This is a genomic window from Stappia sp. WLB 29 (assembly GCF_023507705.1).
GTDB lineage: Bacteria > Pseudomonadota > Alphaproteobacteria > Rhizobiales > Stappiaceae > Stappia.
The window spans coordinates 1-110,420 of sequence record NZ_JALBGD010000004.1 but is presented as its reverse complement, the minus strand read 5'-3'; the positions used below and the strand labels follow the sequence as shown (position 1 = coordinate 110,420).

108 protein-coding genes, 1 tRNA gene and 1 pseudogene (1 of these 110 running past the window's edge) are annotated in these 110,420 nt (G+C 67.7%); 45 read left to right on the top strand and 65 right to left on the bottom strand.

Annotated features, from left to right (window positions below; translation table 11 throughout):
* A protein-coding gene (locus MNI96_RS09290; RefSeq protein ID WP_249692430.1) for a GntR family transcriptional regulator crosses the window boundary here: on the bottom strand, positions 1 to 654 show its 5' portion. It extends 60 nt beyond the left edge of the window; the window shows 654 of its 714 coding nt (coding positions 1-654); the start codon lies at positions 652 to 654; its stop codon lies off the left edge, out of view.
* Positions 655 to 912: 258 nt separating this feature from the next.
* Here MNI96_RS09290 and MNI96_RS09285 point away from each other — a divergent pair, with 258 nt between their 5' ends.
* From MNI96_RS09285 to MNI96_RS09260, 6 genes are all read left to right on the top strand, one after another.
* Positions 913 to 2,001 (top strand): ABC transporter ATP-binding protein, encoded by a 1,089-nt coding sequence (locus MNI96_RS09285; RefSeq protein ID WP_249692428.1) that lies wholly within the window; start codon positions 913 to 915, stop codon positions 1,999 to 2,001.
* 38 nt (positions 2,002 to 2,039) lie between these two features.
* Entirely contained in the window at positions 2,040 to 3,344 is a 1,305-nt protein-coding gene (locus MNI96_RS09280) for an ABC transporter substrate-binding protein (RefSeq protein WP_249692426.1), read from the top strand.
* 87 nt (positions 3,345 to 3,431) lie between these two features.
* Positions 3,432 to 4,358: an ABC transporter permease gene (locus MNI96_RS09275; RefSeq protein WP_249692424.1), complete on the top strand. Its 927-nt coding sequence runs from the start codon at positions 3,432 to 3,434 to the stop codon at positions 4,356 to 4,358.
* Position 4,359: 1 nt separating this feature from the next.
* The gene (locus tag MNI96_RS09270; protein ID WP_249692422.1) at positions 4,360 to 5,187 is read left to right on the top strand and encodes an ABC transporter permease; all 828 of its coding nucleotides are present in this window, start codon (positions 4,360 to 4,362) and stop codon (positions 5,185 to 5,187) included.
* 13 nt (positions 5,188 to 5,200) lie between these two features.
* Positions 5,201 to 5,947, top strand: a complete 747-nt coding sequence (locus tag MNI96_RS09265; RefSeq protein WP_249692420.1) for an aspartate/glutamate racemase family protein — start codon at positions 5,201 to 5,203, stop codon at positions 5,945 to 5,947.
* Positions 5,944 to 6,783 (top strand): GNAT family N-acetyltransferase, encoded by an 840-nt coding sequence (locus MNI96_RS09260; RefSeq protein WP_249692418.1) that lies wholly within the window; start codon positions 5,944 to 5,946, stop codon positions 6,781 to 6,783. Before MNI96_RS09265 ends, MNI96_RS09260 begins: the two co-directional genes overlap by 4 nt.
* Before the next feature lie 16 nt (positions 6,784 to 6,799).
* Here MNI96_RS09260 and MNI96_RS09255 read toward each other — a convergent pair whose 3' ends face one another.
* From MNI96_RS09255 to MNI96_RS09215, 9 genes are all read right to left on the bottom strand, one after another.
* Positions 6,800 to 7,588, bottom strand: a complete 789-nt coding sequence (locus tag MNI96_RS09255; protein WP_249692414.1) for a hydroxypyruvate isomerase family protein — start codon at positions 7,586 to 7,588, stop codon at positions 6,800 to 6,802.
* 6 nt (positions 7,589 to 7,594) lie between these two features.
* A complete protein-coding gene (otnC, locus tag MNI96_RS09250; protein WP_249692412.1) occupies positions 7,595 to 8,245 on the bottom strand; it encodes a 3-oxo-tetronate 4-phosphate decarboxylase in 651 nt (216 codons plus the stop codon).
* A complete protein-coding gene (gene otnK / locus MNI96_RS09245) occupies positions 8,242 to 9,504 on the bottom strand; it encodes a 3-oxo-tetronate kinase (RefSeq protein WP_249692410.1) in 1,263 nt (420 codons plus the stop codon). The genes otnC and otnK overlap by 4 nt, the downstream gene beginning before the upstream one ends.
* 2 nt (positions 9,505 to 9,506) lie before the next feature.
* Positions 9,507 to 10,451, bottom strand: a complete 945-nt coding sequence (gene ltnD / locus MNI96_RS09240; RefSeq protein ID WP_249692408.1) for an L-threonate dehydrogenase — start codon at positions 10,449 to 10,451, stop codon at positions 9,507 to 9,509.
* Positions 10,448 to 11,431 (bottom strand): D-erythronate dehydrogenase, encoded by a 984-nt coding sequence (denD, locus tag MNI96_RS09235; protein ID WP_249692406.1) that lies wholly within the window; start codon positions 11,429 to 11,431, stop codon positions 10,448 to 10,450. Before denD ends, ltnD begins: the two co-directional genes overlap by 4 nt.
* 111 nt (positions 11,432 to 11,542) lie before the next feature.
* Positions 11,543 to 12,292 (bottom strand): glucose 1-dehydrogenase, encoded by a 750-nt coding sequence (locus MNI96_RS09230; RefSeq protein WP_249692405.1) that lies wholly within the window; start codon positions 12,290 to 12,292, stop codon positions 11,543 to 11,545.
* A gap of 31 nt (positions 12,293 to 12,323) precedes the next feature.
* Positions 12,324 to 13,601, bottom strand: a complete 1,278-nt coding sequence (locus MNI96_RS09225; protein ID WP_249692396.1) for a TRAP transporter large permease — start codon at positions 13,599 to 13,601, stop codon at positions 12,324 to 12,326.
* Positions 13,598 to 14,116, bottom strand: coding sequence for a TRAP transporter small permease (locus MNI96_RS09220; protein ID WP_249692395.1), 519 nt, complete (start codon positions 14,114 to 14,116; stop codon positions 13,598 to 13,600). The genes MNI96_RS09225 and MNI96_RS09220 overlap by 4 nt, the downstream gene beginning before the upstream one ends.
* A gap of 72 nt (positions 14,117 to 14,188) precedes the next feature.
* Positions 14,189 to 15,172 carry a TRAP transporter substrate-binding protein gene (locus MNI96_RS09215; protein ID WP_249692393.1) on the bottom strand — a complete coding sequence of 328 codons (984 nt, stop codon included), beginning with the start codon at positions 15,170 to 15,172 and terminating at the stop codon, positions 14,189 to 14,191.
* A 195-nt stretch (positions 15,173 to 15,367) separates the two neighbouring features.
* Between MNI96_RS09215 and MNI96_RS09210 the strand changes: the two genes are divergently transcribed.
* Entirely contained in the window at positions 15,368 to 16,141 is a 774-nt protein-coding gene (locus MNI96_RS09210; RefSeq protein ID WP_249692391.1) for a FadR/GntR family transcriptional regulator, read from the top strand.
* Between the two features lie 91 nt (positions 16,142 to 16,232).
* On the opposite strand, the gene MNI96_RS09205 is transcribed toward MNI96_RS09210, so the two are convergent.
* The 4 genes from MNI96_RS09205 to MNI96_RS09190 all read right to left on the bottom strand — a co-directional run bounded on the left by MNI96_RS09205 (position 16,233) and on the right by MNI96_RS09190 (position 20,564).
* Positions 16,233 to 17,690, bottom strand: a complete 1,458-nt coding sequence (locus tag MNI96_RS09205) for an aldehyde dehydrogenase family protein (RefSeq protein ID WP_249692389.1) — start codon at positions 17,688 to 17,690, stop codon at positions 16,233 to 16,235.
* 70 nt (positions 17,691 to 17,760) lie between these two features.
* Positions 17,761 to 18,822 carry a tartrate dehydrogenase gene (locus MNI96_RS09200; RefSeq protein WP_249692388.1) on the bottom strand — a complete coding sequence of 354 codons (1,062 nt, stop codon included), beginning with the start codon at positions 18,820 to 18,822 and terminating at the stop codon, positions 17,761 to 17,763.
* Positions 18,823 to 18,913: 91 nt separating this feature from the next.
* A complete protein-coding gene (locus tag MNI96_RS09195; protein ID WP_249692387.1) occupies positions 18,914 to 19,648 on the bottom strand; it encodes a transcriptional regulator NanR in 735 nt (244 codons plus the stop codon).
* 88 nt (positions 19,649 to 19,736) lie between these two features.
* Positions 19,737 to 20,564, bottom strand: coding sequence for a phosphogluconate dehydrogenase C-terminal domain-containing protein (locus MNI96_RS09190; RefSeq protein WP_283776428.1), 828 nt, complete (start codon positions 20,562 to 20,564; stop codon positions 19,737 to 19,739).
* 125 nt (positions 20,565 to 20,689) lie between these two features.
* On the opposite strand from MNI96_RS09190, the gene MNI96_RS09185 reads away from it, so the two are divergent.
* Positions 20,690 to 21,946 carry a ribulose-bisphosphate carboxylase large subunit family protein gene (locus tag MNI96_RS09185; RefSeq protein ID WP_249692385.1) on the top strand — a complete coding sequence of 419 codons (1,257 nt, stop codon included), beginning with the start codon at positions 20,690 to 20,692 and terminating at the stop codon, positions 21,944 to 21,946.
* Positions 21,946 to 23,259: a four-carbon acid sugar kinase family protein gene (locus MNI96_RS09180; protein ID WP_249692384.1), complete on the top strand. Its 1,314-nt coding sequence runs from the start codon at positions 21,946 to 21,948 to the stop codon at positions 23,257 to 23,259. Before MNI96_RS09185 ends, MNI96_RS09180 begins: the two co-directional genes overlap by 1 nt.
* A gap of 13 nt (positions 23,260 to 23,272) precedes the next feature.
* Here the strand turns inward: MNI96_RS09180 and MNI96_RS09175 are convergent, their stop codons facing one another.
* The 9 genes from MNI96_RS09175 to MNI96_RS09135 all read right to left on the bottom strand — a co-directional run bounded on the left by MNI96_RS09175 (position 23,273) and on the right by MNI96_RS09135 (position 30,893).
* Complete coding sequence (locus tag MNI96_RS09175; RefSeq protein WP_249692383.1) at positions 23,273 to 24,358, bottom strand: LacI family DNA-binding transcriptional regulator; 1,086 nt, start codon at positions 24,356 to 24,358, stop codon at positions 23,273 to 23,275.
* Positions 24,359 to 24,379: 21 nt separating this feature from the next.
* On the bottom strand, positions 24,380 to 25,402 hold the full coding sequence (locus MNI96_RS09170) for a M14 family metallopeptidase (RefSeq protein WP_249692381.1): 1,023 nt from the start codon (positions 25,400 to 25,402) through the stop codon (positions 24,380 to 24,382).
* Between the two features lie 25 nt (positions 25,403 to 25,427).
* Positions 25,428 to 25,772, bottom strand: coding sequence for a RidA family protein (locus tag MNI96_RS09165; RefSeq protein ID WP_158194487.1), 345 nt, complete (start codon positions 25,770 to 25,772; stop codon positions 25,428 to 25,430).
* Between the two features lie 91 nt (positions 25,773 to 25,863).
* Positions 25,864 to 26,643 (bottom strand): transporter substrate-binding domain-containing protein, encoded by a 780-nt coding sequence (locus tag MNI96_RS09160; protein ID WP_249692379.1) that lies wholly within the window; start codon positions 26,641 to 26,643, stop codon positions 25,864 to 25,866.
* Positions 26,644 to 26,677: 34 nt separating this feature from the next.
* Entirely contained in the window at positions 26,678 to 27,409 is a 732-nt protein-coding gene (locus MNI96_RS09155; RefSeq protein WP_249692377.1) for an amino acid ABC transporter ATP-binding protein, read from the bottom strand.
* Complete coding sequence (locus MNI96_RS09150) at positions 27,396 to 28,046, bottom strand: amino acid ABC transporter permease (protein WP_249692375.1); 651 nt, start codon at positions 28,044 to 28,046, stop codon at positions 27,396 to 27,398. Before MNI96_RS09150 ends, MNI96_RS09155 begins: the two co-directional genes overlap by 14 nt.
* An 11-nt stretch (positions 28,047 to 28,057) precedes the next feature.
* A complete protein-coding gene (locus MNI96_RS09145; protein WP_249692373.1) occupies positions 28,058 to 28,726 on the bottom strand; it encodes an amino acid ABC transporter permease in 669 nt (222 codons plus the stop codon).
* A gap of 15 nt (positions 28,727 to 28,741) precedes the next feature.
* Positions 28,742 to 29,992 (bottom strand): alanine racemase, encoded by a 1,251-nt coding sequence (locus MNI96_RS09140; RefSeq protein ID WP_249692372.1) that lies wholly within the window; start codon positions 29,990 to 29,992, stop codon positions 28,742 to 28,744.
* A gap of 379 nt (positions 29,993 to 30,371) precedes the next feature.
* On the bottom strand, positions 30,372 to 30,893 hold the full coding sequence (locus MNI96_RS09135; protein ID WP_249692369.1) for a winged helix-turn-helix transcriptional regulator: 522 nt from the start codon (positions 30,891 to 30,893) through the stop codon (positions 30,372 to 30,374).
* An 87-nt stretch (positions 30,894 to 30,980) separates the two neighbouring features.
* Here MNI96_RS09135 and MNI96_RS09130 point away from each other — a divergent pair, with 87 nt between their 5' ends.
* Positions 30,981 to 31,637: a dihydrofolate reductase family protein gene (locus MNI96_RS09130; RefSeq protein ID WP_249692367.1), complete on the top strand. Its 657-nt coding sequence runs from the start codon at positions 30,981 to 30,983 to the stop codon at positions 31,635 to 31,637.
* A 28-nt stretch (positions 31,638 to 31,665) separates the two neighbouring features.
* Here the strand turns inward: MNI96_RS09130 and MNI96_RS09125 are convergent, their stop codons facing one another.
* The 6 genes from MNI96_RS09125 to MNI96_RS09100 form a co-directional block, all read right to left on the bottom strand.
* On the bottom strand, positions 31,666 to 34,914 hold the full coding sequence (locus MNI96_RS09125; RefSeq protein ID WP_249692365.1) for an error-prone DNA polymerase: 3,249 nt from the start codon (positions 34,912 to 34,914) through the stop codon (positions 31,666 to 31,668).
* Positions 34,911 to 36,485: a Y-family DNA polymerase gene (locus MNI96_RS09120; RefSeq protein WP_249692363.1), complete on the bottom strand. Its 1,575-nt coding sequence runs from the start codon at positions 36,483 to 36,485 to the stop codon at positions 34,911 to 34,913. The genes MNI96_RS09125 and MNI96_RS09120 overlap by 4 nt, the downstream gene beginning before the upstream one ends.
* Positions 36,391 to 37,188, bottom strand: a complete 798-nt coding sequence (locus MNI96_RS09115) for an ImuA family protein (RefSeq protein ID WP_249692361.1) — start codon at positions 37,186 to 37,188, stop codon at positions 36,391 to 36,393. Before MNI96_RS09115 ends, MNI96_RS09120 begins: the two co-directional genes overlap by 95 nt.
* Entirely contained in the window at positions 37,185 to 37,883 is a 699-nt protein-coding gene (locus tag MNI96_RS09110) for an endonuclease III domain-containing protein (RefSeq protein WP_249692359.1), read from the bottom strand. Before MNI96_RS09110 ends, MNI96_RS09115 begins: the two co-directional genes overlap by 4 nt.
* 142 nt (positions 37,884 to 38,025) lie before the next feature.
* Positions 38,026 to 38,748 carry a spermine/spermidine synthase domain-containing protein gene (locus tag MNI96_RS09105; RefSeq protein ID WP_249692356.1) on the bottom strand — a complete coding sequence of 241 codons (723 nt, stop codon included), beginning with the start codon at positions 38,746 to 38,748 and terminating at the stop codon, positions 38,026 to 38,028.
* A gap of 80 nt (positions 38,749 to 38,828) precedes the next feature.
* The gene (locus MNI96_RS09100) at positions 38,829 to 39,464 is read right to left on the bottom strand and encodes a LysE family translocator (RefSeq protein WP_249692353.1); all 636 of its coding nucleotides are present in this window, start codon (positions 39,462 to 39,464) and stop codon (positions 38,829 to 38,831) included.
* A gap of 203 nt (positions 39,465 to 39,667) precedes the next feature.
* Here MNI96_RS09100 and MNI96_RS22075 point away from each other — a divergent pair, with 203 nt between their 5' ends.
* Positions 39,668 to 39,754: a small membrane protein YohP gene (locus MNI96_RS22075; RefSeq protein WP_502960326.1), complete on the top strand. Its 87-nt coding sequence runs from the start codon at positions 39,668 to 39,670 to the stop codon at positions 39,752 to 39,754.
* Between the two features lie 21 nt (positions 39,755 to 39,775).
* Here MNI96_RS22075 and MNI96_RS09095 read toward each other — a convergent pair whose 3' ends face one another.
* From MNI96_RS09095 to MNI96_RS09060, 8 genes are all read right to left on the bottom strand, one after another.
* Complete coding sequence (locus tag MNI96_RS09095; RefSeq protein ID WP_249692350.1) at positions 39,776 to 40,465, bottom strand: SDR family NAD(P)-dependent oxidoreductase; 690 nt, start codon at positions 40,463 to 40,465, stop codon at positions 39,776 to 39,778.
* 29 nt (positions 40,466 to 40,494) lie between these two features.
* Positions 40,495 to 41,541 (bottom strand): glycerol dehydrogenase, encoded by a 1,047-nt coding sequence (locus MNI96_RS09090; protein WP_249692348.1) that lies wholly within the window; start codon positions 41,539 to 41,541, stop codon positions 40,495 to 40,497.
* Between the two features lie 6 nt (positions 41,542 to 41,547).
* On the bottom strand, positions 41,548 to 42,384 hold the full coding sequence (locus tag MNI96_RS09085; protein WP_249692347.1) for a carbohydrate ABC transporter permease: 837 nt from the start codon (positions 42,382 to 42,384) through the stop codon (positions 41,548 to 41,550).
* Complete coding sequence (locus tag MNI96_RS09080; RefSeq protein WP_249692345.1) at positions 42,381 to 43,241, bottom strand: carbohydrate ABC transporter permease; 861 nt, start codon at positions 43,239 to 43,241, stop codon at positions 42,381 to 42,383. Before MNI96_RS09080 ends, MNI96_RS09085 begins: the two co-directional genes overlap by 4 nt.
* 118 nt (positions 43,242 to 43,359) lie before the next feature.
* A complete protein-coding gene (locus MNI96_RS09075) occupies positions 43,360 to 44,697 on the bottom strand; it encodes an ABC transporter substrate-binding protein (protein ID WP_249692343.1) in 1,338 nt (445 codons plus the stop codon).
* A 46-nt stretch (positions 44,698 to 44,743) separates the two neighbouring features.
* The gene (locus MNI96_RS09070) at positions 44,744 to 45,826 is read right to left on the bottom strand and encodes an ABC transporter ATP-binding protein (RefSeq protein ID WP_249692341.1); all 1,083 of its coding nucleotides are present in this window, start codon (positions 45,824 to 45,826) and stop codon (positions 44,744 to 44,746) included.
* Positions 45,826 to 47,328 (bottom strand): xylulokinase, encoded by a 1,503-nt coding sequence (locus tag MNI96_RS09065; protein ID WP_249692339.1) that lies wholly within the window; start codon positions 47,326 to 47,328, stop codon positions 45,826 to 45,828. Before MNI96_RS09065 ends, MNI96_RS09070 begins: the two co-directional genes overlap by 1 nt.
* Positions 47,321 to 48,778 carry an FAD-binding oxidoreductase gene (locus tag MNI96_RS09060; RefSeq protein WP_249692337.1) on the bottom strand — a complete coding sequence of 486 codons (1,458 nt, stop codon included), beginning with the start codon at positions 48,776 to 48,778 and terminating at the stop codon, positions 47,321 to 47,323. The genes MNI96_RS09065 and MNI96_RS09060 overlap by 8 nt, the downstream gene beginning before the upstream one ends.
* A 356-nt stretch (positions 48,779 to 49,134) precedes the next feature.
* Here MNI96_RS09060 and MNI96_RS09055 point away from each other — a divergent pair, with 356 nt between their 5' ends.
* Complete coding sequence (locus tag MNI96_RS09055) at positions 49,135 to 49,353, top strand: ParD-like family protein (protein ID WP_120270659.1); 219 nt, start codon at positions 49,135 to 49,137, stop codon at positions 49,351 to 49,353.
* A complete protein-coding gene (gene map / locus MNI96_RS09050; RefSeq protein WP_249692334.1) occupies positions 49,350 to 50,219 on the top strand; it encodes a type I methionyl aminopeptidase in 870 nt (289 codons plus the stop codon). Before MNI96_RS09055 ends, map begins: the two co-directional genes overlap by 4 nt.
* On the opposite strand, the gene MNI96_RS09045 is transcribed toward map, so the two are convergent.
* The 4 genes from MNI96_RS09045 to MNI96_RS09030 all read right to left on the bottom strand — a co-directional run bounded on the left by MNI96_RS09045 (position 50,155) and on the right by MNI96_RS09030 (position 54,867).
* Positions 50,155 to 50,577 (bottom strand): VOC family protein, encoded by a 423-nt coding sequence (locus MNI96_RS09045; protein ID WP_249693012.1) that lies wholly within the window; start codon positions 50,575 to 50,577, stop codon positions 50,155 to 50,157. The genes map and MNI96_RS09045 overlap by 65 nt on opposite strands.
* Positions 50,578 to 50,772: 195 nt before the next feature.
* Complete coding sequence (locus MNI96_RS09040) at positions 50,773 to 51,852, bottom strand: LacI family DNA-binding transcriptional regulator (protein ID WP_249692332.1); 1,080 nt, start codon at positions 51,850 to 51,852, stop codon at positions 50,773 to 50,775.
* A 162-nt stretch (positions 51,853 to 52,014) separates the two neighbouring features.
* Positions 52,015 to 53,613, bottom strand: coding sequence for an MBL fold metallo-hydrolase RNA specificity domain-containing protein (locus MNI96_RS09035; protein ID WP_249692331.1), 1,599 nt, complete (start codon positions 53,611 to 53,613; stop codon positions 52,015 to 52,017).
* 285 nt (positions 53,614 to 53,898) lie between these two features.
* On the bottom strand, positions 53,899 to 54,867 hold the full coding sequence (locus MNI96_RS09030) for a LysR family transcriptional regulator (protein WP_249692330.1): 969 nt from the start codon (positions 54,865 to 54,867) through the stop codon (positions 53,899 to 53,901).
* A 105-nt stretch (positions 54,868 to 54,972) separates the two neighbouring features.
* Here MNI96_RS09030 and MNI96_RS09025 point away from each other — a divergent pair, with 105 nt between their 5' ends.
* Complete coding sequence (locus MNI96_RS09025; RefSeq protein WP_249692329.1) at positions 54,973 to 55,593, top strand: FMN-dependent NADH-azoreductase; 621 nt, start codon at positions 54,973 to 54,975, stop codon at positions 55,591 to 55,593.
* Positions 55,594 to 55,672: 79 nt separating this feature from the next.
* Here the strand turns inward: MNI96_RS09025 and MNI96_RS09020 are convergent, their stop codons facing one another.
* Positions 55,673 to 56,485, bottom strand: a complete 813-nt coding sequence (locus MNI96_RS09020) for a helix-turn-helix domain-containing protein (protein ID WP_249692328.1) — start codon at positions 56,483 to 56,485, stop codon at positions 55,673 to 55,675.
* 156 nt (positions 56,486 to 56,641) lie between these two features.
* On the opposite strand from MNI96_RS09020, the gene MNI96_RS09015 reads away from it, so the two are divergent.
* The 6 genes from MNI96_RS09015 to MNI96_RS08990 all read left to right on the top strand — a co-directional run bounded on the left by MNI96_RS09015 (position 56,642) and on the right by MNI96_RS08990 (position 63,889).
* Positions 56,642 to 57,400: an aspartate/glutamate racemase family protein gene (locus MNI96_RS09015; RefSeq protein ID WP_249692327.1), complete on the top strand. Its 759-nt coding sequence runs from the start codon at positions 56,642 to 56,644 to the stop codon at positions 57,398 to 57,400.
* Between the two features lie 2 nt (positions 57,401 to 57,402).
* Positions 57,403 to 58,287 carry an asparaginase domain-containing protein gene (locus MNI96_RS09010; protein ID WP_249692326.1) on the top strand — a complete coding sequence of 295 codons (885 nt, stop codon included), beginning with the start codon at positions 57,403 to 57,405 and terminating at the stop codon, positions 58,285 to 58,287.
* Positions 58,288 to 58,564: 277 nt separating this feature from the next.
* Positions 58,565 to 59,995: an alanine/glycine:cation symporter family protein gene (locus tag MNI96_RS09005; protein WP_249692325.1), complete on the top strand. Its 1,431-nt coding sequence runs from the start codon at positions 58,565 to 58,567 to the stop codon at positions 59,993 to 59,995.
* 101 nt (positions 59,996 to 60,096) lie between these two features.
* The gene (locus MNI96_RS09000; RefSeq protein ID WP_249692324.1) at positions 60,097 to 61,479 is read left to right on the top strand and encodes an aspartate ammonia-lyase; all 1,383 of its coding nucleotides are present in this window, start codon (positions 60,097 to 60,099) and stop codon (positions 61,477 to 61,479) included.
* Between the two features lie 179 nt (positions 61,480 to 61,658).
* The gene (locus MNI96_RS08995; protein ID WP_249692322.1) at positions 61,659 to 62,864 is read left to right on the top strand and encodes an acyl-CoA dehydrogenase family protein; all 1,206 of its coding nucleotides are present in this window, start codon (positions 61,659 to 61,661) and stop codon (positions 62,862 to 62,864) included.
* Entirely contained in the window at positions 62,861 to 63,889 is a 1,029-nt protein-coding gene (locus MNI96_RS08990) for a phosphotransferase family protein (RefSeq protein ID WP_249692320.1), read from the top strand. Before MNI96_RS08995 ends, MNI96_RS08990 begins: the two co-directional genes overlap by 4 nt.
* Positions 63,890 to 64,134: 245 nt before the next feature.
* On the opposite strand, the gene MNI96_RS08985 is transcribed toward MNI96_RS08990, so the two are convergent.
* Positions 64,135 to 65,136 carry a GlxA family transcriptional regulator gene (locus MNI96_RS08985; RefSeq protein WP_249692318.1) on the bottom strand — a complete coding sequence of 334 codons (1,002 nt, stop codon included), beginning with the start codon at positions 65,134 to 65,136 and terminating at the stop codon, positions 64,135 to 64,137.
* Positions 65,133 to 65,699: an isochorismatase family protein gene (locus MNI96_RS08980; protein ID WP_249692315.1), complete on the bottom strand. Its 567-nt coding sequence runs from the start codon at positions 65,697 to 65,699 to the stop codon at positions 65,133 to 65,135. Before MNI96_RS08980 ends, MNI96_RS08985 begins: the two co-directional genes overlap by 4 nt.
* Before the next feature lie 217 nt (positions 65,700 to 65,916).
* Between MNI96_RS08980 and MNI96_RS08975 the strand changes: the two genes are divergently transcribed.
* Positions 65,917 to 66,462, top strand: a complete 546-nt coding sequence (locus MNI96_RS08975) for an RBBP9/YdeN family alpha/beta hydrolase (RefSeq protein WP_249692314.1) — start codon at positions 65,917 to 65,919, stop codon at positions 66,460 to 66,462.
* Here the strand turns inward: MNI96_RS08975 and MNI96_RS08970 are convergent.
* A complete protein-coding gene (locus tag MNI96_RS08970; protein WP_249692313.1) occupies positions 66,454 to 67,845 on the bottom strand; it encodes an aminotransferase-like domain-containing protein in 1,392 nt (463 codons plus the stop codon). The genes MNI96_RS08975 and MNI96_RS08970 overlap by 9 nt on opposite strands.
* Before the next feature lie 107 nt (positions 67,846 to 67,952).
* Here MNI96_RS08970 and MNI96_RS08965 point away from each other — a divergent pair, with 107 nt between their 5' ends.
* Positions 67,953 to 68,915, top strand: coding sequence for a LysR substrate-binding domain-containing protein (locus MNI96_RS08965; protein WP_249692312.1), 963 nt, complete (start codon positions 67,953 to 67,955; stop codon positions 68,913 to 68,915).
* Here the strand turns inward: MNI96_RS08965 and MNI96_RS08960 are convergent.
* The 4 genes from MNI96_RS08960 to kdgD all read right to left on the bottom strand — a co-directional run bounded on the left by MNI96_RS08960 (position 68,894) and on the right by kdgD (position 71,630).
* Complete coding sequence (locus MNI96_RS08960) at positions 68,894 to 69,391, bottom strand: cupin domain-containing protein (RefSeq protein WP_249692311.1); 498 nt, start codon at positions 69,389 to 69,391, stop codon at positions 68,894 to 68,896. The genes MNI96_RS08965 and MNI96_RS08960 overlap by 22 nt on opposite strands.
* Positions 69,388 to 69,822, bottom strand: a complete 435-nt coding sequence (locus MNI96_RS08955) for a cupin domain-containing protein (protein ID WP_249692310.1) — start codon at positions 69,820 to 69,822, stop codon at positions 69,388 to 69,390. The genes MNI96_RS08960 and MNI96_RS08955 overlap by 4 nt, the downstream gene beginning before the upstream one ends.
* A 13-nt stretch (positions 69,823 to 69,835) precedes the next feature.
* A complete protein-coding gene (locus MNI96_RS08950) occupies positions 69,836 to 70,429 on the bottom strand; it encodes a LysE family translocator (RefSeq protein ID WP_249692309.1) in 594 nt (197 codons plus the stop codon).
* 286 nt (positions 70,430 to 70,715) lie between these two features.
* Positions 70,716 to 71,630 (bottom strand): 5-dehydro-4-deoxyglucarate dehydratase, encoded by a 915-nt coding sequence (kdgD, locus tag MNI96_RS08945; RefSeq protein WP_249692307.1) that lies wholly within the window; start codon positions 71,628 to 71,630, stop codon positions 70,716 to 70,718.
* A 137-nt stretch (positions 71,631 to 71,767) separates the two neighbouring features.
* Between kdgD and MNI96_RS08940 the strand changes: the two genes are divergently transcribed.
* The 9 genes from MNI96_RS08940 to MNI96_RS08900 all read left to right on the top strand — a co-directional run bounded on the left by MNI96_RS08940 (position 71,768) and on the right by MNI96_RS08900 (position 82,782).
* Positions 71,768 to 73,294 (top strand): aldehyde dehydrogenase (NADP(+)), encoded by a 1,527-nt coding sequence (locus MNI96_RS08940; RefSeq protein ID WP_249692306.1) that lies wholly within the window; start codon positions 71,768 to 71,770, stop codon positions 73,292 to 73,294.
* A 115-nt stretch (positions 73,295 to 73,409) separates the two neighbouring features.
* Positions 73,410 to 75,494, top strand: a complete 2,085-nt coding sequence (locus MNI96_RS08935) for a hydantoinase/oxoprolinase family protein (protein WP_249692304.1) — start codon at positions 73,410 to 73,412, stop codon at positions 75,492 to 75,494.
* 14 nt (positions 75,495 to 75,508) lie between these two features.
* Positions 75,509 to 77,146, top strand: a complete 1,638-nt coding sequence (locus MNI96_RS08930) for a hydantoinase B/oxoprolinase family protein (RefSeq protein ID WP_249692301.1) — start codon at positions 75,509 to 75,511, stop codon at positions 77,144 to 77,146.
* Positions 77,147 to 77,157: 11 nt separating this feature from the next.
* Positions 77,158 to 78,369, top strand: coding sequence for a pyridoxal phosphate-dependent aminotransferase (locus MNI96_RS08925; RefSeq protein WP_249692299.1), 1,212 nt, complete (start codon positions 77,158 to 77,160; stop codon positions 78,367 to 78,369).
* On the top strand, positions 78,366 to 78,827 hold the full coding sequence (locus MNI96_RS08920; protein WP_249692297.1) for a RidA family protein: 462 nt from the start codon (positions 78,366 to 78,368) through the stop codon (positions 78,825 to 78,827). The genes MNI96_RS08925 and MNI96_RS08920 overlap by 4 nt, the downstream gene beginning before the upstream one ends.
* A gap of 121 nt (positions 78,828 to 78,948) precedes the next feature.
* Positions 78,949 to 79,641: a FadR/GntR family transcriptional regulator gene (locus MNI96_RS08915; protein ID WP_249692296.1), complete on the top strand. Its 693-nt coding sequence runs from the start codon at positions 78,949 to 78,951 to the stop codon at positions 79,639 to 79,641.
* A 293-nt stretch (positions 79,642 to 79,934) separates the two neighbouring features.
* On the top strand, positions 79,935 to 80,924 hold the full coding sequence (locus MNI96_RS08910) for a TRAP transporter substrate-binding protein (protein ID WP_249692295.1): 990 nt from the start codon (positions 79,935 to 79,937) through the stop codon (positions 80,922 to 80,924).
* Positions 80,925 to 80,955: 31 nt separating this feature from the next.
* Complete coding sequence (locus tag MNI96_RS08905; RefSeq protein WP_249692293.1) at positions 80,956 to 81,474, top strand: TRAP transporter small permease; 519 nt, start codon at positions 80,956 to 80,958, stop codon at positions 81,472 to 81,474.
* A 6-nt stretch (positions 81,475 to 81,480) separates the two neighbouring features.
* Positions 81,481 to 82,782 carry a TRAP transporter large permease gene (locus tag MNI96_RS08900; RefSeq protein ID WP_249692291.1) on the top strand — a complete coding sequence of 434 codons (1,302 nt, stop codon included), beginning with the start codon at positions 81,481 to 81,483 and terminating at the stop codon, positions 82,780 to 82,782.
* Positions 82,783 to 82,956: 174 nt separating this feature from the next.
* Here MNI96_RS08900 and MNI96_RS08895 read toward each other — a convergent pair whose 3' ends face one another.
* The 3 genes from MNI96_RS08895 to MNI96_RS08885 are packed head-to-tail and all read right to left on the bottom strand — an operon-like array spanning position 82,957 to position 84,822.
* Positions 82,957 to 83,337 (bottom strand): RidA family protein, encoded by a 381-nt coding sequence (locus MNI96_RS08895; RefSeq protein WP_249692289.1) that lies wholly within the window; start codon positions 83,335 to 83,337, stop codon positions 82,957 to 82,959.
* 19 nt (positions 83,338 to 83,356) lie between these two features.
* Entirely contained in the window at positions 83,357 to 84,259 is a 903-nt protein-coding gene (locus MNI96_RS08890) for a DMT family transporter (protein ID WP_249692288.1), read from the bottom strand.
* 56 nt (positions 84,260 to 84,315) lie between these two features.
* Positions 84,316 to 84,822 (bottom strand): MarR family winged helix-turn-helix transcriptional regulator, encoded by a 507-nt coding sequence (locus tag MNI96_RS08885; protein ID WP_249692287.1) that lies wholly within the window; start codon positions 84,820 to 84,822, stop codon positions 84,316 to 84,318.
* Positions 84,823 to 85,019: 197 nt separating this feature from the next.
* Between MNI96_RS08885 and MNI96_RS08880 the strand changes: the two genes are divergently transcribed.
* On the top strand, positions 85,020 to 85,361 hold the full coding sequence (locus MNI96_RS08880) for a YciI family protein (protein ID WP_249692286.1): 342 nt from the start codon (positions 85,020 to 85,022) through the stop codon (positions 85,359 to 85,361).
* 62 nt (positions 85,362 to 85,423) lie between these two features.
* Here MNI96_RS08880 and MNI96_RS08875 read toward each other — a convergent pair whose 3' ends face one another.
* The 7 genes from MNI96_RS08875 to MNI96_RS08845 are packed head-to-tail and all read right to left on the bottom strand — an operon-like array spanning position 85,424 to position 91,781.
* Positions 85,424 to 86,221: an ABC transporter ATP-binding protein gene (locus MNI96_RS08875; RefSeq protein ID WP_249692284.1), complete on the bottom strand. Its 798-nt coding sequence runs from the start codon at positions 86,219 to 86,221 to the stop codon at positions 85,424 to 85,426.
* Positions 86,222 to 86,225: 4 nt separating this feature from the next.
* Positions 86,226 to 87,158 carry an ABC transporter permease gene (locus tag MNI96_RS08870; protein WP_249692282.1) on the bottom strand — a complete coding sequence of 311 codons (933 nt, stop codon included), beginning with the start codon at positions 87,156 to 87,158 and terminating at the stop codon, positions 86,226 to 86,228.
* 1 nt (position 87,159) lies between these two features.
* A complete protein-coding gene (locus MNI96_RS08865; RefSeq protein WP_502960319.1) occupies positions 87,160 to 88,128 on the bottom strand; it encodes an ABC transporter substrate-binding protein in 969 nt (322 codons plus the stop codon).
* Positions 88,129 to 88,182: 54 nt separating this feature from the next.
* Positions 88,183 to 89,424 (bottom strand): alpha-hydroxy acid oxidase, encoded by a 1,242-nt coding sequence (locus MNI96_RS08860; protein WP_249692280.1) that lies wholly within the window; start codon positions 89,422 to 89,424, stop codon positions 88,183 to 88,185.
* 21 nt (positions 89,425 to 89,445) lie between these two features.
* Positions 89,446 to 89,817: an FAD-linked oxidase C-terminal domain-containing protein gene (locus tag MNI96_RS21990; protein WP_249692278.1), complete on the bottom strand. Its 372-nt coding sequence runs from the start codon at positions 89,815 to 89,817 to the stop codon at positions 89,446 to 89,448.
* Positions 89,817 to 90,974, bottom strand: a complete 1,158-nt coding sequence (locus tag MNI96_RS08850) for a prephenate dehydratase domain-containing protein (protein ID WP_249692276.1) — start codon at positions 90,972 to 90,974, stop codon at positions 89,817 to 89,819. Before MNI96_RS08850 ends, MNI96_RS21990 begins: the two co-directional genes overlap by 1 nt.
* Positions 90,975 to 90,980: 6 nt before the next feature.
* Positions 90,981 to 91,781, bottom strand: coding sequence for a class I SAM-dependent methyltransferase (locus MNI96_RS08845; protein ID WP_249692274.1), 801 nt, complete (start codon positions 91,779 to 91,781; stop codon positions 90,981 to 90,983).
* Positions 91,782 to 92,498: 717 nt separating this feature from the next.
* Between MNI96_RS08845 and MNI96_RS21985 the strand changes: the two are divergent.
* The 5 genes and pseudogenes from MNI96_RS21985 to MNI96_RS08820 all read left to right on the top strand — a co-directional run.
* Positions 92,499 to 92,705: pseudogene (locus tag MNI96_RS21985) on the top strand (DUF1427 family protein); the annotation flags it as partial.
* A 70-nt stretch (positions 92,706 to 92,775) separates the two neighbouring features.
* On the top strand, positions 92,776 to 93,375 hold the full coding sequence (locus MNI96_RS08835; RefSeq protein ID WP_249693008.1) for an MFS transporter: 600 nt from the start codon (positions 92,776 to 92,778) through the stop codon (positions 93,373 to 93,375).
* Positions 93,376 to 93,407: 32 nt separating this feature from the next.
* Positions 93,408 to 94,238 (top strand): alpha/beta fold hydrolase, encoded by an 831-nt coding sequence (locus tag MNI96_RS08830; protein WP_249692273.1) that lies wholly within the window; start codon positions 93,408 to 93,410, stop codon positions 94,236 to 94,238.
* Positions 94,239 to 94,416: 178 nt separating this feature from the next.
* A complete protein-coding gene (locus MNI96_RS08825) occupies positions 94,417 to 95,445 on the top strand; it encodes a homoserine dehydrogenase (protein WP_249692271.1) in 1,029 nt (342 codons plus the stop codon).
* The gene (locus tag MNI96_RS08820; protein WP_249692270.1) at positions 95,442 to 96,146 is read left to right on the top strand and encodes a glutamine amidotransferase; all 705 of its coding nucleotides are present in this window, start codon (positions 95,442 to 95,444) and stop codon (positions 96,144 to 96,146) included. The genes MNI96_RS08825 and MNI96_RS08820 overlap by 4 nt, the downstream gene beginning before the upstream one ends.
* Before the next feature lie 43 nt (positions 96,147 to 96,189).
* Here MNI96_RS08820 and MNI96_RS08815 read toward each other — a convergent pair whose 3' ends face one another.
* Positions 96,190 to 97,101, bottom strand: a complete 912-nt coding sequence (locus MNI96_RS08815; RefSeq protein WP_249692268.1) for a helix-turn-helix domain-containing protein — start codon at positions 97,099 to 97,101, stop codon at positions 96,190 to 96,192.
* Positions 97,102 to 97,351: 250 nt separating this feature from the next.
* Here MNI96_RS08815 and MNI96_RS08810 point away from each other — a divergent pair, with 250 nt between their 5' ends.
* Entirely contained in the window at positions 97,352 to 97,963 is a 612-nt protein-coding gene (locus MNI96_RS08810) for a TetR-like C-terminal domain-containing protein (RefSeq protein WP_249692266.1), read from the top strand.
* Between the two features lie 213 nt (positions 97,964 to 98,176).
* Positions 98,177 to 99,640: a catalase gene (locus MNI96_RS08805; protein ID WP_249693006.1), complete on the top strand. Its 1,464-nt coding sequence runs from the start codon at positions 98,177 to 98,179 to the stop codon at positions 99,638 to 99,640.
* An 11-nt stretch (positions 99,641 to 99,651) separates the two neighbouring features.
* Here the strand turns inward: MNI96_RS08805 and MNI96_RS08800 are convergent, their stop codons facing one another.
* The 3 genes from MNI96_RS08800 to MNI96_RS08790 form a co-directional block, all read right to left on the bottom strand.
* Entirely contained in the window at positions 99,652 to 101,034 is a 1,383-nt protein-coding gene (locus MNI96_RS08800) for an aldehyde dehydrogenase family protein (protein ID WP_249692264.1), read from the bottom strand.
* 23 nt (positions 101,035 to 101,057) lie between these two features.
* Positions 101,058 to 102,713 carry an acetolactate synthase large subunit gene (locus MNI96_RS08795; RefSeq protein WP_249692263.1) on the bottom strand — a complete coding sequence of 552 codons (1,656 nt, stop codon included), beginning with the start codon at positions 102,711 to 102,713 and terminating at the stop codon, positions 101,058 to 101,060.
* A 130-nt stretch (positions 102,714 to 102,843) separates the two neighbouring features.
* Positions 102,844 to 103,530 carry a type 1 glutamine amidotransferase domain-containing protein gene (locus tag MNI96_RS08790; protein WP_249693005.1) on the bottom strand — a complete coding sequence of 229 codons (687 nt, stop codon included), beginning with the start codon at positions 103,528 to 103,530 and terminating at the stop codon, positions 102,844 to 102,846.
* Between the two features lie 711 nt (positions 103,531 to 104,241).
* On the opposite strand from MNI96_RS08790, the gene MNI96_RS08785 reads away from it, so the two are divergent.
* The 3 genes from MNI96_RS08785 (at position 104,242) to MNI96_RS08775 (ending at position 107,617) form a co-directional block, all read left to right on the top strand.
* Entirely contained in the window at positions 104,242 to 105,177 is a 936-nt protein-coding gene (locus MNI96_RS08785; RefSeq protein ID WP_249692261.1) for a pirin family protein, read from the top strand.
* A 25-nt stretch (positions 105,178 to 105,202) separates the two neighbouring features.
* The gene (locus MNI96_RS08780) at positions 105,203 to 106,453 is read left to right on the top strand and encodes a DUF5996 family protein (protein WP_249692258.1); all 1,251 of its coding nucleotides are present in this window, start codon (positions 105,203 to 105,205) and stop codon (positions 106,451 to 106,453) included.
* A 165-nt stretch (positions 106,454 to 106,618) separates the two neighbouring features.
* Positions 106,619 to 107,617 carry a zinc-dependent alcohol dehydrogenase family protein gene (locus MNI96_RS08775; protein ID WP_249692257.1) on the top strand — a complete coding sequence of 333 codons (999 nt, stop codon included), beginning with the start codon at positions 106,619 to 106,621 and terminating at the stop codon, positions 107,615 to 107,617.
* A gap of 115 nt (positions 107,618 to 107,732) precedes the next feature.
* On the opposite strand, the gene MNI96_RS08770 is transcribed toward MNI96_RS08775, so the two are convergent.
* Positions 107,733 to 108,497: an alpha/beta hydrolase gene (locus tag MNI96_RS08770; RefSeq protein WP_249692255.1), complete on the bottom strand. Its 765-nt coding sequence runs from the start codon at positions 108,495 to 108,497 to the stop codon at positions 107,733 to 107,735.
* A 249-nt stretch (positions 108,498 to 108,746) separates the two neighbouring features.
* On the opposite strand from MNI96_RS08770, the gene MNI96_RS08765 reads away from it, so the two are divergent.
* The 3 genes from MNI96_RS08765 to MNI96_RS08755 all read left to right on the top strand — a co-directional run bounded on the left by MNI96_RS08765 (position 108,747) and on the right by MNI96_RS08755 (position 110,288).
* Positions 108,747 to 109,154, top strand: a complete 408-nt coding sequence (locus MNI96_RS08765) for a winged helix-turn-helix transcriptional regulator (RefSeq protein ID WP_249692252.1) — start codon at positions 108,747 to 108,749, stop codon at positions 109,152 to 109,154.
* A gap of 95 nt (positions 109,155 to 109,249) precedes the next feature.
* Complete coding sequence (locus MNI96_RS08760; protein ID WP_249692250.1) at positions 109,250 to 109,732, top strand: recombinase family protein; 483 nt, start codon at positions 109,250 to 109,252, stop codon at positions 109,730 to 109,732.
* Positions 109,733 to 109,802: 70 nt separating this feature from the next.
* Entirely contained in the window at positions 109,803 to 110,288 is a 486-nt protein-coding gene (locus MNI96_RS08755) for a hypothetical protein (protein WP_249692247.1), read from the top strand.
* 44 nt (positions 110,289 to 110,332) lie between these two features.
* On the opposite strand, the gene MNI96_RS08750 is transcribed toward MNI96_RS08755, so the two are convergent.
* Positions 110,333 to 110,409, bottom strand: a tRNA-Met gene (locus MNI96_RS08750).
* Between the last annotated feature and the right edge of the window lie 11 nt (positions 110,410 to 110,420).

The window sequence follows — 110,420 nt, the reverse complement described above, 5'->3', positions numbered from 1 at the left end:
GGCCTCGATATGGTCGATATGCTCGCCGACCAGCCGGGCGAGCCGGTTCGCATCGCCCGCGGCCAGCGCGTCGAGGATGCCGCGATGCTCGGCATGGGCGCAGCTGGAAGCATCCGAGCGACCATAGAGCGCGATGACCAGCGAGGAGCGGGCCACCAGCTCCTCCATGAAGCGGTGCAGGATGGCGTTGCCCGCCACCTCGGCCAGCAGCAGATGGAAGTCGCCGGATGCCTTGATCTCGGCCTGGCGGGCCTGCGGTCCGGCTGATGCGATCTGGCTCGCCTCCTCGGCGATCAGCGCTGCGAAACGCTCCAGCGCGCCCGCATCGACGCGGGCGCAGGCCTCGCGGGCGATGCCCGGCTCGATCAGGCGGCGGGAGGCGAAGATCTGCCGCGCCTCGTCGGGCGAGGGATTGGCGACGAAGGCACCGCGATTGCGCTCGCTGCGCACCAGCCCCTCGAAGGCCAGCATCTGCAGCGCCGCGCGCACGACCGTGCGGCTGACCTCGAACAGGGCGCCGACCTCCGCCTCCGACAGCTTGGTGCCGGGCGCCAGCTTGCGGCCGACAATGGCCAGCCGCAGCCGGTCGCGGATGGCACCGGCACGGTCGTCGGAAAGCGGGCCGCCCGCGGCGGCGTGATCGTGGACAGTCATGGCATATGATTCCCTGCCGTCGTTGTAGCGCGTTTCACGCGCCGCGCACAGGGACCGCACACGATCCCCCGACTAGATTGCATACAATCTTTTCACGCTTTGCAGACAATCGCACAGAAACTGTGCAGCGCAGCACGATGCCGCTTTTGCGGGCTGCTGCGGTGTTTGCCGAACCCCTTGGGATTCCTGACGAAGCATCCACGCGCTGCGACTGGCATACATGATGCATTGCAGCATGCAGGTCAGAGGGGAACGCATATGAGCAAGGCTGCCGCCATCGACATTGCCTCCGTCACCAAGGTCTACGGGTCGACCACGGCCGTGCATGCGATCAGCCTGAAGATCCCGGCCGGGAGCTATTGCTGCCTGCTGGGGCCGTCGGGCTGCGGCAAGAGCACGACGCTGCGGATGATCGCCGGCCACGAAAGCATCTCGGGAGGCGACGTGCGGCTCGGCAACCAGGTGGTGACCGACCTGCCGCCGGCGCGGCGCGGCACCTCGATGATGTTCCAGTCCTACGCGCTGTTTCCGCATCTCGACGTCACCGACAATGTCGCCTTCAGCCTGAAGATGAAGGGCGTGGCGAAGGACGAGCGACGGCGCCGGGCGCTGGACATGCTGCAGCTGGTGCATATGGAGCCCTATGCCGCGCGCCGGCCGGCGCAGCTGTCCGGCGGCCAGCAGCAGCGCGTGGCGCTCGCCCGCGCCTTGATCACCGATCCGCAGGCCCTGCTGCTCGACGAGCCGCTGTCGGCGCTCGACCCCTTCCTGAAGGTGAAGATGCGCGCCGAGCTGAAGCGGCTGCAGGCCTCGCTCGGCATCACCTTCGTGCATGTCACCCACTCCCAGGAGGAGGCGATGGCGCTCGCCGACGTGATCGTGGTGATGAATGCCGGCCGGATCGAGCAGGCGGCGGCGCCGCGCGAGGTGTTCGAGCGGCCCGCCACCGCCTTCGTCGCGCGCTTCATGGGCGACCACAACGTGATCTCCGGGCGCCTTGCGGACCGCGACGAGCGCGGCGTGGCCATCGCCCCTGCCGGCGGCGGGCTGTTTTCCGCCCTAGGCACGCCGCAGGACGCGGACGCGCCCATCGACATCGCCGTGCGCACCGACCGGGTGCGGATCGGCCCGGCCTCCGCGCCCGGCCTCGGCTTCACCGGCGTCGTCGAGAACATCGAGTATCGCGGCTCGTCGGTGAAGCTCACCGTTGCCGGAGCCGGGGTGGACGACTTCACAGCAATCGTCAGCGACACCGACTTCTTCGCCGCGCCCGTGAAGGTCGGCGATGCGGCGCCGCTCGCGTGGAACCGGGAGGACGCCATCGTCCTCGGCCGTCTCGCTTCCTGAAAAACCAAGGCCGACCACCACAAAGAGGGGAAATGACAATGACGACGACATCGACCAGCAAGACCGCCGCCGGCACCGGCGGGCTCTCCCGCCGCACACTGCTGAAGACCGGCGCGGCCGCCGCAGGCCTTGCCGCCGGCAGCGGGGCCATCACCGGCTTTCCGACCATCTGGGCGCAGAACCCGATCACCCTGCGCCAGTTCGGCACCGGCGTGTCGAACCTCAACGCCATCGCCGAGAAGTGCAAGGAAGACCTCGGCATCACGCTGGAAATGACGGCGACCGATTCCGACGCCGCCGCCCAGCGCGCCGTCACCCAGCCGGACAGCTACGACATCGCCGACATCGAGTACTGGATCGCCAAGAAGGTGTTCCCGGCCGGCGTCATGCAGCCGATGGAGGTCTCGCGGCTGAAGTATTACGACAAGATCGTGCCGCTGTTCATCGACGGCAAGCTGGCCCCGGACAGCGTCATCGCGCAAGGCACGGCACCGCACACGGTCGGCTTCGTCGACGGCAAGGAGTCCACCACCTTCGCCAGCGCCCCGACCGACTGGCTGACCATGGTGCCGACGATCTACAACGCCGACACGCTGGGCATCCGCCCGGATCTGGTCGGCCGCGAGATCACCAGCTGGGCCGACATCATGGACCCGGCCTTCAAGGGCAAGACCTCGATCCTCAACATCCCCTCCATCGGCATCATGGACGCAGCCATGATCATGGAAGCGTTGGGCGAGATCGAATATGCCGACAAGGGCAACATGACCCAGGAGGAAATCGACAAGACCATCGACTTCCTCATCAAGGCCAAGAAGGACGGCCAGTTCCGCGCCTTCTGGAAGTCCTTCGACGAGAGCGTCAACCTGATGGCCTCGGGCGAGGTGGTGATCCAGTCGATGTGGTCGCCGGCGGTCGCCGCCGTGCGCTCGCGCGGCATCCCTTGCGTCTACCAGCCGCTCAAGGAAGGCTACCGCGCCTGGGGCGGCGGCATCGGCCTTGCCAAGCATCTTTCCGGCGCCAAGCTCGACGCGGCCTACGAGTATATCGACTGGTACCTGTCCGGCTGGGTCGGCGCCTATCTCAACCGCCAGGGCTACTACTCCGCCGCCATGGAGACGGCGAAGGAGTACATGTCCGAGGACGAGTGGAGCTTCTGGGTCGAGGGCAAGCCGGCGGCGGGCGACATCCTGTCGCCGGACGGCAAGGTGATGGAAAAGGCCGGCGCCGTGCGCGACGGCGGCTCCTTCACCGAGCGCATGGGCAAGGTCGCCTGCTGGAACTCGGTGATGGACGAGGACCGCTACATGGTCCGCCGCTGGAACGAGTTCATCGCCGCCTGACGCGCGCCGCTCCGCTCTCCCGGCAAGGCCAGCCGCCCGGGAGAGCGGTTCCCCGCCCCTTTTCGAGTATCCGCAAGGAGCCGAGGCATGACCGCCGCCGCCAATCCGCCTGCCGCACACGAGGCCGCGCCGGACGGAACGCCGCCCGCCCGCCGTCTTGCCCGCATCGGCACGGCTGCCGCCGCCTATCTGCAGGCGGCCCCGCTGGCGCTGATCCTCGGCGCCTTCCTGCTGGCGCCACTGGCGATGATCGTCGCGGTGAGCTTCTGGGACTACGACTTCGCGCGGCTCTATCCCGACTTCGTGCTGACCAACTACATCGAGACGCTGGGTTCGGCGGTGACCTGGCGGATCTATCTCAACACGTTCAAATATGCCGCGATCGTCTGGGTCCTGACCCTCGTCATCGGCTTCTGGGTCGCCTATTTCCTCGCCTTCCACGTGCGCAGCCAGACCATGCAGATGGTGCTGTTCCTGATCTGCACGGTGCCGTTCCTGACCTCCAACATCATCCGCATGATCTCGTGGATCCCGGTGCTGGGGCGCAACGGGCTGGTCAACACGGCGCTCGTCGACCTCGGCATCGTGCCGGCCCCGATCGAATGGCTGCTCTATTCCGATTTCGCCGTGGTGCTGGCCATGGTGCATCTCTACACGCTGTTCATGGTGACGCCGATCTTCAACACGTTGATGCGCATCGACCGCGCCCTGGTGGAGGCGGCACGCGATGCCGGCGCCTCCAGCTTCCAGGTTTTGACCAACGTGATCCTGCCGCTGGCCAAGCCCGGCATGGCGATCGGTACGATCTTCGTCGTGACGCTGGTGATGGCCGACTTCATCACCGTCCAGGTGATGTCGGGCGGGCAGAGCGCCTCGGTTGCCCTGATGATGCGCAACCAGATGTCCTTGCTGCAATATCCGGCCGCCGCCGCCAATGCGGTGGTGCTGCTGGCCATCGTCCTCCTGCTCGTCGCCGCGATCCTGCGCGTCGTCGACATCCGCAAGGAGCTGTGAGATGAGCGAAACCCGCGGCCTCGAATTCTGGATCCTGGCGCTGTTCTTCGCGCTGTTCGTGGTGTTCCTCTACGGGCCGCTGTCGGCCATCGTCATCCTGTCCTTCCAGGGGCCGGACGGCGGGCTGACCTTCCCGCTCAACGGCACCTCGCTGCACTGGTTCCGCAACCTGACGGAGCGCCAGGCGGTCGGCGATTTCGGCGGCAGCTTCCGCCGCTCGCTGACGCTGGGCATCGGCGTCATGCTGGTCACCGTCGTGGTGTCGCTGCTGGCGGGGCTCGCCTTCCGCCGCCGCTTCCTCGGCGCGACGCCGCTGTTCTATCTTTCGGTCGCCAGCCTCGTGGTGCCCTCGATCATCGTCTCGCTCGGCATCGGCGTGATGTTCCAGCAGGTGGGCCTGCGGCCGGCCTGGTACAGCTCCGCCTTCGGCGCGCACCTGACCTGGACGCTGCCCTTCGGCGTGCTGATCATGTTCGCCGTGTTCAACCGCTTCTCGCCTGCCTATGAGGAAGCCGCCCGGGACCTTGGCGCCAGCGCCTGGCAGACCTTCCTGCATGTGCTGCTGCCGATGATCGCGCCGATGCTGGTCGGCGTCGGCCTGTTCGGCTTCACCCTGTCCTATGACGAGTTCGCGCGCTCGCTGATGACCTCGGGCACCTACAACACCCTGCCGCTGGAGATCTACGGCATGACCACCAATGTCACGACGCCGGTGCTCTACGCGCTCGGCACGGTGACGACGCTGTTCTCCTTCCTCGTGATCGTGGCAACGCTGGGCGCCATCCTCTGGCTCGGCCGCCGCCGCGCCCGCGGCCAGGGCATGGCGTGACGGACGGCTGACAATGGACCTCCTGATCGTCAACCCGAACAGCACGGCCTCGATGACCCGCACCATCGAGGCCGCAGCAAAGGCCGTCGTGGCGCCCGGCACGCGCATCATCGCTGCGACCTCGCAGGCCGGGCCCGCCTCCATCGAGGGCTATTACGACGAGGCCCTGTCCGTACCGGGCCTGCTGGCGGAAATCCGCGAGGGCGAGCAGGGTGGCGCAAGGGCGGCGGTGATCGCCTGTTTCGACGATACCGGGCTGGATGCGGCACGGGCGATGGCGCGCATTCCCGTGCTCGGCATCTGCGAGGCGGCGCTGTCGCTCGCCGCCTTCGTCGCCCGCCGCTTCACCGTGGTGACGACGGCCGAGGCCGCGCGCGTGCCGGTCGAGGATCTCGTTGCGCGCTACGGCATGACGGGCCGGGCGAAGGTGCGGGCCGCCGGCATGCCCGTGCTGTCGCTGGAGGATCCGACATCCGGATCCGGCGAGTTGCTGCGGAGCGAGATCCGGGCGGCGCTCGCCTGCGACCACGCGGAGGCGATCGTGCTCGGCTGCGCCGGCATGGCCGATCTTGCGCGTCGCCTGTCCGACGAGTTCGGCGTGCCGGTGATCGACGGCGTGAGCGCCGCGGTGAAACAGGCGGAGGCGCTTGCCGCGCTCGGGCTGTTCACCTCCAAGCGCGGCGCCTATGCTGCTCCCTCGCCCAAGCGCTACAGCGGCGCCATGGCCTCCTTCGCTCCGATGCCGGCAGGGACCGAATGACCGAACCGACACTGCGCGCCCTTGCCCCCGATGAACTGCCTCTCCTGATCGACTGGGCTGCCGGCGAAGGCTGGAATCCCGGCCTTGACGATGCCCCGGCCTTCCATGCCGCCGACCCCGGCGGCTTTCTGGGGCTCTTCCTCGGCACCGAAATGGCGGCTGGCATTTCCGCCGTCGCCTATGGGCCAAGCTTCGGCTTCATCGGGCTCTACATCTGCCGGCCGGACCTGCGCGGCAAGGGGCTGGGGCGCCAGGTCTGGGATGCCGGCATGGCGAGGCTCGGCGAGCGCTGCATCGGCCTCGACGGCGTGCCGGCGCAGGAAGACAACTACCGCCGCATGGGTTTTGCCGTCGCCTATCGCACCTTGCGCTTTTCGGGACACGCGCCGGAGACGACCCCGCCGGCCGGCATCCGCATCGTCCCGGCCGACCCCGACAACGCCGGTCTTTCCGCCTACGATGCGGCTGTCTTCCCGGCCCCACGCGAGGCTTTCCTCTCCGCCTGGGTTTCCGGCCCGCGCATCGCGCGCATGGCCCTGCGGGACGGGCGCGTCGTCGGCTACGGCACCGCGCGAAAATGCCTTCAGGGGTGGAAGATCGGGCCGCTCTTCGCCGACACGCTGGCGGACGGGACGGCCCTTCTTGCCGCCCTCGGCGAAGCGACGGGCGGCGAGGAGCTGCATCTCGACGTGCCCGGCACGGGGCACGGCTTCGGTGAATGGCTGGATCAGGCCGGCTTCACGCAAGGGTTCGCTACCGCGCGCATGTACCGCAACGGGGTGCCGGGCGGCGATCCGGCTCGCACACTGGCGACGACGACGCTGGAGCTCGGCTGAGGGATACGCAAGCGCCTCAAGCGCCCGCGATAGCCTTCATCCAGCCGAGACCCTCACCGGTCGTGCCGCGCGGCCGGTATTCCGCGCCGAAATGGCCGCGATAGCCGGCATCGCGCAGGGACGGCAGCAGCCAGCCATAGTCGACCTCGCCCCGGCCCGGCTCGCCCCGGTCGGGGACGGCGGCGAACTGGATGTGGCCGATCAGGTCCATCCAGCGTTCGGCCTGGCGCAGCAGGTCGCCGCGCATGATCTGCATGTGATAGCAGTCATACATGATGCGGATGCCCTCGCCACCGCACTCCGCAATGATCGAAGCGGCGCTCTCGCAGTCCGACAGGAAGTAGCCCGGCACGTCCCGGGTGTTGATCGGCTCCAGCAGCAGGCTCACGCCCCTGGGCGCGGCGAGATCGCGGAAGCGGCGAAGATTGGCGACAAAGGTGCGGCGCGCGGCCTCCCCATCCGCCTTTCCGGCCATGACATGGATATTGCCCGCGCCGATGGCCGCCGCGTAGTCGAGCGCCTGCGTGAAGGCGGCAAGCGCCTCGTCCTCGCGCCCGGCAAGAGCGGCGAGCCCGAACTCGCCCTTCGCCACATCGCCGCGCACCGTGTTGAGCCCGAGCACCGGCAGGCCGGTCTCTTTGAGGGCGGCGGCAAGCTCGGCCGCCGGCACCTCGTAGGGCCAGTGCAGCTCGACCGCGCCGAAACCGGCGGCGGCCGCCGCATGCACGGCTTGCGGCAGCGCAAGATCCGTCCACAGGAAGCCGAGATTGGCCGAAAGCGGCAGGGAGGTCTTGTTCACGATCATCGCGCCTCAGTCCCATTCCACATCGAAGTGATCGACAATCGAGCGGATCTCGCCCTCGCTCAGGAGACGCGGGTTCATCCCGCGCAGCAAGAGGGCGAGACGGGCGGTCTCCTCCAGCTCTTCCATGGCATAGACGGCCGCCTCAAGATCCTTGGCCGCCACCACCGGACCGTGATTGGCCAGCAACACGGCGCTGCGACGACCGGCAAGCCCGCGGATCGCATCGCCCATGGCGGCATCGCCCGGACGGAAGAAGGGCAGCAGCTTCACCTTGCCGAGCCGCATGATCGAATAGGGCGTGAGCGGCGGCAGCACATTGTCCGGATCGACCTCCGGCAGCATCGACAGGGCGACCGAATGACTGGAATGCAGGTGGACGATGGCCCCGGCCTTGGCGCCGCGCGTTTCATAGAACGCGGAATGCAGCGGCATTTCCTTGGTCGGCGCGTCGCCATCGACATGCCGACCCTGCGCATCGAAGCGCGACAGGCGGCCGGGATCGAGGCGACCGAGCGAGGTGCCGGTGGGCGTGACCAGCAACCCGCCGTCGGAGAGGCGCAGCGAGACGTTTCCCGAGGCGCCGCCCGTCAGGCCGCGGTCGAACATGGAGCGGGCGAGCGTGCACAGAAGCTCGCGCAGCCGCGCTTCCTCGCTCATACCGCCCCCTTTTCGGACAAGATCGCCAGCGCGCGCTCGAAGAAGTCCTCGCCGCCGAAATTGCCGGATTTCAGCGCCAGCGCCAGTTCGGCCTCTTCGACGCGCAGGGCCGGCACGCCCGGATCGATCTCCGGCCCGATGCGCAGCGCCTCGCAGCCGAGCCCGCGCACCACCGCGCCCGAGGTCTCGCCGCCAGCCGACACGATGCGGCGGATGCCGGACCTTGCGAGCTCGCCGGCAAGATCGGCGAACAGGGTTTCGATGGCGCCCGCCAGCGTCTCCGTTCCATAGACGCCCTGGGCGCGCCGCACCTCTTCCGGATCGGCCGAAGAATAGACCAGCGGCGCCGCGTCCTGGTTCTCCAGCACGAACGCGCGCAAGGTCGCGACGGTGGTCTTGCCGGACATGACATCGTCGGCAGTCACTTCCAGCGAGGGGTGGTTCGCCTTGTAGCGCGCCACCTGCGCCCGGGTCGCGCGAGAGCAGGAGCCCGACAGCACGACGCCCGGCCCGTCGACCCCGACAAAGCTGTCGCTCCCGCCGGCAAGCTCTCCCGCACGGCGGAAGTTCTCCGGCAGGCCGAGCGCAACGCCGGAGCCGCCGGTGATCAGCACCAAGTCTTCCGCCGCCGCGCCGATGGCGTGGAGATCCGCATCCGCGATCGCATCGACGACCACCGGGCCGGCGCCGGCCGCAAGCTCGCGGGCAAGGGCGGCGGCGATGGCTTCGGCACCCTTGGCGACCTCGGCATAGGCGACATGACCGACCTTGCGCGGCGTCTGCAGCGAGAGCCAGCGGCGGATGTCCGGATCGGTCATCGGCGTCAGCGGATGATCCTGCATGCCGGACTCGCTGAGCAGCCGGTCGCCGACGAAAAGGTGTCCCTGGTAGAGCGTGCGGCCCGTACCGGGAAAGGCCGGGCAGACGATAGCGGTCTTCGCGCCAAGCCGGTCCATCAGCGCATCGATCACCGGGCCGATATTGCCTTGCGGCGTCGAATCGAAGGTCGAGCAATATTTGAAGAAGATCTGCCGGCAGCCCTGCGCCAGCAGCCAGTCGAGCGCCGCCAGCGACTGTTCGACCGCCTCGGCCACCGGCACGCTGCGGGTCTTCAGCGCGACGACGCCGGCCTCGACGCCGGGCGCGGCCGGGCCTTCCGGCAGGCCGCAATACTGGGTGACCGCCATCCCGCCCTTGACCAGCGTGTTGGCCAGATCCGAGGAGCCGGTGAAATCATCGCCGATGCAGCCGAGCAGCATGGTCAATCCTTGTCGCTGGAAGTCCCGCCCGATGCCGGAACGCCCGGCAGGGCGACGTTGCCCTCGCGGGCATAGATCTTGGCGACCGCTACGTCGCCCTCCCGCCCAAAGCCGGCGTCATGGGCGGCGCGGAATCGGGCGAGTGCCGTTTCGGTCAGCGGCACGGAGAGCCCGCCGGCGGAGGCCGCCTCGGCGACGATGCCGAGATCCTTGACGAAGATATCGACTGCCGAATGCGGACGATAGTCGCCGTCGGCGATGAAAGGCCCGCGGTTCTCGAACATCCAGGACGAGCCGGCGCAGCGGGAGATTACCTCCACCATGCGCGCCACCTCGATGCCCTGGCCGACGCCGAAAGTCAGCGCCTCGGCGGTGGCGGCGATGTGGACGCCGGCAAGCAACTGGTTGACCACCTTCATGGCCGAACCGGGACCGGCGCGGTCGCCGAGCTCGAACACCGTCTCGGCCATCGCATCGAGCGCGGGCCGGGCGGCAGCGAAGGCATCCGCCGTGCCGGAGGCCATGATCGACAGGCGTCCCTCGGCGGCACGGACCGCGCCGCCGGAGATCGGCGCGTCGAGATAGAGCAGGCCGGTTTCGGCAAGCTTCGCCTCGAAGCGCACGGCATGTTCGGGGGCGAAGGTGGCGCAGGAGACGACCACGGTGCCGGGGGCGAGATGCGGCGCGATGCCATCCTCGCCGAAGAGCACGGCCTCGGTCTGGGCCGCATTGACGACGACGAGAACGACGGCAGAGGCCTCGCGAAGCGCCGCGTCGCGGGCAGCACGATCGATGGCGATGCGTCCACCATCCGCCTCGAAGGCAGCCATGGCGGACGGCTCCCGGTCGATGCCGGTGACGGCAAGGCCGGCGCGCAGCAGCGAGCGCGCCATGCCTAGGCCCATGGCGCCGAGGCCGATGACGACGAGCGGACCGGTCTCGCTCATGCGGCAGCTCCCGCGTGGTCCTCGAGATAGGCGGTGATGATGGCGTCGATGGAGGCATCGCCGGCAAAGCCGAGGTCGAGCGCACGGCGCGTGTCGAAGGCCTTCGGCCAGGTGGAGATGATCGCCTCGATGGCGGGATCGGTCTGGTGGCGGATCAGGGCGACCGCCTCGTCGCCTGCCACCTTGCGCAGCGCCTCGATCTGCTCGCCGACGGTCACGGAGACGCCGGGCAGCGTGATGTTGCGACGCCCGCCCATGGCGGCGGTGTCGAGATCGCCGGCATGAACGAGATAGCCGACGGCCGCGCGCGGGCTGGCCAGCCAGTGGCGCACGTCGGTGCCGACCGGCAGCACGGCTTCCTTGCCGGCGAGCGGCTCGCGCAGGATGGAGGAGAAGAAACCGGAGGCCGCCGCATTGGGCTTGCCCGGCCGGATGACGATGGTCGGAAGGCGCAGGCCGATGCCGTCGAAGAAGCCGCGGCGGCTGTAGTCGGCGAGCAGCAACTCACCGATGGCCTTCTGGGTGCCGTAGCTCGACAGCGGGGTTACGACGTAGTCGTCGCCGATGACATCGGGCAGCGGAATGCCGAACACCGCGAGCGACGAGGTGAACACGACGCGGGGACAGTAGCCCGAGCGCCCGTTCTCGGCGCGGATCGCCTCGAACAGGTTGCGGGTGCCGTCGAGATTGATCCGGTAGCCCTTCTCGAAATCGCGCTCCGCCTCGCCGGAGACGATCGCGGCCAGGTGGTAGATGACGTCGGGGCGGGCGGAGACGAGGCGTTCCGCCTCGCCGGGCGCGCACAGGTCGCCGGTCTCGACCGACACGGGAATGCCGCCCTCCGGCGCTCTAGCCGGAACGACATCGAAAAGGGTCAGGTGCGAAAGGGCAGCGCCGGCGAGGGTTCCCCGCGCGGTCAGCGCCCCGGCCAGCCCCTGGCCGAGCATGCCGCCGCCACCGATGATGAGGCAGGTCGTCATTGTCACTCTCTCCTTGCGGACGGCGGGGCCGGGGTCGGCCCGTTCAGGACCGAATGCGACATCCGGCGCCCCACCCGATGCGGGCCGGCGCCGGATGCCGTTCATGGGTGCCTAGATGCAGCGGCCGCCGTCGACTTCCAGCAACACGCCGGTGATGAACTCGGCCTCGTCGGAGGCGAGGAAGCCGCAGGCCTTGGCGATGTCGAGCGGACGCGACATGCGGCCGAGCGGGATGCCGGCGATGATCTTGGCGCGGGTCTCCGGCGTGTCGTCGCCCGGCAGGAACTGGCCGGTCAGGCCCGTCTCGCCCATCACCGGGTTGATGCCGCACACGCGGATCTTGCGGTCGGCGAGTTCCACGGCCATCGAGCGGGTGATGGCGATGGCAGCGCCCTTGGAGCCGTTGTACCAGGTCAGGCCCGGACGCGGGCGCACGCCGGCGGTCGAGGCGATGTTGATGATGACGCCGCCGCCGTTCTTTTCCAGCACCGGCACCGCGTGGATCGCCGCGTGGTAGATCGACTTGACGTTGACCGCATAGACCTTGTCGAAGGTCGCCTCGTCGACCAGCAGCATCGACTGGTTCTTGTGGGTCGTGCCGGCATTGTTGACGAGAATGTCGAGCTTGCCGAAGGCGTCGAGCGCGGTCTGCACCATCGCCTTGGTGGACTCGCTGCTGGTGACGTCGGCGGTGCAGGCCACGGCGGCAGCGCCGATATCGCCGGCGACCTTTTCCGCCGCATCGCCGCGAATGTCGGCGACGACGACCTTGGCGCCCTGCTCGGCGAAGTAATGGGCGATGCCCTCGCCATAGCCGCCGCCAGCACCGGTGACGATGGCCACCTTGTCCTTCAGTTTCATTGCAGTCTCCCGAAAAGAGGCAGCGCCACCGCTACCTGTAGAACAGCTCGACAAGGCCGAGCGAGATGAACGGCACGTAGGTCACCAGCAGCACGCAGCCCATCACCACCAGCACCATCGGCACCAGGGCCGGAATGATCTTCTGGATGGATATCCTCGCCACCGCACAGGCGGCGAAGAGATTGACGCCGACCGGCGGCGTGAACATGCCGAGCGCCAGGTTGACCACGATGATCAGGCCGAAATGCACCGGATCGACACCGTAGGCGACGGCGATGGGCGCCAGCAGGGGCGCCAGCACCAGGATGGCCGCCGAGGTCTCGACGAACATGCCGACGATGAAGAGGAAGACGTTCACCGCCATCAGGAAGCTGATGCGGTCGGTGAACACCTGCTGCACCCATTCCGCGATGATCGCCGGCAAGCCCGAGCGGGTCACGAGGAAGGAGAACAGCCCTGCACCGGCGATGATCACCATGATCACCGTGCTGGAGATCGCCGAGGTGCGCAACGCCGTGTAGATCTTGGCGAGCGTCAGCGACCGATAGACGAAGAGACCGACGAACAGCGCGTAGACGACGGCGATGGACGAGGCCTCGGTCGGCGTGAAAATGCCGCCATAGATGCCCCCGAGCACGATCACCGGCATGAGCAGCGCCCAGAGCGCATGCACCACGGCCTCGACGAATGGCTTGCGCCCGTCGCCGTCCATCTTGCCGTAGCCCTTCACGCGGCACAGGACGATCAGGTAGAGGAACAGCGCAGCAGCGACCAGGATGCCCGGGCCGATGCCGGCCAGGAACAGCTGGCCGATGGAGGTTTCCGTCGCAACGCCGTAGAGAATGAGCGGGATCGACGGCGGGATCAGCACGCCGAGCTCGGCCGAGGAGGCCTGGATGGCGGCGGCGGTGCCGACCGGATAGCCATGGCGCACCATGGCCGGAATGAGAATGACGCCGATCGCGAAGGTCGTGGCGACCGAGGAGCCGGAGACCGAGGCGAAGATCATACAGGTGACGACGCAGGTGCAGGCAAGGCCGCCCTGGATGCCGCCGACCATCGACTTGGCCAGCTCCACCAGCCGCTCGGAAATGCCCGCAGCCGCCATCAGGTTGCCCGACAGGATGAACAGCGGAACAGCCAGCAGCGGGAAAGAATCCAGGCTGGCGAAGATGCGCTGCACGGCGAGCAGCAGCGGCACGGTCGAGAAGAACTGGATGCCGAAGGCGCTGGCAAGGACCAGCGACACGCCGATGGGAACGGCGGCGGCAAAGAGAATCAGCAGCGAAAAGGCCAGAGCCGCGTTCATATCTGGCCCTCCACATCCTTCAGTTCGCCGGACCGCACGTCGTCCTGGCCGGTGAAGCTGACGATGGTGCGGGCGATGACCCCGGGCACGGCCAGCAAGGCACCGGCCGGCAAGGCCGCATAGACCCAGGCGATGCTGACTTCGAGGCCTGCAAGGTTCTGCCGCTGAACGCGGAACGCCATGGCCGTTCCGAACCAGATCAGCAGGGCGAGAAACGTCAGCGAGGCGATCGCGATGACGATGGTCAGGACCTGCCGCAGCGGCTTCGGCCCGACGTCGATCAGGAAATCGACGGCGATCATCGCGCCCTGGCGGAACGCGGCGGCGAGACCGAGGAAGACCATCCACATCATCGCCGAGCGGGCCGCCACTTCCGACCATGCGGAAGGATGCCCGAACACGAAGCGCGTCACGACCTGATAGAAGGTGAGAGCGACGATCACCGCCAGGGCGACGATGGACAGCTCTAGAGCGACGCGGGTTACCCGGCGCTCGGCAGCGAAGAACCATTGCATGATCGAACTCCTGCCGGGGCGGCCGCGTACGGCCACCCCGGGGACGCCGGAGGGCGAGGCCTTGGGAGGGCCTTACTGCTGGGCGGCCTGGATGCGCTTCAGCATCTCGTCGCCATACTTCGCCTTGAAGGTGTCATAGGCGGGGGCAACAGCCTTCTGGAAGGCGGCCTGGTCGACCTTCTCCACCACGTTCATGCCGTTCTGGCGCAACAGGGCAACGCCGTTGGCCTCGTCGGCCTCGACTTTGGCGCGGGTCGCCTCGACGGCGACCTTGGCGGCCTCGCGGAACCAGCCCTTCTCCTCATCGGAGAGGCCGTCCCACAGGCTCGGCGAAGCGAGGATGATGGCCGGCGAATAAACGTGGCCGGTCAGGGTCAGGTTGCTCTGTACTTCCCAGAACTTCGAGGCGGTGATCACCGGGATCGGGTTTTCCTGACCGTCGATGACGTTCTGCTGGAGCGCGGCGAAGACCTCCGGGAAGGCCATCGGTGTCGGCGAGGCACCGGCAGCACGGAAGGCCTCCATGTGCACCGGGTTCTCCATCGTGCGGATCTTCAGGCCCTCGAGGTCGGCCGGGGTGTTGATCGGACGACTGGAGTTGGTGACGTGGCGGAAGCCGTTTTCCGACCAGGCGAGCGCCACGAGATTGTTCTGGCTGACCTTGTCGAGCAGTTCCTGGCCGATCTCGCCATCGAGAATGCCGCGCGCAGCCGCATAGTCCTTAAACAGGAACGGCAGGTCGAGCACGAGCGCCTCAGGCACGAAGTTGCCGAGCGGGCCGGTCGAGGAAACGGTCAGCTCCACGGAGCCGATCTGCAGGCCCTCGATCACGTCGCGCTCGCCGCCGAGCGCGCCGGCGGCCTGCTCGCGGATCTCGAACTTGCCGCCGCTGAGCTCGGAGAGCTTCTTGCCGAAGGCTTGGACGCCCATGCTGTAGTGGGAATTCTGCGCCGTGGAATGCGCGAAGTTCAGAACGGTCTGCGCGAAGGCGCTGCCGCTCATCGCCACCGAAAGGGCAACGGCGGACACGACTGTCAGACTGCGGAAACGAAACATAACGATATCCTCCCTGGTGTCTCCTGCACCGGTCGCGGAGTTTGGCGGCGATCGGCAATCCAGTCAACACGTTTTACAACTTAACTGTAACTGGTATGATGATCACCAACAAGACAGTACCCAGCAATTGCCGCAATAGGGCGTCGGCACCCCACGATGTTGACCAAACGGCAGGTTTGACCAATAAGTCGAGATATGGACAAGGCCGCATCGACACAGCGGTCGGGGGAGTTCTCCTTCGCCGACCTTCAGCAGAGCAAAGCCGAGCGGCTGGCCGACCGGGTCTACGAGAACCTGTTCCACGCCATCGTCACCGGCATGATCACGGCCGGCACCAAGCTGCCGCCGGAAAACGTGCTCGCCGGCGAGTTCGACGTGTCGCGGCCCGTGTTGCGCGAGGCGCTGGACAAGCTGCGCGAGGACGGACTGATCTCCTCGGTGCGCGGCTCCGGCAATTATGTGCAGAACGCACTCGGCGCCAGCCGCGAACGGGCGGTGGGCGACGACGACGACCGGGATGCGCTGGAGCGCATCGGCGACATGCTCAACGGCATCGAGCTGCGCCTGATCGTCGAGCCGCAGGCGGCTTATCTCGCCGCCAAGCGGCGCGGGCCGGCGGATATCGAGCGGCTGCGCGAAGCACTGGACCGCTTTTCCGAGGCGATGCACACCAACGCGATCATGCATTACCACGATTATGCGTTTCATGAGGCGGTGGCCATCGCCACCTGCAACCCGCGCATCGTCAAGACGCTGAAATCGCTGGAATACGACGTCACCCGCTCGGTGACCCTGATGCGCTTCTTGGTGAAGTTCCAGCCGCTCGTGCGCGCCGAGGCGGTGCAGGCCGAGCACGAGGAGATCTTCCGTCATATCGAGGCGGGCGCGGCCACCAAGGCCAAGCGTGCGATGCGCAATCACATCGAGCACGCCCGCACGCGGATGATGAACAGCCGCCCCGGTTTCTGACCCTCTTTCGACCCGTCGAACCGGACCGCAAACCGAAAACGGGCGGAACCCGAAGGCCCCGCCCGCCCTGTCTCGTACCAGCGTACCCGGCTCAGCCGTGCTTGAGGACCACCGTCTTGATGGTGGTGAAGCTGACCATGCCTTCGAACGCCTTCTCGCGGCCGTAGCCCGAGCGCTTCATGCCGCCGAAGGGCAGCTCGATGCCGCCGCCGGCGCCATAGTTGTTGACGAAGACCTGACCCGCCTCGATGGCATGGGCGCAGCGCATCTGCCGGCCGCCGTCCTGAGTCCAGACCGAGGCGGTCAGCCCGTAGGGCGTGCCGTTGGCAAGGCGGATCGCCTCGGCCTCGTCGTCGAACGGGAAGGCCGCTAGAACCGGACCGAAGATCTCGTCGCAGGCAAGGCGGCTGTCGGGCGCCGCACCGTCCAGCAGCATCGGCGGGAAGTAGTAGCCGCCCTCCGGGGCGTCCGGGTTCTTCTGCGCCTGAGCGACAACGCGCGCGCCGTCGGCCAGCGCCGCCTCGACGAGTTCGGTGACCCGGCGCAGCTGGCGGGCACTGACGATGGGACCGCAGTCCGGATCGTCGATGCCCGGGCCGACCTTCAGAGCAGCGAAGCGCTCGGCGAGCCGCTTCATCACCTCCGGATAGATCGACCGCTCGATGAGGACGCGGCTGCCGGCCGCGCAGGTCTGGCCGGCATTCTGCACGATGGCGTTGACGACGACCGGCAGGGCCGCGTCGAGATCCGCATCGGCGAACAGGATCTGCGGCGACTTTCCGCCGAGTTCCAGCGTGACGGGCACATGGTTTTCCGCGGCAGCCTTCGCCACGGCCGTGCCTGTCTGCGGCGAGCCGGTGAAGGAGATGTGGTTGATGCCGGTATGGCCGGCGAGCGCTGCGCCCGCCTCCATGCCGAGGCCGCAGACGACGTTGAGCGCGCCGGCCGGAAGGCCGGCTTCAAGCGCCAGTTCGGCCAGACGCAGCGGCGTCAGACAGGCATCCTCGGCCGGCTTGACCACGCAGGCATTGCCGGCCGCCAGCGCACCGCCGACCGAGCGGCCGAAGATCTGCGAGGGGTAGTTCCACGGGATGATGTGGCCGGTGACACCATGGGGTACGCGCAGCGCCAGAACGGTCATGCCCTTGGAATAGGGGATGGTTTCGCCGTGGTGCTTGTCGGCGGCCGAGCCGTAATATTCGAAGTAGCGGGCCGTCGCGGTGATGTCGTTGCGCGCCTGGGTGAGCGGCTTGCCGGTGTCGAGACATTCCAGCTCGGCGAGTTCCTCGGCATGATCGAGGATCAGCGCAGAAAAGCGCATGAGGATGCGGCCGCGCTCCAGAGCGCTCTTGGCGCCCCATTCGCCCTCGAATGCGGCGCGCGCCGCTTCCACGGCCCGATCGACCTCGGCCGCGCCGCCGCGCGGCAGGCGGGCGAAAACCCGGCCGTCCGCCGGATCCACGACGTCGATGCCGTCTTTCTCCGCGCGGTCGACGACCTTGCCGTTGATGATGTGGCCGAAGGCCGTGATGGATGTCCTGTCGAGCATCGCTTTGCTCCTGAAAGTGACGGGAAAACGGGCCGGCCGGCACAGATCGCCGGCCGGGGTTGCAGATGGGTCAGGCGAGCGCGTCGGCGATGGCCTTGCCGGCCTCGACGGTGCCGGCGCTGCCGCCGAGATCGCGTGTGCGCGGACCGCCCTGCGAGAGCACCGTCTCGATCGCGGCCTCGATGGCGCGAGCAGCCTCCAGCTCGCCGAGATGCTCCAGCATCATGGCACCGGCCCAGATCTGGCCGATAGGATTGGCGATGCCCTGGCCGGCGATGTCCGGCGCCGACCCGTGCACCGGCTCGAACATCGAGGGGTTGGTACGGGTGGGGTCGATGTTGCCGGACGGAGCGATGCCGATGCTGCCGGCGACCGCCGGACCGAGATCGGAGAGGATGTCGCCGAACAGGTTCGAGCCGACAACGACGTCGAACCAATCCGGATGATTGACGAAATGCGCCGTAAGGATGTCGATGTGGAACTTGTTCGCCTCGACGTCGGGATACTCGGCCGCGACGGCCGCGAACCGCTCGTCCCAATAGGGCATGGCGATCTTGATGCCGTTCGACTTGGTGGCCAGCGAGACCTTGTTGCGGCGGGTGCGTGCCAGCTCAAACGCATAGCGCAGGATCCGGTCGGTGGCGCGGCGCGAGAACACCGACTCCTGGATCACCAGTTCTTCCGGTGTGCCCTGATAGAGAATGCCGCCCGCGGAGGAATACTCGCCTTCCGAGTTCTCGCGCACGATGACGAAGTCGATGTCCTTGGCATCGCGACCGGCAAGCGGCGAGGTGATGCCCTTGAGCAGACGTGCCGGGCGCAGGGCGACATAGAGGTTGAGCTCGCGGCGCAGGCGCAGGATCAGGTCCCAGGTGGAGATGTGGTCCGGCACGTTCGGCCAGCCGACCGCGCCGAGGAAGATCGCATGGCTGCCGCGCACCTGTTCGACGCCGTCCTCCGGCATCATTCGCCCGTGGCGGGCGTAGTAGTCGCAGCTCCAGTCGTACTCCTTCCAGTTCACCGAAAAGCCGAAGCGCCGCGCGGCCGCTTCCACCACCCGCTGGCCCTCCGGCACGACCTCCTTGCCGATGCCATCGCCCGCAATCACCGCGATATCGTAATTCCTGCCCATGGAGCACCTCCCGAGACGTCTTTATTTCCGGCGGCGACCATGAGGCAAAGCGCCAGATGAGTCAATTGAGTTTACAACTCCACAAAACGTCTCAGGCATCCTCGCGATGCTGATAGAGCAGGTCGCTGCGGTCGAGATGGATGCCCATGGCCGCGGCGGCCCCGTCCTCGTCGCCGGTGGCGAGCCGGTCGACGATCACCGCATGCTCGGCCAGGGTCTTCGTCTCGCCACCGGACCACAGCAGCAGTTCCGAGTGGTAGTTGAACAACCAGCTCAGCATGGCATCGCCGACGGCGGCGAAGATCGGATTGCCCGAAAGGGAGGCGATCTTGCGGTGGAAGGCGATGTCGGCGGCGATGAAGGCCTCGGCGTCGCCCAGCGCCTCACGCTGGCGGTCGACGAGCCGGCGCAGCTCGGCGATGTCGTTCGCCGTGGCATTGGCCGCGGCAAGGCGCACCATGCCCATCTCGAAGAAGCGGCGCGCCTGCTTGAGGTGTTCCAGATTGTCCGGCGAGGCGGACAGCATCAGCCGCGCCACCCCGTCGATCTGCCGGATCACCGTGTCGGCGGTGAGCGCGCTGACGCGGGCCCGCTCGCCGTGCGAGATGCTGATCAGGCCCATCGTGTCTAGGGATTGCAGCGCCTCGCGCACCGCCGGCCGGCCGACGCCGAAGCGCTCCATCAGGTCGCGTTCGGACGGCATCAGCTCGCCGGGCAGGACCTCGCGGCGGGTGATCATCTCCAGCAGCCGTTCGAGCACCTGGTCCGACAGCTTCCGCCTGACGATCCTGTCGCCCTCATCCGTTTTCGTGCCGCGCTTGCGCATTCCAGCTCCCTCGCCCAGGCCATCCACCTCCTATAGCAATGCTGGAGTGCGGCTGCCTATATGGCAGCCGCAAACGTCCCGAACGCCGTCAGGTGATGGCGCGGATGCTCTCGGTGATTTCCTGGGGATCGAAGACGCCGCGCCAGTCGTCGCGCATCAGGCGCGGCTTGCCGTTGGCGATGGCCTTGTTGCAGGCATCGGAGAACGCACCCTGCACCTCGCCCATGACGACGGCGCCGAGGATGTTGAGATGGCCGAGCAGGAAGTCGCGGGCCGCGACCGGATCGACGCCGCGCGCGACGACCTCGTCCATCGCCTCCTTCATGACCACGAGCAGCGTGGCGCAGACCGTTTCCGACAGGCCGGGCTCGAGCAGCGCCATCTGCTCCACCGTGACCCGGTGCGAGCGCAAGATCGGACCGTAAATGGTGCAGGCGATCTCCTCGCCGACCGCGTAGTGCTCCTCCGGCCCCTGCATCAGGGCGCTGACGATGGCCTGCTTCGCGGCAACACCGCCGAAATAGTCGCGCTTGGCGGCCATCTCGGTCTCGTCGTTGAAGATCGGCGGGTGACAGGGATGGGAGACGAAATAGGTGACGTCCGCCCGCTCCGGGAAATGGCCGGCAAAGGGCGCGGCCGCATCGAGCGCCATCACCAGCGTGCCGGGATCCAGCTTCGGCACGACGATTGCCGCGACCGCCTGGATCGCCGTGTCCGGTACGGCGAGGATGACGGCACCGGCCCCGGCAAGGGCGGCGTCCATGTCGACGCATTCGACGCCGAGGGTCTCGCGCAGGCGGGCGCGTCCGGCCTCGCCGATTTCCACATGCGCGACCTCGTAGCGTGAGCCCTTGAGGTTGGTGGCAAGACGCACGCCCATCTTTCCGCCGGCGCCAAGCAAAGCAATCTTCATCAGTCGGCCTCCTGTTTGGCGGCGATGAAACCCGCCAAACATCATGTTGTCAACTGGTATGATGAGATGATATCGAACCTGTCACCGAATGCCGGTGCACGGCAGGGATGCGAGAGGGGACGCGGCAGATGGAACGGCTTTACGCACGCTACGAACTGGAGAGCCCGCTGCCGCTGGAGGATGCCGCGGCGGTGATCGCCGGCGAGCAGTCCTGCGGCACTTTCCTGCGCCTGCCGGGCGAGACCGATGAACTGCGCGAGCGCTCCGGCGCGCGCATCGAAAGCATTGTGGAAACGGGAAACTCGCCGACCCCGGCCCTGCCCTGCCGGATCCGTTCGGACCGCTACCGCCGCGGCGAGATGGTGCTGTCCTGGCCGCTGGAGAATTTCGGCCCCTCGCTGACCAACGTGCTGGCGACGGTCGCCGGCAACCTGTTCGAGCTGGCGGAGGTGTCGGCGCTGCGCCTTCTCGACATCACCTTCCCGCCGAGCTTTGCTGCCGCCTATCCGGGCCCCGCCTTCGGGGTTGAGGGCACGCGGCGCCTTGCCGGTGTCGAGGGCCGGCCGATGATCGGCACGATCATCAAGCCGAGCGTCGGCCTGAGCCCCGACGAGACGGCGGCGATGGTCGAACAGCTGGTTGCCGGCGGCATCGACTTCATCAAGGACGACGAGCTGCAGGCCGACGGCCCGCATTGCCCGTTCGAGGCCCGCGTCGATGCGGTGATGCGGGTGGTCGAAGATCATGCGCAGCGCAACGGCCGCAAGGCGATGGTCGCCTTCAACATCACCGGCGAGATCGACGAGATGAAGCGGCGGGCCGACCACGTGGCAGCGCGCGGCGGCACCTGCATCATGGTCAGCCTGCACTCGATCGGGCTTGCCGGTCTCGGCGCCATTCGCCGCCATGCCAGCCTGCCGCTGCACTGCCACCGGAACGGCTGGGGCCTGTTCTCGCGCTCGCCCGACATCGGCATCGCCTATGAGGCCTGGCAGAAGTTCTGGCGCATCGCCGGCGCCGACCATCTGCATGTCAACGGACTGACCAACAAGTTCTCCGAGAGCGATGCCTCGGTGATCGCTTCGGCCAGGGCCGTCGGTGCGCCGCTGTTCGGGGACGGCCTGCCGGGCTTCGAGGCGCTGCCGGTCTTTTCCTCCGGACAGACCGCGGCGCAGGTCGCCGGCACCCATGCGGCGGTCGGCTCGCCCGACTTTCTCTACTGTGCCGGCGGCGGCATCATGGGCCATCCGCACGGCATTGCCGGCGGCGTGGCGAGCCTGCGCCAGGCGGCGGATGCGGCGATGTCCGGCATCGACCTCGACACTCACGCCCGGACGCATCCCGAGCTCGCCGCCGCCCTTTCCCTGTTCAAGGACAAGCGCTGATGGCCGGCGATCTGCTGCTCTCCTATTATGGCGACGACTTCACCGGCTCGACCGACGTGATGGAGGCTCTGACCTCCAACGGTGTCGAGACCGTGCTGTTCACCCGCAGGCCGGACGAGGCCCTGCTGGCGCGCTTTGCCGGCTGCCGCGCCATGGGCCTTGCCGGCACCAGCCGCAGCCGGTCGCCGGACTGGATGGACGCCGAGCTGCCGCAGGTGTTCACCTGGCTGAAGTCGCTCGGCGCGCGCTTTTGCCATTACAAGGTCTGCTCGACCTTCGACAGCGCGCCCCATCGCGGCTCCATCGGCCGGGCGATGGAAATCGGCCTTGCCGCCTTCGGCCAGCACCGACTGGCGCTCGTCGTCGGCGCGCCGCAATTGCGACGCTATACGTTCGCCGGCCATCTCTTCGCCGCCTGGCGCGACACGCTGCACCGCATCGACAGGCACCCGGTGATGGCGAACCATCCGGCAACGCCGATGGGCGAGGCCGATCTGCTGCTGCATCTTGCCGCCCAGACTTCCCTGCCGTCCGCCCTTGTCGGCCCGACCGATCCGGCTCTGGGGCAGGTTCCGTCGGACGAAGCCCGCATCGTGCTGATCGATGTCTTCGACAAGGCCTCGCAGGCCGCCGCCGGCGCCTCTCTCGAAGACGCCGCCCGACGGAACGGACCGCTGGTCTTCGGCTCCTCCGGTATCGAATATGCGCTGCTGGAGGCGTGGCGACAGAGCGAGGCCGGAGTGCGCCCCATGCGGTTCGAACCGCTGGCGCGGCAGGAGCGGATGGCGGTCGTCTCGGGGAGCTGCTCGCCGACGACCGAACGGCAGATCCGCACAGCGCTCGGCGCCGGTTTTACCGGCATCGAGATCGACTATTCGGCGCTGGCCTCCGGCCAGGGGCGCGAGGCGGCGTTCGAAACGGTGCTGGCCCGTGCCGAGGACGTGCTGTCTTCCGGCGGGAGCCCGCTCGTCTACACCGCGCTCGGCCAGTCCAGCGTGGTGGCGAGCGGTCAGGATCAGGGCGGCGACGATGCGGTGGGCGAGGCGCTCGGCCGGCTGCTGGCCGCGCTGCTGGCGCGTCACGGGCTTGCGCGCGTGGCGGTGGCCGGCGGCGACACGTCGAGCCATGCGCTCGGCGCGCTCGACATTCACGCCCTCACCCTGCGTCATCCGATCTCCGACAGCCCCGGCTCGCCGGTCTGCAACGCCCATGGCGCCGACGGGGAGCCGGGCGTCGAACTGATCCTCAAGGGCGGCCAGATCGGCAAGGACGACTATTTCGTGCGCCTGCGCGACGGCACGCTCACCGTTTAGGTTTCACTTCTGGTCAAGTCGTTTCGCCGGGGATGAGTTCCAGGTCGAGGCAGAGGCTGGAGACGAGGACGCCATCGCTGCGCGGATCCAGCCGGTCGACGATCATCTCGCCCGCCCGGGTGCCCATGGCATGGCTGTCGAAGGAGATGGTTGACAGGCGCGGCGACAGCTCCCCGGCAAGGTCGTTGTCGCCGAAGGTCAGCAGGGCCAGATCGTCGGGGATGCGCCGTCCCTGCTGCCGCGCTTCCAGCAGCGTGCCAAGGCCGAGAAGGTCGTTGGCGCAGAAGATCGCATCGAAGCTGCGCCCGCCCTCCAGAAGGGTTCGGTAGGCACGGCGCCCGTCGATGACGCTGTCCACCTGCTCCACCCGGATCGTCTCGACGATCTCCGCTCCCAGCTCCGCCGCGCGCTCGGCAAAGCCGGAAAGGCGCAGCGCGCCGCGGCCGCCGCTGCGGCCCATGAAAGCAAGACGCCGGTAGCCGCGCCCGACCAGATGGCTTGCCGCCAGCCGGCCGGCGTCGGTGTTGGAAAAGCCGACCAGCATGTCGAGCGGATCGGGCGGATAGGCCCAGCTTTCGACGATCGGGATATCGAGCTCGCGCAGCAGGTCGCGGTTTTCCTCCAGCTCGATGACGCCGGTGAAGAAAACCGCGGCAGGCCGTAGCGAGCGCAGCGACTGGATGGCGCTGAGTTCCCGCGAATAGGAATAGGAGGTCTGCCCGACCATCAGCTGATAGCCGTGCTGCTCCACCACCCGGGCGCAGGCGCGCACCGCCTGGCTGTATTGCTGGCTGAGGAGGTTGGACACGAAGGCCGCGACGATGCTGGAGCGGCCCGAGCGCAGGGCCGAGGCATGCGGGTTGGACCAGTAGCCGGTGGCCTCGACCACCTGCAGGATGCGGTCGCGGGTCTTCGGCGAGACCATGTCGGGCGTGCGCAGGGCGCGGGAAACGGTGATCGGCGAGACGCCAGCCTGGCGGGCGACGTCCTCGATGCGCGGCGGGCGGGCAGGACGGGCGGCAGCGCCCTCCGGCCTGTCGGGCGAAAGGCGCAGAACGGCATCATGGGTATGTGCCGTCAGGTCGGTCGCTTCCGCCATGCTGCTCCGCTCTCCCGCGCGTCAGATCACTTCGTCCTCCCGCAGGGGACGCGCCGCCTGCATGAGACAATCGCCGGCCTGGCTGTCGCAATGCAATCGCCGCGACAGCACGATACCCGGCCGAGCGAAGCGCAGCTCCTCCTCCGGCAGGTCCAGCCGTTCGAAATCATGGTACCAGCCGGCGAGATCGCCGGCCTCGACCCTGTCGCCCAGCGCCACCGCGGGCTCGAACCAGCCCCGCCGAACCGCATAGATCGCCTGTGCGTGGCTTTCAAGGGCCAGCACGGTCATTTCCTTGCGCGCCAAGGGCTTACGGGACAGCAGCGGAGCGTCGATGACGCCCAGCTCGATCAGCACGTTGTCGATGGCGCAGGCCGTCGCCTGCATGGAGTCGGCCGTGACCGTGCCGCCGCCGCCGAACTCGCCGCTGAGGCCGATGGCCCCGGCCCGCGCGGCCGCCGCCATGGAGGTGGGTGCTGCCGCGCCGTTCTCCGCGACGAAGCCGTAGGGGAGCCCGGTCGCCCGCATCAGTCGCATGGCGGCAGCGAAGCGTTCCGGGGGTCCCTGGCGCTCGATCAGCGCGCAGTGCAGGTGCTCCATCGAGGTGCCGCCCGAATGCAGGTCGAAGACCACGTCGTGGAGGGGGAACAGCTCGTGCTCGAGAAAATGCGCGATGCGGGCCGTCGGCGTGCCCTGCGGGTCGCCGGGAAAGGAGCGGTTGAGATTGCCCTCGTCGAGCGGCGAGCGCCGCCGCGCCGCCATGACGGCGGGCGCATTGGCAAAGGGAATGATGGTGACTTCGCCGCGCATGCGCTCGGGCGCCAGCTCGCGAGCAAGGCGCGCAAGCAGGATCTCGCCCTCGTATTCGTCGCCGTGGTTGCCGGCCATCAGCAGGATGCGCGGTCCCTCGCCGTTACGCAGGCGCACGACAGGGATCTTCGCCTGGAAGTAGGGCGAGCGGTCGATCGAGAACGGAACGGACAGGCGGGCAAGCCGCCGGCCCTGCGCCGTCAGGTCGAGATCGTGGAAAACGCCAGTGTGCATGGTCGCCCGGCCTGGGAGGGAAGGATCAAAGGGCGGCGATCGCGGTCATCTCGACGCGAAGGTCCGGATCGGCGAGACGCGCCTCGTAGCAGGCCCGCGCCGGCGGATTGGCCGGATCGATCCAGGCGTCGTAGACGGCGTTCATCGCGTCGAAGTCGATGATATGCGGCAGGAGGACGGTCACGGCGACGAGGCGCGAGCGGTCGCTGCCGGCCTCAGCCAGAAGCGCGTCGATCTTGGCCAGGACCTCGCGGGTCTGCTCCTGAAGGCTGCCCTTGCGGTTGTCGGCCACCTGGCCGGCAATGTGGACATGGCCGCCCGAGACGACGGCCTGGGACATGCGCGGGCCAACCTGGAAACGCTTGATCATCGACTTTACTCCGTGACTGTCGAACGACTGGAACGCCCGGACGGACGAGACCACGCCACTGGGGACGCGATCCCGCCCGTCCGGGAGGAACTCACATGTTGGGAAGCGGCGTCGCTTCCTTGAACCACTTGACCTGCAGAGCCTCGAGCTTGCCGTTCAGGCGGTTGAAGAACAGGTCCGTGTTCAGCCACTGCAGCAGGTTGTGCTCGCCGTGGCGAACGGCGGCGTGGGCCGGCGACTGACGGATCAGGTACTTCAGCTCTACGTCGGCCGAGCCGGACGCGTTGAGCGCGATGGCGCTGTTCTCGGCGAAGTACTCGGTCTGGCCGGCGAAGAAGGCGGCGAGCGCGCTGGCTGCGTCCTCGAAGCGGACGAGGTTCGCATCCGGCACGTTGTCGGTCAGCCAGACGTCGAGCGTGGTGCCGCGGGCAACGGCGATCGACTTGCCGGAAAGCTCGGCGGGCTTCGAATAGGTCGGGGTGCCGGCCTTGCCGTAGACGCCGAGCTGCACGGCGACATAGGGCGAGGTGAACATCACCTGCTGCGCGCGCTCAGGGGTGGCGCCGGCGGCGGCGACGAGCACGTCGATCTGGTCGGACAGGAGGCTCGGCAGGCGGGCCGCGCCCGTCACCTCGACGATCTCCAGATCGACGCCGAGATCGGCGGCAACGAGATTGGCGAGCTCCACGTCGAAGCCGGTGAGCTTGCCCTCACCGTCGCGGAAGCCCCAGGGGGCGGAGTCGGCAAGCACGCCGATGCGCACCTTGCCGGCATTGAGGATGTCCTGCAGCTTGTCGGCGAAGGCCGAGCCGGAGGTGAGCGAGACGGCAGCGATGGCTGCCGCGGCAAGAGCCGTCCTGAAGAAATTCATCGGGGTTCCCCTTTCCTTTGGAAGAAGCCGGCCGTCAGCGGACCGAGCTTATGAAATTCGCCAGTTCCGGCGTTGCAGGATTGGCGAAGAGATCTGCGGGCCGGCCTTCTTCATGGACCATGCCCGCATGCATGAAGACGAGCTTCGAGGCGACGTTGCGCGCGAAGTTCATCTCGTGGGTGACGAGGATCATCGTCATGCCCTGGGTGGCGAGGTCTTCCATCACCTTCAGCACTTCGCCGACCAGTTCCGGGTCGAGTGCCGAGGTCACCTCGTCGAACAGCATCAGGTAGGGCGACATGGCCAGGCACCGGGCGATGGCCACGCGCTGCTGCTGGCCGCCGGAAAGCTGACCGGGATAGGCGTCGATCTTCTCCTCCAGCCCGACCTGGGCGAGGACCTTGCGCGCCAGCTCGCGCGCCGCATCGCCCTTGGCGATCTTTCCGGTCAGCACCGGCGCCAGGGTGATGTTGCGCGCCACCGTCATGTGCGGAAACAGGTTGAACTGCTGGAAGACGATGCCGACATGCTCGCGGAGCTTGCGCAGGTCGGTGGAGCGGGAATGGACGAGCTCGCCGGCCACCTTGATCTCGCCGCCGTTGATCTGCTCCAGGCCGTTGATGCAGCGCAGGAGCGTCGACTTGCCGGAGCCGCTGCGGCCGATGATGGTGACGATCTCGCCCTTCTCGACGGTAAGGTCGATGCCGCGCAGGACCTCCACCTCGCCGAAGGACTTGTGGACGTTGCTGATCTCAACGAGCGCCATTGAGCTTGTCCTCCAGGGAACGGGACCAGAGCGTGAGCGGGAAGCACAGGGCGAAGTAGATCGCCGCCACGCAGGCATAGGAAAGGAGCGGCTGGAACGTCGCCGCGCTGGCGAGCTGCCCGGCGCGGGCCAGCTCGACGAAGCCGACCACCGAGGCGAGCGACGTGTTCTTGATGAGCTGCACCAGGAACCCGACCGTCGCCGGCAGCGCGATGCGGAAGGCCTGCGGCGCGATCACATGGCGGAAGGTCTGCCAGCGGGTCAGGCCGAGGCAGGCCGCCGCCTCACCTTGCGCCACATGCACCGCCTGGATGCCGCCGCGCCAGATCTCGCCGAGGAAGGCGGCGGTGAAGATGGTGAAGGCCGCACCGACCGAGACCAGCGCCGGAACCTTGATGCCGAGGAAGACCGGCATGCCGAAGTAGAAGAACATCAGCAGGCCGAGCACAGGCACGCCCTGCACGAGCTGCAGGATGCCGGTGGCGACGAGCCGCGCGATGCGGCTGCGCCCGGTGCACATGCGGGCGAGCAGCAGCGCCAGCGGCGCGCCGAAGGCCAGCGCAAGAACCACCAGCGTTGCCGTCCACTGCACGGCGGCCAGCATGGTGAGGAAGTCGGAGATCGTGAAACCGCGCATCGTCCCGCCTCCTATCGACCGGTCGGCCAGCGGAAGGCGATCCGGCCGATGCCCGCGAACGCCAGCCGGAATGCCAGGACCAGGGTGAAGTAGATCGCGCAGACGACCGCATAGACCTCGAAGCTGCGGAAGGTGCGGCTCTCGACGAAGGCAGCCGCATGGAACAGTTCCGGCGCGGAGACCTGCGAGGCGAGCGAGGTGCCGAGCAGCAGCAGCACGATCTGGCTGGTGATCGAGGGATAGATGTTGCGCAGGGCCGGCGGCAGGATCACATGGCGGAACACCTGCCAGCGGGTCAGCCCGAGGCACTGGCCGGCCTCGACCTGGCTGCGCGGGATCGAGGCGAGGCCGCCGCGGATGATCTCCGTCGCATAGGCGCCCATGTAGATCGAGAGCGCCGTGGCCGCGGCATAGACCGGCGGCAGGCGCAGGCCCGCATAGGGCAGCACGAAGAAGATCAGGAACAGCTGGATCAGCGCCGGGGTGTTGCGGATCACCTCGACATAGCTGCGCACGAGCAGCCGCAGCGCCGCGAAGCGGCTGCCGGCGGCGGCGGCGCCGGCAAGACCGATCGCCAGACCCGCCACCGTCGCCACGAGGGTGAGCAGCAGGGTCAGCGACATGCCGTGCAGGAACTCGTCCTGATAGCGCCAGAGCTGGTTGAAGTTGAGTTGGAGCATGAGCCTTCCGGCGACCTAGCTGAAGTGGGTGGGATAGGCGGCGGCGATGCGCCCGTCCGCACCGTGCCCGAGGATCACGCGCCAGCGGTCGAGACAGGTGCAGGGGTGCGAGATGCCGAAGGCGACGATATCGCCGACGCCAAGCCCGCTGCCCTCCGGCAGCCTCAGGAAGGCGTGCTGGTCATTGAGCTTCACCACGGTCCCGAGGGCATCGCGGCTGGCTGTTTGCACGCCATCGCGCCAGGCCGCAAGCGGTACCGGCAGATCCTGGTCGTAGGAGACGTCGCGCATGCCCATGCCGCAGATCGCGAGCCCCGGCTCGGGCCGCGACAGCACCTCGGCCCAGACGGTCAGCGCCGGACGGAAGGCATCGCGCGCGGCAACGCCCGTCACCCCTGCAAAACCGGCCCGCGCATCCATCGCGGCGAGCGAACGCTCGTAGACCCCATGGTCGTGAAAGAAGATCGCGCCGCTGCGCAGCACCAGCTCGGTGCTGCCGTCGCGGCTCGCCAGCGGCTTGAGATCGCCGACGACGAGATCGAAGAAGGAGGACCCGCCGGCGCTGAGGATCAGCGGACGGTCCGGCGCGGCCGCCCGCAGCAGGGCATGCACTTCGCCGGCCAGCGCGTTCAGCGCGGAAATCGCCGCGACCGTTTCCTGCGGATCGGCGGTTGCGGCGGCGCCTTCATAGGCGGCGACGCCGGCAAGCTCGACATGGGAAAGACGGGATGCGGCCTCGATCACGGCGCAAGCGGCATCGAGACTGCGCGCCCCGGCGCGGCCTGCCCCGACTTCGACCAGGACCGGCGCGTTGCGGCCGGCGGTGCGGCCGACATGATCGATCACCTCAAGGCTCTCGGGCGAATCGGCGAAGAAGACGAGCACCGCATCGGGCCAGCGCTGCAGGAGCGCGGCGAACCGCTCGGCCGAGCGGCGGCCGCCGAGCTGGTTGGCGACGAGCAGGCGGCGAGCGCCGTGTTCCAGGAATACGCGCGCCTGTTGCAGGTTGGCGACGGAAAGACCCCAGGCACCGCGATCCAGCAGGCGCTGCGACAGGTCGGGGGACATTGGCGTCTTGGCATGCGGGGCGATGGAGACGCCGGCCTTGGAGACGTAGTCGAACATCGCGTCGACATTCGCGTCGAAAGCCGCCTCGTCCATGGTCAGGACCGGCAGGGCCAGTTCACCGCGCTCCGGCGACAGGCCGAGGTCCGGACCGCCGACGCCTTGCGCAGCGCTTGCCTCGAGGCTCCCGTCTTCCCGCATCATTCCATCCCTCGCACGGCCTTCGCCGCATCTCCCAGATCCGGTTGCCGCATCATGCAGCCGCAGATCGCTGAGCCGCTCTCTCAGTCCGGCGATTACCGCGTCCCAGCGCCGTTCCGCGGCGACGTCCCAGCGGCGTTCATGGTCACGTCATGACAACGTTGTCATGGGCACTAGCACTCGAATGATAACGTTGTCAAGAACACCTAGGGCAGGAGATCCGGCTAAATGTTCACTGCCGTATGCCACGGCTGGGCAGAGCCGAAGCAAAGCTTGTCGGGCAGGGGTGCGCGGCGGGCGGGCAGCACCCCGCCAGCCTTTTGTTTTCGCGAGACTTGCGGCAGGAGCCAGGCGGCGGCGAGACGGCCGGAAGGCAGCCCTATCCGGCAGGCGCCGTTCGCGCCCGCACGGCCTCGTAGGCCTTGGTGAGATCCGCCAGAACCGGCGAAACGATGGCTCCGTTCGCGCCGGCGACGGGGTCCTCCAGATGCAGGCGGCGCAGGTCGTCCATGAAGGCGCTCCACATCGGCTCGCCGCCCTCCTCCAGCAGCTGCGCGCGGATCGACAGCTCCTCGCTGACCGGCAGGTGCCTGCGTCCCCAGGCGCCGAGCACCGCCAGCACGGGCACCAGCTGGATCGCCGGTTCCGCCAGGCTGTAGATCGCCTTCTGGCTGTGGCTCGGATCCTCACGCTTCGTGACGAGGCCGAGCGCGACGAGCCGCTTCAGCCGGGCCGCCAGGATGTTGGAGGCGATCCCCTCTTCCGAGCGGGTCAGCAACTCGCGGAAATGCCGGCGATTGCCGAACATCATGTCGCGGATGACGACGAGGCTCCAGCGATCCCCCAGCACTTCCATCGCCAGATTGATCGGGCACCCCGACCTTCGCTCGATGTCCTGCATGCAGCCTCCATCAAAACCGGTTGCAATCTAGGATCAGTCGTGGCACAACACAACTGCTTTCATCTTGCAATCGGTTCGGAGGGCCTCATGTCCAAGCTTCGCGTTCACTGCTTCACCCTGTCGCTCGACGGCTATGGCGCGGGACCCGACCAGGGGTCGGAGGCACCTGTCGGCATCGGCGCCGAGGGCCTGCACCAATGGATGTTCGACACGCCGAGCTTCCGCCGCCGCGTACTGGGTGAAGACGGCGGCACTCCCGGCATCAACGAGGATTTCGTCGCCCGCAGCTTCGAGAGTGTCGGTGCCTGGATCATGGGACGGAACATGTTCGGCCCCGTGCGCGGTCCTTGGCCGGACGACAGCTGGAAGGGGTGGTGGGGCGACGCTCCGCCCTTCCACACCGAGGTCTTCGTGCTGACCCGTCACCCGCGCGCCAGTTTAGAGATGAAGGGCGGTACGGTGTTTCATTTCGTCACCGACGACATCCATGCGGCGCTGGAGCGCGCAAGGGCCGTGGCCGGCGACCGGGACGTGCGGGTCGGCGGCGGCGTTTCGACCTTGCGCCAATATCTGCAGGCCGGCCTCGTCGACGAGATGCATCTTGCGGTCGCGCCCGTGGTGATGGGCAAGGGCGAGAACCTGCTGCAGGGCCTCGATCTTCCGGCCTGCGGCCTCGGCAGCGTGACTGCCACTGCGGGCGAGCACGGCATATCGCATTACACACTCCGGCGCTCCGCCGACTGAGCGGGACGGAGCGCCGGGGCACCCGCCGTCAGTGGAAGTTCCGTCCCTTCGGCAGGACGCGGGTGTCGCGCGGGTGCCGCCACAGGCTCGCTGCCGAAAGCTTCGGACCCTCCTGCGACGGCGGCTCCTTCGAAAGCGAGACCATCAGCTCCGGCGTGATGTCGGTGAGCTGCCGCGCCACCACATGGATGACGCCGTCCTCCTTCTGGATCGCGCCATCCACCATCACCGCACGCGCACCCATGACGATGCGGCGGCTGCGCTCGAAGATCCGGCTCCAGACCACGATATTGGCGATGCCCGTCTCGTCCTCCAGCGTCAGGAAGGTGACGTTCTTGGCGGTCTGCGGCCGCTGGCGCACCAGCACGAGACCGGCGACCCGCACGAACCGGCCGTTGCCCAGCGTCTCGAGATCGGCCGCGCGCAAGCTACGGCGGGCACCGAGTTGCTCACGCAGGAAGACGAAGGGATGCGCCTTCAGCGACAGGTGCAGGCTTGCGTAATCCTCCACCACATGCTCGCCCGGGCGCATGGACGGCAGTGCCACCTGCTCTTCCCGCGCGGCAAGCGAGGCCAGTCCCAACCGCCCGCCGAACAGCGGCAGGTCGTCCTGGCGGGCAGCACGGCCGAGCCGGCCGGCCAGCCCCTTGATCTCCCACAGGGCTTGCCGCCGGTCGAGGCCGAGCGAGCGGAAGGCATCGGCATTGGCGAGCGCCACCAGTACCCGGCTGTCGAGGCCGGCGCGGCCATGCAGGTCGGCGAGATCCGCAAAGCCCATGCCGCGGGCGGCAACCAGCGCCTGCCCCGCCTCCTCGCCCAACCCGTCGACCTGGCGCAGGCCGAGCCGCAGGGCGAAGGCATTGCCACCCTCAGCCCCCGTCTTGCGGACGGGAGGTTCATCGGCCTCCAGCGTGTGGTCCCAGTCGCTGTGGTTGACATCCACCGGCAGCACGCGGCCGCCATGGGCGCGCAAGTCCCGCACGATGGAGGCAGAGGAATAAAAACCCATCGGCTGTGAGTTCAGCAGGGCGCAGGCGAAGACCTCCGGGTAATGGCACTTGAGCCAGGACGAGGCATAGGCGAGCAGGGCGAAGCTTGCCGAATGGCTTTCGGGAAAGCCGTAATCGCTGAAGCCCTTGATCTGCTCGAAGCAGCGGGCGGCGAAGTCGGGCTGATAGCCTTTCGCGATCATGCCGGCGACGAATTTCTCGCGGAACTGCTCGATCGTGCCGATGTTGCGGAAGGAGGCCATCGCCCGGCGCAGTTTGTCCGCCTCGTCCGGCGAGAACCCGGCCCCGACGATGGCGATCTTCATCGCCTGTTCCTGGAACAGCGGCACGCCCAGCGTCTTCTCCAGCACCGCAGCAAGCTCGGGCGAGGGATAGTCGACCTGCTCCACCCCCTTGCGCCGGCGCAGATAGGGATTGACCATGTTGCCCTGGATCGGGCCGGGCCGGACGATGGCGATCTGGATGACGAGGTCGTAGAAGTTTGCAGGCCTGAGGCGCGGCAGCATCGACATCTGCGCCCGGCTTTCGATCTGGAAGACGCCGATCGTGTCGGCCTTCTGGATCATCGCATAGGTCGCCGGGTCGTCGCGCGGCACGCTGGCCAGCCCCATGTCCCGCCCGTAATGGCCGCGCAGCAGGTCGAAGCTCTTGCGCAGGCAGGTCAGCATGCCGAGTGCCAGCACATCCACCTTGAGGATGCCGAGCGCATCGAGATCGTCCTTGTCCCACTCCACCACGGTGCGGTCCTCCATCGCCGCATTGGCGATTGGCACCACCTCGTCGAGGCGCTCGCGGGTGATGACGAAGCCGCCGACATGCTGCGACAGGTGACGCGGGAAATCGATCAACTGGCGGACGAGGCGGATCGTCTGCGTCAGGCGAGGATCGCGCGCATCGAGCCCGGCCTGGCGGATCTCGCCGTCCGCCGGCGCGCTCCCCGACCAGCCCCAGATCAGGCCGGACATGGCGCCGACCACGTCGGTCGACAGGCCCATGGCCTTGCCGACGTCGTTGACGGCGCTGCGGGCGCGGTAGCGGATCACCGTGGCGGCAAGGCCGGCACGCTCGCGGCCATAGCGGGCGTAGATATACTGGATCACTTCCTCGCGCCGCTCGTGCTCGAAATCGACGTCGATATCCGGCGGCTCGCCCCGCTCCGCCGACACGAAGCGCTCGAACAAAAGGTCGATCTCGGTCGGATTGACCGAGGTGATGCCGAGGCAATAGCAGACGACAGAGTTGGCCGAGGAGCCGCGCCCCTGGCACAGGATCGGCGGATCCTGGCTGCGGGCAAAGCGGACGATGTCGTAGACGGTGAGGAAATAGGAGGCATAGCCGAGCTCACCGATCAGCCGCAATTCGTGCGCGATATTCGCATGTACACCCGATGGAATGCCTTGCGGGAACCGGTTGCCGGCGCCCAGCCAAGCCAGCCGCTCCAGCTCCTGCTGTGGCGTCGCGCTCTCGCCCGCCGGCTCGTCCGGATAATGCGGCTTCAACTCATCGAGGCTGAACCGGCACGCATCGGCAATCTCCAGGCTGCGCTCCAGCGCGTCCTCGTAGCCGGACAGGAGCCGCGCCATTTCCTGCGGCGGCTTCAGGTGCCGCTCCGCATTCGGCTCCAGCAGGAAGCCCGCCGCGTCGATGGTCACATGCTCGCGGATGCAGGTGAGCACGTCCTGCAAGGGGCGGCGCTCGGGCACATGGTAGAGCACGTCGTTGGTGGCGATCAGCGGCGTACGGCAGGCCTCGGCAAGCTCCGCCAGACGGTCGAAACGGGCCCTGTCGTCGCCGCGATGGGCCGGCGACAGCGCCAGCGAAACAGCATCGGGGAACCGGCGCCCCAGCTCCTCAAGGCGTGCGGCAAAGGCGGCGTCGGGCCAACGCGGCGGCAGGACGATCAGCTGCTGCCTCTCCCCGAGCGCGCCGAGATCGGCGAAGTCGAGATGGCATTCTCCTTTCGGCGCCCGCCGGTTGCCGAGGGTGAGCAGCCGGCTCAGCCGGCCATAGGCCTCCCGGTCCTGCGGATGGACGACCAGTTCGAACCCGTCGCGCAGCACCAGCCGCGCGCCGACGATCAGGCGAATGGGATGCTCGCGTGCGGCCACATGCGCCCGCACGACGCCGGTCAGTGTGTTGCGGTCGGCGATGCCGATGGCGGCAAGGCCGAGCCGGGCCGCCGTCTCCACCAGCTCCGCCGCATGCGAGGCGCCGCGCAGGAAGCTGAAATTGCTGGTCGCTACCAGCTCCGCGAAGGCCGCCGTCATGCGAACAGCCCATGGACGAACCAGCTCACCGTATCGCCGGGCCGGTCATAGAGCCCTTCGCGGTACAGCCAAAAGCGCCGCCCTTCCGTGTCCTCCACGCGGTAATAGTCGCGGGTCAGCCGGTTGGCCTCGCCGCCGGCCCACCATTCCGGCGCGATCCGCTCCGGCCCTTCCGCCCGCACGATCCGGTGCGCGGTGCGCCGCCACTCGAAGCGCGCCGGCGGCTTGTCCGGCATCTCCACCAGCACCTCCACCGGCTCGGGCCGGGCAAACAGCAGCGGCGGGCGGGCAAGCGCGGTGCCGCCGTGCAGGGCCCGGCCATGGGCGGCCCAGTCTTGGCGGGCCGCCTGAGCAAGCGCGGAAACCGGATGGCAGGAGCGCTCCGGCACATGGCTCTCGCGCGGCGCGAAGCGGGAGACGCGCTCGGGCCCGAAGCGATTGACCAGCCGGTCAAGCAGCCGGTCGAGATCGCCCGGCGGCGGAGGGCTGTGCTCGCGCCCCGACAGCACCGCCTGCACCGCCTCGGCGCGCTCCACCTCGAAGGCGGAGAGCACGGCTGCCTCGAAGCCGAACCCGGCATGATCGCGCAGCCGGTCGAGCCGCTCGCCCAGCAGGCGCAAAAGATGCGGGGCATCGTTGCTCGGCCGGGTGATGCGCAGCTCCAGCGCCTCGCGCCAGCCGTCGACGCGATAGAGCGCCAGTTCCAGCCGCCGCGCCGCCTTGCCGAGGCCCTGCAGCATCTCGGCAAGCTCGCCGGTGAGCCGCGCCGCCACCTCGCCGATGGCCTCCAGCGTGACGACCGGCTCGGCGAAGTTGCGGGCAATCCGGTAGACGGGGGCGGCCTCGACGGGGTCGAACCGTTCGCCCTCGCGCCCCAAGGCCTGGTCGAGCCGCTGGACCAGCAGCGGGCCGAAGCGGCCGGCGAGCGGCGCGCGCGGCTTGCCGGCAAGAAGGCCGATCCGGTCGAGGCCGAGTCGCTCCAGCGCGCGCACCGTGTCCGCCTCGATGCGAAGGGCCGCAACGGGCAGCGGCGCCAGCACCTCGCCCGTCTCGCCGGGCGCCACCTGCACCATCTGCGTGCCGCCATAGCGGGCAAGGGCCCAGGCGGCCCCCAGCGTCGGCGCAAGCGCAAGCCTGGCGGTCAGCCCGAAGCCATGCAGCCGGTCTGCGAGATCCGCCATCAGCGCCTCTTCGCCGCCGAACAGATGGGCGCAGCCGGCAATGTCGATGGACACCCCGTCCGGCGCATCGATGCGGGTGAGCGGGCTGTAGCGCTGGCACCACAGGGCGAGCCGGCGCAGTCCTTGCGCATCGCCGTCCGGATCGGCAGGCGCGACGCCGAGCGCGGGATGGATTGCCCGCGCATCCGCCAGCGGCATGCCCGGCACAAGGCCGAGCGCGGCGGCGGGCGCGTTGACCGCGCTGACCCTGGCCCCGTTCTGCTCCAGCACGGAGAGCACGAGAGGTCCGGCCTCGTCAGGCGGCAGTCGGCCGCCGCGAGAGCCGACCGGCCCGGCGGAGCGGCGCTCTGTCGGCCAGCGGGGCAGCCAGACGGAAAGACAGCGTTTCATGGTTCCACTCGAGATCCCAGGCATCCAGGAGACCCTTGCGCGATTTCACCAGCCGGGCCTGCCAGCGCGGCGGGCCAAGACCCGGCACCGCCTGACCGACGTGAGGCACCGGCCGGCTTGCCAGCGCCGCCAGCGACCAGCGGGTGGAGGCGGCCGTTGCCATGTCGAAGACCGGCGCCGCCCCCAGCAGCAGCACTGTCGCCCCGTGGCGGGCAGCGCGCATCGCCAGCCTTCGGCTCGCCGTGAAGTCGTAGAGCCGGTCGCCTTCGGGCAGCAGGCCGACGACGACGGCAAGCGAGGGATGGTCCAGCGCCTCCTCCAGGCTCCACAGGAGGTCGGCGGTCTTCCTCACCTCGACCTGGATCACCCGATCCGGATCGATGCCGAAGGCGCCAAGCCCGACCGGGTAGAGCTGCCCTTCGCGCCAGCCCCGCGTCGACGGCAGCCCCCACAGGAGCGGGCCGGGACGGCGCGCCAGCAGCCGCGAGGCAAGGCCCAGCGCAAACCCGGTCGCCGCCCCGACATCAGCCGGCGTCGCCGGCTGCAGCTCGTGCAGTGCGCCGCTCGCCAGCCCGCCGGGCAGGACCGTGCTTTGCGTCCCCATCTCCCCCTCCAGCTCGACCGCCGGCCAGGCCGGGGTCTCGTCCAGTCCGCCCGCCTTGATGCGGGCGCGCAGCGCCGCCAGCGTCTCCCCGGTCCTCATGCCCGCCCCTCCGGCACCGACCGGCAGAGACGGCACAACGGACAGTCCGGGCAGGCGGGTTCCCTGTACCGGCAATGGCTGCGGCCCAGCCCCTGCATCAGGAAATGGTGGGTCTGCGTGTCGTCGGCGGTCCATACGGCAGGCAACTGACGATTGAGCAGCCGCGTGGCGCGGGCAATGTCGGCCCGCGCCGGCACGAGGCCCAGCCGGCAGGCGACCCGGTTATGAGCCGTGTCGACCATCAGCACCCGGCGGTTCAGCGTGCTGAGGCCGAGCACCGCCATGCTGGTCTTGGGGCCGACGCCGGTCAGGCTCTCCAGCCAGACCCGCCCCTCCTCCACCGGCCAGCCGGCCAGAAACTCCAGCTCCAGCCGTCCGCGCCGGGCCGCGATCTCGCGCAAGGCCGCCGGGATCTGCCGCGCCTTGCGCTCGGCAAAGGTCACCCCGGCGATCATGGCCTCCAGCTCGCTCGCCGCCGTTTCCGCCAGCCGCTCCCAGGCACCCATCCTGCGGGCCAGCGCTGCAAAGACTTCCATGGCGACGACATCCCGTGTCCGGCCGCTCAGCATCGCGAAGACGAGCTGGCTCACCGGGTCGAGCCGGTAGAACTCCGGCACCGGACCGAACCGGGCAAGCAGCAGTCCGTGAACCCGCGCAAGGCGGGTGTCGGCAACGAGCGGCAACGTGTATTGCATGCCGAATGAAAGAACAAAATAAGAACAAACGCAACATGAGTCTGCAGGCCATCAGGCGGTTTTCGGTCATCGCCTTGATTCAAAAACGTGAATCAATTCAGCCCATCCCGGCCCCTCAATCCTCTCGACCCCGGAGGCTGCGTCAGCCGCCCTCCTGCCGGGCGAGATAGACCGTCTGGGTGAACGGTTCGTCCTGCAAGGGGTTGGCGAAGGTGACGGGTTCCGCCCAGGCCTCGGCGAAGACCGAGGCAAGGCGTGCGGTGAAGGCGGCATCCGGCGCCTCGTTGGACCACAGACCGAAAATGCCTCCCGGCTTCAGCCAGCGTGCCATCGCCTCGAGACCTGCCGGGCGATAGAAGCTGGTGCTGCGCGCGTCGAGCAGCGCCTCCGGGGAATGGTCGATGTCGAGCAGGATCGCGTCGAACCGCCGCCCCGGGACTTGCGGATCGAAACCCTTCTCACCGGCGGCCATGGCAAAGAAGTCGCCCTGTACCAGACGGCAGCGCGGATCGGCGACGATCCCGGCCCCTAGCGGCAGCAAGCCGTTGCGATGCCAGTCGATCACCGGCTCGAGCATCTCGACGACGACGAGCGAGCCCGTCTCCTGCCGCTCCAGCACGGTCCTTGCCGTGTAGCCGAGGCCCAGCCCGCCGACCACCACGTCCGGGCGCGCACCGGACACCGCATCGAGGCCGAGCCGCGCGAGCGCGATCTCGGAGACGGTGAAGAAGCTCGACATCAGGAACTCGTCGCCGAGCTTGATCTCGTAGACATCGCCGCCCAGCCGCATGTCGCGGCGGCGGCGCAGGGACACCGCCCCGATCGCCGTCGGGCGATAGTCCAGTTCCTCGAAAAACACGGACATGAGCGGCCCTTTCCGGTACGGCGTGACAGCAAGACGCCGCTTATCGCCGCTTTGCCCCCCGGCGGCAAGCACGGCCCTGTTCAGCCCCGGCGCAGCGCCGCATGCGCCACCATCGCGCCCGTGGCAAGGAAGGCGATGCCGAACAGGCCGGAAATCCAGCGCCTGCCGCGCGCGAAGGCACGCAGCGCCACACCCGTGGAAAAGACCGTCGCCGTGATCGCGTGCAGAAGGACGGCGAGCACCCCGCAAAGCGCGACGATGGCGGCCAGGAACCAGCCCGGCGCGGCCACGGGAACGAAGGCCGTCATCACCGAGCCGAAGAACAGCGCCGCCTTCGGATTGGTCATGCTGACGAGAAAGCCGGTGCGGAAGGCGCGGAGAAGGGACAAAGATGGAAGGCGGGCGGTCTCCATGTTCGCGCCCTGCCGAAGGGCGGTCCGCAGCGACCTCGCCCCGAGCCAGACCAGATAGGCGGCCCCTGCCAGCTTCAGCACGACCGCAACCTGCGGGAACAGCTCGAACATCGTCGCAACGCCGAGAACCGCCGCCAGCGCCCAGAGCGTGGCCGCGGCCGCCAGCCCGGCACCGGTGGCGATACCCTGGACGCGGCCTCCGGCGAGCGAGGCGGCGATCACCGCAAGCATGTTCGGGCCCGGCGTGATCCACGCGGCGAGATTGACGGCGACGATGGCGGCAAGCGGCGAGAAAAGGTCCATACGCGGTTCCGGCGTCCCTTGGGCACCGGGTCAGTATCGGCAATCCCTGGTCGGTTTTCCAGCCCCGTCCACATCCGAAGATTGAGGTCAGGCTTCAGCGCCCACTGATGTGGGCGGCGAACCATTCCGGATTTCTTCGAAACAATCCGGCGACTGGCGCGTTGACATGGCAACACCCATGACAGCACCCACAGAGAGGCACCATGCTCAAGTTCATTGGCGGAACCGTCGGCTTCATCTTTATCGTCGGCCTGGTGGTCGTGATCGGCATCCTCATGCTGATCTTCTGACCTTCCGACCGGGCACAGGCGTCAGGCCGCGAGATAGCCGCCGTCGACAGGAATGATCGCACCGTGCACATAAGAGGCTTCCGGCGACAGCAGGAAGGCGATCACCGCCGCGATCTCGGCCGGATCCGCCCAGCGCTGGAGCGGAATGCGTGCGGCGATGCGCGGGCCGCGTACCGGATCGGCCTTCGCCCGGGCCGAGAGCCTGGTGTCGACCCAGCCCGGCGCGACCGCGTTGACGCGAACTCCGCGTCCGCCCCAGGCCACCGCCAGCGAACGGGTCATGGAGGACACCGCGCCCTTGCTCGCCGAATAGGCGGGGGCGGCCGAATTGCCGAACCAGCTCCACATGGAGGCGATGTTGACCACCGCGCCGCCAGCCCGCTCCAGCGCCGGCAGGGCGGCATTGGCGACCGCGAAACTGCCGCCGACATTGATCTCCATCACCTTGCGGAACCCGTCCTCGGTCCACTCGTCGTCGAAGCGGATGACGCCGGCGCAGTTGACGAGGCCGTGCAGCTCTCCCGCCTCCGAGAACAGCGCGGCCCGCGCATCCGCGTCGGTGATGTCGCAGTCGGCAAAGGCGATCTCTGAAGGAAAGTCAGCGTCGCGCTCCAGCCCGGCCGCCGTCACCTGCCAGCCGCGCTGCGCCAGATATTCGGCCGTTGCCCGCCCGATCCCGGTTCCCCCGCCCGTCACGATGGCCTTGCGCATGATCCTGCCCCGAAGCCGCGCTGTTCGCGTCACATCCGGTCGAGGCTGCGCATCGCCTCGACCAGATCGTCCGGCCCCAGCCGGCGCATGTAGTTGCCGGCGTAAGGCGCCGTCAGCGACACCTCCGCCATCCGCCGGAAGTCGGCCTCGTCGCTCAATCCGAAGGCGGCAAAGGACACCGGCAGCTTGATCCGGCGGAAGAAGCCGGCGAGCTCGGCGATCTCCCGCGCGCTGCCTTGGCCCACGGCCAGCTGGGTCAGCGTGCCGAGCGCCACCATCTCGCCATGCAGCAGGTGCGCGAGCTGCGGCATCACCGAGAAGCCGCGCACCATGGAATGGGCGATGGACAGGCCGCCGCTTTCGAAGGCGAGACCGCTGAGAAGGATCGAGGCCTCCACCACCCGCTCGAAGGCCGCATCCGGTTCGAGCGCCGCCATGGCCGCCTCGCCATCGGCGAGCAGGATCTCCCGCGCCCGGCCGACGATGGCTTTGGTCAGTTCGGTCGGCGTGCCGCCGAAGAAGTTGAGGCCTCCGCCTGCAAGAGCGCCGGCGAGTTCGTAGGGCTTGGACATGGCATCGCCGATGCCGGCGGCCAGGAACCGGCGCGGCGCCGAGGCGATCACCGCGGTATCGACGAGAACCAGCGAGGGATTGGCCCGCATGTGGCGCACGCCCTCGACCGCATGGCCGGCGGTATAGACGACGGCGATATGGCTGGTCGGGCTGTCGTTGGAGGCGATGGTCGGGACGATTCCGACCGGCAGGTCCCGCAGGATCGCCGCGCCCTTGGCCGTGTCGATGGCCTTGCCGCCGCCGATGCCGAGGATGAGCCGCGCCTCGCCGATTTCGGCGGCGCGCGCCTCGATCTCGGCACCGGTGCATTCGCCGCCGAAGGCCAGCAGCCTTGCACCCGGCAGGGCACTGGTGATCCGCTCGCCCAGCAGCTCGCGGGCAACCGGGTCGATGACGACCGCGACCGGCCCGCCGCCGAGCCGCTCGACCTCCTCCGCCAGCGTGTCGACCGCGCCGGGTCCCTGGACGTAGCGCTGGGGCGCGCCGAGAATGCGCAGGGCCATCTTCGATTATCCTTTCACCGCGCCGGCCGTCAGGCCTTGCACGAAATAGCGGGAGAGCAGGATGAAGGCGATAAAGAGCGGCAGGGCGATCAGCGTCGAACCGGCCATCACGTCGCCCCAACGCAGGTCGAACGCGCCGATCATCGAGGCAAGGCCGAGCGGCACGGTCTTGTTGACGTCGGAGCCGATCATCACCAGCGCGAAGGTGTAGTCCGTCCAGGACAGCAGGAAGGCGAAGATCGCCACCGTCACCAGCCCCGGCACGGAGAGCGGCAGCACCACCCGCAGGAAGGCGCCGAGCCGGGTGCAGCCGTCGACCATCGCCGCCTCTTCCAGCTCGAAGGGCATCGCCTTGAAGAACCCCCACAGGAACCAGACGCCGAGCGGCATGGTCATGGTCAGATGCGAGATCACCAGCGAGAACAGCGTGTCGTTGAGGCCGACTTTCGTGAACATCGCATAGAGCGGGATCGCCAGCAGCAGGGGCGGGAACATGTAGGCATAGAGCATGCCGGCGATGATCGCCTTCTTGCCGCGGATCCGCTGGCGGGTGACGCCATAGGCGATCATCACCGACAGGACCATGGTCAGCGCCACCGTGGCGACGGCAACGATCAGGCTGTTGAGGAACTGCCGCGGATAGTCGGTCTGGGCGAGCAGGCTGTAATAGTATTGCAGCGTCAGCTCGCTGGGGATCAGCGAGGGATTGAGCAGCAGTTCCTGCGTCGGGCGCAGCGACGACGACACCATCCAGTAGATCGGAAAAGCGCTGTAGAGCGCGATGGCGAAGGCGGCGAAATACAGGCCGACACGCGCTGCCGGCCGCCGGATTGCGGGTGTCATGCGTCGTCCTCCATCGGGAACACGCGGAAATACAGGAAGACGGCCAGCGACAGGAACAGGAAGGAGATCGTGGCGATCGCCGCACCCGTGCCGATGTCGTAGAGCGTGAAGGCCGTGCGGTAGGACAGGATCGGCAGGTGCTCCGTCGCCCCGACGGGGCCGCCGCCCGTGGTCAGCCAGATCACGTCGAACTTGTTGAACATCCACACCCCGCGCAGCAGGATGATGACGGTCAGGATCGGCCGCAGCACCGGCAGGGTGATGTGGAAGAAGCGGCGGATCGGCCCGGCACCGTCGACGCGCGCGGCCTCGTAGAGCTGGGTCGGCACGGTCTGCAGGCCGGCCAGGAACGTGGTGGTGACGAAGGGCGTCCACAGCCACACCGAGACCAGGATCACCGAGATCATCGCCGCCTGCTCGGTCTCGAACCAGTAGATCGGCGGCAGGCCCCACTCGTCCATCAGGATGGTGACGATGCCGAGCGAGCCGTCGACCATCCACTTGAAGGTCAGCACCGCGATCACGGTCGGCAGGAGATAGGGCAGGAAGGCGAGCCCGCGCACCAGCGCGCGGCCGCGGAAGGGCTGGTGCAGGATCAGCGCGAAGCCGATGCCGAGCACCACCTGCAGGACGATGGCAAGGCCCGCATAGACGATGCCGTTCCACAGCGCGCGCCAGAACTCCGCGCTCGCCAGCACCGCCTGGTATTTCGCAAGACCCACCCAGACCGGGTCGGAGGTCAGGGACGGCAGGTCGAAGAAGCTGAGCGACACGGCGTAAAGGGCCGGGCCGACGATCAGCAGCAGTGTCACGAGCACGCCCACGGCAAGGAAGGCGGGCAACATCCAGCGGGTCATTCTTGGCACCCTTTGTCCGGTCGGGGAGCCCGCAGGCGGGTCTTGCACCGCCTGCGGGCCTGTCGATGCGCGGACGGCGCATGGGACCGTCCGCGCATCTGTCGGCGTCGGGATCGCGTTACTTGATGAGCTCGCGCATGCGGGCCGCGGCCTTTTCCACCGCCTCGGTGGAGGACATGCCCTTGATCAGCTTGTCCTGCAGCATCTCCGGCATGACGAAGCCTTCGAAGACCTTGCCCGGGCGGATGTCCGGGGCCGGGCCCTGCGTGTCGATCGAGGTCACCAGCATCTCGTCGTCGGTGACCATCTTGCGCATCACCTCGATCTGGTCGGCATACTTCGTGATCAAGGGGTTCGAGCGCCACTGGTCATTGTCGTAGATGTCGAGGCGGGCCGGCTGGAAGTGCACCGGCGCGGTGTGCAGGAAGTCGACCAGGCGGTCGGTCGTCATCCAGCGCATGAACTCCATGGCCGGGCCGGTATTGTCGGTCTTCAGTACCACCCAGCCGTCATAGCCGTGGCTGACGGCCTTGTTTTTGCCGGCGCTGTCCATGTACGGCATGATGCCGAGGTTTTCCGCCACCTGCGGGTTGTCGCGCTCCGCCGCTTCCAGCACGCGGCCGGCATAGGGGCCGTGCGCGACGGTGCCGCCGACGACGTTGGACAGGACGGTCGCGTAGTCGGCCTGGATCGCCCCGGGAGGCATGGTCGGGTAGAGCTTCTCCATGAAGTCGAGATAGGCGGCCGCCTTCGACTTCATGCCTTCGGCATCCAGCGTCACGTTCCACTGATCGTCGAAGAGCTTCACCCCTTCCGCCCACATGAAGGCGACGGACATCCAGTTGGTGGCGCCGTTCGAGCCGATCGGGAAGATGCAGCCTTTGCGGCGACCCTCGATGGTGGCCTGGCAGTTGGAGACGAACTGGTCCCAGGTGTCGGGCAGCGACAGGCCCAGCTTCTCGTACAGGTCCTTGCGGTAGTAGATCACCGAGAGGTTGTAGTCGAACGGGTACCAGTAGACCTTGCCATCCATCGGGAAGAGGATGTTGTTGCCCCACTCGTACGGGTCGGTCAGCTCGTTCAGCGGCACGATCTGACCCTGGTCGGCCAGCAGCAGAACGTGGCCGATGAAGCCGACATTGGCGACGTCATAGGGCGTGCCGCTGCGGATACCGTTGGTGATCTTGGTGAAGGCCTCGCCGAGCGGCACGGAATCCACCCGCACCTCGATGCCGGTCTTCTCCTGGTACTCTTTCGCGATCCTGTCGAAGAAGGCGAGCGTGTCCTTGCCCGTCTCGCAGTTCAGGAAGCGGATTTCCTTGCGCCCCTGCGCCCGGACGGCCGGAGCCGCGAGGCCCGACAGCGCAAGCCCGAGGCCCAACACGCCGGCGCCCTGCAGCGTCTGGCGACGGGTAATGAGGCGAGACTGTCCAGAGTTCTTTCCAGTGTCCTTCATGGTTTCCTCCCAAGGTTCCCCGCGTCCTTTGCCGCGGTGGTTCAGTTCACGCGTGCGCCGGCGCCGCAGAAGCGGTCGTTGCCAGCCGCTGTTCCGTCTCCCGGTCGAACAGGTGGATGGCGGACGGGTCGGCGGAGACCGCCACCGTGTCGCCCGCCCGAATGTCGTCGCGCCGCCCCTCCATGACGCGCAGCGACAGATCGCCGATGGAGCCGATCAGCAGGGTCTGAGACCCCAGCTGCTCGACCGCCCGCACCGCAAAGGGCAAACCCTGCGGCGCCACATGCATCGCCTCCGGCCGAAGACCGGCGGTCACCGGACCATCGGGCGCGCCGGCCGGGGCCGGCAGGCTCATCTCGGCGGACGGGCCCATGCGCAGGCGCCCGTTGGCGATCTCGGCCGGGAAGAGGTTCATCTCCGGCGAGCCGATGAAGCCGGCGACGAAGACGTTCTGCGGCCGGTCGTAGACCTCGAGCGGCGCGCCGATCTGCTGCACATGGCCGTCGCGCATGATGACGATGCGGTCGGCCAGCGTCATCGCTTCGGTCTGGTCGTGGGTGACGTAGATCATCGCCTTGCCGATGCGCTTCTGCAGCAGGGCGATCTCCTCGCGCATGCGCACGCGCAGCTTGGCGTCGAGATTGGACAGCGGTTCGTCGAGCAGGAACACCGCCGGATTGCGCACCAGCGCCCGGCCGAGCGCGACGCGCTGCATCTGGCCGCCGGAGAGCTGGCGCGGCTTGCGGTCGAGCAGATGGGTGATCGCCAGCATCTCGGCGACCTCGTCCACCCGCCGCACCGTCTCGGCGGCATCGATGCCGCGCATCTTCAGGCCGAAGCCGAGATTGGCGCGAATGGTCTTGTGCGGGTAGAGCGCATAGTTCTGGAACACCATCGCGATGTCGCGATCCTTCGGCTCCAGCTGGGTCACGTTGCGCTCGCCGATGAAGAGCTCGCCGCCGGAAATGCTCTCCAGCCCGGCGACCATGCGCAGCGTCGTCGACTTGCCGCAGCCCGAGGGGCCGAGCAGGACGATCAGCTCGCCGCGGGCGATGTCGAGACTGACGCCCTCGACGGCGACCACTCCGCCATAGGTCTTGCGCAGCTTGCGCAGGCTCACTTCGGCCATCAGTTTCCTCCCCTGCCGGCTGCGACGATGCGGTGATTGACGGGCGTCAGCGCCTCCTTGGTTTCGCGGTAGAGCGCGAACCCCTCCTCGTAGCGCTGCAGCGCCCGGCGGTCCGGATGCCGGGTCGCCGCCACCCCGATCACCGCCGCGGCGGCCTTCGTGTCGGCAAACACGCCGGCGCCCATGCCGGCAACGAGTGCGGCGCCGAAGGAGGCGTCGCCCTCGCGGGGGATCTCGATCGTCAGGCCGGTGACGTCGGCGATGATCTGCTGCCAAAGCTCGCTGCGGGTGCCGCCGCCGACGAGCCGCGCCGTCGAAAAGCCCATGTCGAGCCCGCGCAGCACCTCCAGGCAGTCGCGCAGGCTGTAGGCGATGCCCTCGTAGAGCGCGCGCACGAAGTGGCCCGGCCCGTGGGCGAAGCCGAGACCGACATAGGAGGCCCGCAGGTCCGGGTCCCAGTAGGGGCTGCGCTCGCCGTTGAGATAGGGATGGAAGAGCAGCCCGTCGCTGCCGGCCGCAACGGCGCGCGCGGCCGTGTCCATGCCCTCGAAGCCGAGGCCGGGAAACAGCGTGTCGCGCAGCCAGCGATGGGCGGAGGCGCAGGAGTTGGTGCCGAGGATCGTGTAGCAGTGGCCCGGCACCAGATGCGGATAGTGGATCACCTTGGCCGAAAAGGACGGGGAGGCCGTCAGCGAGGAGACGGTGCCGGCGGTCGCAAGCTTCAGCGCCCCGAGGCCGGGACGGGTCATGCCGCCGCAAAAGGTCTCCGCATTGGTGTCCGACGTGCCGCAGACGACCGGCGTTCCGGCGACCAGCCCCGTCGCGGCAGCGGCGTCCGCCGTCACCGCTCCGGTGACCTCGCACGAGCCGACGAGCGGGGGCAGCACGGAAGGATCGATCCCGGCGATGCGGCAGAGCTCGTGCGACCAGGCGCCTTCGGCGGAGCGGGCATCGGCCAGCATAAGGCCCCACGCGTCGGTGATGTCGGTGGCGTCGCTCCCGTCGATCTGGCGGCGCAGCCAGTCCTTGGCCGGCCGGATCCGGCGGATGCGGGCGAACAGCTCCGGCTCGTTCTCGCGCACCCAGACCAGCTGCGGCAGCGTCCAGGTGGGGCTCGCCTGGTTGCCCGAAAGCTCCAGGATCCGAGCGCCGTCGCTCTCGCGCAGCGCCGCCGCCTGGGGGCCCGAGCGCTGGTCGTTCCACATGATGGCCGGGCGCAGGATCGTGCCATCCGCCTCTTCCAGCACATGGGTATGGGCGCCGGCGGTAAAGGCGATGCCCCTGATCCGCGCGGGGTCGATGCCCTGGCGCCACAACTGCGCCAGGGTGTCGATCATCGCCGCGCGCCAGCCGAGCGGGTCCTGCTCGCTGAAGCCGGGATACGGCGCCAGGGTCTCGACGGCGGCAGACGCCGCGCCATGGACCTTGCCGGTCCCGTCGATCACGGTCGATTTGAGCGAACCGGCGCCGAGGTCTATGCCCAGCAGCAACGGATCAGGCATGGTCCATCCTGTCGCGATAGGGGTCGATGGCCCCGGCGCGCGGCGGCAGGCCGAGCTTGCCGGGGTTGAAGATGTTCTGCGGATCGAGGGCGTCCTTCACCGCCCGCAGCACATCCATGCCGACGCCGAGCTCGCCGTCCATCCAGGGGCCGCGGAACAGGCCGGTCCCGTGATGGTGGGCGATGGAGCCGCCATGGGCGAGCGTCTCGCCCTCCAGCAGCTCCCAGAGCCTTGCATGGAGCGGCAGCGCCTCGTCCTGAGGCATCTGCGGCAGGCGGATCGTCATGTACTGGCAGACGCCTTCCGGATAGACATGCGACCAGTGGGCGCTGAAATGGGCGTCGGGATGGATCGCCGGCACCGCCGCGCGGATCGCATCGTACAGGGCGGCCGCCCGCGACCAGTTGACCGTCACCTCGATCGTGTCGTTGTAGAAGCCCTTCTCCTGCCATTGCTGGCTGATCGACTTGTAGCGGTGCGCGCGCCATTCGTCGAACGGCCGCGTCTCGGTTTCCACCGCCCCGGCCTCGGCGGCGAAGGCGCGCACCAGCGCGGCTTCCGCCGCAACCAGCCCCGGCTCGCCGCACAGGACGATATTGGCCATCACCGGACGCTCGCGATAGGCGTCGATCCCTTCGGTGCGCGAGGCCGTCTCCTTCTCGTCGTAGAGGCGGACGATGCGCGGATGCAGGCCGGCCTGCATGATGCGGCGGGCAAGGCCCAGCGCGGCAGGACGGTCGGGGAGCGCGAAGGCCAGCACCTCCTCGGCCTCCGGCAGCTTCCACAGGCGCAGCGTCAGCTCGGTGATGATGGCGAGCGTGCCCTCGTTGCCGACGATCAGGTCGCGGATCGAGGGGCCGGTGGCGCGCTTGGGCAGCGGGCGGACCTCGAGCATCCGCCCGTCGGGCAGCACCGCCTTGAGGCCGACGACGATGTCCTCGATCTTGCCGTAGCGGCTCGATTCCTGGCCGCCGCCGCGGCAGGCGGCCCAGCCGCCGACGGTGGAGATGGTGAGCGACTGCGGCAGGTGGCCGGCCGTGAAGCCCTGCTTGTTCAGCGCCTCCTCAAAGAGTTCGCCGTTCATGCCGGCCTCGACGGTGACCAGCGCATTCTCGGGATCGATGCCGAGGATCCGGTCCATGCGCTGCATGTCGATCAGCACTTCCTCACCGAGCGGGATGGTGCCGCCGAGCACGCCGGAGCCGCTGCCATAGGGGATGACGGGCAGGCCGGCCTCGGCCGCCAGCTTCACCACCTGCTGCACCTCGTCGGCCGTGCCGGGACGCACCACGACGCCGGGCAGCGTACCGACCAGCGCGCCGGCCCGGGCCCGGAAATTGGCGTAAGGGAGCTTGTCATGGGCGTATCGCCGGCGATCGTCCTCAGCCGTCAGAACGTTGCCGGCCCCGACGATCTCCGCAAATTCCGCTAGCCGCGTTTCACTGCTCACCCTGAACCTCCCTGTTCGACCGCCAGCGGCGGCTGGTTGCGTGCCGGCTGCGGTGAAACCCTGAACGACCGCTCGATCAAACCTGTTGGGCAAACCGTTTGAACAAACGTTTGTTCAGATAGAACGCCAAGAGACCTCCGAGGTCAACAGCAAAATTTACGATCCATCGCGAAGGGCTCCCAAGACGGCGGAAACCGGCGCTCGCGGCCTGATCAACACAGGTCTCCAGCGAGGCCCGGCACGGCGGCGCGGCAGCGAATCGTGCGCCGGCAGCGGTCGATACGCGCCCGGCCGAGCTTGGCATCGCGCACTATGCGATATATACGAAACGCATATGAATCATTTGGAGAGGCATGATGGGCATCGTGAGCATCGACGAGGACCTGCACGACCAGTTGCGGCGGGCGAGCAAGGTCTCGTACCGCTCGATCAACGCGCAGGCCGCCTACTGGATCCGGATCGGCATGCTGTGCGAGACCAACCCTGCGCTGAGCTTTTCCGAGATCATGCAGCGCGAGCTCGCCGCGGCCGGCGTTGCCGCGCCCGAAGCGGCCGCTGAGCCGGCGGGCGCATGACCAAGGACCCTGGCGAACTGGCGCTGCTCGCCGAATCCGGCCGGCTGCTGGCGCGCGTCTTCGAGATGCTGGACGGCACGGCGCTGGCCGGCCTGTCGACGCTCGAGGTCAACGATCGGGTCGAGCGCTTCATCATCGAGGATCTCGCCGCGCGGCCGGCCAGCAAGGGCCAGTACGGCTACGCATTCGTGCTGAACGCCTCCGTCAACGAGGTCGTCTGCCACGGCGTGCCGTCCCGCGAGGCGGTGCTGCGCGCGGGCGACATCGTCAATTTCGACATTACGCTGGAGAAGAACGGCTACATCGCCGACAGCAGCAAGACGTACCTCGTCGGCGAGGTCAATCCGGCGGCCCGGCGCCTGGTGCGCACCACCTTCGAGGCGATGTGGAAGGGCATCGGCGCGGTGCGCCCGGGCGCAAGGCTCGGCGATATCGGCTGGGCGATCGAGCGCCACGCCAAGCGCAACGGCTATTCGGTGGTGCGCGAATATTGCGGCCACGGCATAGGCCGGGAGATGCACGAGGAGCCGCAGATCCTGCATTACGGCAAGCCGGGCACCGGCCTGGCGCTGCGCGAGGGGATGGTCTTCACCATCGAGCCGATGCTCAACCGGGGCCGGCGCAGCGTGCGCACGCAAGACGACGGCTGGACCGTGGTCACCCGCGACGGTTCGCTCTCCGCCCAGTTCGAGCACACGGTCGCCGTCACCTCCTCCGGCGTTTGCGTGCTGACCCTGCGCGCCGGCGAACCCGTGCCGGCAGATGTTATCCACGCGGCACGGGCCCAAGCCCGAGGCGGCGTCAGTCGGCCGGCAGCATCTGCGGGTTCCAGACGATTTCCCAAAGATGCCCGTCGGGATCGGTGAAATAGCCCGCATAGCCGCCATAGAACGTGTCTTGCGGCTCCTTGACGATCCTCGCCCCTGCGCCCTTCGCCTTGCGCATGATCTCGTCGACATCCTCGCGGCGCAGAACGTTATGCCCGATGCTGGCGGCGGTGGTACAAATCGGGGTCTTGGGCAGGCCGGTGTCGTGGACGAGATCGTCCTGCGCCCAGATGGCGAGCTTCAGGCCGCCCGACAGGTCGAAGAAGGCGACCGCGCCATGTTCGAATTCGCGCCCGACAATGCCCTCGGTCGGCAGACCGAGGCCATCGCGATAGAAGGACAGCGCGTTTTCGAGATCGGAGACGGCAAGTGTGAGAACGGAAATTCGCGGCTTCATGATGTCCATGCCCATGCTATCGGCGCCCGCACCATGCGCGCGCCTTGACAGTCTTGGGCCGTCGCCTCGGCGACGGAAGGACCCGCGAAGCGGGGGCCGGGCCAACCGTCCCGAACCTAACCTGTTTCAGACGCCGGCAGGATAGGGACCCAACCGCGCGCCCGTCAACACCTCCTGCGCGCGGCGCGACAAGGGTCAGACGGCCTCATTGCCGGCTTCCGGGCCGGCCTTCGGGGCGGCAGCGGACGCCCGGACGACCAGATCGCCCGGCGGCAGCAGCAACATGCGGGAGGCCTCGGCCGCCCCGCCCTGAGGCACCGGCTCGAGCTGCGCCAGCAGCGCACGCACCGCCTCGCGGCCCATCTCCGAAGTAGGCAGACCGACGGTGGTGATCTCGGGATGCACCACCCGCGCCAGCAGGTCGTCATGCATGGTGACGACGGACATGTCGCCCGGCACGTCGAGGCCGCGCTTGTGCAGGTGGGCGATCGTCGCCGCCCCGGTCAGCAGCGTCGCGGCGTGGATCGCCGTCACCCCGCGCGCCAGCAGCGCATCGACGGCGCCCGGCACCCGCGCCGGATCGTAACCGGCCTCGGCGACCAGTTCCGGATCCGGCTCCAGTCCGGCGGCGCTCATCGCCTGCTGCCAGCCCTGGCGGCGGGCATTGCCGTTGAAGCGGCCGAGCCGGCCGGCAAGGTGGCCGATGCGCCGGTGACCGAGGGCGATCAGGTGGCCGACGCCGATGGCCGCGGCCGCGCAGGTGTCGACCGCGACGCAGTGCACATCGCCGGGCAGCACGCGGTTGATCACCACATAGGGACGGTTGATGGCCGCGATGCTCTGGCGCAGGCTGTCGTCCTCATCGAAGCTGGCGATGATGACGCCCTCGATCAGGCTGGACTGCGACACCCGCTCCAGCACGCTGGCGGCTGAGCCGTTCTGGTCGTAGGCGACGAGCAGCACGTAGCCTTTCGCCCGCGCCTCGGCCTCCGCCCCCAGGATCGCCGAGGCGAAGACCGGGTTCTCGATCTGCGGCACGACGATCAGCAGCGTGCGGGAACTCGCCATCTTCAGCGCGCGGGCCAGCGGATTGGCGCGGTATTGCAGCCGCGCCGCCGCATCGATGATGCGCTGGCGGGTCTCGGCGCTGGTGCGCACGTCCTTGTCGTTCTTCAGGACCCGCGAGACCGTGGAGACGTCGACGCCGGCTTCTCTTGCCACATCGCGCAAGGTGGCGTTGCGCGGGCGCGGGGCGGCGGGGGCTTCCTTCGTCATGGTCAACCGGTCGTCATGGGCGGGCTGCGCCGGGCTTCGCGAGAACGCGGACGCTTCCCGGCCGGCACCCGCAAGGGTTCCGCCGCGTCAGCCGTCCGCAAGGCCAGAGAAAGTGCCCAAGGCGCGGCGCCGAGGCAAGCGCGACCTGCGTTCGCCCGCAACCTAACGACCGTTTTCGTCGCCGGCGAGCGCACGGCGCAGGCGGCGAATCACGACGTTCCGGCTCTTTTCGTCGGTTTCCGCCGCAAGCTGGTCGCTGATGTCGAGCAGCAGGCGGGTGACGTCGTTGTGCCAGTCGAGACGTCCGACCTCCTCGCGCGGCAGGCGCGGCGGCGCTTCGCCGGCAAGACGGACGGCCCCGGCCGGCGTCAGCTCGAAGCTTTCGTCGAGGCCGGGTTTCAGCACGTGGCTGGCCTCGATCAGGCCGGACAGGCGGTCGGCCAGACCGTCGATCGCCTCCCGCTCGCCGTGGACGAGGAAGATGTCGTGCGCCAGCGGCAGGCGCTTTTCGACCCAGCTCGCCAGCTCCGGACCGTCGGCGTGACCGGAATAGAGGTCGATGGAGCGGATGCGGGCGCGAACCGAGAACTCTTCGCCCTGGATGCGGACGGAAGGGGCGCCGTCCTGGAGGATGCGGCCGAGGGTGCCGGCCGCCTGGTAGCCGACCAAAAGGACCGTCGCCTCGTCGCGCCAGAGCCAGTTTTTCAGCCGGTGGCGGATGCGGCCGGCCTCGCACATGCCGCTGGCCGCGATGACGATGTGGAAACCGCGGACCCGGTCGAGCGCCTTGCTCTGCTCGACCGTCTCGGTCATGTGCAGGTTGCGGGCGGCAAGGCCCTTGAGCAGCACCTCGCCGCCTTCCAGCTCGCGGGCATGGCGGGCGAAGACGCGGGTCGCGGCCGCCGCCAGCGGCGAATCGACATAGATCGGGATCTCGGGCAAGGCCCCTTCCGCCATCAGCTGGCACAGGTCGCTGATCAGCTCCTGGGCCCGTTCGACCGCGAAGGAGGGGATCAAGAGCGCGCCGTCCGGATGCATCGCCGCCTTCACCTCGGCGCGCAGCTGGCCGCGCCGGTGGGCGGGGGTAGCGTCCTCCCGGTCGGTGTCGCCATAGGTGCTCTCGCAGATCAGGTAGTCGATCCCGCTGGGGCCTTCCGGGTCCGGATGCATCAGCTTGTAGTCCGGGCCGACATCGCCGGAAAACAGCAATTTCATCGGAGGTTCGGCGAGTTCCAGCTCGACCGAGGCGGAGCCGAGCAGATGGCCGGCATTCCAGAACCGGGCGCGCAGGCCGGGCAGGACCTGGAACCAGTGGCCGTAGGCATAGGAGTGGAAAAGCGCCAGCGTCGCCTGCGCGTCCGCTCCGGTATAGATCGGCTCGACCTTGTCGCGGCGCTGGCGCCGGCGGTTGCGGCGGTTGAGCTGCTCGACCTCGATCTCCTGGATGTGGGCGCTGTCGGGAAGCATGACGCTGCAGAGCTCGAACGTGGCGCCGGTGGCATAGATCGGCCCGGAATAGCCGTCGCGGACGAGCTTCGGCAGCAGACCGGAATGGTCGATATGGGCGTGGCTGAGGACGACCGCGTCGACGTCGCCGACGGAAAACGGGAAGGGCCGGTAGTTCAGCTCCTTTTCGGTCTTGGAGCCCTGGAACAGGCCGCAGTCGAGCAGGACGGTGCCGCCCGCCGTTTCGAGACGGTGACACGATCCGGTGACGCCGCCGGCGGCGCCATGGAATGTCAGCCTGGGTAGAACGGTCATCGGAACCTCCCCGAAACGCACGCGCCGGACGGCGCAAAGTCCAACAAGTGCGATAGGTTAGCACGGATTTCGGGTGCGCAAGCCGGCAAGGCCCGCGCGGGGAGAAAACGCCGCAGGCCGCTTGAGAAATTTCGAGACGGATTTTGCAAAATTCCGTCTCAATAAGCGCGATTTTCGAGACGGCGCGCGCAAAACCGGCAAACCAGCCCCTTACCGGCGAAAGAGCGCGACTGGCGGCACGGCCCGGCGGTTATCCCCGTCCGGCCGCACGCCGGCCTTTTCCGTCTATCCCCGCTCTTCCGCCTTCTTCGCCTGCCGTGCGGCGGCCTCCGTCTCCGCCACATGGCGGACGCAGCGGTCCCAGGCCGGGGTGCCGCCGAAATGGCGCAGCAGGGCCTCGGTCAGCGCCCGGACCTTGCCGGGCGTGTGCGGGCCGGGCGGGCGGACGACATACATGCCGAATTCGGGGGTCGGATGGTCGAGCAGCAGGGGCACCAGGGCGCCGGTGTCGACCGTGTCGCCGATGAGGAAGGAGGGCAGCTGGACGATGCCGAGGCCGGCAAGGGCCCAGGCGACCAGCGTCTCGCCGCTGTCGCTGCGCAGCCGGCCGCGCGGGCGCACCGAGATGGTCGCCTCGCCGCGGGTGAAGACCCATTCGGGCGAGCGGCTGCCGGTGTAGATCAGGCAGTCGTGGTCGGTGGCCAGGTCTTCGGGCCGCGCCGGCCGGCCCTTGCGGGCGAGATAGGCGGGGCTGGCGACGACGAGGGAGCGGATCGGCGCGATGCGGCGGGCGACATGGCTGGAATCTTCCAGCTTGCCGATCCGGATCGCGGCATCGAGCCGCTCGCCGATCAGATCGACCAGCCGGTCGGAGAGCGAGACGTCGAGCTCCAGGCGCGGATGGGCCGCGGCAAGCTCGGCCAGCACCGGCGCCAGGTGGTGGATGCCGAAGGAGAGCGGCGCGGAGATGCGCAGCCGGCCGACCACTTCGCCGCCATGGACGGCGACCGCGTCGAGCGCCTCGTCGTAGTCGGCGAGGAGCCGTTCGGCCCGCGCCTTGAACTCCAGCCCGGCATCGCTGGCGGTGACGCCCCGGGTCGTGCGGTTGAGCAGGCGCGCGCCCAGATGCTCCTCGATGCGGGCGATGCGCCGGCTGACGATGGATTTGGAAACGCCGAGGCGGGCGGCGGCCCGGCTGAAGCCGCCGCTCTCGGCGACCTCGATGAAATAGCGCATGTCTTCCAGTTCGATCATCCGGCGTTCCTGCTGGCGCAACAATGTGGTGCGGATTTCGGGAGTTCTGGCAACGCACAATGGCGACTACCTGTAGGGTACAACAGTATAGGAAGGAGCAGGGTCATGCCCTCGACTTTGAAGGTTCTCGCCATCACCAGCAGCGCGCTGGGCGATGCGTCCGCATCCAACAAGCTGGTCAACGACACGGTCGACCAGCTCAAGTCCCGCAATCCCGGCCTGCAGCTGACCGTGCGCGATCTCGGTGCCGGCCAGGTGCCGCATCTCGACCTCGACGGCGCCACCGCCATTCGCGGCGGCGAGCCGGCGAACGCGGCGCAGGCCGCCGCGCAGAAATTGTCCGACGAGCTGATCGCCGAGGTCAAGGCCGCCGACGTGCTGGTCATCGGCGCGCCGATGTACAATTTCGGCATTCCCTCGACGCTGAAGTCCTGGTTCGACTACGTGCTGCGCGCCGGCGTGACGTTCCGCTACACCGAAGCCGGGCCGGAAGGCCTGATGACCGGCAAGCGCGCCATCATTGTCGCGACCCGCGGCGGGCTCTACAGCGAAGGCCCGGCCAAGCCGATGGATTCGCAGGAGCCGCACCTGCGGACCATGCTGGGTTTCATCGGCATCACCGACATCAGCTTCGTCTATGCCGAGAAGCTGGCTTTCGGCCCGGAGGCCCGCGAAGCCTCGATCGGCGAGGCCGAGCGCAAGCTCGAAGAGCTGGTCGCAGCCTGACGCAAAGCCCGCAGCGGCGAAACCAAAAACCCGCCGGGACGGTCGTCCCGGCGGGTTTTTTCGTGCCGGCAGGCAGACTTCAGCCGCGCTCGTCGGCATAGGCCTCGAAGACGTGGTTGCCGGAGCGGGTGTTGTCGATCATCGGCAGCACATAGGCCGGCATTTCCGGGCTGTCCGGATCGAACAGGCCGCAGCGGCGCAGCGCCCCGGCCAGCGGCATGCGCGGCAGGGTGCGCTCCAGATAGGTGCGCACGGCGCAAGGCACGTGGTCGCGGTTGGCCGAGACGCCGACCTTGACCCCGTGCAGCCGCGTCCAGCGATGGGCATAGTCGGGATAGAGCACCGTCTGGGTGATCTCGATGCCGGCGCTGTATTCGTAGTCGTTGAGGAACACCCGGTCGCCGGTCAGCAGCGCCGAGCCCTGGTAGCGGTAGTGGCGCCGGCAGGTCCGGTCGAACGGGCCCATGCGCTCCAGCCGGCGGTAGAAGACGTGCTCGCCCTCGATGGAGAAGGACACCAGTGCCCGCACGATCTGGCCGCGCGAGGACATGGAGTAGTAATATTCGAAGAAGGTGCCGACCAGGTTGAAGATGCGCGGGTCGCCATGGGCGAAGATCTGGTCGAAATGCTGGCGGAAGGTGCGGGTCAGCGTGTCGGAGGCAAGGCCGCGCAGCTTGACCAGCCGGGCGAACTCGTCCTCCGGCAGCAGCATCTCGTGCGGCTCGACGCCGAAATAATCGCAGATCTTCCGCATCAAGGCGTTGCGCGGGAAGGAGCTTCCCGCAAGATAGCGGTTGAGCTGGCTGCGATTGATCTTCAGGTCCTGCGCCACGCGGGCGATGGAGGGCCGGTAGCCGCATAAAAGGCGGAGATTGGTGCCGAAAGGGTGCATGGCGCGCTTTGATGCATTTTTCGCGCCCGAAAGCGCCGGTTCTCACTCAATTGCATAATTGCCGGAGGCGGCCGCGGTCAACCACCTTGCGGAACGAGGCAGGCACCTTGCGCCAAGGCGCCGACCACCGGCACCGAACCATCGCGGAGACGAGGGATGCAGAACGACACCGGCCGAACGACCACCGGCGCGGAGCCCCGGCGGGCGAGCCTCGGCATCATCGCCGGCTCGGGACCGGAGGCCGGGCTCGACCTGTGGGCCAAGGTGCTGACGCGCAACCAGCAGCTGATGGGCGAAGCGTTTCGCGGCGATCTCGACGCGCCGCGCGTCGTCGTCGTGTCCGAGCCGCGGCTCGGCCTGTCGATGGACCTTGCCGCCAACGATGCCGCCGTGTGGGCGGCGATGCGCGAGACGCTCGACCTCGTGGCGCCGCAGGTCGAGGCCTATGCCATCGCCTGCAACACGCTGAACTGGTACGCCCCGCGCATCGCCGAGCTCGGCCTTGCCGCTGAGCTGGTCTCGTTCCAGGACGTGCTTGCCGACTGGATCGCCCGCAGCGGCACGCGCAAGCTGGCGCTGCTCGGCGCCGGGCCGGTGACCGCAATGGACGCATGGTCGGCCTATCGCGACCTGCCGCAGCAGGTCGAGGTGGAGCTGCCGGGCGATGCGGCCGCGCTGCACCGGCTGATCGAGGACGTGAAGCGGCTGGGCAGCGGCCATGCTGCCTTGCGCCCGCGCCTTGCCGAGCTGGTGGCCGGCCTCGACGCCGACGCGGTGCTGCTGGCCTGCACCGAGCTGCCGCTGATCGCCGACATCGAGACGGACAAGCAGCTGGTCGACGTCACCGATCTCGTCGCCGACGCGCTGGCGCGGCGGGCGATGCCGGCACCGGCCGTGCTGCAGCAGGCGGGGTGACGATGGCCGAGATCCTGCTGATCCATACCGGCGGCACCATCGGCATGGCGCCCGGCCCGAACGGGCTGGCGCCGGCCAAAGGCCTGGTCGAGGCGGCGGCACGCCGGATGGCGCCGGCGGACGCCCGGCTGACGCTGCATGTCTTCGACCCGCTGGTCGACAGTTCGGCCATCGGCCCGGACCATTGGAACCGAATGCTCGAGGTCATCGACACCTTCGCCGCCCGCTGCGCGGACATGCCGGGACGGGCGAGTGTCATCATCACCCACGGCACCGACACGATGGCCTTCACCGGCGCGGCGCTGGCGCAGGCGCTGGCCGGCTTGCCGCTGCCGGTGCTGCTGTGCGGATCGATGCAGCCGCTCGGCACCGGAGGCGATGCAGAAGGCAACCTGAAGCTGGCACTGGATGCGGTGCGCGAGGGGCCGGCCGGGGTGCGGCTCGCCTTCAACGGCGAGATCCTGCAGGCCGCCGGACTGGTGAAGCACAATTCGCAGGAGGCCGACGCCTTCCGCTCCGTGCCGCAGGCCCCGCTTGCCGGCCCCTATCGCCGGCGCCGCTTCGCCGACAGGCGGCTGGCGATCCTGACGCTGTCGCCGGGCCTGCCGGCCGGCGCGCTGGCCGGAGCGCTGGCCGCACTCGACGGGGCGGTGCTGCGGGTCTACGGCGCCGGCACGGCGATGGCCGACCCGGAACTGGAAACGGCGCTCGCGCAGGCGGTGCGGCGCGGCTGCCGCATCCGCGCGATCAGCCAGTGCGAGGAAGGCGGGTTGTCGCCCGGCTCCTATGCCGCAGGCGCCATGCTGTGGCGCGCAGGGTTGGAGAACGGCGGCCCGGAAACGGCGGAGGCGGCGCTGGCGCGTCTGTGGCTGGAGCTGTCGGACTGACGGGACGGCGCGGATGCCGTTCGGAGGCGATATGTTGCGCAAAATGCACCAGATTGCACCAGTCCGCTTCATTTCGCGCAATTGGGACTGATCCGCCTGCAGCCTATTGTTGCAGAATGGGCCGGGAGGCGGCCCGGCAGGTCCTTGACGGAAGACCTTTAGGTTTTCGGGAGCTTTGGAGAATCTTGAGGCGGGCGCGGCCCGTCATCTTGGGAAGAGACGAGCGGGGCTCGTCGTGGAAGAGACGAGCGGGGCTCGTCGTGAATGGGAGGGTCACATGGAGTTCCTGCATACGCTGTTCGGTTACGTCGACGCGCTGACCTGGGGCTGGGCGCTGATCCCGATCCTGGTCGTGTTCGGCGTGTTCATCACCATCATGTCCGGCTTCGTCCAGGTCGAGTTCTTCGGCCGGATGTTCCGCGTGCTTTCGGGCCGCAACCAGAACAGCGATCCCAACGCGATCAGCGCCCGCGAGGCGCTGCTGGTCTCCGTCGGCGGGCGCGTGGGCGGCGGCAACATCGCCGGCGTCGCCGTGGCGATCACGCTCGGCGGGCCGGGCGCAGTGTTCTGGATGTGGTGCATCGCGCTGGTCGGCATGGCCACCAGCCTGGTCGAATGCACGCTGGCGCAGGTCTACAAGCGCAGGGACGGCGAGCACTCCTTCCGCGGCGGGCCGGCCGACTACATCCGCCGGGGTCTCGGCCGCGAGTACAACTGGCTGGCCATCGTCTACGCCATCTGCCTGCTGGCCGCCTTCGGCCTCGGCTTCAACGCCTTCCAGGGCAACACGGTCGCCGGCGCGGTGCAGGATTCGCTCGGGCTCGACCGGATGATCACCGGTGCCTTCCTGACCGTCGTCACCGGCTTCGTGATCTTCGGCGGCATCAAGCGCATCGCCAAGGCGGCGGACGTGGTGGTGCCGATCATGGCCATCGGCTATCTGGGCCTTGCCGTCCTCGCCATCCTGCTCAACATCCAGGAGATCCCTTCCGTGATCGCCCGCATCGTCTCCAGCGCCTTCGGCTACGAGGAAGCGATCGCCGGCGGCATGGGCGCTGCCATCGCGCAAGGCCTGCGCCGCGGCCTGTTCTCCAACGAGGCGGGCCTCGGCTCGGCCCCGAACGTGGCGGCGACCGCATTGGTGCGCCACCCGGTCAGCCAGGGCGTCACCCAGGCCTTCTCGGTGTTCATCGACACCATCGTCATCTGCTCCTGCACCGCCTTCCTGATCCTGCTCGGCGACGTCTACACGCCGGGCGCGGAAGGCATCGACGGCGTGGTGCTGACCCAGCAGTCGCTGGCGAGCCATTTCGGCGACTGGTCGCGCTACGCGCTGACGCTGGCGATCCTGCTCTTCGCCTTCTCGTCGATCATCTACAACGTCTATCTGGGCGAGAACGCGCTGGCGGCGATGACCGACTCCAAGACGGCGCTGAACGGTCTGCGGCTGCTGATCCTCGGCCTCGTCTTCATGGGCGCGGCGGCTCCGTCCGCGACGGCCGTGTTCTTCTTCTCCGACCCGATGATGGGCGTGCTGGCGCTGGTCAACCTGGTGGCCATCCTGATGCTGTTCCCGACGGCGATGCGCGTGGTCAACGACTTCCGCGCCCAGCTGAAAGCCGGCGTCGCCCGCCCGATCTTCGATCCGGCGAAGTTCCCCGACCTCGACCTCGACCGGGAGGCCTGGGATCCCGCGCGCTGGAAGTAAGCCGCGACACGACGAGCGACGGGCCGCCGCAAGGCGGCCCGTTTTCCTTTTCTGCCTGAGCCTAGAAAAGACGCGGGCGCACCCGCGCAATGGAGACCGGAATGACCGTGCAGATGCGGCGCGAGGAAGACAGCCTCGGCCAGATGGACCTGCCGCGCGAGTGCCTGTGGGGCATCCACACGCAGCGCGCCATCGGAAATTTCCCGATCTCGGGAATTCCGTTGTCGCATTTCCCCGAATTCGTGCGGGCGCTCGCCTGGGTCAAGCTGGCCGCCGCCAACGCCAACCTGGAGCTCGGCGTGCTGGCGGAGGACAAGCATGCGGCCATCGCGGCGGTGTGCCAGGAGATCATCGCCGGGCACCACATGGCGCATTTCCGCGTCGACATGATCCAGGGCGGGGCCGGCACCTCGACCAACATGAACGCCAACGAGGTGATCGCCAATCTCGCCCTGCTGCGCATGGGTCACCAGCCCGGCGAGTATGCCAGGCTGCATCCCAACGACGACGTCAACCGCTCGCAATCGACCAACGACGTCTACCCGACCGCCATGCGGCTGGCCATCGTCAGCCAATGCAGCCTGTTGCAGGACGCGCAGCGGCGCCTGTCAGCCGCCTTCGCCGAACGGGCGCGGGCCTTCGCAACGGTGCGCAAGATCGGCCGCACCCAGCTGCAGGACGCGGTGCCGATGACGCTCGGCCAGGAATTCGCCGGCTTTGCCGCCACCATCGACGAGGACGTGGCGATCATCGGCCAGCTGTCGCGCCTGCTGCTGGAGGTCAATCTCGGCGGCACCGCCATCGGAACGAGGGTCAACGCCCCGGCCGGCTATCCGGAGAAGGCGGTGGCGGAGCTGTCGCGGATAACCGGCATGCAGGCGAAGCTCGCCGTCGACCTGATCGAGGCCTCCTCCGACACCGGCGCCTATGTGACCTTCTCGAGCGTGCTGAAGCGCATCGCGGTGAAGCTGTCGAAGATCTGCAACGACCTGCGGCTGCTGTCGTCGGGCCCGCGCTCGGGCTTCAACGAGATCCGCCTGCCGCCGGTGCAGGCCGGCTCCTCGATCATGCCGGGCAAGATCAATCCGGTGATCCCGGAAGTGGTCAACCAGGTGGCGTTCCAGGTGGTCGGCAACGACCTGACCGTGACCATGGCGGCGGAGGCCGGCCAGCTGCAGCTCAACGCCATGGAGCCGATCATCCTGCTCAACGTGCTGCAGTCGATGCGCATCCTGATGCAGGCGATGGACACGCTGGCCGAGCGCTGCGTCGCCGGCATCGAGGCCAATGCGGCGCAATGCGAGGGCGCGCTGGAGAACAGCCTGGTGCTGGCGACGATGCTGGTGCCGCATCTGGGCTATGCCAATGCGGCGAAGATCGCCAAGACCGCGCTGGCGCGGGACAGGAGCGTCACCGACACCGCCGTGGAACTCGGCTTCGGCACGCGCGAGGCCATCCAGGCGATGATCCTGAGCGAGACCTGAGCACAAGGCGCGCAAGCCATCGCATTCGCGCCGCGCGCTGTACCCGGGCTATAAGAGACGCCGAACAATGCCGGATTCTTCGCCGCTGCTGCTGCTGGCCAGCGACCGGTCCGCCTACTGACGGGCTCGGTCGTCGCGGTGGACGGCGGACATCCGGTTTCAGGATTGTGAGGGCATTCATGGATTTCACCCTATCCCCCGAGATCGCCGGCCTGCGCGCCGAGATCGCCGCCTTCGTCGAGGAGCACCTGATCCCGCTGGAGAGCGATCCGGCGTCCTACGACGCGCACGAGAACATCGCACCTAGCGTGCTGGAGACGATGCGCGCCAAGGCCCGCGAGCAGGGCCTGTGGTGCCTGCAGCTGTCGCCCGAGAACGGCGGGCGCGGCGTCGGCAAGATGGGCATGGCCGTGTGCTACGAGGAGATGAACCGGTCGATCTTCGGGCCGGTCGTCTTCAACTCCGCCGCGCCCGACGACGGCAACATGATGATGCTGGAGGCGCTCGGCACGCCGGAGCAGAAGGAGCGGTGGCTGGCGCCGATCGCGCAGGGCAAGGTGCGCTCCGCCTTCGTGATGACCGAGCCGCATCCGGGCGGCGGCTCCGACCCCGGCATGATGCAGACCCGCGCCGTGCGCGAGGGCGACGACTATGTGGTCACCGGGCACAAGTGGTTCATCACCGGCGCGGAGGAGGCGGCGCATTTCGTGCTGATCGCCCGCACCTCGGACGATGCGCGGGCCGGGCACACCGCCTTCCTGTTCCACCGCGACCAGCCGGGCTGGGAGATCGTCCGGCGCATCCCGATCATGGGACCGGAGGAGCATGGCGGGCATTGCGAGCTGCGCTTCGACGGGCTGCGCATCCCGGCGGAGAACGTGCTGATCGGCGAGGGACGGGGCCTCAAGGCGACGCAGACGCGGCTCGGGCCGGCGCGGCTGACCCACTGCATGCGCTGGCTCGGCCTGTCGAAGCGCTGCGTCGAGATCGCCCGCGACTACGCCTCGAAGCGGATGGGCTTCGGCGTGCGGCTGGCCGACCGCGAGAGCGTGCAGGTGATGCTCGGCGAACTGGCGATGCAGATCGAGATCGGCCGCATGCTGGTGATGAAGGCAGCCTGGGAGATCGACCGGGGCGGCTACGCCCAGAAGGAAGTCTCGATGGCCAAGGTGCATGTCGCCAACCTGCTGCACAAGGCGGCCGACACGGCGATCCAGATCAACGGCGCGCGCGGCTATTCCAAGGACACCGTGCTGGAATGGATCTACCGCTACGCCCGCCAGGCGCGGCTGGTCGACGGCGCGGACGAGGTGCACAAGATGGTGCTCTACCGGCACCTGGAAAAGGACGGGCGCGACGCCTGGCGCTGGGAGACCGGAGAATGAGCGGACCCGGCTTCGACGTCGGGAGGCTCGCCGCGCGGCTCGATGCCGACCTCGGCCCCGCGGAAACGGGGATAACGCTGGAGCGGATCGGCGGCGGCCAGTCCAACCCGTCCTTCTTCCTCGACCGGGGGCCTGAGCGCTACGTGCTGCGCAAGCAGCCGGGCGGGCCGATCCTGCGCGGGGCCCATGCCATCGACCGGGAATACCGGGTGCTGCAGGCGCTGGCGCCGACCGGCGTGCCGGTGCCGCGCCCGGTGCTCTATTGCGAGGATGCCGAGGTGATCGGCACGCCGTTCTACCTGATGGAACGGGTCGAGGGCCGCGTCTTCACCGACACCTCTTTGCAGGAGCTCCCCGCCGGCGAGCGCCGCGCCATCTGGATGGCGGCGGCCGAGGCGATGGCGGCGATGCACGCCCTCGTGCCGGAGGAGGTCGGCCTTGGCGACTACGGCAAGCCGGGCAACTATTTCGAGCGGCAGATCAGCCGCTGGGATCGGCAGTACCGCCAGTCGGAGCTGGCGCCCATCCCCCCAATCGAGGCGCTGTTCGACTGGCTGAGCGCCAACCGGCCGGCGGACGACGAACGCGTGTCGCTGTGCCATGGCGATTTCCGGCTCGGCAACCTGATGTTCCACCCGAGCCAGCCCAAGGTGGTGGCGATCCTCGACTGGGAGCTGTCGACGCTCGGCCATCCGCTGGCCGATCTCGGTTTCTGCTGCATGCCCTGGCACACGGCGCCGGAGGAATATGGCGGGCTGCTGGGCATCGACCTTGCCGCGATGCAGCTGCCGCGCGAAGACGAGTTCGTCGCCCGCTACATGCAGGCCGCTCCCGGCGCGCCGCCGCTCCTGCCCTTCCACAAGGCCTTCGCGCTCTACCGCTTCGCCGTCATCTTCGTCGGCATCGCCGAGCGGGCGCGGCTCGGCAATGCCTCCGACCCGGAGGCGGCGAAGCTTGCGCCGCTCGCCGAGCGCTTCGCGCTCAGGGCGCTGGAGATCGCCGAAGGGCGGCCGCACGCGCTCTAGGTCGTGGACTCATAATTGTGCCGGAAACGGTCTGCCCGAACCTGATCGGATACAAGGAGCAAGTCCGCAGGAAACCGTCCGGTTTTCAAGGTCTTGCGATGCTCGTCGGCCCGACTTCGATCTGCGGCGTCGGACCGCTCGGCCGGGGGACCTGCCCCGGCCATCACGCTCCTCCTGGCATATCATTGCCGGGCCAGACGCCGTTTCCGGCACAATTATGAGTCCACGACCTAGGCCGCCCCGCCTCAGGAGGCGGCGGCGCGCAGGCTGGTCGGCGAGGCGGGATGCAGCCGGTTCCAGGCCCGGCGGAACTGGCGGGCGGAGGAAAAGCCGGCTCTGGCGGCGATCTCCTCCATGTCGAGCCGCGAGCCAAGCACCATCTCGCGCGCCAGCGCGATGCGCATGCGGTTGACGAACTCGGTGACGCTCAGCCCGGTATGCTCGTTGAACAGGCGCGAGAGATTGCGCGGGCTGGTGGCGGCAAGGCGGGCGAGCGCCGCGACGGTCCAGGCGCGGGCCGGATCGCCGGCGACCGCGTCCTGCACCCGGTGGATGGCGGGGTGGATGTGGTTGCGCCCCTCCAGCCAGGGCGACAGCTGCGGGTCGGCGCCGCCGCGCCGCAGATAGACGACGAGATAGCGCGCGACCGCCAGCGCCACGTCGTGGCCGGCCTCGCGCGCGACGATGGCCAGCATGAGATCGATGCCGGCGGTGATGCCGGCGCTGGTCAGCCGCTCGCCGTCCTCCACGAACAGGCGGTTGTCGCGCACCCGCGCGGTGGGCGCGGCGCGGCGCAGGTCCTCGATCGCCGCGTGATGGGTGGTGCACTCGCACCCTTCCAGCAGGCCGGCACGGGCGGCAAGCAGCGCGCCAGAACAAATCGTCACCAGCCGGATGCCGGGGCGCACCGCCCGGCGCAGCCAGTCGGCGATCTCCGCTTCCAGCGGCGCGTCGTCCCTGCGCGTGTCGGTCTCGCTGCCGAGCGGCCTGTCGGCCGCGCCCGAGACCACCACCATCGCCCCGTCCGGCAGGGTATCGGGCAGCGGCGCGATGCCGGCAACGGCAAGGCCGACGGAACTGGTGACACTCTCCGACGGGCCGACATAGGCGACGTCGAAGCACAGCCGCGCCTGCTCCATGTTGGCCTTGCGCAGCACCTCGACCGGGCCGGCGATGTCGAGCAGCAGCGCGCGCGGGGGAACCACCACGAAGACAGGTATGGTCCGCACGCGCGCTGCCTCGGTCATGCGGCGAGCCGGCCGGCCGTGGCGGCGGAAAGCGCCTCCTCCACCGTGGCGATGCGGGCGAAGCGGCCGGCGAGCACCAACTCGCTGCGGGCGCGGATCTCGGCGGCGCTCCACTCGCGCCCCGCCGCATCGACCATCGGGAAGGTCAGCGTCGCCTCGCCGACGAAATCGACCTCGTATCCGAGATCCGAGGCATGGCGCGTCGTGGTCTCGCAGCACTGCTCGGTGCGGATGCCCGAGACGATCAGCCGGCGGATGCCGCGCTCGGTCAGCCAGACGTCGAGGCCGCTGCCGACCAGCGCGCTGTGGCGCCGCTTGCGGAAGACCGCGTCGGCGGCAAGGCGCAGCGGGGCGAGCGGCACGACGAAGCCCGAGCTTTCTGCGAACGGGCCGGTCTCCTCCACATGGAAGATCTGCACCATCGGGATGCCGGCGGCGGCGGCGCCGTCGATCAGCGCCTGCTGGCGCTCCAGATAGAGGCCGAGCCCGTCCTCGCGGAAGTAGGGCCGGTGGCGGAAGGATTCCTGGACGTCGACGACGATGAGGGCGGTCTTTGCGGACATTTCCGGTATCTCCTGACGAGGGACAGTATCCGCAGGATAGCGCCGCTCTGAAAGGACGAAATGCGCGGAGCGGACGGATGAGGGACACTTCGCGCCAAAACACCGCAGCCGGAAGTCCGTGAGAAATGCTCCTCCTGGCCTGAAATCGCTTCAGTTTCCTTCGGTGGCCCGGGGCCTGTAGTCTCGCGGTCGCGGCAATGAAGAGACGGAGCGCGCAATGACGGACGGACTGGTTCTTCCCGGCATCGGCGGATCGGACGAGGCGCATTGGCAGAGCCTGTGGGAAGCGGAGGATGCCGGGCTGACGCGCTTTGCCCCGGCCGACTGGGACCGGCCGGAGCTTGCCGAGTGGACGGGCGCGCTGGAGCGGGCGCTGGCCGGCTTTTCCCGCCCGCCGCTGCTGATCGCGCACAGCCTCGCCTGCCTGCTGGTCGCCCATGCGGCCGAGAAGATCGCCGGCCGCGTGCGCGGGGCGTTCCTGGTCGCGGTGCCGGACCCGGACGGGTCGGCCTTTCCGATCGAGGCGGCGAGCTTTCGCGACGTGCCGGCGCGGGCGCTGCCGTTTCCCGCGCTGATCATCGCCAGCAGCGACGATCCCTACGGCACGCCGGAGCATGCCCGCCGGCGGGCGCGGGACTGGGGGGCCGGGCTCGTCGAGATCGGCGCCAGGGGCCACATCAACGGGGCGAGCGGTCTCGGGGCCTGGCGCGAGGGGCGGATGCTGTTCGACGCCTTCGCCGCCGGGGCGCGGGACTCAGGCTAGGACAGGCGGCGGCGCGCCTCCCTCGAGATTTTCGACGAGGCCGGAAATGGCGCGCAGCGCCGTCTCCAGCTCGTCCATGGCAGGCGCGCCGAGGCACAGCCGCACACCGCAGGAGGCATCGTCCTCCGGCGTGCCGGGCGCGGCGGCGGTGGAGGCGGGCGGGGTGACGAGGATGCCCAGCGCCCGGGCGGCGGTCTCCAGCACTGCGGCCCGTCCGGCTTCGAGCGGCAGCCAGACGTGATAGCCGACATGGCGCGCGTCGCGCATCGCGGGGCCGAGGATCGCGCCGGCCAGCGCCCGGCGGCGCGCGGCCTCCTCGCGGATGGCGGTGCCGATGGCCTCGGCCGTGCCGTCCAGAACCCATTGTTCCATCACCACGCAGCCGAGCGGCGAGATCATCAGCCCGCTGGCATGGAGCGCATTTTCCGTGCGGGCGACAAGGGCCGGCGGCACCACCAGACCGCCGACGCGCAAGGAGGGATTCAAGGTCTTCGACAGGCTGTTGATGTAGACGACGCGCTCGGGCGCGAGACTGGCAAGCGAGGGGAACTCCGCCTCCGGCGCCAGCGTGTAGACATCGTCCTCCACCAGCATCGCATCGCGCGCGCGGCAGATCGCAAGGATGGCCTCGCGCCGGGCCCGCCCCATCGAGCCGGTGGTCGGGTTCTGCATGGTCGGGGTCAGGTAGACCGCGATGCCGCCCGCCTCCTCTCGAAGATCGTGTAGTGCCCAGTCCAGTGCATCGGGCAGCATGCCTTCGCCGTCCATGGCGACGCCGACGACGCGCAGGCCCATATGCCGGGCGAGCGTCAGCACACCGGGATAGGTCTGCGCCTCGACGAGCAGCGTGCCGCCGGGGCCGCAAAGGGTCGAAAGCGCGACGGCCAGCGCATGCTGCGCCCCGCCCGTCAGCAGCAGGCATTCGGGATCGGCCTCCATGCCGAGCCGGCGGAACCAGCGGGCCATCTCGTTGCGGTAGCGGGCATGGCCGGCGACCGGCGGATAGGTGTTGAACACATCCGCATCGAGCTTGCGGGAAACGGCGGCCAGGGTGCGGGCGAGCAGCCGCTCGCTGACGCCGGAAGGCGGAGCGTTGCGCGACAGGTCGATAAGCGGGCCCTTGCGCGCCTCGGTGGCGGCGACGAAGCTGCCCGAGCCGCGCACCGAGCGCAGCAACCCGCGCCGCTCCAGCAGCGCATAGGCCTTGGTCACGGTGCCGAGGCCGATGCCGAGACGCCAGGCGAGATCGCGCTGCGCGGGAAGGCGGGCGCCGACGGCAAGCTCCCCCGACAGGATGTCCTGCGACAGGGCGGCGGCGAGCCGTTCGCCGGGCGGGCCGGCCCCGTCCGCGAGGCGGGGCTGCCAGGGCGAGCGCAGGCGCATGCGGAATCTCCTCAAGTGTAACGTGACGCTTTTGCTGTTTTAACAAAGTGTCACAGCCAATAGCATTCCGGATCGTGAAAGTCCTGCCTGACCGGATCGGACCCCAGATGCTCCAGCATGCTTCTTCTCCCTCATCCGCCCTCTCGCCGCCGCAGGAGACCGGCCGCGCCATGCGGCTCGGCGTGCCGCTGACGGCGCTGCGCGCCTTCGAGGCGGCGGCGCGCCATCTGTCGATCAAGGAGGCGGCGGGCGAAATCGGCGTGACGCCGTCCGCCGTGAGCCACCAGTTGCGCGTGCTGGAAACGGTGCTGGGCGTGGAGCTGATGCGGCGGGTCGGGCCGCGGCTGGAGCTGACGGAAACCGGACGCCTGCTGTCGCCGGAGCTGACGGCGGGCTTCGGCCGCATCGCCGGCGCGGTGGGACTGGTCAGGAGCGAGCGCAAGCTCGGCCCCTTGCGCCTGTCGATGCTGCCGACCTTCGCCGCACATTGGCTGTCGCCGCGGCTGAGCCGCTATCCCTTCGCCCGGGCCGGCTTCGAGCTGCTGATCTCGACCGGCCAGGACCGGGCGGATATTTCGGCCGGGGCGGCGGATGCCGCCGTGCGGCATGGCGACGGCCAGTGGCCGGGCGTCATCGCGGAGCGATTGTTCGAGGAGACGGTGGGGCTGCTCGGCGCGCCGTCGCTGGTTGCGGCCGGCGGCGAGGACGAGCTGCGCGCCCTTGTCGGCCGCACGAACCTCTTCCTGTCGCAGAACCGGCGAGAGAACTTCGCCCGCTGGAACGCCTCGCTGCCGGGCGGGCCGCTGCAGCCGGCGGCGGTGACCATCGTCGATTCCGCCGGGCTCGGCCTCAAGGCCGCCATCGACGGGGCGGGCGTCACGCTGGCCGGGATCGAGATCGCCGGGCAGGACATCGCCGCCGGGCGGCTCGAGCCGCTGTTCGGCCACAAGGTGCCGGCCGAGGCCGGCTACTACCTGTGCTATCCGCCGGCGCTGGAGCGCGACCGGCGGATCCGCAACGTACGCACCTGGCTGCTGGCCGAAGCGGGTCAGTCCTCGCCGTCCCAGTAACCGGCGGTCGCATCGCCGCGCAGCACCAGGTCCAGCCGCCGGGCGGCCTTGTCGCCGCCGGGGGCGGAGCCGGCAAAGACCGCCAGCTTGCCGCTGTCGGGATATTGCATCACGTCCGGCTCGCGCATGCTGCTGATCGCGAGATAGCGCAGCGGCCCGTCGGGTCCGGCGATCAGCTGGTGCGCGGTCTGCGGGCCCCCGGCCGGGCAGACGATCACGTCGCCAGCGATGACCGCATGCTCGTCGCACCCATAACGCAGTGTGCCGGAGCCCGACAGGATCACGAACATCTCGTCGTTGGCGTGGTGGCAGTGGAACGGCCAGGCCTTCTTGCCGGCCGGCACCTCCACATAGCGCGCACCGAGATGGCGGGCGCCGAGCGGCGCGGCGATGGCAGCCATGCTCGCCTCGAAGGTATCGCCATGGCGCTGGGTCTGGAGCGGCAGGGCATCCGGCCGCACGATCGGGGAGGTCATCGGTCACCTGTCTCGTTTTCGTCATCGGAAGAAACGGGCGCCCAGCCGTCCGCCTCGACCTCGATGCGGTCGCCGGCGGTGGAGGGCGAGGAGACGAGGACGAAGACCAGATCGCCGGTCCCGTCGTTGCGCACCCAGTGCGGCCGGCCGGGCGGAACGTGGATCGCCTGGCGCGGGCGGGCGCGCAGCGTCCCTTCCGGCATGCGCAGGGTCATTTCGCCCTCCAGCACGTAGAAGACCTGGCGGGCACGGCGATGCAGATGCGGCGTCTCGCTGGTGCCCGGCTGCATCAGCTCCTGGCGCAACTGCAGGCCGTCCTGCTCCAGCAGGCGCCAGCCGAGACAGCCCTCGCCCCAAGAATAGAGAGTGTCGGCGCCCGCCTCGACGAAGGCGACGGCGGAAGCAACGGCGGGTGCGGTTTCGCGGGTCATCGGATTCACTCTCTCACAGCCAGAACAGCACGGCGGTGAGGGCTGCGAGCGCGGCCATCGTCCGGTTGACCAGCAGCAGCTTGCGCCGGTCCTTGAGCACTTGCCGCAGACCAGCGCCGAAGGCGGCCCAGACCGACATGCAGGGCACGCCGACGACCGTGAAGACGAGGCAGACCAGCGCCAGCCGACCGGCATCGCCCTCGCCCGGCGCGACGAAGGCGGCGATCACCGTGCCGGCGATCAGCCAGGCCTTGGGATTGACGAACTGGAAGGCGGCGGCCTGGAAGAAGCCGATGGGCCGGGCCATGGAGGCATCGCGCAATTCGCCGGCGCGCCAGAGCTTGGCCGCCAGCCACAGCAGATAGAGCGTACCGATCACCTTCAGCACCACCTGCAGCCGCGGCTCCAGCGCGAAGACGGCGCCGAGACCCGCGCCGACCGCGCTGAGCTGCACCGCAACGCCGAAGGGAATGCCGAGGATATGCGGCCAGGTCCGGGCCATGCCGAAGACGAGGCCGGAGGTGGTCAGCATCAGGTTGTTGGGGCCGGGCGTGATCGACATCACGAAGGCATAGATGGCCAGCGCCGTCAGCGAGGTGGGATCCATATGCGCAATCGTCCTTGGCCGCGGCCCGCATCGATGCGGACCGCCGGGGACAGTTGAGCACGGACGGAAGCCGCCGGCTGCTGAGTTTTCGTCAGGGGAAGATGAGCCGGGCTAACGCGGCCGGCGGACGCTTCACCCTCTTGCTCAGGCCGGCAGGGGACGCAGGCGCCGGACCGCAGGACTGAGTCAAGGCGCCTCGGCTGCGCATGCAAAAGGCCCGTGGGAGACGCTCTCCCGCGGGCCTTTCATGTCCGGCTGCCCAGTCGCTGCCAAGGGGGGAGGTGCGTCAGCCGGCGCGGTTTTCCGCAAAGGAGATCAGCTCGCCGAGCAGGCGCTCTTCTTCCGCCGTCGGGTCGGTCAGCGGCGGACGCACCGGGCCGGCCTCGAAGCCCTTGAGCCGCACGCCGGCCTTCACCAGCGACACGGCATAGCCCGGCGCGCGCGCGCGCAGCTTCATGAAGGGGAAGAAGAAGCCCTTGAGCATGGCCTCGCAGGTGGCGGTCTCGCCGGCGCGCAGCGCCTTGTAGAACTCCACCGCCATGCCCGGCACGAAGTTGAAGACGGCCGAGGAATAGGTGGTGAAGCCGGCGGCGAGATAGGCCTCGGCGAAGAGCTCGGCCGTCGGCATGCCGCCCAGATAGGTGAGCCGGTCGCCGACGGTCGCCGTGACCTGGCGCACCAGGCCCATTTCGCCGCTGCCGTCCTTGAAGCCGATCAGGTTCGGGCAGGCCTCGCACAGGCGCGCGATCGTGTCCGCCTTGTAGATGGCGTTGTCGCGATTGTAGATCATCACGCCGATGCCGACGGCATCGCAGACCGCCTTGGCATGGGCATAGAGGCCCTCCTGCGAGGCGTCGATCAGGTAGTGCGGCAGCAGCAGCAGACCGTCCGCGCCGGCGGCCTCGGCCTGCCTGGCGATGGAGACGGCAAGGGCGGTGCCATAGCCGCAACCGGCGACGATGGGCGTTTCGCCGGCCGCTTCCTTGGCCGCGCGGACCACCTGCGGGATCTCGTCCGGCGCCAACGAGAAGAACTCGCCCGTGCCGCCGGCTGCGAACAAGCCCGCCGCCTCGAAGCCGGACAGCCACTCCACATGCCGGCGATAGCTTTCGGCGTTGAAGGCGCCGTCGGGGCCAAAATGCGTGACAGGGAACGACAGGAGGCTGGAGGCCAGCCTGTCCTTCAGTTCGATCGGGTCCATGGAAGCGCTCCTCGTTGGCTTATCTGGTTCGCTGAGCTTCTACCGAGCATCAGATGAAAGTCAACAGTTGTATGATGTCTTATTTTATGATGGGTTGCGCGGACCGAATTTTCACATGCGGCAAGGAGCATCCCGACATGGCCTATCGTCCCCACGGCGCCCATCTCATCGCCGGTGCGCGCGTCGACAGCAGCGCGCGTTTCGACAGCCGACCGGTCAGCGGCCCCTCGCACGGCTTCGCCAATGGCGGGGCTAAGGAAGTCGACGCGGCGGTGCGCGCCGCGGAAGCCGCCTTTGCCGACTACGCCCGAACCTCGCGCGAGCAGCGGGCGGCCTTCCTGGAGGCGATCGCCGATGCCATCGAGGCGCGCGCCGAAGATCTCACCCCGACGGTGATGGCCGAGACCGGCCTGCCGCAGGTGCGGGTGGAGGGCGAGCGCGGCCGCACCACCGGCCAGCTGCGCATGTTTGCCGGCCATATCCGCGCCGGGCGCCATCTCGACCTGCGCGTCGACGAGGCCTTGCCCGACCGCACGCCGCCGCGCCCGGAACTGCGGCTGTGCATGCGCCCGCTCGGGCCCGTCGCGGTGTTCGGGGCCTCGAACTTCCCCCTCGCCTTTTCCACCGCCGGCGGCGACACGGCGGCCGCCCTTGCCGCCGGCTGCCCGGTGGTGGTGAAGGGTCATCCGGCCCATCCGGCGACCGGCGAGATCGTCGCCGAGGCCATCGAGGCGGCGCGCATCGCCTGCGACATGCCGGCCGGCACCTTCTCGCTGGTGCAGAGCGCCGACCGGGCGGCCGGCGAAGCGCTCGTCACCCATCCGCTGATCCGCGCGGTCGGCTTCACCGGGAGTCTCGCCGGCGGGCGGGCGCTGTTCGACCTTTGCGCCCGGCGCGCCGAACCGATCCCGTTCTTCGGCGAGCTCGGCTCGGTCAACCCGGTCTTCGTGCTGGACGAGGCGCTGCGGACCCGCGGGGCAAGCATCGCCCGCGAATGGACCGCTTCGCTGGCGATGGGCGCCGGCCAGTTCTGCACCAATCCCGGCGTGCTGGTGCTGCGCGCGGGCGAGGCGGCCGAGGCCTTCATCGCCGAGGCGGCGCGGGCCCTGTCGCAGGTGGCGCCGCAGCCGATGCTGACGGCCGAGATCGCCGCCTCGTTCCGCAAGGGGGCGGGCGATCTGGAAGCAGCCGGCGGCAAGCCGGTGCATCTCGGGCCGTCCTGCGGCCCGCGCGAGGCCTCGCCCGTGCTGCTGCGCACGCAAGGAAGCCGCTTCCTCGCGGAGCCGCATCTTGCCGAGGAAGTGTTCGGCCCGCTCGGGCTGGTGGTGACGGTCGCCTCGGCCGAGGAAATGGCGCAGGTTGCGCAAGGGCTCGCCGGCCAGCTGACCTGCACGCTGCAGATTGAGCCGGGGGACATGCCGCAAGCGCGCGCCCTGGTGCCGGTGCTGGAGCGCAAGGCCGGCCGGCTGCTGGTCAACGGCTATCCGACCGGCGTCGAGGTCTGCGACGCGATGGTGCATGGCGGGCCCTATCCGGCCTCCACCAATTTCGGGGCGACCAGCGTCGGCTCGATGGCGATCCGGCGGTTCCTGCGGCCGGTCTGCTACCAGAACCTGCCGGCCGGCCTGCTGCCGGAGGACGCGCGGACGGACGCGCAAAACTGACGTAATCATACATCACACGTCTTGACATTTCCATGTAGTATGTTGTCATACAAGTGACATGGCCGGCTCCGGGAGGGGCCGGCACAGCCTCAGGCAAGCGGGAGACGCGGCGAACATGACGAAGGACGGCAAGCAGATCCGGGTGGGGGCCGACATCGGCGGAACCTTTACCGATGTTGCCATGGAAGTTGGCGATGCCATGCACTCCGCCAAGGTGCTGACCAACTACACGGCACCCGAGCAGGGCATCGTCGACGGCGTGCGGCTGGTCGCGGAACGCGCCGGCGTCGCGCTCGACCAGATCGACACGCTCATCCACGGCACCACGCTGGCCACCAATGCCCTGATCGAGCGGCGCGGCGCCCGCACCGCCTTCATCACCACCAAGGGCTTCCGGGACGTCATCGAGATGCGGACCGAGAACCGCTTCGAGCAGTACGACCTCGACATCGTGCTGCCGGCGCCCCTGGTGCCGCGCAACGAGCGCTTCGTCCTCGATGAGCGCATCGACGCCCATGGCAACGTGCTGAAGGAGATCGACGAGGCCGAGCTCGATGCCCTGGTCGAGCGGGTGCTGGCGGGCGGCTTCGAGAGCATCGCCGTCGGCCTCATCCACTCCTATGTCAACGGCGCGCACGAGCGGCGCGTCCGCGATGCGCTGCTGGCCCGCCGGCCGGACCTCTTCGTCTCGATCTCGAGCGAGGTCTCGCCGCAGATGCGGGAGTTCCAGCGCTTCAACACGGTCTGCGCCAATGCCTATGTGAAGCCGCTGATGGCCTCCTACCTGCGCCGGCTGACCGACAGCCTCAAGGCCGCCGGAACCACCTGCCCGGTCTTCATGATCCATTCGGGCGGCGGCATCATCAGCGTCGAGAGCGCCATCGAGTTCCCCGTCCGGCTGCTGGAATCGGGCCCGGCGGGCGGCGCGATCTTCGCCGCCCATATCGCCCGCCAGCACGGGCTGGAGCGCGTGCTCTCCTACGACATGGGCGGCACCACCGCCAAGATCTGCCTGATCGACAACCAGGTGCCGAAGACCGCCAAGACCTTCGAGGTGGCACGCACCTACCGCTTCAAGAAGGGCAGCGGCATGCCGATCTCGATCCCGGTGATCGAGATGGTCGAGATCGGCGCCGGCGGCGGCTCCATCGCCGCCGTCGATGCCATGCGCCAAATCCGCGTCGGCCCGCACAGCGCCGGTTCCGAACCCGGCCCCGCCTGCTACGGCCGCGGCGGCGACAGGCCGACGGTGACCGATGCCGACCTGCTGCTCGGCAAGCTGGCAGCTGAGGGCTTTGCCGGCGGCTCGATGACGCTGGACACGGACGCTGCAACGGGCGCCATCGAGCGCGATCTCGCCCGCCCGCTCGACATCGACGGCACCACGGCCGCCTTCGGCCTGTGCGAGGTGGTCGACGAGAACATGAGCAACGCGGCGCGCATGCATGCGGTGGAAAACGGCATGGAGCTGGCCGACTACACGATGATCGCCTTCGGCGGCGCGGCGCCCCTGCATGCCGGCCGGCTGTGCGAGAAGCTCGGTATCAGCGAACTGCTGGTGCCGCCGGGAGCGGGCGTCGGCTCGGCCATCGGCTTCCTGCGTGCGCCCTTCGGCTTCGAATCCGTGCGCAGCGCCTTCCTGCGGCTCAGCGCCTTCGACGCCGGCAAGGTCAACGCCGTGCTGAAGGAGCTGGCCGAGGAGGCGACCGCCTTCGTGCGGTCCGGCGCGCCGGACGCGGTGCCGAGCCTCGAATGCACCGCCTACATGCGCTATGCCGGCCAGGGCTGGGAAGTGCCGGTCGAGGTGGACGTGCGCGACTACGCCGCCGGCGAGGTCGAGGTGTTCCGCAAGGGCTTCGAGGAGGTCTACGAGCAGCTGTTCGGCCGGCTGATCGACAAGCTCGACATCGAGATCGTCAGCTGGTCGCTGCGGGCAAGCTCCGAGGCCTATCCGGCGCCGCGCGTGCCGCGCGTCGAGGCGAAGCGCCGGCTGGAGGCGGCCGAAACGCGGCAGATGTTCGAGGCGCGCACCGCCGGCTTCGTCGCCGCCACGGTCGTGGCGCGCTCCGAGCTGGCGCCGGGCGACTGCGTCGCCGGCCCTGCCGTCATCACCGAAAACGAGACCACCACGATCATCACGGACGGACAGGAAGCGATCTTCCAGGCCGACGGATGCCTGCTCGTCCGCTCGAAAGCGTGAAGGAAACACAAGCCATGACCGGAAATTCGCTCTCCGACGTCCGCATGCAGGTCATGTGGAACCGCCTCATCTCGGTGGTCGAGGAACAGGCCGTCACGCTCATCCGCACCGCCTTCAGCACCAGCGTGCGCGAGTCCGGCGACCTGTCCGCCGGCGTGTTCAACCGCGGCGGCAAGATGATCGCCCAGGCCGTCACCGGCACGCCGGGCCACGTCAACGCCATGGCCGAGGCGGTCGGCCACTTCATCAACGACATCGGCCCGGACAACATCTTCGAAGGCGACGTCTACATCACCAACGATCCGTGGAAGGGCACCGGCCACCTCCTCGACATCACCATGGTGACGCCGTCCTTCCGCGGTGGCGCGCTGGTCGGCTTCTTCGCCTGCACCGCGCATGTGGTGGACGTGGGCGGCCGCGGCTTCGGCCCGGATGCCAACGAGGTCTACGAGGAAGGCATCTTCATCCCGATCATGAAGTTCGTCGAGCGCGGCACCGTCAACCGCGACCTCGTCAACATCCTGCGCCACAATGTGCGCGAGGCGGACCAGGTGGTCGGCGACATCTTCTCGCTGGCGGCCTGCAACGAGACCGGCCACCGGCGGCTGATGGACATGATGGGCGAGTTCGGCCTCGCCGACCTGGAGGAGCTCGCCGATTTCGTCTTCGAGCGCAGCTACAACGCGACGCTGGAGCGGATCGCGGCGCTGCCGAAGGGCTCCTACGACAATGTCATGCGCGTCGACGGCTATGGCAGCCCGGTCGACCTGGCCGTGCGCATCGACGTGCACGACGACCACATCCTTGCCGATTTCGACGGCACCTCCGGTCCGAGCCCCCTCGGCATCAACGTGCCGATGATCTACTCCAAGGCCTATGCCTGCTACGGGCTGAAATGCGCGCTGGCCCCGGACATTCCCAACAATCACGGCTCGCTCGCCCCGTTCCACTTCGCCGCGCCGACCGGCTGCATCCTCAACGCGCAGCATCCCGCCCCGGTGGCGGTGCGCCACGTGCTGGGGCATTTCATCCCCGACGCGGTGCTCGGCGCGGTGCACAAGATGCTGCCGGGCCGGGTGCCGGCGGAAGGCTCCGGCGCGCTGTGGAACCTGCATGTCAGCGCCCGCCCGCTGCAGGGCGCGCAGGCCCCCGCCGACGGCGGCCGGCGGGCCGAGGTGCTGCTGTTCAACAGCGGCGGCGGCGGCGCCCGGGCGAGCCTCGACGGCCTGAGCGCCACCGCCTTCCCCAGCGGCGTGCACTCCATGTCGATCGAGGCGACCGAGCATGTCGGCCCGGTGATCTTCTGGCGCAAGGAGCTGCGCGACGGGTCGGGCGGCGCCGGCCGGTATCGCGGCGGCCTCGGCCAGGTGGTCGAGATCGGCGCGGCGGCCGGCCACGAGTTCCACTTCAACGCCATGTTCGACCGCATCGACCATCCCGCGCGCGGACGCGACGGCGGCCATGACGGCGAGCCCGGCTCGGTGACGCTGGACGACGGCACCCGCCTTGCCTCCAAGGGACGCCAGCACGTGCCGGCCGACCGGCGGCTGATCCTCTCGCTTCCCGGCGGCGGCGGCTTCGGCGCGCCGGACAAGCGGGATCCGGAGGCGGCGGCCCGCGACGAGGCGTTCGAATATGTGGTGGCCAAATGAGCCGGCCCGCCATGAGCTATGAGGCCGAACGCGCCAGCCGCATCAAGCTGTCGCCGGCCATGGCGATCTCGGTGCGGGCGCGCGAGTTGCGCGCCGGCGGCGCCGACATCGCCGACCTCAGCGTCGGCGAGCCGGACTTCGACACGCCCGCCCATGTTCTGGATGCGGCCGAGGCGGCGATGCGGCGGGGCGAGACCCACTACACCGCCGCCGACGGCACGGCGGAGCTGAAGGACGCCATCGTCGCCAAGTTCGCCCGCGAGAACGGGCTGGAGGTCTCCCGCCAGGAGGTTTCGGCCGGAAACGGCGCCAAGCAGGTCATCTTCAACGCCTTGATGGCAACGCTGGAGCCGGGCGACGAGGTGCTGGTGCCGGCGCCCTACTGGGTCTCCTATACGGACATGACGCTGCTGCTGGGCGGCGTGCCGAAGGTTGTCGAGTGCCCGATCGAGGCGGATTTCAAGCCGACGCCGGAGCAGCTGGAAGCGGCGATCACCCCGAAGACGCGCTGGCTGTTCCTCAACTCGCCGGGCAATCCGTCGGGCGCCGCCTTCTCGCGCGCCGAGCTGGAAGCGCTGGGAGCGATGCTCGAGCGGCATCCGCGGGTGCTGATCCTGTCGGACGAGATCTACGAGCACATCCTGCACGACGGGGCCGAGGCGACGCCCTTCCTCGCCGCCTGCCCGCGCTTGCGGGATCGCACGGTGACGGTCAACGGGGTCTCCAAGGCCTATGCGATGACCGGTTGGCGGATCGGCTATGCGGCCGGACCTGCCGGCCTGATCAAGGTGATGGCCAAGATCCAGTCGCAGAGCACCTCCAACCCCTGCTCGGTCGCCCAGGCGGCGGCCATCGCCGCGCTGAACGGGCCGCAGGACTTCGTGGTCGAGGCGGGCCGCGAATACACCGCCCGCCGCGACCTGGTGATGGAAGGGCTGTCCGGCATTCCCGGCCTCCGCTTGCGCAAGCCGGAGGGCGCGTTCTACGCCTTCGTCGGGTGCAAGGGCCTGATCGGCCGGCGCCGGCCGGACGGGACTCTGCTGACCAGCGACGCGGACGTGTGCGACTACCTGCTGGAGGCGGCCGGCGTCGCCACCGTGCCGGGCGCCGCCTTCGGCCTGTCGCCCTACGTGCGCCTGTCCTTCGCCGCCGCACGCCCCCTGCTCGAAGCCGCCTGCACGCGCATCCGCGCGGCGGTCGCAGCGCTCGAAGACGCGGCATGAGCCCGCTGGAACGGCTGCGCGACCTCGGGCTTGAGCTGCCGCCGGTGCGTGGGGCCGCCGGCTCGTACATTCCGGCCCGACGGGCAGGTCCGCTGCTGTTCCTGTCGGGACGAGGCGGGGCCGGCGCCGACGGGCAGGTCGCCTCGGGCCGGGTCGGCGAGAGCGTGACGACGGCCGAGGCGCAGACCCATGCCCGCTCGGCCGGGCTGCAGCTGCTGGCCGCCGCGCAGGCGGAGCTCGGCGATCTCGGCCGTATCCGCGCCGTGGTCAAGCTGCTGGGGATGGTCAATGCGGTTCCCGGCTATCGCGACCATCCGAAGGTGATCGACGGCTGCTCCGATCTCTTCCTGCAGGTGCTGGGCGAGGCCGGGCGCCATGCGCGCAGCGCCGTCGGCGTCGCCTCGCTGCCGCACGACATGAGCGTCGAGGTCGAGGCCATCCTGCTGGTGGATGACTGAGGGGAAACCGGGCCCGACATCGACTATCGTAGCAGCGCGGGCGCGGCTGCCGCTCTGGAACGGCCATGTGGTCTGTTATATGATGCCCAACAGGCACAGCGGGACGCAAAAAGGAAGACGAATGCTCGGGCGACGGGAAAGCCTTTCATCGCAGCTCAAAAAGCAGATCCTGCAGAAGATCGACGACAAGGTTTATCTTCCCGGCGAGCGCATCCCTTCCGAGAGCGACCTGTGCGCCGAGTTCGGCGTCAGCCGCACGGTGGTGCGCGAGGCCGTCGCCTCGCTGCGCGCCGACGGCGTGCTGAAGTCGCGCCAGGGCATCGGCGTCTTCGTCGACGACGCGCCGCGCCTGCAGCCCTTCGAGATCTCGCCGCTGCCCGATGCGGCGGTGCAGGAGATCCTGCAGATCCTGGAGCTGCGCCTCAGCGTCGAGCTGGAGGCCGCGGCCATGGCGGCCGAGCGGCGCAGCGAGGAGCAACTGGCCGAGATCCGCGATGCGCTGGAGCGGCTGTCGGCGGAAGGCGCGGGCCAGAGCGGGCCGATGGATTTCGAATTCCATCTCGCCATCGCCCGGGCCACCAACAACCCGTATTTCGAGAAGTTCCTGACCTTTCTCGGGCCGCAGATCATCCCGCGCCTGCGCGTCAATGCCATCGCCGGCACGGCCCGCACCGGAGCCTATAACGACAAGCTGCAGGACGAGCACCGCGCCATCCTCGACGCCATCGAGGCCGAGGACCCGGCCGCCGCGCGCGACGCCATGCGCCGCCACCTGTCGGGCAGCCTGATGCGCTACCGCCAGTCCGCCGTCTGACGCTCTGCCCCCCTGCCGGCCCCCGCCGGCAGCACGCAGCACCCGTTTCACCCGCATGGATCCAGCCCGTGAGGCTATCGGCCGGCCCATGCCGGCTGCGCGGCCGCGCGGCCGCGCACCCGCTCGCCTGACCATCGACAAAAATTGCCGGAATCGCCGAAACCGCGTTTTACGGTTTTGACACATATGACAACATATGACAGTCTGCATACCTAAAGCGAGAGGCAAGCCAATTGCCCGCGCGCCAGGAACCCCCGCCGGCGCCCCATCGACCCAACAGACGGAGAACAAGAATGTCCCTGAAGTCCCTGCTTCGCGCGGCCGCCCTGGCCTCGGCCACCCTCGCCCTCGCCGGTCCCGCCCTTGCGGCCACCCAGTGGACGATGGCCTCGGGCTACCCGGAAACCAGCTTTTTCACCAAGAACATCCGCCAGTTCATCGCGGCGGTGGAGGAGAGGACCAAGGGCGAGCTGAAGATCGACCTGCGCTCCCATGACAGCCTCATCAAGCTCGACAACATCAAGCGTGCCGTGCAGTCGGGCCAGGTGCAGATCGGCGAGATCCGCATGGGCGTCTACGGCAACGAGCAGGAGATGTTCAACCTCGACAACATCCCCGGCGTCGTGCCGACCTTCGACAAGTCCTGGAAGCTGATGGAGGCGCAAAAGCCGTTCTACGACGAGTGGTTCGGCCGCAACGGCATGCGCGTCATCACCTATGTGGCCTGGCCGGGCCAGGGCTTCTTCACCGCCGCGCCGATCAACTCGCTCGACGACCTGAAGGGCGTGAAGCTGCGCATCTACTCGCAGCAGACCCAGGTGATGGGCGAGAAGCTCGGCACCCAGGCGATCATCCTGCCCTTCGCAGAGGTGCCGCAGGCCTTCGCCACCGGCATGATCGAGGCGCTGTGGACCAGCGCGCAGTCGGGCACCGACGTGCAGGTGTGGGATTATCTCGACGTGTTCACCTATACCGGCACGATGCACAACAAGAACGCCGTGATCGTCAACGAGCGGGCCCTGCGCGCCCTGCCGGAGGAGATCCGCCAGATCGTCATCGAGGAAGGCGAGGCGGCGACCGCGCGCGGCTGGGAGCTGGCCAAGGCCGCCAGCGAGGAGCGCGAGAACGTGCTCAAGGAGCACGGCATCACGATCAACCAGGCGCCGCAGGACGTGCTCGACCGCATCGACGAGATCGGCAAGGAGATGGTCGCCGACTGGATGACCCGCGCCTCCGACGCGGAAAAGGCGGTCTACGAGGCCTATCAGGCCTCGCTCGACTGATCCGCCAACAGCCAAGGGAGGAGGAACCGGCATGATCCGACGCGTCCTCGACAGCCTCTACGAGGCGGCCGGCTATCTGGCGGCCCTGTTCCTGATCGGCATCGGCGTGACGATCGTCGTGCAGGTGGTGGCCCGCACCCTGTCGGTCACCGTCGATTCCACCGAGGCGGCCGGACTGTGTCTGGCCGCCGCCACCTTCTTCGGCCTGGCGCATACGTTCCGGCAAGGGGCGCATGTGCGCATCACGCTGGTCGTCGGCCACCTGCCCGCCGGACCGAAGCGGGTCTTCGAGGTCTTCAACTGTCTCGTCGCCGCCGCCGCCGTGTGCTTTCTCGCCTGGCACGTCATCGAGCTGACCTTCCAGTCCTACAGCTACAACGACGTCAGCCCGGGCCTGCTGGCCATGCCGTTCTGGATCCCGCAGGCCGGCGTCTCGGCCGGCGTGGTGCTCTTCGCCGTCGCGATCCTCGACGACCTTGTGCAGGTGCTGCTCGGCCGCGAGCCGAGCTACGACCGCGACATCCAACCCGAAGACAGCCACGCAGAGTAGACCCTCATGGACATGATCTTCGTCTCCGCCATCACCCTGGTGGTCCTCGTCTTCGGGCTTCTGGCCGCCGGCGTGTGGGTCTCCGTCACGCTGCTGGCCGTCGGCATGGCGATGATGGCGCTGTTCACCTCCGCCCCGACCGGCTCGCTGATCGCCTCGACCCTGTGGGACAGCAGCTGGGGCTGGGCGCTGACATCGCTGCCGCTGTTCGTGTGGATGGGAGAGATCCTCTTCCGCTCGAACCTGTCGGAAAACATGTTCCGCGGCCTGTCGCCGCTCGTCGGTCGCCTGCCCGGCGGCCTGCTGCATGTCAACATCCTGGGCTGCGGCGTGCTGGCGGCGATCACCGGCTCCTCGGCGGTCACCTGCGCCACCATCGGCCGCATGACGGTGCCGGAACTGTCGAAGCGCGACTACCCCGACAACATGACCATCGGCACGCTGGCGGGTTCGGGCACGCTCGGCCTGCTGATCCCGCCCTCGATCATCATGATCGTCTACGGCGTGACGGCGGAGCAGTCGATCGCCCGCCTGTTCATCGCCGGCGTGGTGCCCGGCCTGCTGCTGATCGCCCTGTTCATGGGCTACACGGCGATATGGAGCCTGGTGCGGCGCAACAAGATGCCGGAGCCGGAAACCGCGCCGAGCTGGCGCGCCAAGCTGGCGGGCCTGCGCAACCTCGCCCCGGCGGTCGGCCTGATCGCGCTGGTGATCGGCTCGATCTACGGCGGCTTCGCCACCCCGACCGAGGCGGCGGTGATCGGCGTCATCGGGGCGCTGGCCCTGTCGGCGCTGAGCGGGACCCTGACGCGCGCGACCTTCATGGAGGGCGTCATGGCGGCCGTGCGCACGTCCTGCATGATCTCGTTCATTATCGCCTGCGCCGCGTGCCTGTCCATCGCCGTCGCCTTCGTCGACCTGCCGCGCCAGCTCGCCAGCTGGGTGGATGCGCTGAACCTGTCGCCCTATGCGCTGCTGGCGGTGCTCGGGCTGCTGATCCTCGTCCTCGGCTGCTTCCTGGAAGGGATCTCGATCATCGTGCTCACCTCCTCGGTGATGCTGCCGATGGTGCAGACGGCCGGCGTCGACCTGATCTGGTTCGGCATCTTCATCACGATCCTGATCGAGGCGGCGCAGATCACCCCGCCGGTCGGCTTCAACCTGTTCGTGATGCAGAGCGTGACGGGCGCCAACATCCTCACCGTGGCGAAGGCGACCTTCCCGTTCTTCCTGCTGCTGATGGGGCTGCTGACGCTGATCACCCTGTGGCCGGACATCGTGCTCTGGCTGCCCCGGCTGATGAACTGAGGGCGCGGCAGCCTCCCACCTGTCCTCTCGCCGCCTCCCTCGGCCCGGCAGGCGCCTGCAGATCGCGGGCGCCTGCCTTTTTCGTCCCCGCCACCTTCGCCGCGAAGTGAGCGCAGCGCCCGGCCGCCCGGCCCGGCGTGCGGAGCACGTCAGGTTCAAGCCACATCGATGAATTCAGGTCGCCCCTCCCAGTGGTTTGTAGGCAATGGCTTCGACCTCGATCTTCGCCTCCACCATCAACTGGGAGGCAACGCAGGAGCGCGCAGGCGGGTCTTGCGGGAAGTATTTGCCGTAGATCGTGTTGAAGCGCGGGAAGTCGGCCGGATCTGTCAGCCAGATCGTTGTCTTGACCACGTCGTCGAGCGTTGCCCCGACCCGCCCGAGGGCGCCCGCAATGTTGTCGAGGACCTGACGCGTCTGTACCTCGATATCCCCGGCGACCAGCGTGCCGTCCGGGGCGAAGGGAACCTGGCCCGACAGGAAGATGTAGTCGCCCGCCCTGACAACGGCCGAAAGCGGCACCACGGGATGGGTGGCGAAGGTCTGCTTGGGCATGAGGGTCCGACTCCTTTCACTAAGCCGATTCTGCCTGCACCCGCGCAGGGCGGCGGGCCTGGGCGCTGAGCACCAGAACGTTGCCCACAAGCACCGCCACCCCCCCGCTCAGCACGTAAGCGTTGATCGTCAGGTTCTCGAACAGTGCGGACAGCAGCAGCGCCACCACCGGCACAAGGGCCAGCGTGTAGGAGGCGCTCGCCGCACCGATGCGATGCACGAGGCTGAAATACATGAAGAAGGTGATGCAGGATGCGATGATCGCCAGATAGGCGAGTCCGGCGAGATAGGCGAGCGAGACGTCGACCGCAAAGCTGAGGTTGCCGATAAGCGCCATTGCAAACGAAAAGAGCGCGCCACAAAGTGCCGCCCAGCTCATCAGGACGCAGATGGGGATGCCCGCTTGCTGGTTTCGCATGGCGACGACCGTGCCGCATCCCGTGCAGGCGGCCGCCGCCAGCGCCAGCACGACGCCGACGATGGTGTCGCCGCCGGAAGATAGCCGGGCGAACTGCGGACCTGCGATCACCGCGAGGCCGACAATCCCGGAGCAGATGCCGGCAAGCATGCGTCCAGTTACCGGCGCGGACAGGAAAATCCTTCCGGCGAACGCGGCGAACAGGGGTGACGTCGACAGGATCAGCGCCGCGATACCGGAGGGGATCAGTGTCGTGGAATGATAGAAGGTGATGAAGGCAAGTCCGAAGAACAGCACCCCCTGCAGGGCGACCCAGGGGCGATCGATCGCCCGCAGGCGAATGTCGTGACCTTCCGCGATGCTCCAGGCGAACATGACGAAGCTCACGAGCGCCATCCGGTAGCCGACCGAAACTTCCGGCGCGCCCGATATCGCCTGCTGGCTGGTCACAATGGCACTGCTGCCCCACAGGACCGCGGTGGCCAGAAATAGAAGCGCGCGCATGTCTGCCCTTCGTGATTGCAGGCCTGGGGCGGGCGTCGAAACCCGGGCGAGCCCGTTCAGTCGCCTGTCTTTTGTCCGTCCGGCTCCGACTTCTCCCGCGCCCCGCCCCGCCAGCCACGCGCCATGATGCCCGCGCTGGCGTTGTCCAGTTTGGTGAGGATGGAATCCAGCATTGCCAATTCTTCTTGCGAGACGGCGCCGGTCAGTTCCTGGTCGAGACGTCTCGCCAGATCGGAAATTTCCGTGAACGCAGCCCAGCCGCTCTTCGAAAGCTCGATCGCCGCGTAACGGCGATCGGTGCGCCCGTTCTGACGCTGGGCATAGCCGAGCTCGACGAGTTGCTTGATGGCGCGCGAGACGGAGAACTGGTCGAGCCCCCCCGCCTGGCAGATTTCCTTGGCGCTGACGCCAGGCCGGTTGGCGATGATCGCCATCGTGCGCCAGGCCGAACGGGAGAAGCCGAACCTGGGACCATAGAACGCATTGAGGACGTCGGCGATGCGGACGGAGATGCGGAACAGGCGATAGGGAAGCCAGCTTTCCAGCTGGAGCTTTTCGTCCATGCCGGTTTCGGCGGCAGGGGCGGCCAGTCCGGTTTGCCCCGGAGTTTTGTTGCTAAACGATTGCATTTTGCAATCATATCTTCTTTAATAGGATATGGCAACGGCTTATGCCGCCAACACCCTAAAACATGGGGAAGCTTGGCCAAAGGGGGAACGCGCGATCAGGGCGTGGCCACACGCAAAGGGGAACCCTGACCATGCCATTCGTCATACATTGCCTCGACCGGCCGGACGCGGGCGACTTGCGCCGGCGCACCCGGGCCGAACATCTGGAATATATGATCACCCACGGCGACCGTGTCGCCTTCGGCGGACCGCTGCAGGACGACGACGGATCGCGGGTGATCGGGAGCCTCATGGTATTGTCGTATGAAGCCCGGGAGGAGGTGGAGGCATTCCTGAAGGACGAGCCCTATTCCCGTGCCGGACTTTTCGTGGACCTGAGCGTCAGCCGTTTGCGCCAGATGGTGCCGGAAGATCCTCCGGGCCTGCTTCTCAAGGAGCTGGAGCGCGAGCGATCCGCCGGCCAAGTGGGCTGAGGAAGGGGATGCGGCCCCGCTCCCCGTCGGCAAATCGAACCGGACAACCGGGACCGCATCTCTCAGGCAAGCACCAACTGGTCGTCTTCGACCGCGCTGCCGGTCGACTCCTTGAAGAGGTCGAGCAGGTCGGGGACATCATAGCCTTTGCGCTCTTCGCCATGGATGTCGAGCAGGACGCGCCCAGCATTCATCATGATCGTGCGGGTTCCGTAGTCGAGCGAATTGCGCATGCTGTGGGTCACCATCAGCGTCGTCAACTTCTGCTCGCCCGCGATTTCCGCCGACAGATCCAGAACAGTCGCCGCCGCGCCAGGATCGAGTGCCGCCGTATGCTCGTCAAGGATCAGGATCTTCATCGGCAGCAGCGTGGCCATGAGCAGACTGAGCGCTTGCCTCTGCCCCCCCGACAACGTGCCGGCAAGGGAACCGAGCCGGCCCTCCAGCCCCATGCCGAGCCGCGATACCTGTTCGGCGAGCTTGCGCCGTTCACGCCCCCGACCCAGCGCGCTGCGCATGGAGCGTCGCCCGCCCCGGCTCATCGCCAAGGCCAGGTTCTCCTCCACCGTCAGCGAACTGCAGGTTCCCAGTCGGGGCTCCTGGAAGACCCGGCCGATCATGGCCGCGCGCTGCTCGGTCGGGAAACTCGTGACGTCGTGCCCGTCGATATAGATGCCGCCCCGATCGAGGCGGACATCACCGGCGACCGCGGAGAGCAACGTCGACTTGCCCGCACCATTGGTGCCGATGATGGTCACGAACTCGCCTTCCTCGATATCGAGATCAACGCCGCGCAGGGCCGGGACCGCCAGTGGGGTCCCCGGGTTGAAGGTTATGTAGGCATCGCAGACATTCAGCACGAGTTCATCCTTTCTGCGGTTGCACGGTCAGCAGGGCGCGACGCAGCTTCGGCCACAGCTTGAACCGGCTGTTGCGCCGGGCCTGAGACAGAACAACTGCGATGGCGACGACGACGGCCGTGACCAGATTCAGATCCTGTGCCTGGATACCCAGGAAGCCCACACTCAACGCAGCGGCGATGAAGAAGCGGTAGAGCACCGCGCCGATCAGACAGCCGAGCGTTGCCAAGACCACCTTGGTGGAGCCCAACAATGTCTCGCCGATGATCAGCGCAGCAAGGCCGGTGACGATCGTGCCGATGCCGATGGAGACGTCGGCCATCCCCTGGCTCTGGGCGAACAGCGCGCCCGCCAGGCCCACCAGCGCGTTAGAGAGCGTCATGCCGATGAGGGTCATGCGGTCATTGCTGACCGATTGCGCCCGCGCCATGACCGGGTTCTCGCCGCTTGCCCTGAGCGCCAGCCCCACCTGTGTGCCGAGAAACCAGTCGACGAGAACCTTCATTCCCAGGGCGATGACGAAGAGCACAATGGAGGTGGTCCAGATGCCGAAATCGAACCATTTCTCGAACGGCGTGAAGATGGTCGCCTCGCCATAAAGCGAGATGTTGGGACGGCCCATCACTCTCAGATTGATGGAGTAGAGGGCGACCATGGTGAGGATTCCGGCCAGCAGGTTGAGGATCCGGAACCGGACATTGAGAAAGCCGGAGACGAAGCCGGCAGAGGCGCCGGCGAACGTGGCGAGCGCGGTCGCCAGAAAGGGATCGACACCGTTGACGATGGCGACGGCGGCCGCGGCCGCCCCTAGTGGAAAGCTGCCGTCGACCGTCAGATCAGGGAAGTTGAGGACACGGAAGGAGAGATAGACTCCGAGCGCGACCAGCGAGAAGAGGAGCCCGGCTTCGATGGCTCCCGAAATGGCGAGCGCACTCATCTCACTCGATCACCTTCGTGGCTGTTTCCAGAAGCCCGCCGGGTATGGTGACGCCCATGGCCTTTGCCGAGGACGTGTTCAGGTAGAGCTCCTGAGTGTCGAGGACGCCGACCGGGATCGTAGCGGGGCTTTCGCCCTTGAGCACGCGCACCGCCATCCGTCCCGTCAGGCGGCCCAGCTTGTAGTAGTCGAAGCCGAGGGCCGCGAGCGCGCCGCGCTTCACGGAATCGGTATCGCTGGCAAAGACCGGCACCTTCGCCTTCTTTCCGACGTTCACCACGCTTTCCACCGCCGCCACGACCGTGCTGTCGGTCGGAATGAGGATGGCATCCGCGCGCCCGGCGAGGCTGACGGCGGCATCGGCAACCATGGCGGTCTGCGAGGCGGAGCTTTCCTCGAGCGCCAGCCCGTAGTCGGAGAGTTCGGACTTGAGATCCTCAACTTGGGCGACGGAATTCGCCTCGCCCGCGTTGTAGACGACACCGAGCGTCTTGGCGTCGGGCACCAGCATCTTGATGAGCTCCAGGGTCGGACCGAAGGGTTGCTTGTCGCTGGTGCCGGTGATGTTGCCGCCCGGCTCATTCACGCTTTTGACCAGCTTGGCGTCCACCGGATCGGTGACGGCCGAGAAAAGCACCGGGATGTCGCCGGCCGTGCTCTGCAGGGCCTGCGCGGAGGGTGTGGAGATGGCGATCAGCAGGTCGGGCTTCAGGCCGGCGAACGTCTTCGCGATCTGGATCTGAGTTGGCATGCTGCCCTGCGCGCTCTGCACGTGCAGGGTGAGGTTTTCGCCCTCCTTGTAGCCGGCCTCCGCCAGTTCGTCGACGATGCCCCTGCGCGCGGCGTCGATGGCCGGATGATCGATGATATAGGTGATGGCGACGCTCGTCGTCTCGGCACTCCCGGCAGTCGATCCGGTCACCGCCATCAGAAGCGCCGCAGCCCATGCTGCGAGTTTGTGGCTGAGCATCTGTCTGTTCCTCTTCTGTGTGCTTCTTGCTGGAAGACGGTGCTGTTTCCCGTTTCAGAGCATGGTCTTCGGTTGTTTGTCCTTTACCAGCGAAAGGGAGCTCGCAGCCTGCGCCCCGCCGGGCGTGAACAGACCGGCTTGCGGACTTTGCGGGGAACGGTGGGTGCGCAGCATGGCGGGACCGAAGTCCTGGATGCGGCGTGCCCCCATCAACATCTGGGTGACTTCGAGTTCGCTTTTCAGGATCGAAAGGGCCTGGCGGACCCCCGCCTCGCCCTTGCCGGCCAGCGCATAGAGCGTCGCCCGTCCAACCTGCACCGCGTCGGCGCCGAGTGTCAGTGCCCGCGCGATGTCGGAGCCGGTGCGAAACCCGCTGTCCACCAAAAGGGTGAGGCGCGATCCTGCCTCCGACCTGAACTCGGGCAGGATGTCGATCGTGGCGACCGCGCCGTCGAGCTGTCGCCCGCCATGGTTGGAGATGACGAGACCGTCCACGCCGATTTCGAGCGCCTTGGCCACCTGGCCGGGATCGAGCATGCCCTTTACGAGAAGCGGCCCATCCCAGACGTCGCGCACCCACTTGATGTCCTCCCATCCGACGGAAGGATCGAGCTGGGACTGCATGAGTTCCGCGATCGTGTCCGTCTGCTGAAGCCCCAGTTCCGCGGCCATCACCTCCAGCCTGGGGGCACCGGCACGCGCCATGCGCAGGCTCCAGGCCGGGTGGGCGGCGAGGCTGGCCAGCTTTGTCGCCGTCCAGCGGAAAGGCAGGGAAAAGCCGTTTCTGGCATCCCGCAGGCGACGGCCCGGAATGGCGTTGTCGACCGTGACCTCCAGCGCCTTGAAGCCGAGGGCCCTCGCCTTCGAAACGAGCCGCAGACTGACGTCGCGATTCTTGAAGATGTAGAGCTGGAACCACTTGATGCCGTCGCCCACCTCGGCAACCTCCTCCATCGTGGCGGTGGCGGCCGTGCTCATGACGAAGGGAATTCCCGCGGACCCGGCAGCTCGCGCCAGATCGATATCGCCGCGCGGCCAGGCGACGCCGGCCAGCCCGGTCGGGCCGACAATGACCGGCATGGCATGGTCATGACCGAACAACGTGACGGATTGCGAGCAGTCGCTGACGTCGATGGGTGCACTGCCGAGAAGGCGAATGCGGTCGAGCGCGGCCCGGTTTTCCGCCAGGGTGTTCTCGCTGCCGCTGCCGCCGTCGATGAAATCGAAGACGAAGCGGGGCAGCCGCCGTCGCGCCAGTTCGCGAAAGTCGGCGATCGACTGGGGATTGTTGTTCATCGTTTCGGCTGATCCTCCCGTTCAGATGAATGGCGGCGTTTCTTCCGCCTCGACCACTTTTCCCGGATTGAGGATGTTGCGCGGATCGAAGGCGCGCTTGACCGCCGCCATGGCGCACACGCCCGCGCTCCCGTGCTCTTCGGCGAGACATTCGATCCGCGCGACCGGAATGCCGGAGCCCATGATCGCGACGGCACAGTCGATCGCGGCGCGCGAGGAGGGAAGGGCGACCGCATCCGGTGGATAGGCCGGCCTGTAGCTGGAATCGCGACCATGCTGTTCGCGCAACGGCGGGGCGGTCGACCCTCGCTTGTCGAGCCGGGCCGAGAGGATGGAGATGACCGTCTCAAGCGCGTCGGGAGCGGCCGACTGCAGGAAGGCCTCATTCGCCACTACACTCCCCTCCGCCCGGTTTCATCGAGTGCATGAGCCTGCGGATCGGTCCCGCAGGTCGTCGGCTCCGTGTCCGCGCGTCTTCTCGCCCCCGTATCGTGCATGGGAAATGTCCCCAGGATGGCGTAGCTCGTGCTGTGCCTCTTGAGGGTGTCGAGCGCGCGGCCGACATGCGGGTGATAGGGGTGGCCCTCGAACTCGCAGAGGAAGCGGGTCGCCACGAATTGTCCGTCGACCAGATAGCTTTCCAGCCTGGTCAGGTTGATGCCGCCGTGGGCAAAGCCACCTACAGCGTGGAAGAGAGCGCCAGGGGTGTTGCGTACCTCGAAGAGCACACAGGTCAGGATGTCCTGCTCCTGCGGCGCGGGGACGACCGGCTCGCATGCCAGTACGTAGAAGCGGGTCATGTTGAAGGGATTGTCTTCGATGTTTCGCTGCAGGATCGTCAGGCCGTAGGTCTGCGCGGCAAGTTCTGACGCCACCGCCGCGTCCGCACGGTCGCCCGTCTGGCGCAACAGGGCGGCGGCCGTGGCCGTGTTCCCCTGCTCCACCGGGGTCAGTCCACGTGCGGAAAGGAAGCGGCGAACCTGCCTCAGTGCAACCGGGTGCGAATGCACCCGCCGGACCTCTTCGAGCGACCAGCCCTCCGGCGCCACCAGATGCAGCTCGATGGGCAGGAAAATCTCGCCGACGATCGACAGGCCGATTTCCGGCAGAAGCAGGTGGATATCGGGCACCCGCCCGGCCAGAAGATTTTCGCACGGCAGAACCGCCGCATCCGCCTTTCCCGCTCGCACCGCATCGATGACATCGAGAAGACTGGCACAGGCGATGCTGCGGGCCTGGGGAAAGGCGGTTCGGCACGCGATATGGGCGAAGGCGCCGGCACTGCCGTGGTACATTACAATATCGGGATCCAGCCTTCCTGCCGGTCCGGCCGGTGGACGGCTGGTGGGTCGCGGAACTCCCCTGCCCGCCAGTCGTCTCAGACCGGCTTCATGGGATTTCAGCACGACATGTTCTCCCGTCGGGGCGAGGGCATTCGACAGGTTCGGCCGATGGCGCCAGCGAGGCTGGATGCCGGTGCGACGTGACGCGCCATCGGCGCCGAGCCCTTTCGTCTTCTGGCATCTGGGCATAGCGAGGATCCTCGTCATCGTCCGTCAACCATGGGCCGGGCGAACCGCCACCATCACCGTCATGGGCCACATGAGTGCCCAGCCGGACGTGGTTTGGCTGATGCTCAGATGCCGATCAGCCGCCGCCAGGCAGTCTTCGGCCGTGTATTCGGGTTTGGCGGAGAACAGGAGCTGCAGGAAGCGGCCGATATCCTCGCGCTTTCTGAATTCCCAGGGGGTGACCATCTCGTGGAAGACCGGCGCACCCCATCCTGTCAGTTGGCACAGGCTTTCGGCGAATTCGTGCGAGAGATAGGCCACTTCGTGACCGGTGGAACAGCTTCGCGCTATGAAGGCGTCGAAGTAGCGGGCGAGCGGCGTGCCGGCGAAAATGTCATTGATGACCAGGCGCCCTCCTGGGCGCACCACCTGCGCAAAGCGGGTGAAGGCCGAGGTCTTGTCGGTGACGTGGTGGATCGCCCCCCGGCTCCAGATCGCATCGAACCCGCTGAAATTGATATCGAGCGTATCGGCGGAGGCCGGCACAACACGGATGTTGCCGTGCTCGCTCTGGCTTTCCAGATCCGAAAGCTGCTCAGTGGAGGGATCGCTGGCGACCAGAAGACCGTTTGGACCGAGGTAATCTGCGATGGCGGTGCTGAAATAGCCATTTCCCGCGCCGACCTCCAGGATGCGTTCGCCCGGTGCCGGGTTCAGAAAGCGCTTCATGCAAGCGATATCGGGAAGCCAGGCATCGCTGTAGTCCGACAGCGCACTCCGGTAGTCCGAAGACCGCTTTCCCGTGAATTCCAGCGACGGAGAGTCAATCTTTGTATCGGCATACATCACGGTGGTCCTTCTGATTGTAGAAGTGTGTCGACCGCTCGGAAAAACGTGTGCCTTGGGAATCTCCTCATTTGCTTTTGGCTGCCCGCTCAGGGCGAGCGGGCGGCAATCTCGCGCATCGTCAAGCCAACGGGGCAAAGCCCGAGGTTTCGCGCCCAAACTTTCAATGCGCGGCGGGCTCGAGATCATTCGGCTAAGGCCGCACCGGCGAAATCGCCAGCTCGTCGAGAGGATGAAGGCGGCCGGATCCGAACATCCTCGCGAGCTGTCCGTGAGCGGTACCCGAGTTGGCCGTCGCTCTTCAGCTTTCCGCTGATTTGAGAATATCAATTCAACCCTGTGGGGAGACTGATAGCAGATTGCTAGCTTGTCAATTGCATCTTGCAAATAAATGCTGCAGTGCAAAATGTTTGAGCAATCGCCTGAAAATCCAACACGGGCGGTCCCCCGGCCGTGCACCCGAAACGTCGTTCGGCGCGGCCGCTCGCAGGACGGCATACCCGAAGCCTATGCCGGCCGGGCCAGACAGGCGTTCTCCGCGGCGCCGCAGCAGCCGGCCGAAGTCACCACCGTAAAGGATGTGGCGGAAGCGGTCTGGATGGCCTGACGACTTTCCCTCGGCAAGAGCCCGCAAGATCGGCACCGTCATCGCAGGTCCTGCGCCGCGGCAAGCAGGCACGGGCAGTAGAGTAAGCCTCGCAAAGCCAACCTGCCTGCATGCCGTGCACCTTCCGGCGGCTTTTGGGCGGCGGTTATGGCGAGGCGGCGCCCGTCTCCTCAGGCACCGGCTGGCATTCGGACCAAGGGATCTGCACCGGGACATCGATCATGGGCCAACTTCAACCCCACGTTCTTTCGCTGGTCGTCGGTCTCGGGATCGGCGTGCTCTATGGCCTGGTGTCCGTTCGCTCGCCGGCGCCCCCGATCATCGCCTTGGTCGGCCTCTCACGCATGCTTGCAGGTGAGGCGGGCGTACAGCGGCTCCCCGGGATGGGTGAAGGCGTGCGCGCGCGCCGTCTACATCCTCGTGTTTCAGGGCGCCATGGCGGGCGGGAGCATTTTGTGGGGCTCGATCGCCGCGAGCACCAGCGTCCCCACCGCTCCGGTGCTGGCGGCCGCCGGACAGGCGGCGGCGCTGATGCTGGCGTTCCGCCGACGCCTGCCGCAGGAGACGGCCAACGACCTGGCACCCTCGAACCCTTGGGCGGATCCGGTGGTCTTCGTTCAGCCGGCGGACGACCGCGGGCCGGTTCTCATCCACATCGAATATCTGGTCGAGCCCGCGCGCCTTCCCGATTTCATCACCGCGCTGCGCGATTTCCGGTCATCGCGGCAGCGTGACGGCGCCATCCGCTGGGACGTCTGGGAAGACGTCGCGGAGCCAGGGCGCATCGCCGAAAGCTTCGTCGTCGAGAGCTGGGTCGAGAACCAGCGCCAGCATGCCTGCGCGACCCATGCCGACCAACTCGATCAGCAACTGCTCCAGGCAGTCCAGTCGGCGATCGGCCGCCCGTCGTGCAGCATTTGTCGAGGCCGCCATGACCGACCGGGCGCACGCGGAACCGGTCGTCCCGCCGCCCGGCCATACTCGTAAATCCCTCGAAGCCAACGAAAGGAAGACATGCCATGACCACCATCACCATGAATGACGGCACGAAGCTGTTCTACAAGGATTGGGGACCGAAAGATGCGCAGCCCATCATGTTTCACCATGGCTGGCCGCTGAGCTCGGACGACTGGGACACCCAGATGCTGTTCTTCCTGTCCAAAGGCTATCGGGTGATCGCGCATGACCGGCGCGGCCATGGCCGGTCCGACCAGACCGACACCGGCAACGACATGGACACCTATGCCTCGGACGTGGCTGAGATCGCCAAGGCGCTCGATCTGCGCGACGCGGTGCATATCGGCCATTCGACCGGCGGCGGCGAAGTCACGCGCTATGCGGCGCGTGCCGAGCGCGGCCGGGTGGCCAAGGCCATTCTGATCGCGGCGATCCCGCCGGTGATGGCTCGGTCCGATGCCAACCCGGACGGCGTTCCGATGGAGGTCTTCGACGGAATCCGCGAAGGGGTCCTCACGAACCGTGCGCAGTTCTACCGCGATCTGCCGAGCGGACCCTTCTATGGGTTCAACCGGGAGGGTGCGAAGATGAGCCAGGGCCTGATCGACAATTGGTGGCGGCAGGGCATGGCCGGCGGTGCCAAGGCGCATTACGACTGCGTCGAAGTGTTTTCGGAGACCGACTTCACGGAGGACCTGAAGGCAATCACCATTCCTGTGCTGATCATTCACGGCGAGGACGATCAGATCGTTCCGATCGAGAACTCGGCCCACAAGGCGATCAGGCTCGTCAGGGACGGCACGCTGAAGACCTATCCCGGCCTGTCTCACGGCCTGTTCGCCACCCATCCGGAGGTGGTGAATCCGGATATGCTGGCCTTCATCCGCGCCTGAGACGGCTTCGCCGACGGCAAGCGGCGGTCGTGCCATCCGCGACCGCCGCAAGCACGCCTCGGGTACGCGCTCGTCGTCGCTGGCGTGAAGAAAGAGCCGGGTCGCAACGGGAGAGTGGTCGGCGCTGTTCGAAGCGTTGGCAATCCGGCTCGGCTCTCGAAGATAAGGCATTGAAATCATGAAGATCGTCAGAGTTGCAATTGCCGGTTTCGGGGGCGTGGGCCGCGCAACGGCCACTCTCCTCCTAAACCGCCGGCCTCGTTACCGGCAGGTTCATGACGCCGACATTCGCCTCGTCGCCGTCTGCGGATCGCGAGCCGGATTGGCCGACCCGGACGGTCTCGAAGCCGGGCGCCTTGAGGCGCTCGAGCCGGGCCTGACCGGCCCGGCCTTCATCGAGGCGAGCGGCGCCGACATTCTCATCGAGGCGGGGCCCAGCGATTTTCGAACCGGGGGGCCCGGTCTCGCCTATCTCCGATCCGCCCTCTCGGCGGGGCGCGACACCATCGTCATATCCAAAGGGGCGCTGGTCCACAGCGGACCGGACCTGCGGGACTTGGCGCGCTCCTCGGGCGCGATGCTGAAACTCAGCGGCGCCGCTGCCGCCGCGCTGCCGACGATCGATCTCCTCGAGCACAGCCTGAGAGGCTGCGAGGTGCTCGAAATCGAGGGCATTCTGAACGCAACCACCAACTACCTGCTCGATGCGATGATGAACCAGAACCTAGGCTTCGACGAGGCGCTGGCGCGCGCCCAGGCAGGCGGCTTCGCGGAAGCCGACCCGCGCAACGACACCGAAGGCTGGGACACCGCCAGCAAGCTCATCCTCATCGCCAATTTCGGCCTCGATGCCGACCTGACGATGGACGACCTGGTCGTCGAGGGCATTCAATCGGTCACGGAGCAGTGCATCGCTGCATGGCGAAAACAGCGTCTCGTTCCAAAACTCGTCGGGAGCCTCGTCCGGACGGACGGGGCGACGCGGGCGGCCGTCGGCGTCCGGACCTACCCGATGACCGACCCGTTCGCGCATGTGTCGGGAAAGAACAAGGCGATCCGCATCACGACGGACGCCATGGGCGAGACGATCGCGATCGGATCCGGCACGGAGCCTCTCGCCACCGCGGCCGCCGCGCTGAAGGATCTCGAACATATCCTGACGGCGAGAGCGGCGCGGGCCGGTCACGGTTCGGGAGGAGAGGCATGACGCGGAGAACCGTGCAGGCCATTCGCCATATCGGTTTCGAGGATCTCGGCAGCTTCGCGGCCCCCTTGAGAGAGGCCGGCTACGACATCGAATACATCGACGTGGCCGAGCGCGATCCGGCAACGCTCGATCCCCTCGCCGCCGAACTCCTCGTGGTTCTGGGCGGTCCGATCGGCGTCTATGATCATGACGCCTATCCGGTCGTCACCGACGAGATCCGCCTGCTGCGGGCGCGGCTCGCGGCCGACCGGCCGACGCTCGGCATCTGCCTCGGCGCACAGCTGATGGCGGCAGCCTCCGGTGCCCGAATCTATCCGGGTCCGGCCAAGGAGATCGGCTGGTCTGCGCTCGACCTGTCGGACGCAGCCGTGCTCAATCCTCTCGCTGTGCTGCGCGGCGTACCGGTGCTTCACTGGCATGGCGACACGTTCGACCTGCCGGAAGGCTGTACTCTCCTCGCATCTACCCCGCTTTGCACGAACCAGGCGTTTTCGCGCGGACCGAATGTGCTCGGCCTCCAGTTCCACCCGGAAGTTCTGGGCGCGCGGTTCGAGCACTGGCTTCTGGGCCACGCCAATGAACTGGCAACGGCAGGCATCGACCCGGTTGCGCTGCGCCTCGATGCGCGGCGCCATGCCGGCAGGCTCGAGCAAGCCGGTGCCGCCTTGCTGACCGGTTGGCTGTCACGACTGACGCGCTAAATCCATCGGCAAGCTTCCCGCCGCCAGGCGCCGCCATTGAAAGTCACTGCGGCGCGATAGAACGCACCGGATCGCGCACCGCCCGGCGATAATCGGTCGGGCTCATGTGCCGGTGCTTGATGAACACCCGGGCCAGCACCTGGTTCGACGAATAACCCACCTCCTGCGCGATCTCCGTGACCGGAATGTCTGTCTGCTCGAGAAGCTCGCAGGCTTTTTCGATCCTCAGTTGCGTCAGGTACACCCGTGGCGGCACGCCGACGCTCTGCTTGAACATGCGCGCGAAATGAAATGGCGACAGCCGCGCTTCGGCCGCCAACTCGTCGAGGCTGATGTCTTCGGAAAGCCGCGCCCGCATGAGCTCCAGACAGCGCCGCTGTGCCCAGGGGGCCAGGCCGCCCTTTGCAGTCGCCAACGGTGCCCCGCCCAACCGGCACAACTCGGCCAGAATCTCCAAACCCGCGGCCCGCGCCAGCAGACGCGACGGCGCACCCTCCTCATCGCACAAGACCCACAGATTCCGGATGGCCGACCGGATAGCGGGAGAGACGAACGTCCCCATACAGAGTTTCTGATAGTCCACGGGGAACTGCCCATCGGCGGCTTCATCCAGAACGGACTGCCACTGTGCCAATGGGAACGACAAGCTTCGAAGCTCATGAGCCGCGTCGACAATGACCGTGTTTGCGAACTTCGGGGCGGAGAGAAAAAAGCCGCCCTTCTCACTCTTCACATCGAAGCGTCCCCCTCCCATGTCGCCGCTGACGCGGCTGCCACCGTGCAGGTCCTGATACAGGACGAGATCCGGGACGGCGGGGTCGGACATGTCTCCGGCCGGCTGCGCGGCCTCCAGCAGATGAATGATGTCGCCTGCGGACTTCATCGTTCGCACATAGTGCGCAAGGTGACCCTTGCTGTACCATTGAGCAAAAGAATGATAGGCAGGCACGGTCACGTTGTGTCTCCTATGCTTCTCGCAGCCCTCCCAGTGCGAGCCAGCGGCCTGTTTCGCGCCGCGCAGACCAACCGGAAGACGCAATGGATCAAAGCGAATGCCTTCGTTTCGGCGGCGTGCGAGAGGCGGTGCCGCGCTCTTCGTCTCTGCCCCCGAAATCAGTCAGAAACGCCCCGGTGAAGCTCGCCTCGATCCCTTCTCACTCACGGGTTGAAACGCTACCGTTCCATCGACAGTGGAGGACTTCTGGATGGAACGCAAGAGTATCGACCTTACAAGAAGACGGAAACCGAGCGGGGCGGCGGTCATCCGGCCCGAACTGACCACGGCGCTGTTCAGGGCATTGTTCGAGGAGTGGGCAGAAACCGGCTTTGCGGCAGTAAGCCTGGAGCGCGTGGCGGCACGGGCGGGCGCAGGCAAGGCGGCCATATACCGGCGATGGACATCGAAGCTGGAGTTCGCGTGCGAAGCGATACGAAGCGTCGAGGTCATGCGGTTGGGGTCCACCGACCAGCGGTCGCTGCAGGCGGACATCAGAGAATACCTTCGAGCGACGCGCGCGGTCCTGCGGCATCCTCTGGTCCGCCGTATAGTCCCCGATCTGGTCGCCGAACGTCTGAGATCGAACGAATTGGCCTCGATGCTGCTCGGTATCGCCGAGGCACGGCGACAGTTCGGACATCGACTGCTGGATCGCGCCATTGCCCGCAACGAACTGCGCGCCGACCTCGACAGGGAACTGGCGCTCGATCTTCTCTTCGCTCCCCTCTACTCCCGCATGATCGTCCGAGGGAAGAGCTTCTCGAAGGCTGAACTCGACAGGCTGGGCATCGCCCTGCATGCGGCGTTAAGGACCTGCTGAAACAGGGGCGACGCCACAGGAGGGCGCGCGGACGCTGCTTCCGCCGGCATGGTGACCGCCCGACCCTCCTCGACCCTCCGACCCTCGGCGAAACATCGCAAGAACGGCATCGTCACCGCAGGGGCTGCGACGCCCTGCCGGCGCGGTTCGTTAGCCTGTCCAGCGGATACACCGCCAGACAGCGCGCGGTGTGGACGAAAGGAAGGATCGAGGATGCCTCCGCAGGACGATCGGAACCCACGCCTGACGACAACTGCCGGCGCACCCGTTGCCGACAACCAGAACAGCCTGACCGCCGGCGATCGCGGCCCGGTGCTCATGCAGGACTGGAAGCTGATCGAGAAGCTGGCCCACCAGAACCGGGAACGGATCCCCGAGCGGGTGGTCCACGCCAAGGGCTGGGGTGCGCATGGCACCCTCAGGATCACGGGCGACATATCGCACCTGACCTGCGCCAAGGTGCTGCAGCCCGGCGCCGAGACCCCCATGATCGCGCGCTTCTCGACGGTTGCGGGAGAAATGGGAGCGGCCGATCATGAGCGGGACGTTCGCGGTTTCGCGCTCAAGTTCTATACCGAGGAGGGCAATTGGGATCTGGTGGGCAACAATACGCCGGTCTTCTTCGTTCGCGATCCGCTCAAGTTCCCCGATTTCATCCGCACTCAGAAGCGTCACCCGCGCACCAATTTGCGGTCGGCAACGGCGATGTGGGATTTCTGGTCCCTGTCACCGGAAAGCCTGCATCAGGTGACGATCCTCTTCTCCGACCGCGGTCTGCCTGTCGGCCCGATGCACATGAACGGCTACGGCAGCCACACCTACAGCCTGTGGAACGACGCTGGCGAGCGCGTCTGGGTCAAGTTTCATTTCAAGACGTCTCAGGGGCATCGCCACTATACCAACGCCGAGGCGGAAGGGGTCGTCGGCAGAACCAGGGAAGGCTATCAGGAAGCCCTGTTCGGCGCGATCGAGGAAGGAAACCACCCTCGATGGATCGTGCAGATCCAGGTCATGACGGAAGCGCAGGCGGGCGAATTGCCCTTCAATCCGTTCGACGTCACCAAGGTCTGGCCCCATGCCGATTTTCCGCCGATCGACATCGGCGTGCTCGAACTCAACCGCAATCCCGACAATTACTTTGCCGAGATCGAACTGCTTGCCTTCAGTCCCTCGAACGTCGTACGCGGCATCGGCCATTCGCCCGACAGGATGCTGCAGGGCAGAATCTTCGCCTATGCGGACGCCCATCGCTACAGGCTGGGCACTCACTACGAGGCGCTGCCGATCAACCGGCCTCGGTGCCCGGTGCATCATTATCACAAGGATGGGGCGATGCGCTTCTTCGGCAGCATGCCCAATCCGGATGCCTATTACGAGCCGAACAGCTTCGGCGGTCCGATGGAAGATGGCTCGTTCGCCGAACCGCCACTCCAGATCGAAGGTCCGGCTGCCCGGTTCGATCATCGGGAGGGAAACGACGATTTCACCCAGCCCCGCGCGCTGTTCCTGCTGTTCGACGACGCGCAGAAGGCGCGGCTGTTCGCCAACATCGCCGACGCGATGCGCGGCATTCCCGATGCCATCGCGGAACGGCAGATCGAGCTGTTTCGGCAGGTCCATCCAGACTTCGGTGCCGGCGTCTGCGCCGCGCTGGACGCGCTGGACCCGCAGTTCTGATCGAACGGGAATCAGCTCCTGCGCATCAGGATCATCTTTTCCTGCGTCATGTCGCGCATCGTGTAGGGAATGCCGCCGGTTCCGTATCCGGATTCCCTGCGGCCGGCAAAGGGCATCCAGTCGGTGCGGAAGGCCGTGGGATCGTTGATCATCACGGCCGAGGCATCGAGACGGTCGGCGGCGCGCAGCGCGATATCGATGTCCTGGGCGAAGATGCTCGCCTGGAAGGCGGTCGGCAACGCATTTGCCCGACGGATCGCGTCGTCGAGATCGCGGTAGCGATAGACCGCGACGACAGGGCCGAAAACCTCCAGCGTCGATATCCTCGCATCGGCGGCGGGATCGAGCAGAACCGCCGGCTGCAGGGTCGTCTCGGACAGGCGCTTGCCGCCGGTCGCAAGCACGGCTCCGCCCTCCACCGCCTCCTCGATCCACTGCGCGATCCGGTCGGCCTCGCGCGGCAGGATCAGCGGCCCGACTTCGGTGTCCTTCAGGGCGGGGTCGGCGGTGCGCAGTCTTTCCACGCGGGCGATCAGTTTCTGCGTGAACGCGTCGGCGATGTCGCTATGGACGAAGATGCGCTGCGTCGACACGCAGACCTGCCCGGCATGGTAGTAGCCGCCCTTGACGATCGGCTCGACGACCCTGTCGAGATCCGCGCTGCGGTCGATGATGGCCGGCGCGGCGCCGCCATGCTCCAGCGCCGAACGCGTGCCGGGGGCGAGCTTGGACTGCAGGGACCAGCCGACCCGGGCAGAGCCGATGAAGCTGAGGAAGGCGACCCGGCTATCGGTCGCCAGCCTTTCGGCCAGTGCGGTATCTTCCGTGACGAAGGTCTGGCACCACGGCTCGGGAAGGCCCGCCTCTCGAACCAGCGCCACGAACTCGAGGCAGGACAGCGGCGTCGTGGTCGCCGGCTTGACGATGACCGGGCAGCCGACCGCGATGGCCGGCGCGACCTGGTGAACGATCAGGTTCAGCGGATGGTTGAAGGCGGAAATCGCCGCGACGATGCCGATAGGCTCTTTGGTGGTGAAGGCCCAGCGGTTCTCGGCGGCCGCGGAAAGGCCCATCGGGATTTCGCGGCCGGCGAAATTGCGCAGCTCGTCGGCGGCGTTGTGGACGCCGTCGATGGCGCGACCGGTCTCGACGATCGCGTCGGGCAGCGGCTTGCCGCCCTCGCGCGCGATCTGCATGGCCAGGTGATCGCGCTTGCCCTCCATCAGCAGGGCCAGCTTGCGCAGGATCGCAATCCGCCGGTGAGGCTTCAGCCAGCCCTCGCGATCCCTGAAGACGCGATCGGCCGCCTGCAGCTTGCGCTCCAGTGCGGCGGCATCGTCGGTCTCGATCTCCGTCATCGGCGTGCGATCGAAGGCTTGCACGACAGTCAGCATGGGCGGTGCTCCTCGGCCTGCAGTCAGGCGCATTCCACGTCGGGCGTGCGGTTGCGCAACTCGTCGACCAGCACGCGCGTGTTTTCGGAATAGTCGATCGACACATCGACCAGATGGACCCCGCCGCCGGCGAACGCGGCCTCGAGCGTGGGCACGAGATCCTCGGCGGCCGCGACCCGCGATCCCTTAGCGCCATAGGCCTCGGCATAGCGCACGAAGTCGGGATTGCCGAAGCTCATGCCGAAATCCGGGAACCCGTCGACCGCCTGCTTCCAGCGGATCATGCCGTAGGCGCTGTCGTTGAGAATGACGAGGACGAGGTTCAGGCCGAGGCGGACCGCCGTTTCCATCTCCTGCGAGTTCATCATGAAGCCGCCGTCGCCGCAGACCGCCATGACGCGGCGGTCCGGATGAAGCATTGCCGCCATCATCGCCGAGGGCAGGCCGGCGCCCATCGTGGCGAGCGCATTGTCGAGCAACAGGGTGTTGGCGACATGGGTGCGGTAGTTGCGGGCGAACCAGATCTTGTACATGCCGTTGTCGAGGCACACGATGCCGTCCTCCGGCATCACCTTGCGAACGTCGTGAACGATGCGCTGGGGCGTGAGCGGAAAGCGGTCCTCCTCGGCGCGGTCGTTGAGGCGGGCGAGGATACGCTGGCGCAGGTCGAGCAGTCCCTCGTCGGGCGTCAGCTTTCCTTCGAGCCGCCCGGCAAGCCCCTCGACGGCAGCGCCGATGTCGCCGATCACCTCGATGTCCGGATGGTAGACCTGCTCGACCGTGGCCGATTGGTAGCCGACATGGATGACCCGCGGCCCGCCGGCGCTTTTCATCAGGAAGGGCGGCTTCTCGACCGTATCGTGGCCGATGGCGATGATCAGGTCGGCGCGCTCCACGGCCTCGTGGACGTAGTCGCCCTCCGACAGCGCCGCGGTTCCCATATAGAGGTTCGAGCCGCCGGTGACCGCGCCCTTGCCCATTTGCGTGTTGAAGAACGGCAGCCGCGTGCGCCTCACGAAATCCGAAAGCGCCTCGACCAGCGCAGGCCTGTTGCCCGACGCGCCGATCATCACGAGCGGCCGCCTGGCGGCAAGGATCATCCGCGCCGCGCCGTCGAGCGACGGGCTGGAGGCGACAGGCCGCTCCGCGGTATGCACCGGAATGAGAGAGGCGGTCTCGACCTCCTCGGCCGCGACGTCCTCCGGCAGCTCCAGATGCACCGGCCCGGGCCGCTCCTCCGTCGCGACGCGAAAGGCATCGCGTACCGTCGAGGGTATGGCGGCCGCGCTGACGATCTGGCGCGTCATCTTGGTCAGCGGCTTCATCGATGCCACGATGTCGACGATCTGGAAGCGGGCCTGCTTGGCGCTCATTATCGGCTTCTGGCCCGTAATGAGGATCATCGGCATGGCCCCGAGATGCGCGTAGGCCGCACCGGTGGAGAGGTTCAGCGCGCCGGGGCCGAGCGTGGCCAGGCAAACGCCGGGCCTGCCCGTCAGCCGTCCATGCGTCGCGGCCATGAAGGCCGCGGCCTGCTCATGACGGGTCAGGACCAGCTCGATGCCGGAGGTTCGCAAGGCCTCCAGGAGGTCGAGATTCTCCTCGCCCGGCACTCCGAAGACGCGGTCGACGCCCTCGTTCTCCAGCGCGGCAACAAAAAGGTCCGATCCTTTGGGCATGGTTTAGAGCCTTGTGTTGACGGTTTCGATGGAACGCACGGCGATCCTACACGGGTACGCGCAAGTGCCGCCATCGTTCCGCGGTCCCGCAGCCGTCGGGCAGCTTCCCGAAGGAACAGTACTTAGGCGCTCATGCCGATGTCTTCAGCACTTCGACCAGGCGCTCGGCAGCCGGGGCCGAGGAAGCCGGGTTCTGGCCGGTGATCAGCAGGCCGTCCTGTACGAAGTACGGTCCCCAGTCGGGACCCTTCGAATAGATGCCGCCCTTGGCCTGCAACTCGTCCTCGACGAGGAACGGCACGACGTCCGTCAGCCCGACGGCGGCCTCCTCGCTGTTGGTGAAGCCGGTGACCTTCTTTCCTTCGACGAGCGGACGGCCGTTCGGCGTCTTGACGTGACGGAGCACGCCCGGCGCGTGGCACACCAGGGCGACCGGCTTGTCCGCGGAAAGGAAACTTTCGATCAGCGCCGCCGAGACCGGGCTTTCGGCGAGATCCCACATCGGGCCGTGGCCGCCTGGATAAAAGACCGTATCGAAATCAGCCTGGGATATGTCGGCGAGCTTCACGGTATTCGCCAGCGCTTCCCGCGCCTCGGCGTCGGCCTCGAAGCGGCGCGTGTCCTCGGTCTGGAAGTCGGGCTCGTTGCTTTTGGGATCAAGCGGCGGCTGACCGCCGTCCGGCGACGCGAGCGTGATCTCGTAGCCAGCTTCCTTGAACACATAATAAGGCGCGGCCAGCTCTTCGAGCCAGAAACCGGTCTTGCGGCCGGTGTCGCCGAGCTGATCATGCGACGTCAGGATCATTACAACTTTCATGGCTTTATTCTCCAATAAGATGTTGCTGGTCCGGGCCGCAGCGGCGGCTAGAATGATGGCGGGCGCGAAATCGACAAATTCGGTGCGATCGTACTCGCCGACGCCGAATACATCGAGCCCGACATGGTGAGCGGCCTCGATATTCTCCAGAAGGTCCGCCATGCGATCGGTTGCCGAGGGAGGCAGCCCTGTCGCCAGGTCGCGAAGGATGGCCGCGAAACCGTCGACGTGGTGTCGACGATGGGTCCTCGCAAGTCGTTATCGGTCCTGATCGAGCGCCGTGGACGACGAAGCGAAGCAAGGCCGTTGCGGAAAGCCATTCCAGTCTCCTGAGTCCGGGGGAAGCGCTCATTGACTGGCGGTAAGTAGCGAATGCGCTCCGGCTCTGCGGTGCAGGACATGCCGCGCTGGTGCCGTTCTTGCGCCCTTTCCGGCCCGCCGCGACGCGGAGGCTTGAGTTCGTTCGGCTTCTCGGAAAGGGTGCGACCGAATTTCGGCGGATCCGTCGGCCGAAACGGGTGGCCGCCCGAGCCTGCGGCGAACGCGGCAGGCGATCTTTCCATCGGCGATGGGGTGGGGTCTGCCCTGCCGGGCGTGTTGCGACACGGGGGAAGCCGAACGGACATCGCAGACTGGCGGATGCCGGCTACGCGACCGCTCGGCAGGATCGGGCGATCCGAAGACGGATCCAAAGATAAGGGGATGACGCAGATGAGCTGGAACCCATCGATCGAACCGGGCTGTCCGGACGAGGTCGGCATCGATGCGATCGAGACGCTGATCGTCCCGCGCTCGCGCGACCTTGGCGGCTTCGAGGTCCGGCGCGCCCTGCCCGCGCCGAAGCGGCAGATGGTCGGGCCTTTCATCTTCTTCGATCAGGCCGGGCCGGCCGAGCTGCTGACCGGCCAGGGCGTCGATGTCCGGCCGCATCCGCATATCGGCCTAGGCACGGTCACCTACCTGTTCAAGGGCGACTTCCATCATCGCGACAGCACCGGCGCCGACCAGATCATCAGTCCCGGCGCGCTGAACTGGATGGTCGCGGGGCGCGGCGTCACCCATTCGGAGCGCACGTCGGCGGCGGCGCGGAACGGTCCGAACAGCCTGTTCGGGATCCAGACCTGGCTGGCCCTGCCGGACAGCCATGAGGATGTGGCACCCAGCTTCGAGCATCACGGCAAGGAGACCCTGCCCGTCATCGAGGATCGCGGCGTCACCGTTCGGCTCATTCTCGGAAACGCCTACGGCAAGACCGCGCCCGCGACGATGCTCTCCGAGACATTCTACGCCGATGTGAGGCTTGAGCCGGGAAGCCGGCTGCCGATGCCGGACAACCACGAAGACCGCGGCATCTACATCGTCGAAGGCTCGATCTCGGTGGCCGGACAGGAGTTCGAGGCCGGCCGGATGATGGTCTTCCGCCCCGGCGACCCTATCACCGTGGCCGCGGAAGGCCAGGGCGCGCGGCTGATGATCCTCGGCGGCGCGACCTTCAACGGACCGCGCTACATCTGGTGGAACTTCGTCGCCTCCTCGCAGGAGCGCATCGAAGCCGCCAAGGCCGAATGGCGCGCCGCGAGCTGGGGCAAGGGACGCTTCGACCTGCCCGCCGGCGACCGCAACGAGCACATTCCCCTTCCGGATTGACCGGAAGCCGTATGGAGAAACGACCATGAACAAGTGGCCGCAACTTGATTATCTCAGTTGGCGCGAGACGTGTTCAGCCCTGCATCTCTATCTCCAGATCGCCGGCAAATACCGGCTGGCACACACACCCTGGCTCAATCATTCGTGGAACGCGACCTTCTACGTCACGCCCCACGGTTTGGCGTCCTCGCCCATCCCGGACGGTCCCGGCATCGAGATCTTGTTCGACTTGCGCGAGCACAGGATCGTCGGCACCTGCGGCAACGGTCGCCAGGAGTCGTTCGATCTTAGGCCAATGACGGTTGCGACATTCCACGCGAGCTTCGTGCAGCTGGTTTCCGATCTTGGCGGCACGCCTACCTTCCACGGCAGTCCGAACGAGGTGCCCTATCCGATTCCCTTCGCCGAGGATGATCGCGACCGGCCTTATGACCGCGAAGCCGTTCAGCGCTTCCATCAGGGTCTGATCGCGGTCGACAGGGTTTTCAACCGGTTCCGGACGTCGTTTGTGGGCAAGTCCAGCCCGGTTCACCTGTTCTGGGGCAGCTTCGACCTGGCCGTTACCCGCTTTTCGGGACGGCGCGCACCGCTCCATCCCGGCGGCGTTCCGGCCTTGCCGGATGACGTCGCGCAGGAGGCTTACGACCGCGAGGTCTCCTCGGCAGGTTTCTGGCCGGGCGGCGGCGGCATCGACTATCCAGCCTTCTATGCCTACGCCTACCCGGCGCCCGGCGGTTACCGCGCTGCGGCCGTGCAGCCCGATGCCGCATTCTGGCACGACGGACTGTCTGAATTCGTCCTCCCCTATGAGGCCGTGCAATCCGCCGCCGATCCCGACGAAGCGCTGATGGCATTCCTCGTTTCGACCTACGAGGCGGCGGCCGATCTCGGCGGCTGGGATCGCGATCTTCTGGAATGCGCGCACGGCACGCCACGGCAGGTGCGTGCGCCCGACGCCGAAACGGTCAGGCCCGCAGCCTCGAGCGGCGACGAGACGGTCGAGCGGGAGGATGGCGCGTCGAAGGGACGCTACCGCCTCGTCATCGACGGCGTCGAGGCCGAGATGACCTACAGCCGGGCTGGCGCCGGGATGATCATTATCGACCACACCGAGGTGCCGGCGGCGCTGCGCGGCCGCAAGGTCGGCGAGCGGCTGGTGCGCCAGGCGATCGAGGACGCGCGCCGCGAAGGGGTCGCCATCCTGCCGCTCTGCCCTTTCGCCAAGGCGCAGATCGCACGGCACCCGGAATGGCAGGACGTGGTACGCCGATCGTGAGAGGGGGCGGCGGAGCGTGACATCGCTCCCCGGCACCTTGATCGGCCGCCCCCTCCGGTCCCCGGACCGTCGCCGGGGGCCAAACGACGGCAATCACGCAGTCACGACCTCACAAGACGCCACCGGCAACCGGGCCGGAAATCGAGAGTGAGGAGAGGTAGGATCATGACCGACACCATGAAGGCGATCGTCCTGCAGACGTTCGGCGGCTACGACGCGTTCGAACTGCGCGATGTGCCCGTACCGGCGGTGGGGCCGCGACAAGTCCGGGTGCGCGTCCACGCCACCGCCATCAATCCCCTCGACTATCAGATCCGTCGCGGCGACTACGTCGACTACGTGCCGCTCCCTGCCATCATCGGTCACGACGTTTCCGGCGTGGTGGAAGAGAGGGGCGCCGATGTAAGCGAGTTCGAGACAGGCGACGAGGTCTACTACACGCCCAAGATCTTCGGCGGCCCCGGTTCCTATGCGGAGCAGCACGTCGTCGATGTCGATCTGGTTGCCCGCAAGCCGCGCAATCTCAGCCATCTGGAGGCTGCCAGTCTGACGCTGGTTGGCGGTACGATCTGGGAAGCTCTTGTGACCCGCGCCCAGCTTGCCGTCCATGAAACGGTGCTGATCCATGGCGGCGCCGGCGGTGTCGGCTCCGTGGCGATCCAGCTCGCCAAGGCGATGGGCGCACGGGTCCTCACGACGGCGCGCTCCAGCAACCATGATTTCGTGCGGTCGCTCGGTGCGGACGAGGTGATCGACTACACGTCCGGCGATTATGTCTCAGCCGTGGCGGACCTGACGGATGGGCAGGGGGTGAACGTCGTGTTCGATACGATCGGCGGCGACACCCTGACGAAAAGCCCGCTCATCCTCGCCGACGCCGGACGGGTGGTCAGCATCGTCGACATCGCGCAGCCGCAGAACCTGATCGAGGCCTGGGGCAAGAATGCCGCCTATCATTTCGTGTTCACCCGGCAGAACCGCGGCAAGCTCGACGCGCTGACAAACCTTGTCGAACGCGGCCTGATCAAGCCGGTCATCGGCGCGGTGCTGCCGCTGGCCCGGATCGGCGACGCGCACGAACTGCTCGAAGGCGGAGGCTCCCGTGGGCTTCGCGGCAAGGTGGCGATCGATGTCGTGGGCCGGACCGTCGAGCTTCCCGCCTAGCGATAGGGACGAGGACGGGCAAGACGGCAGGCCGAGGCGGCTGCGGTCGGCCCGCCGAGGCGGGACACCGGGAAAAGCGCACGGACCGGTTTGCCCGGCCCGTGCGGTAAACGCCCTATTCCACCGCCTTGGCGGCCTGCCGGATGAGGTCGGCCACCTCGTCCGGGCTCGTCATCGGCAGCATGTGACCGTTCTCGATATCGACGATCGTGGAGCCGGCCCGCTCGGACATCTGACGCTGCAGATCGGGCGCAATGGTCCGGTCGAGGGTCGCGATGGCCGACCAGCTCGGCTTCTCGTTCCAGGCCGCCACCCGAGCCTGGTAGTCGAGAATCGCGGTGTTCGATGCAGCCTGTGACCTTGCAACGTAGATCGCGTCTTCGCTGGACAAGCCGTTTCCGACGACGGAGACGAAGGCGTCTTCATTGACCAGGTAGTGACCGTCGTCGAAGACCGTGAGCTTGTCGGGCGTGAACTCGGTCGGAACCGAGGCCAACAGAGCCCCGCCGCTTTCGCCGGCGTCGGGTTGGAACGCCGCGACGTAGACGAGGCCCTTGACGTTCGGGTCCCCGCCGACTTCGCTGATCACCATGCCGCCGTAGGAATGCCCGACCAGCAGCATCGGGCCGTCCTGACTGTCGACAATCCGCTGTACCGCGGCAATGTCGTCCTCGGTGGAGGTCAGCGGCATCTGCACGATCGTGACTTTGTAGTCTTGCGCCGTGAGACGGTTGTAGACGTCGCGCCAGGTGCTGCCGTCGACATTCGCGCCATGCACGAGAACGATGTTGTTCACATCGGCGAGCGCCGCGCCCGATTGCGCGGTCAATGCACCGAGAGCGAGAGCGCAGGAAAGCATGAGAGCTTTTAGATGAGTCATGTTCGGGGTCTCTGCTGTTGTTCACGCTGAGGGACAGACGGACGGCAGTCCATGCTGTCTGGTGCCCCTGTCCTGCGGACGGGTTGCCGACGTCGCACGGGCTTCTCCAGACCGGCTTCGGCAACCGGCCGGACCGAACCTCGCCATCTATAGTTCCTCTTCGTGACTATTGATGGTTATGAAATGGCACTGCTATAAGAAGCACGCAAGACGGCACATGTCTGTAAGCCAGTGACCAGGAGGTAACTCATGGAGAAACTGATCCATGGCAGGCCCTACACGGAAACGAAGAAAGGCCCGGTCTTCACGCCATGCGCGCCGAACAGCATCCTTGCGAGGCTGGGGGACAAGTGGACGATCCTCGTCGTGAGCATTCTCGCACTGGATCCCGAAAGGCCTCTGCGTTTCTCTGAAATCAGGAACGGAATCCCGGAAATTTCGCAGCGCATGCTCACGCTCACGCTGCGAAACCTCCAGCGGGACGGCCTTGTCATCCGCCATTACTTCGCGGAGGTTCCCCCGCGCGTCGAATACCAATTGACGCCAATGGGCCGGACAATGCTCCCGGCTCTTGAAGGGTTCACCGATTGGATCAGGGAAAATTGGCAGGAGATCGAGCAGTCTCGCCAGCGGTTTGATGCAGCCGCCGGCAGTTAGCTCGGCGAACCAGGGCGTCGGCACCGATAAGGACGCCAGCACCTCCGGGGCGCGAGCCTGATCCTGCGTCCCGGCATGTCGGCCTCCAGGGCACGATGAACGCGCTGTTCCTCAAGGACCTTGCCGCCGAGACCCATCGCTGCATCCTTGGGCGCGTCGGGGAGGGCAAGTCGGGCGGCGGGCTCTGCTTCGGCTACAATGTCGTGAAGCAGCTCGATGCGCGCGACGATCCGATCCGGGGCGACCGCGAGATCGACGCAGCCGAGGCCAATGTCGTTCGGCGCATCTTGCGCGAATTTGCCGCAGGCATAGGCCCGCCCAAGGGCGCCGGCACCTTAAACGAGGAAGGCATCCTCGGCTCGTACGGCAAGCTTTGGAGCGACACGACCATCCGCGGCCACGTGAAGTGCGGCACGGGTCTGGTGAACAATGAACTCTGCATCGGTCGTCTCATCTGGAATCGGCTGCGCTATATCGAAGACTCGCCGGCTGGAAAGCGCGTGTCCCGGCTCAATCCGAAATCGGCATGGGTCGTCAAGGACGTTCCAGACCTGCGGATCGTCGATGACGAACTGTAGCGGGCTGGCCGCGACCGGCAGGGCGAGATCGCAGAGAAGAAGTACCGCCAACGTCACCGAGTCCGTGTGCATGTATAAGAGGCACCGTCTGAACGGTACGCGCCGACCGAAGTCGCTGCTGGCCTTGTGTTCTGCGGTCGCGGCGGAGGCTCCCACTCGCTTCGCGGCGCTGATCGCTTCGCCGGCTCGAACCCACATCGACAAGGGTTCCTGCTCCAACAGTCGCGGCATTGCGCGCGGGGACCTGGAGCGGCGTGTGCTTGTCGGGTTGAAAGGCCGGATGGTGGCGCCGGAGATCGTCGAGGACGCCATGCGCGCCCATGCGGAAGAGACGAACCGGCCGAACAGGGAACCGCGCTACGCAAAGAAGATCGTTGCGCTGACGAAGGCCCTCAACCACAAGGAGGAGCGACAGGGCGCGTCGCAGGATTTGCGCGCTCTGATGAAGATCTTGCCGACTCCCGGCCCGGAACGGGGAGGGGGGACCCCTACGCCACGCCGCACGGCGAACGATCCTCGAATGAACGGTGCGCCAAGTCATTGGAAATGCTGCTGAAACAAAAAAACCCGCCGCTAATGCGACGGGTTTGTCTGTATCGGTGGTTGCGGGGGCAGGATTTGAACCTGCGACCTTCAGGTTATGAGCCTGACGAGCTACCGGGCTGCTCCACCCCGCGTTGATATTGTT

Excerpts from the sequence above, each read along its gene's own strand:
- MNI96_RS09285 (WP_249692428.1), top strand. The coding sequence starts at position 913 with ATGAGCAAGGCTGCCGCCATCGACATTGCCTCCGTCACCAAGGTCTAC.
- MNI96_RS09280 (WP_249692426.1), top strand. The coding sequence starts at position 2,040 with ATGACGACGACATCGACCAGCAAGACCGCCGCCGGCACCGGCGGGCTC.
- MNI96_RS09275 (WP_249692424.1), top strand. The coding sequence starts at position 3,432 with ATGACCGCCGCCGCCAATCCGCCTGCCGCACACGAGGCCGCGCCGGAC.
- MNI96_RS09270 (WP_249692422.1), top strand. The coding sequence starts at position 4,360 with ATGAGCGAAACCCGCGGCCTCGAATTCTGGATCCTGGCGCTGTTCTTC.
- MNI96_RS09265 (WP_249692420.1), top strand. The coding sequence starts at position 5,201 with ATGGACCTCCTGATCGTCAACCCGAACAGCACGGCCTCGATGACCCGC.
- MNI96_RS09260 (WP_249692418.1), top strand. The coding sequence starts at position 5,944 with ATGACCGAACCGACACTGCGCGCCCTTGCCCCCGATGAACTGCCTCTC.
- MNI96_RS09255 (WP_249692414.1), bottom strand. The coding sequence starts at position 7,588 with ATGATCGTGAACAAGACCTCCCTGCCGCTTTCGGCCAATCTCGGCTTC.
- otnC (WP_249692412.1), bottom strand. The coding sequence starts at position 8,245 with ATGAGCGAGGAAGCGCGGCTGCGCGAGCTTCTGTGCACGCTCGCCCGC.
- otnK (WP_249692410.1), bottom strand. The coding sequence starts at position 9,504 with ATGCTGCTCGGCTGCATCGGCGATGATTTCACCGGCTCCTCGGATCTG.
- ltnD (WP_249692408.1), bottom strand. The coding sequence starts at position 10,451 with ATGAGCGAGACCGGTCCGCTCGTCGTCATCGGCCTCGGCGCCATGGGC.
- denD (WP_249692406.1), bottom strand. The coding sequence starts at position 11,431 with ATGACGACCTGCCTCATCATCGGTGGCGGCGGCATGCTCGGCCAGGGG.
- MNI96_RS09230 (WP_249692405.1), bottom strand. The coding sequence starts at position 12,292 with ATGAAACTGAAGGACAAGGTGGCCATCGTCACCGGTGCTGGCGGCGGC.
- MNI96_RS09225 (WP_249692396.1), bottom strand. The coding sequence starts at position 13,601 with ATGAACGCGGCTCTGGCCTTTTCGCTGCTGATTCTCTTTGCCGCCGCC.
- MNI96_RS09220 (WP_249692395.1), bottom strand. The coding sequence starts at position 14,116 with ATGCAATGGTTCTTCGCTGCCGAGCGCCGGGTAACCCGCGTCGCTCTA.
- MNI96_RS09215 (WP_249692393.1), bottom strand. The coding sequence starts at position 15,172 with ATGTTTCGTTTCCGCAGTCTGACAGTCGTGTCCGCCGTTGCCCTTTCG.
- MNI96_RS09210 (WP_249692391.1), top strand. The coding sequence starts at position 15,368 with ATGGACAAGGCCGCATCGACACAGCGGTCGGGGGAGTTCTCCTTCGCC.
- MNI96_RS09205 (WP_249692389.1), bottom strand. The coding sequence starts at position 17,690 with ATGCTCGACAGGACATCCATCACGGCCTTCGGCCACATCATCAACGGC.
- MNI96_RS09200 (WP_249692388.1), bottom strand. The coding sequence starts at position 18,822 with ATGGGCAGGAATTACGATATCGCGGTGATTGCGGGCGATGGCATCGGC.
- MNI96_RS09195 (WP_249692387.1), bottom strand. The coding sequence starts at position 19,648 with ATGCGCAAGCGCGGCACGAAAACGGATGAGGGCGACAGGATCGTCAGG.
- MNI96_RS09185 (WP_249692385.1), top strand. The coding sequence starts at position 20,690 with ATGGAACGGCTTTACGCACGCTACGAACTGGAGAGCCCGCTGCCGCTG.
- MNI96_RS09180 (WP_249692384.1), top strand. The coding sequence starts at position 21,946 with ATGGCCGGCGATCTGCTGCTCTCCTATTATGGCGACGACTTCACCGGC.
- MNI96_RS09175 (WP_249692383.1), bottom strand. The coding sequence starts at position 24,358 with ATGGCGGAAGCGACCGACCTGACGGCACATACCCATGATGCCGTTCTG.
- MNI96_RS09170 (WP_249692381.1), bottom strand. The coding sequence starts at position 25,402 with ATGCACACTGGCGTTTTCCACGATCTCGACCTGACGGCGCAGGGCCGG.
- MNI96_RS09165 (WP_158194487.1), bottom strand. The coding sequence starts at position 25,772 with ATGATCAAGCGTTTCCAGGTTGGCCCGCGCATGTCCCAGGCCGTCGTC.
- MNI96_RS09160 (WP_249692379.1), bottom strand. The coding sequence starts at position 26,643 with ATGAATTTCTTCAGGACGGCTCTTGCCGCGGCAGCCATCGCTGCCGTC.
- MNI96_RS09155 (WP_249692377.1), bottom strand. The coding sequence starts at position 27,409 with ATGGCGCTCGTTGAGATCAGCAACGTCCACAAGTCCTTCGGCGAGGTG.
- MNI96_RS09150 (WP_249692375.1), bottom strand. The coding sequence starts at position 28,046 with ATGCGCGGTTTCACGATCTCCGACTTCCTCACCATGCTGGCCGCCGTG.
- MNI96_RS09145 (WP_249692373.1), bottom strand. The coding sequence starts at position 28,726 with ATGCTCCAACTCAACTTCAACCAGCTCTGGCGCTATCAGGACGAGTTC.
- MNI96_RS09140 (WP_249692372.1), bottom strand. The coding sequence starts at position 29,992 with ATGCGGGAAGACGGGAGCCTCGAGGCAAGCGCTGCGCAAGGCGTCGGC.
- MNI96_RS09135 (WP_249692369.1), bottom strand. The coding sequence starts at position 30,893 with ATGCAGGACATCGAGCGAAGGTCGGGGTGCCCGATCAATCTGGCGATG.
- MNI96_RS09130 (WP_249692367.1), top strand. The coding sequence starts at position 30,981 with ATGTCCAAGCTTCGCGTTCACTGCTTCACCCTGTCGCTCGACGGCTAT.
- MNI96_RS09125 (WP_249692365.1), bottom strand. The coding sequence starts at position 34,914 with ATGACGGCGGCCTTCGCGGAGCTGGTAGCGACCAGCAATTTCAGCTTC.
- MNI96_RS09120 (WP_249692363.1), bottom strand. The coding sequence starts at position 36,485 with ATGAAACGCTGTCTTTCCGTCTGGCTGCCCCGCTGGCCGACAGAGCGC.
- MNI96_RS09115 (WP_249692361.1), bottom strand. The coding sequence starts at position 37,188 with ATGAGGACCGGGGAGACGCTGGCGGCGCTGCGCGCCCGCATCAAGGCG.
- MNI96_RS09110 (WP_249692359.1), bottom strand. The coding sequence starts at position 37,883 with ATGCAATACACGTTGCCGCTCGTTGCCGACACCCGCCTTGCGCGGGTT.
- MNI96_RS09105 (WP_249692356.1), bottom strand. The coding sequence starts at position 38,748 with ATGTCCGTGTTTTTCGAGGAACTGGACTATCGCCCGACGGCGATCGGG.
- MNI96_RS09100 (WP_249692353.1), bottom strand. The coding sequence starts at position 39,464 with ATGGACCTTTTCTCGCCGCTTGCCGCCATCGTCGCCGTCAATCTCGCC.
- MNI96_RS22075 (WP_502960326.1), top strand. The coding sequence starts at position 39,668 with ATGCTCAAGTTCATTGGCGGAACCGTCGGCTTCATCTTTATCGTCGGC.
- MNI96_RS09095 (WP_249692350.1), bottom strand. The coding sequence starts at position 40,465 with ATGCGCAAGGCCATCGTGACGGGCGGGGGAACCGGGATCGGGCGGGCA.
- MNI96_RS09090 (WP_249692348.1), bottom strand. The coding sequence starts at position 41,541 with ATGGCCCTGCGCATTCTCGGCGCGCCCCAGCGCTACGTCCAGGGACCC.
- MNI96_RS09085 (WP_249692347.1), bottom strand. The coding sequence starts at position 42,384 with ATGACACCCGCAATCCGGCGGCCGGCAGCGCGTGTCGGCCTGTATTTC.
- MNI96_RS09080 (WP_249692345.1), bottom strand. The coding sequence starts at position 43,241 with ATGACCCGCTGGATGTTGCCCGCCTTCCTTGCCGTGGGCGTGCTCGTG.
- MNI96_RS09075 (WP_249692343.1), bottom strand. The coding sequence starts at position 44,697 with ATGAAGGACACTGGAAAGAACTCTGGACAGTCTCGCCTCATTACCCGT.
- MNI96_RS09070 (WP_249692341.1), bottom strand. The coding sequence starts at position 45,826 with ATGGCCGAAGTGAGCCTGCGCAAGCTGCGCAAGACCTATGGCGGAGTG.
- MNI96_RS09065 (WP_249692339.1), bottom strand. The coding sequence starts at position 47,328 with ATGCCTGATCCGTTGCTGCTGGGCATAGACCTCGGCGCCGGTTCGCTC.
- MNI96_RS09055 (WP_120270659.1), top strand. The coding sequence starts at position 49,135 with ATGGGCATCGTGAGCATCGACGAGGACCTGCACGACCAGTTGCGGCGG.
- map (WP_249692334.1), top strand. The coding sequence starts at position 49,350 with ATGACCAAGGACCCTGGCGAACTGGCGCTGCTCGCCGAATCCGGCCGG.
- MNI96_RS09045 (WP_249693012.1), bottom strand. The coding sequence starts at position 50,577 with ATGAAGCCGCGAATTTCCGTTCTCACACTTGCCGTCTCCGATCTCGAA.
- MNI96_RS09040 (WP_249692332.1), bottom strand. The coding sequence starts at position 51,852 with ATGACGAAGGAAGCCCCCGCCGCCCCGCGCCCGCGCAACGCCACCTTG.
- MNI96_RS09035 (WP_249692331.1), bottom strand. The coding sequence starts at position 53,613 with ATGACCGTTCTACCCAGGCTGACATTCCATGGCGCCGCCGGCGGCGTC.
- MNI96_RS09030 (WP_249692330.1), bottom strand. The coding sequence starts at position 54,867 with ATGATCGAACTGGAAGACATGCGCTATTTCATCGAGGTCGCCGAGAGC.
- MNI96_RS09025 (WP_249692329.1), top strand. The coding sequence starts at position 54,973 with ATGCCCTCGACTTTGAAGGTTCTCGCCATCACCAGCAGCGCGCTGGGC.
- MNI96_RS09020 (WP_249692328.1), bottom strand. The coding sequence starts at position 56,485 with ATGCACCCTTTCGGCACCAATCTCCGCCTTTTATGCGGCTACCGGCCC.
- MNI96_RS09015 (WP_249692327.1), top strand. The coding sequence starts at position 56,642 with ATGCAGAACGACACCGGCCGAACGACCACCGGCGCGGAGCCCCGGCGG.
- MNI96_RS09010 (WP_249692326.1), top strand. The coding sequence starts at position 57,403 with ATGGCCGAGATCCTGCTGATCCATACCGGCGGCACCATCGGCATGGCG.
- MNI96_RS09005 (WP_249692325.1), top strand. The coding sequence starts at position 58,565 with ATGGAGTTCCTGCATACGCTGTTCGGTTACGTCGACGCGCTGACCTGG.
- MNI96_RS09000 (WP_249692324.1), top strand. The coding sequence starts at position 60,097 with ATGACCGTGCAGATGCGGCGCGAGGAAGACAGCCTCGGCCAGATGGAC.
- MNI96_RS08995 (WP_249692322.1), top strand. The coding sequence starts at position 61,659 with ATGGATTTCACCCTATCCCCCGAGATCGCCGGCCTGCGCGCCGAGATC.
- MNI96_RS08990 (WP_249692320.1), top strand. The coding sequence starts at position 62,861 with ATGAGCGGACCCGGCTTCGACGTCGGGAGGCTCGCCGCGCGGCTCGAT.
- MNI96_RS08985 (WP_249692318.1), bottom strand. The coding sequence starts at position 65,136 with ATGACCGAGGCAGCGCGCGTGCGGACCATACCTGTCTTCGTGGTGGTT.
- MNI96_RS08980 (WP_249692315.1), bottom strand. The coding sequence starts at position 65,699 with ATGTCCGCAAAGACCGCCCTCATCGTCGTCGACGTCCAGGAATCCTTC.
- MNI96_RS08975 (WP_249692314.1), top strand. The coding sequence starts at position 65,917 with ATGACGGACGGACTGGTTCTTCCCGGCATCGGCGGATCGGACGAGGCG.
- MNI96_RS08970 (WP_249692313.1), bottom strand. The coding sequence starts at position 67,845 with ATGCGCCTGCGCTCGCCCTGGCAGCCCCGCCTCGCGGACGGGGCCGGC.
- MNI96_RS08965 (WP_249692312.1), top strand. The coding sequence starts at position 67,953 with ATGCTCCAGCATGCTTCTTCTCCCTCATCCGCCCTCTCGCCGCCGCAG.
- MNI96_RS08960 (WP_249692311.1), bottom strand. The coding sequence starts at position 69,391 with ATGACCTCCCCGATCGTGCGGCCGGATGCCCTGCCGCTCCAGACCCAG.
- MNI96_RS08955 (WP_249692310.1), bottom strand. The coding sequence starts at position 69,822 with ATGACCCGCGAAACCGCACCCGCCGTTGCTTCCGCCGTCGCCTTCGTC.
- MNI96_RS08950 (WP_249692309.1), bottom strand. The coding sequence starts at position 70,429 with ATGGATCCCACCTCGCTGACGGCGCTGGCCATCTATGCCTTCGTGATG.
- kdgD (WP_249692307.1), bottom strand. The coding sequence starts at position 71,630 with ATGGACCCGATCGAACTGAAGGACAGGCTGGCCTCCAGCCTCCTGTCG.
- MNI96_RS08940 (WP_249692306.1), top strand. The coding sequence starts at position 71,768 with ATGGCCTATCGTCCCCACGGCGCCCATCTCATCGCCGGTGCGCGCGTC.
- MNI96_RS08935 (WP_249692304.1), top strand. The coding sequence starts at position 73,410 with ATGACGAAGGACGGCAAGCAGATCCGGGTGGGGGCCGACATCGGCGGA.
- MNI96_RS08930 (WP_249692301.1), top strand. The coding sequence starts at position 75,509 with ATGACCGGAAATTCGCTCTCCGACGTCCGCATGCAGGTCATGTGGAAC.
- MNI96_RS08925 (WP_249692299.1), top strand. The coding sequence starts at position 77,158 with ATGAGCTATGAGGCCGAACGCGCCAGCCGCATCAAGCTGTCGCCGGCC.
- MNI96_RS08920 (WP_249692297.1), top strand. The coding sequence starts at position 78,366 with ATGAGCCCGCTGGAACGGCTGCGCGACCTCGGGCTTGAGCTGCCGCCG.
- MNI96_RS08915 (WP_249692296.1), top strand. The coding sequence starts at position 78,949 with ATGCTCGGGCGACGGGAAAGCCTTTCATCGCAGCTCAAAAAGCAGATC.
- MNI96_RS08910 (WP_249692295.1), top strand. The coding sequence starts at position 79,935 with ATGTCCCTGAAGTCCCTGCTTCGCGCGGCCGCCCTGGCCTCGGCCACC.
- MNI96_RS08905 (WP_249692293.1), top strand. The coding sequence starts at position 80,956 with ATGATCCGACGCGTCCTCGACAGCCTCTACGAGGCGGCCGGCTATCTG.
- MNI96_RS08900 (WP_249692291.1), top strand. The coding sequence starts at position 81,481 with ATGGACATGATCTTCGTCTCCGCCATCACCCTGGTGGTCCTCGTCTTC.
- MNI96_RS08895 (WP_249692289.1), bottom strand. The coding sequence starts at position 83,337 with ATGCCCAAGCAGACCTTCGCCACCCATCCCGTGGTGCCGCTTTCGGCC.
- MNI96_RS08890 (WP_249692288.1), bottom strand. The coding sequence starts at position 84,259 with ATGCGCGCGCTTCTATTTCTGGCCACCGCGGTCCTGTGGGGCAGCAGT.
- MNI96_RS08885 (WP_249692287.1), bottom strand. The coding sequence starts at position 84,822 with ATGGACGAAAAGCTCCAGCTGGAAAGCTGGCTTCCCTATCGCCTGTTC.
- MNI96_RS08880 (WP_249692286.1), top strand. The coding sequence starts at position 85,020 with ATGCCATTCGTCATACATTGCCTCGACCGGCCGGACGCGGGCGACTTG.
- MNI96_RS08870 (WP_249692282.1), bottom strand. The coding sequence starts at position 87,158 with ATGAGTGCGCTCGCCATTTCGGGAGCCATCGAAGCCGGGCTCCTCTTC.
- MNI96_RS08865 (WP_502960319.1), bottom strand. The coding sequence starts at position 88,128 with ATGCTCAGCCACAAACTCGCAGCATGGGCTGCGGCGCTTCTGATGGCG.
- MNI96_RS08860 (WP_249692280.1), bottom strand. The coding sequence starts at position 89,424 with ATGAACAACAATCCCCAGTCGATCGCCGACTTTCGCGAACTGGCGCGA.
- MNI96_RS08850 (WP_249692276.1), bottom strand. The coding sequence starts at position 90,974 with ATGACGAGGATCCTCGCTATGCCCAGATGCCAGAAGACGAAAGGGCTC.
- MNI96_RS08845 (WP_249692274.1), bottom strand. The coding sequence starts at position 91,781 with ATGTATGCCGATACAAAGATTGACTCTCCGTCGCTGGAATTCACGGGA.
- MNI96_RS08830 (WP_249692273.1), top strand. The coding sequence starts at position 93,408 with ATGACCACCATCACCATGAATGACGGCACGAAGCTGTTCTACAAGGAT.
- MNI96_RS08825 (WP_249692271.1), top strand. The coding sequence starts at position 94,417 with ATGAAGATCGTCAGAGTTGCAATTGCCGGTTTCGGGGGCGTGGGCCGC.
- MNI96_RS08820 (WP_249692270.1), top strand. The coding sequence starts at position 95,442 with ATGACGCGGAGAACCGTGCAGGCCATTCGCCATATCGGTTTCGAGGAT.
- MNI96_RS08810 (WP_249692266.1), top strand. The coding sequence starts at position 97,352 with ATGGAACGCAAGAGTATCGACCTTACAAGAAGACGGAAACCGAGCGGG.
- MNI96_RS08805 (WP_249693006.1), top strand. The coding sequence starts at position 98,177 with ATGCCTCCGCAGGACGATCGGAACCCACGCCTGACGACAACTGCCGGC.
- MNI96_RS08800 (WP_249692264.1), bottom strand. The coding sequence starts at position 101,034 with ATGCTGACTGTCGTGCAAGCCTTCGATCGCACGCCGATGACGGAGATC.
- MNI96_RS08795 (WP_249692263.1), bottom strand. The coding sequence starts at position 102,713 with ATGCCCAAAGGATCGGACCTTTTTGTTGCCGCGCTGGAGAACGAGGGC.
- MNI96_RS08790 (WP_249693005.1), bottom strand. The coding sequence starts at position 103,530 with ATGAAAGTTGTAATGATCCTGACGTCGCATGATCAGCTCGGCGACACC.
- MNI96_RS08785 (WP_249692261.1), top strand. The coding sequence starts at position 104,242 with ATGAGCTGGAACCCATCGATCGAACCGGGCTGTCCGGACGAGGTCGGC.
- MNI96_RS08780 (WP_249692258.1), top strand. The coding sequence starts at position 105,203 with ATGAACAAGTGGCCGCAACTTGATTATCTCAGTTGGCGCGAGACGTGT.
- MNI96_RS08775 (WP_249692257.1), top strand. The coding sequence starts at position 106,619 with ATGACCGACACCATGAAGGCGATCGTCCTGCAGACGTTCGGCGGCTAC.
- MNI96_RS08770 (WP_249692255.1), bottom strand. The coding sequence starts at position 108,497 with ATGACTCATCTAAAAGCTCTCATGCTTTCCTGCGCTCTCGCTCTCGGT.
- MNI96_RS08765 (WP_249692252.1), top strand. The coding sequence starts at position 108,747 with ATGGAGAAACTGATCCATGGCAGGCCCTACACGGAAACGAAGAAAGGC.
- MNI96_RS08760 (WP_249692250.1), top strand. The coding sequence starts at position 109,250 with ATGAACGCGCTGTTCCTCAAGGACCTTGCCGCCGAGACCCATCGCTGC.
- MNI96_RS08755 (WP_249692247.1), top strand. The coding sequence starts at position 109,803 with ATGTATAAGAGGCACCGTCTGAACGGTACGCGCCGACCGAAGTCGCTG.